The sequence below is a fragment of the Vibrio phycocola genome, from assembly GCF_054404255.1.
Genome location: NZ_JBTAMQ010000009.1, coordinates 1 through 115,343 on the forward strand (window position 1 = coordinate 1; position 115,343 = coordinate 115,343).

Genomic DNA, 115,343 nt, shown 5'->3' on the forward strand with positions numbered 1-115,343 from the left:
TGCCGCCAGCGTTCAATCTGAGCCATGATCAAACTCTTCAATTTAAGATATTTGTTCGGCTCAATGAATACTGACTTCAAATCACTACGTGATTTAAAGTTATTACCATTCCAACAGAATGGTAATGAATTGACTGTGCCAAGTAGATTTTATTGCTAAAACTTACTTGATGGTCACTCAGTTCATTGAAACCTAAGTTACTTCTAAGAAGTAAAATTGATTATCATCAACGAGTGCCCACACAGATTGATAGGTCTAAATTTTTAAAGAGCGTTCTTCGTGACTCATCACTGAAGAGGCGGCTATTCTAGCGAGATAATTCTTAGTGTCAAACACTTTTTAGAATTTTCTTTTTTTGCTTTCGAACCTTGTTGACTCTTGCTTCTCCGCCTTGGCGGGCTGCCGTGTCAACGAGAGCGCATTATAGAGATACGCTTCACTTTAGCAAGCATAAAATCACGAAAAATCCGATAAACTTTACCGTTCGAACAAAGAAACAGCACTTCGTACTTTATACGTATTTATCACCCATAAAATTACAGCTTATACACAAAAAACTGTGGATAAGTTATCTAGCGAAACAAACATATCGCTAGAAGACAACTAGAAACAGTCTCGTTCCAGCTCATCCAATAAATCTAGCCCTTTCTCATCTTGGTGCTCTTCTAAAAAATCACGAATATAATAAACATTACTATGAAGTAAATACTGAGCATCTATAGTGGGCCCGCTACCAGACCTCATAAGTAACGCTTTTTCCTTAAACTGTAACCAGAATGCATTTGCTCCTGGTTTTTCTATTAAGAATAGAATCCGGTCGAGCATTTCATCATTCTTTTCTTGGTCTTTATCTTGATATGTTTTGGTTTCAAATAAGCTCGATGTTCTGAAGTCAACATTCGACATAAGGCACTCCTTTGCATTCAATTAAACTGGTTTCAGTTTATTCAATGAATTTAGTCGTGTCTGTCAGCTAGCTGACAGTTGAATTAATTCATTGATTTGCTATCCGCTCGAGCCTCAAAGGTTGATAAACCAAAAAACGCCCTCTACCCGCTCGTTTAATAACTAACTCTTTTTCCAATTCGGAAATTAAACTAGATAGAGTCTGTCTTGAGGTGCCAATTACTTGGGATAATTGTTCAATCGTTAAAGGGAGTGTAACGATGACATCTTCATCTTGGCGTAATGGCGGTGGAATTTGCCCCATTAGAAACCCTGAAAACCTAGCTTTCACATCGCGAAAGGCTAGATTTTCAATCGTATCAATACAACCAGATAGGGTTGTTGATAGGACACGCGTCATCGTACCCATAAGCTGAGGATGCTGATCTAAGCTCTTTGAAAACAACTGTAAATCACACGCTTTTATTTCAGACACATCCAATGCTTCAACAAACGCTCGAGTATGAGTGCAATAAATATCACCAGGGCTTAAAAAAGCTAATGTGAAAATCTTATCTCCATAAGATAAAAAAACCTTTAATCTCCCCTTTATTATATAGAAAACTCGATTATCACTATCTTGAGGGTGACTTAACATTTCGCCAGACTTAAGTTTTTTTGTTTTAAAGTCAGTCAAAAACATTTCCATGTGAGTATTTAATTCAACATCACGGCCCATACATTTCATTGCATTCACCTAACCAATAAATAAACAGCAAAACAAAAACGTAATTAGTGCAAACACCAAGCCATTTTTAACTGTTTGATTTTTCTTAACATACGAGTGATTTGTTTGAAAGCGAACAGACATTGTCACAATTGGAGGAATATAATAGAAAGCAAAGCACTAATTCACGCGAAGCTTTTTTAAAATAATGGTACCACTGGGCAGACTCAATATATAAATACAACCAACTGAATAATAAAATTTAAATTAAATACCAACCGGCACAAGGAACAACTACTCGCGAGTTTTCAAAGACTGCTCTAAATGTTGATTTGACGGATACAGATTCAGCCAGAGCATTTATGATAAGCCTCTTTGCCCAATTTGGTTTTATTCCCCAGTTCAGGTTTAACTGAACCAATCCACCAGCCGACTCTATTTGTTCATTGTTGTTTTCACGTTCTGTTTCACGAACGATCGCATCTCGCTATCCCATCATTGCTAAATAGGTAGATAAAAACTAACTAATAACACTTCTTATCGATTAGATTTGACTACCAACTTTCCAAGTAAGGTGCCAATAAGTATGGATAAAAACTGAAATGTGAGCTGAACCATTTGGGATATTGTGCCACCAAACTGAGAACTATATACAAAGATAGATACAATCATGAACAAAACAAATATTATGGAAATAATGGTGATAAATGAAGCTATAACATAATCAACATCTAAATCATGGATAAAATAAGTTGTTATTTTTGGAGCGAAATAGCCACCAATACAGGGACAGATAAACCAAGATGTACCTAATCGGAGATATTCACCAACTCCTGAATCACCCCAACCACTAGCTATAAATATACTAATGGAAGATACTAAGAGCCAGACACCCAAAAAGGTGATTGAATTTAGTAAAACTCCCCCGATAGTTCTCATATTATCTCCTTGATATATAACACGCCTAAATAAGCGCAAAAGGCTACAGGATAATATTATTAAGTGCTGTGAAATCAAGCAGATTTTGTCTTTTAAGGTGTGTAGTGGTCAATAGAAATTAGTCACGACTTTAGAGTTTAACCAGAACAATCGCTCTGATTCATTGGGTGTTAAACCACCGTTGTATTAGTGTGGGCGGATCTGGCAGTAATAACCAATAATGTATCGGGTAATTTCTTGTTGCGCCTCTACGAAGTTCCGATGACCTACCATTGGTATCCACTCCGTCTTCAAACTTCTAAAAATGCTCCATTAGTGCATTATCCCAGCAATTTCCTCGTCGAGATGAGCTTTGTTTTATCTGAAAACGCCATAATAATTGTCGATAACTTCGACTTGTGTAATGACTATCTTAATCGCTGCGGAACATGGCTTCTTGTGGCTTACCACTACACTGTTAAGCTAGAAGTTAGTCGCGCAATAATTCAGTACCATGTTTGGAAATTGAACCAACGGGGGTTACTAACAGGCTTACATAAATTATTGGTGGCAACAAGACGCCCTCGACACCCTAGGATGCAAGATCTTGAATTTAAAGAAACTACAGATATGAAAAAAGCCGTTCCTAAGAACGGCTTTCTCAAATAATGGTACCACTGGGCGGACTTGAACCGCCACGCCCGAAGGCAACGGATTTTGAATCCGTCATGTCTACCAATTTCATCACAGTGGCACAATAGGGTAATTCCCTTTAGTGAGCAGCATTATACGTAAGAAATTTCACTACGCAATACCAAAAAAAACAAATTAGACTGTTTGACGATAATTTCGCCAGCTAATAAGATTTCCCTTTGCCCCTCGCTTTAAACTCACACCGATTGAGGGTATTCTCTCGATCAAAGCTTAATTACGGATGTAGAAACTCTCATGGCGAAATCAAGACGGAAAAGAAAATCGATCACGAAAAATGTACACATCAACGAAGCTAAGAATAACATTCCAAAAAATGCAGGTTTTTTTCTAAGGCTTGCGGCTTGGTTTTACGATTTTATGATCATCATCGCGGTCTTAATATTAGCGGCAGGAGTGCTGGTGTCGATTAGTGAAGCGCTAATAAAGGCAGGTTACGTACGCTTCGAGAACTATATCGATACCGCAGATTTTCTAACAAGCCACCCGATTGCGTTCCCTTTATTCTCTATCTATTTGTCTTTTATCTGTATCGGATTTTTTGTTCTCTTTTGGTGTCGAGGACAAACTCTGGGAATGCGAGCATGGAGCTTAGTCATGGTGGATGAACAAGGTGGGTTAATCACTAAAAAGCAAGCCATCATTCGCTTTTTCACCTCTGCATTCGGCATAGCTAACCTTGGTGCTCTCTTTCATCCTCAACGACGTGGATTTCATGATATATGGGCAAAAACCCACGTTATTGAAAGAAGAAAGCGTTAGAGTTTCCGTCTTAATAGTGCGATAGCAAGAACTAGAAAAACCAAACTAGGAGCTATCGCGCCAAAGATAGGCGAGAAACCGTAAACCATACTCATGGGGCCAAAAAGCTCACTTGAGATATAAAAACCAAAGCCCGAAAGAACACCCGTTACAACCCGGGTTCCCATCGTTACACTTCTTAAGGGACCGAATACAAAAGACAATGCCATCAACATCATGACCGCGATTGAAAATGGTTGTGAAATTTTGCGCCAAAATGCCAATTCATAACGCGAAGCGTCTTGCTCTGATATTTTTAGATAATCAACATAATCATACAAACCACTTAAAGATAGCTCTTCAGGCTTAATGCTTACCGCAGCCAACTTATCCGGCTCAATGGAGGTGTGCCAAACATAGCTGGCCTGATCGTATTTTTTAATCTCAACTTCATCTTTAAATTCAGTGAACTTCGCTCTATCCATCACCCATTGGCTGCCACCTAAATAGCTAACCTTTTCGGAAAAGATCATCTGCTTTAGTTCTTTATCTTCGTCAAAGCGCCAAATATTCACCGCGTAAAGAACATCATTCTCAACTTTGCCTATAAAAACAAAGTCATCGACATCTCTTGCCCAGACTCCAGAGTTCACCGACAACAACTTACCGCCGTAAATCGATATAGAGCGCATATCTCGAGCATATTTTTGAGCTTGTGGTGCTCCCCACTGCCCCAGTAAAACAATAACAATCATAAGTGGGATAGCGGTTTTTAATACGGACAAACCGATATCCAATTTAGAGAAGCCCGATGCTTGCATAACAACAAGTTCTGAGCTTGATGCTAATGCGCCTAACCCAATTAATGCACCTAGCAACGCTGCCATAGGGAAAAAGACTTCAAGATCTCGAGGCAGGCTCAATAATACATAAAGTATTGCCTTAAGCATGTCGTAACTGCCTTGCCCAACTTTCCTAAGTTGCTCAACGTATTTAATAATGCCTGATAAGCCTAAAAAGGTAACCAGTACAAGAGATGTCGTCGCAATGATCGTTCGACCAATGTACCAATCAAGTAACTTAAACATCGATTACGCCACCTTCTTTTTAATAAATAGCTGTTTCAACCGAAGTGCAAATTTTGTATCTGCTGCGTTCACTATCAACCCTGCCAATAATAATCCACCGTGTACTGGCCATAAGCCAATATCACTAGAAATACTGCCGCTTTCTATTGCTGACTTTCCAGCACTCAAAGCTAGGAAATAAGTCAAACATGCCAAAATAGCGGGACCAAGTTTAGCGAAACGTCCCTGACGCGGGTTTACGGCAGAAAGGGGAACCGCAAATAGAGTCAGCAAGGGAACACATATGACTAATGCCAATCGCCAATGAAACTCTGCTTGAGCTTTAGTCGACTCCAAGTTCATCAGATCTAGGGTTGGCATTTGACGCCAAGACGCTTTCTTATCTGGAGCCTGTGTTTGGCCAATTAAACCGTCATACTGCTTATAATCGGAGATCATATATTGAACGCTTGTTGGAACTCCTTCATACCGAGTTCCATCATAAAGAGTAATGATCTGTCGACCATCACTCAATTGCTTCACATCCCCACTATCGGCAAACATCACACTTGGGAGTACTGAATCTTTAGGCGTAATTTGGGCAACAAACACATTTTGAAATTGCTTATTATCAATAGAATCGATAAATATAACCGAAGAACCGTCTGGTGTGGTTTGAAAACGACCTTGCTGCAACAGATCAACACTATTTTCATGAACTAATTGGTTTTTAACTTGGGATTCTTGGTTTTCACTCCATGGTGACAACCAAAGTGAATTAAAACCAGCAAGAATCATCGTAATTAATGCCAAATAGAACGACGACCGAATCAAAAAGCGATTTCCAATCCCCGTGGCTTTCATTACGGTAATTTCGCTTTCCGCATACAAGCGGCCAAAAGTGATCAATATGCCGAGAAAAAGACTAAGTGGCAGCATCAACACGGCCATGCTCGGCATATTAAGCGCAACGAGTGTCAAAATTAACCGTGCTGGAATTTCACCATCGGAAGCACTGGCTAATATGGTAATGAATTTTTGGCTTAGGAAGACCATAAACAATATAAAAAATATTGCCAATTGGCTCTTCACTGTTTCTTTTATTAAATATCTAACAATTATCACGCGGAAATTACCTATACAAAACTTGTATTTTTAATCGAATCACTATAATTTCTGGTTGAAACAATTATTTTTTAAAACTTTGCGTTCAAATGTTCAGCTTAGCAGACTGAATAAGTATAGTAGAAACGCATTATCTATTATTTAGTTCTAAATGTCTTCACGATGTAGGAGTACGCATGGAGTTCAGTGTAAAAAGTGGCAGTCCCGAAAAGCAACGCAGTGCTTGTATTGTTGTGGGTGTATTCGAACCTCGACGTCTTTCTCCCGTGGCAGAACAATTAGATAAGATTAGCGATGGCTATATAAGTTCACTGCTTCGCCGCGGAGATTTAGAAGGTAAACCCGGTCAAATGCTGTTATTGCATCAAGTACCCGGCGTATTATCTGAACGAGTACTACTGGTTGGCTGCGGCAAAGAGCGCGAGTTAGGCGAACGCCAATACAAAGAAATCATCCAAAAAACCATCAGTACGTTAAATGAAACGGGTTCAATGGAAGCGGTTTGTTTCTTAACAGAATTACACGTCAAAGGAAGAGACACTTACTGGAAAGTTCGCCAGGCGGTTGAAGCGACCAAAGATGGACTTTATACATTTGATCAATTTAAAAGTATTAAACCTGAAACTCGTCGTCCATTAAGAAAGTTAGTTTTCAATGTTCCGACGCGTCGAGAGCTTAATCAAGGGGAAAAAGCCATTTCTCATGGTTTAGCCATCTCATCGGGTGTTAAAGCATGTAAAGATTTGGGGAACATGCCTCCGAATATCGCGAACCCTGCCTACCTAGCCTCTCAAGCTCGTCGCTTAGCGGATGATTACGACTCTGTCAGCACCAAAATAATTGGTGAAGAAGAGATGGGTAAACTCGGTATGACTTCATACCTTGCCGTTGGACGCGGTTCAAAGAATGAATCGATGATGTCTGTTATCGAATACAAAGGGCATTCAGATCCAAATGCGAAGCCAATTGTATTGATTGGTAAAGGTCTTACGTTTGACTCAGGCGGCATTTCATTGAAACCAGGGGCTGGTATGGATGAAATGAAGTATGACATGTGTGGCGCAGCATCTGTTTTTGGCACGATGAAAGCCATCGCTAAACTTGGATTGCCTCTAAATATCACAGGTGTTTTAGCTGGATGTGAAAACATGCCAGGAAGCCAAGCTTACCGTCCGGGTGATATTTTAACCACAATGTCTGGAAAGACCGTTGAAGTATTAAATACCGATGCAGAAGGTCGTTTAGTTCTTTGTGACGCATTAACGTATGTTGAACGATTTGAGCCCGAATGTGTAATCGACGTCGCGACCTTAACCGGTGCGTGTATTATCGCGTTAGGCCATCATATCAGCGCAGTAATGTCGAATCACAATCCCCTTGCTCATGAAATTATTAACGCTTCAGAGCAAGCAAGTGATCGTGCATGGCGCTTACCAATGAGCGAAGAACATCACGAACAACTTAAAAGCCCATTTGCTGATATGGCAAATATTGGTGGTCGTCCTGCGGGATCGATAACTGCGGGTTGTTTCCTATCTAAGTTTGCCAAGAAATATAACTGGGCTCACTTAGATATCGCAGGGACAGCTTGGCGCTCCTCTGGTCCAAAAGGCTCAACCGGACGCCCAGTGTCGTTGCTGGTTCAGTTTTTATTGAACCGTAGCGCTCTCGATAGCGAAAGCAATCAGTAATCATTGAGGGCCGCAAGGCCCTTAATTTGTTTAGCACTCTCAACCCACGCAAATAACATACTCTCTAGATCATCATGAAAAATGCGACCTTCTATCTCATTCAGCCCAACACGCCGCAAGCAACGGTCGCTGGATTAGGTCTCTATGTTGTGTTTCTAGGACATCACTTTACCAAGCAAGGTGCCAAAGTGTACGTTCATTGTGATGATCGGCAGGCGGCAGAAGCATTAGCGGAAGTATTTTGGCAAGCACCGGCCGACAATTATGTTGCTCATAACCTCGTCGGCGAAGGGCCTAAATATGGCACGCCTATTGAGATTGGTTTTGAGGGAATTCGTCCATCATGGAACCGACAAATAGTAATTAATTGCTCGAACAAACAAGCAACCTTTGCCGATCGCTTTACAGAGGTGATAGACTTCGTTCCTTGCGAAGAAAATGCTAAACAACTCGCACGAGAAAGATATAAAATTTATCGTCACGCTGGATTCAATATCGACACATTAGATATCCAGCATTCGTAGTCAGACATTATAGTTGAAGCAATCTAAGCCGTTCCATCCATACCTTTCTCAATAAGGTTATGTGGATAGAGGCTTAACCTATAACGTTTGACACCAAGATTAACTTACTACAGTACCTACTTAAAAACGCCATGGAAAAGACTTACAACCCAACATCAATTGAACAAGCTTTATATCAAGCTTGGGAAGAAAAAGGCTACTTTAAGCCACACGGTGACACTTCAAAAGATGCATACAGCATCATGATTCCACCACCGAACGTTACTGGTAGCTTGCATATGGGCCACGCCTTCCAAGACACCATCATGGATACGCTTATCCGCGCGCAACGTATGAAGGGAAAAAACACCCTTTGGCAAGTAGGTACTGACCACGCAGGTATCGCGACTCAAATGGTCGTCGAGCGTAAAATTGCAGCCGAAGAAGGTAAAACAAAACACGACTACGGTCGTGACGCGTTTATCGATAAAATTTGGGATTGGAAAGCAGAATCCGGTGGCACCATCACCAAACAACTTCGTCGCTTAGGCGCATCTGTCGATTGGGATCGTGAACGTTTCACTATGGATGACGGCTTATCAGCTGCAACTCAAGAAGTGTTTGTTCGTCTCTACGAAGAAGACCTTATCTACCGTGGTAAACGTCTGGTTAACTGGGATCCAAAGCTGCACACTGCGATTTCAGATCTAGAAGTCGAAAACAAAGATAAAAAAGGGTTCATGTGGCACCTTCGCTACCCATTGGCAAACGGCGCAACAACGGCCGATGGCAAAGACTACTTAGTCGTTGCAACCACTCGTCCAGAAACCGTCCTTGGCGATACTGGTGTTGCGGTAAACCCAGAAGATCCTCGTTATAAAGATCTGATTGGTAAAGAGATTCTACTTCCTATCGTAAATCGCTTAATTCCTATCGTTAGCGATGAACACGCCGATATGGAAAAAGGCACTGGTTGTGTGAAAATCACGCCAGCTCATGACTTTAACGATTACGAAGTCGGTAAGCGTCACCAATTACCAATGATCAACATCCTAACCTTCAATGCTGATATTCGTGAGACTGCTGAAGTCTTCACAACTAACGGCGAAGAAAGCGATGTTTACTCTTCTGAGCTTCCAGCAAAATACCGTGGTATGGAACGTTTCGCAGCGCGTAAAGCACTTGTTGCTGAATTTGAAGAACTCGGACTACTAGAAGAAGTAAAAGATCACGACTTAACCGTACCTTATGGCGATCGTGGTGGCGTGATTATCGAACCAATGCTAACCGACCAATGGTACGTACGTACTGCTCCGTTAGCAGAGCCAGCTGTGAAAGCCGTTGAAGACGGTCAGATTCAGTTCGTTCCTAAGCAATATGAAAACATGTACTTTGCGTGGATGCGTGATGTACAAGATTGGTGTATTTCTCGTCAGCTTTGGTGGGGACACAGAATCCCAGCATGGTACGACAATGACGGCAAAGTGTACGTTGGTCGCACCGAAGAAGAAGTGCGTGAAAAGAACAATCTAGCGCCAGTGGTTGTGTTACGCCAAGACGACGATGTACTTGATACTTGGTTCTCTTCAGCGCTTTGGACATTCGGTACTCAGGGTTGGCCAGAAAATACAGACGCACTGAAAACCTTCCACCCATCAGATGTATTGGTATCCGGTTTTGATATCATCTTCTTCTGGGTTGCTCGTATGATCATGATGACCATGCACTTCTGTAAAGATGAAGATGGCAATGCTCAAGTGCCATTTAAAACCGTTTACATGACGGGTCTTATTCGTGATGAAAATGGCGACAAGATGTCGAAATCAAAAGGGAATGTACTTGACCCAATTGATATGATTGACGGTATCGGTCTTGAAGAGTTAGTTGAGAAGCGTTGTGGCAACATGATGCAGCCTAAACTGGCCGCTAAGATCGAGAAAAACACGCGTAAAACGTTCGAAGATGGCATTGAGCCATACGGAACCGACGCACTTCGCTTTACCCTAGCAGCCATGGCTTCTACTGGTCGTGACATTAACTGGGATATGAAGCGCCTCGAAGGCTATCGTAACTTCTGTAATAAACTGTGGAATGCGAGCCGCTACGTTCTTATGAACACCGAAGAGCAGGATTGTGGTTTTGCCGCTGGAGCAGAACTTGAGTTCTCGCTTGCCGATAAATGGATTGAATCTCAGTTTGAACTGGCTGCCCGTGATTTCAACAATCACTTAGACAATTATCGTCTCGATATGGCTGCCAATACTTTGTATGAGTTCATCTGGAACCAATTCTGTGACTGGTATCTAGAGCTTACTAAACCAGTATTGTGGAAAGGCAGTGAAGCTCAGCAACGAGCCACTCGTCAAACTCTGATTACCGTACTTGAGAAGACCTTACGTTTGGCGCACCCTATCTTGCCATACATCACCGAGACAATCTGGCAAAGTGTTAAGCCGTTGGTTGAAGGTGTTGAAGGCGACACGATTATGCATCAGCCATTGCCTCAGTATGATGAAGCTAACGTCCATCAGGAAGCGTTAGATGACATCGAATGGGTGAAAGCGTTTATTTCGAGCATCCGTAACCTTCGTGCCGAATACGATATCAACCCAGGTAAGCCACTTGAAGTGATGTTGAAGTCAGCTTCTGATGTGGATACTACTCGCGTAGAAACCAACAGCGCAGTATTGGTGTCTTTAGCGAAACTAGAAAGCATCCGTATTCTTGCTGCTGGAGAAGAAACCCCGGCGTGTGCAACGGCATTAGTTGGCAAATCTGAAATGATGATTCCAATGGCGGGTTTGATTGATAAAGATGCTGAATTGGATCGCCTTGCTAAAGAAGTGGCTAAAACTCAAGGTGAAATCAAGCGTATCGAAGGTAAGCTTAATAACCAAGGGTTTGTCGCAAAAGCACCAGAAGCGGTTGTTGCGAAAGAACGCGAAAAACTTGATGGCTATAAAGAAACCTTAGTGAAACTGGAAGAGCAAAAAGCAACGATAGCCGCGCTTTAATTCTCCTTTCATTAATACGCAAAAGGGTCGATAATTCGACCCTTTTTTGTTGCTTGAATTATATGTGAGTTGGCAATATTGAAAGTGAGAGTGATAACACCGTAGTGCGAAGCCCTAACCTATTTTTGGCTTGCTTTCGGACATAAACGCGTCAGTATCCTTGCTAAATTAGAATCTCACGGATGATTTCCGGTATTGCAAACCTCCAATCAAGTGGCCAAATTCACTAAGCCACTAAACTTACTTATAACATAGACGTGTTTTCAGGCAATAACGCATAAGAAGAGCCACCGCAGGGGGCGGAGGTTTAGGGATGAAAATAAAAGATCCGAACGGAGCTTTATTCTAAGGTTTTCACTAACTCAACCGGTTGCTTTTTGTGTGCAGAATTAACATTGCTATTACTCTTTTCTTGTCGTTCTGGACCAGTCAGGATAGCGTCTTTTGGTTTGTTTTCAGTATTGGTAAGAGCTTCGGTTGTCTTTTGTGTATCAACAACGATAGAGTCCCAAAACGATAAAGGACTTTTTAGGCTATACATTCCCCAAACAAAGAATAATAACAGTAGTAGAACTAATGCTGTTGATACATAAACTCGCCGTTGTTTAGCTTTAGACTCAACCTGAGATAGTGATTTACATTCCCTTATTTCATTAAGCTCTCCATCACCTATATAGTAGGTATATCTATCAACCATTTCATTCAATTGAGTTCGCGCCAGCTGAGCGTTTGACACTATTTCTTTGCGTATCCAATGAAGATTTAACAATCCCCCCAGGATAAAAATGGTAGATAACGCGGCAATTTCAAAGTTAAACACGTTCTCTACTTTTCCTTTGTCTATACCTGTAAAAACAATAATAGTGAAAAAGTAGGAGAGAGTAAGTATTAGTACATTTCTCGTCGAAGAGATACTATCAGAAATTTTATCGCCAATTTTAGCTGTTGTTTCGTAAAGAAAATCAGATAGTTTCGATGTAACTTCTACATACTGCTCAAAATTATCAGTTATATAGACCTTATAGTTAGACTCCAAAATATCAAACACATAGCGTTTGAATGAGTCCCTCACATGCTGATGCTGAGCGATCACGTGGTTTATAATGCTAACTCGCATTGGGTGCCGTTCGTCGCAGTACCCCCACAAGTAGATGTCATAAATAACTTGCCCGTGGCTATGATAAAACTCAATTTCTTCGTTCGCTAAGTCTAATGTTTTGCCTCCATCAAATACGAAACTAAGTCTATCTAATGCACACTTTCGACATAACACAGCAAGTGATGCCAAAGTTCTAAGCTTAAGTATGTAGTCACATAATAAAGTGTCACTGAAGAACTTGTTATTAAGATCTCTCAAGTACTCTACATAGCAATTATCAATATCAATTACGTCATGCAGTGCACGCGTCTTGTTCGATAGGATATGGCTGTCACCGCATGTGGATGATATATCTGATATATCTGCGTCAAAATCTACGTGCCTGATACCGTCATACCTTTCCTTCAAAGTAGCTAGAATAAACTTAAATTGAAGCGTCATTTTTTTCGACTCAAGGTATGCTAGAAAATGTTCGCTTGAGTAGATTTGCAAGACACGGTCTGGGTTATCTTTTGTTGCAACAAGCTTTACCGTCACGTTGGATCTATCGACTTCATATTTAAAGATCTCCAAAGTGCATTCCTTAGTTTTAGCGAGTGCATGATCGTCAAGCGTGAAAGAGTCTTCTTCCTCACCACAATGAAAGACCGTCACGTTGTAGTTGGCTGAATGATTGCTAGCACTCAGCACAGTACCGGAAAAGCTATTAAAGTGATTTACCCAATCTTGTTCATCTAATACTAACGTACAAGAAAAAGTGTTCTCATCTTCAAAAAATTGAACTGGCATCTTAATCGAGTTCTTTTCTATTAAATCGTCCACGTGGAGAATTGTTTTCAATCATTATGTAGTCTTTATCATTATGCGTGACTTCATAGATGATATCGTTGGTGCTACCTTGAATAACCAGAGTGACACCTGCGTTCACAGTGATGGTCTCTTTGATCTTCTTTTTAATATACGTTTTGTCAATTTCAAATGAGCCATCAAACTCTTTCGTTCTTTTCGCTTCACGTAGATTCGAAACAAAGTCTCCAACTGTGAATCCTTCGGTCAAAGGAGTGTATGCGTCAATAGTCTGATCGATGAACTCATCAAAATTGAAGACTTCCTTAGTGTTGAAGTAAGAATTGACACAGTCTTTTAAACCAAAGAAGTCGGCTTCAGATACTTTTTTCACTTTACTCCGAAGCAAACGACCAACTAAGTCAAAAACTTCCTTAGTATTAGTTTCGTTGTTGCGCTGCGGTGTAGTGTCCAAGAAATCGGTATGCCAAAAAAACGAAATAGCACCATTTTTGTCCGTTAAGTAAATTGCGTCTTGAAAAGACTCATCCTGATTGATATTCACCAAACAAGATTTCAAAATCGCTTTATCTTCAGGCAGACCTGATTTTAGTCTGTATGTTTTCTCTTCAAAATACTTCTTAAAGTCAAGTTTCGTAAGTAAGTAGCAATGTCGTTGTTCTGTTTTTAGTTTGGCGATGATGAATGAACCATCCGATGTTTTGAAACGAGACTTCTCTTCTGCTTCATAAAGGTGATCGGCAATATTAGTTGAGTGTAAGTCAGGGTCACCCAAGAGCGAGCTAAGTTCTGACTCCACATAAGCTTCATCATTAAAAGTGTAAGCTCTAGAAGAGTTACTATTCATCGTCTCCTGAGAAAGTTTGATAAGAAACGATAGTAAGTCAGTGTTTTGAGATAAATCGATATCACTTTTTTTATAGCCAACCCCATGCTCTAAGTCGTATATACGTAACGTCTTAATTGGGTTTTCTTGGGGTGTTTCTGACTCGATAGTTGATACCAAAATATCATCACTCATAAATAATTTTCCTAAATATTTTTGTTAGAATTTAACAGAATGTGATATCAAAAACATCGTAAATTTATGCATCTAGTGATATAGCCATTATTTTTATATTAAAGTAGTAAGGTTCATCTAGATGACTTTCCCCCGTATTGCTTGGCGGGATACTGGCGGCAGATTCTGACTAGACTCACCATGAAATCGAATAATGTCTTTGCTCTACACCACTCGATTCTGCTCCCCATCGTTCAAATACACCTCGATATTATCAATCAATATATCGGCAAGCTTTTGAATTGCACTATCACTTCCCCATGCGACATGAGGTGTGAGCAATAGATTCGGCATATCGATATTCGCCAGCAACGGGTTAGTCTTATCCGCAGGCTCTTGAGTAAACACATCGACGCCCGCCGCAGCGATACGCCCTTGCTTTAACGCCTTAACTAAAGCGGATTCATCAACCAAACCACCACGGCCGGTGTTAATTAAAATCGCTGAACGCTTCATCTTCTCTAGTTCAGGTTCCGCAATGAGATTTTCTGTTTCTTTGCTCAGGGGACAGTGCAACGAAATGACATCAGCTTGGCATAGTAACTCTTCAAAAGGTACGAACCCTTCTCGGTATTCGGTTTTCCCTTTACGCTCGGCAAAAATAACCTTCATCCCAATAGCACGCGCTAATGTTGCTGTCGCTTGGCCTAATACACCAGAGCCGATAATCCCGAGCGTCGATCCTGCAACATCACCAATACTATGAGTGAAAAAACAGAACTGCTTATTTCGTTGCCATTCGCCATTTTCAATATCTCGATGATAGCCAAAAAGGTTGCGGCGCAGTGCGTAAATCATTCCAACCACATGCTCTGGGACTGACTGGGCGGCATAACCTTGAACATTCGTCACTGCGATATCACGCTCACGACAACACGCTAAATCGACATTATTGACGCCCGTTGCCGACACCGCGATCAATTTCAGCTTGGGTAGTCGCTCTAATATACCTCGGTCTAAATGCACTTTATTGGTAATGATAACGTCGGCATCTTTTACTCGATCATATAACTCATCGCTTGAGGTGCTTTCATACTCTACCCATTGATGATCACATTGTAGTTTCGGTAACGTTATTTGAACCGGAATGGTTGAACGATCGACAAAAACGATGGTTGAAAATGTCATACTTTCCTCTTTTGAGCCGGTTATGGTCGTGGCAAGGTTTTATAATCTGGAAGTGTCGGTAAAGGCTGAAAATATTCCAAGATAACGGAATGCGCTTGAGTAAAAAAATCACAAGGGATAAAAAGCGTATTCACTTGATTCGTTTCAGGATGGTAATAACTTAATTCAGCCGCATGCAGATGTAAACGAGATGAATGCGCTTGTGCCTCGTCATGAGCATAAAACTCATCACCCACAATCGGGTGACCAATCGCCAACATATGAACACGCAGTTGATGAGAACGACCGGTAATAGGAAATAACCGCACTAATGTGGTTTTTTCCCTACGCTCAACAACTTGATAATGAGTTTGTGACGGCTTGCCTGTTTCGTGACATACCATCTGCCGTGGTCTATTTGGCCAATCACAGATTAGCGGTAAATCAACCTCTCCCTGATCTTGTTCCAGCCTGCCCCACACTTCGGCAAGATACACTTTATGCGTCAAACGATACTGGAACTGCTTTTTAATCGCACTTTCCGCGGCTTTGCTTTTTGCTAATAGCATTATGCCTGAAGTCGACATATCCAATCGATGCACAACCTGAATGTCTGGGTAGATCTCCACCAACCGACTCCACATACTGTCATAGTGTTGTGGCTCTCTGCCGGGTACAGAAAGCAGCCCTGAAGGTTTGTTCACAGCGAGTAAATATTCATCTTCAAAGACGATATCTACCCAAGGTTGCGTTGGAGGGGAGTAATTGAGCATGGCCATTATGGCTTCTCCAGAATCAATAATGTCACGATTATATCAGTCGTAACCCAATCACTAAATGATGATGTTTATCAAAAAGAAAAAAGGGGCATACCCTATGGTACGCCCCTTTGTATTTGCTCTCGGTAATCGTAAACCGAAAAACCGTGTGCGTTAATTATGCGCGACAACAATCACTCGTAAGGAATCGAGCTGGAATTGTGCTTGGCTAATGTAACCATCAAGTTCGCTCATCTGCTGCTCTAGAACCGTTAATTCATCTTCACGAATCGTTGGATTGACAGCTTTAAGTGCTTGTAGTCGCTCCAATTCATTATTAAGTGAATTCTTCATCTCTTTATTCGCAGCTTCTCGAACTTGAATAACTTTGCTCTCGACAACCGCTTCGCCACCTTGAATAAGCTTGACTATTTCAGACTGAACAGAAGAAGCTAACTTAGATGATAACTGGCGGTTAACTGGGCTAAGTTGGCGATGAAAACTTTCAAACTCCACCTGATCAGAGAGATCGTTCCCATTGCTATCGAGCATCACTCGAATTGGTGTCTTCGGCAAGAAGCGTCCAATCCCACTGCGTTTCGGTGCTTGAGCATCAACAACGTAAATTAACTCAAGCAACAAGGTTCCAACAGGTAGCGCCTTATTCTTTAAAATTGAAACCGCCGAGGTTCCTACCCCTTCGGTCATCAGTAAATCGATGCCTCCTTCAATCATTGGGTGTTCCCAACTAATGAAGTTCATATCTTCTCGAGACAATGCCGTTGTACGATCAAAGGTGATAGTTGCTCCTTCATACGGCAATCCCGGATAACTCGGGACCAACATATGCTCGGATGGCGTCACGACTAAAGCTTGGCTGCCTTTATCGTCTTGATTCAGCCCGATGGTATCGAATAGGCCCAATGCAAATGACACCAGTTCAGTGTCACCATCGGACGCAGCAATCGCTTCAACAATACTTGCTGCTTGCTCACCACCATTTGAATGCATCTCTAATAAGCGATCGCGACCTTGTTCCATCTCCAACTTCAGAACTTGGTTCAGCTTACTCGATTCGTCAATCAACTCACTTAAACCCGCCTCATCTGATTTTGCTAACAACTGACTCAAATCAGATTCAAACCGATCGTAAACAGTCCGCCCTGCTGGGCAAGTGTCTTCAAAGGCATTTAAACCATGATGGAACCAACGCGCTAATATTTCTTGTGCGCCACCTTCAAGGTAAGGTACGTGTATATCAACATCTCGAGTTTGACCAATTCGATCTAAGCGACCAATGCGTTGTTCGAGTAAGTCTGGGTTCATGGGTAAATCAAACATAACCAATTGATTAGCAAACTGGAAGTTTCGACCTTCAGAACCAATTTCACTACAGATTAATACCTGTGCGCCGCCTTCATCTTGAGCAAAGTAAGCTGCCGCTTTATCGCGTTCAATAATCGACATACCTTCGTGGAATACCGTCGCTCGAATCCCTTCTCGCTCGCGTAAGGCTTGTTCAAGTTGCAGAGCGGTCTGAGCACCTGCGGCAATAACGAGTATTTTCTCACTGCGCTTTGATTTTACTTTTTCTAGCAACCAATCGACGCGCGGATCAAAGTTCCACCAACAAGAAGATTCACCTTCATATTGCTGAAACAATGCTTCTGGGAATAGACGTTGCCCCACTTCTACATCACCAAACATCCCTGCCACTTTCATTGAGTTTTCATATTCCTTCGGCATTGGCATTGGTAATAAGAACACATTTCGTTTTGGAAACCCTTTAATGGCAGCGCGAGTATTACGGAACAGCACTCGGCCAGTACCATGACGATCCATTAGGTTAGAAATTAACTCATGTCGAGCATCGGCTTTCTCTTCTTCACTGCCATGACTTTCTATCGAGCGGAACAGTGGCTCAACATCTTGCTCAGAAAGCAGCTCAGTAATACTGTTTTTCTCTTCATTGCTAAGCTTATTTCCTGCCATTAAAGCACTAACGGCATCGGCAACCGGTTCATATTGTGCTTCTTCATCAATAAAGCTTTGATAATCGTAAAAACGATCGGGATCGAGCAAGCGTAAACGCGCAAAGTGACCTTCACGACCCAGTTGTTCAGGAGTGGCCGTCAATAGCAATACGCCTGCTGTTTTTTGCGCTAAACCTTCCACCATCTGATATTCATAACTTGGCGAATCGACGCTCCACTCTAAGTGATGCGCTTCATCCACCACCATTAAATCCCAGCTTGCAGCCAGAGCTTGTTCAAATCGTTCTGGATGGTTCTTCAAAAAACCTAATGAACACAATACAAACTGTTGCGATTCAAATGGGTTACTTGATTCATTTTCAGCTTCAACGCAACGCTCTTCATCAAAAATAGAAAAGTAGAGGTTAAAACGACGCATCATCTCAACTAACCATTGATGCTGTAGTGTTTCCGGGACAATGATTAAGACTCGCTCAGCACGAGAGGTCAGTATTTGTTGATGAATGATCATCCCAGCTTCGATGGTTTTACCAAGGCCAACTTCATCAGCAAGCAGGACTCTTGGCGCATAACGACGGCCAACTTCGTGAGCAATGTGCAATTGATGGGGAATCAAACCCGCACGCATACCACACAATCCACGTAATGGACTTTTTTGTTGGAGGTGTTGATTACGCAACGCTCGATAACGCAACGCAAAGTTATCCATCCGATCAATCTGCCCAGCGAATAACTTATCTTGAGGCTTGTTGAAGCGAATCTGATGACTCAGGAAAATTTCCCGCAGTTCAACATTCGCCTCTTCGGTATCTTCTCGCGTCCCGATATACGTGAGAACACCGTCGCTTTCAGTAACGTGATCCACCAAAAGTGCCCAGCCGTGTTGACAGTCAATCACATCACCGGCACTAAAAACAACGCGAGTAATCGGTGCACTATTACGCGAATAAACTCGATTTTCTTCACATGCTGAAAACATTAATGTCACTGTACGCTCATCGACGGCGACAACAGTCCCTAAACCTAGGTCATTCTCAGTGTCACTAATCCAACGTTGCCCAACAGTAAAAGTCATCGCTTGACCACCTTGCTACTTATAAATTTCAAAAAATTGTTATGGTGTCGAAACCAAAGCCCGTTTAATTATGGCTCGAATTGAGACTCCATACAGAAAAGGTCGCTAATCTTACTTGAACACGTGATAGAGGTCACGTGAATGTGACGGAATTAATTTCAATCTCTCAGAGACATAAAAATGTAAAATAAACATGTCATTGATAACTAAGATACAAGGTGTTTACGCTCAATATAAAAAGCATTTCATGTGCGAATTGGCATAAACCATGCTAAGTTTTAAAGTAGTAAGACAATGAGTATCAAAATAGCTTTGCAGTCAGTCATGAGACATCTGGGAGCACCTAACACTCAATGACTCTGTTTGACGCAAGCTCTTCCTTAATCTGAAGCCATTATTGGCAAGGAGACGCTTATGGGCGATACCGAACGGAAACTGTTTGTACTAGACACCAACATCCTCCTTCACGAACCTTTTGCCATCTACTCCTTTAAAGAACACGACGTCATTATTCCTATGACAGTCCTCGAAGAACTTGACCGAATCAAAGACAGTAAGCGCGATGTAGCTCGAGACGCCCGAGTTGCCATTCGTGCCATGGAAGATATTTTCAAAGATGTCACACCTGAAGAAATATCAGCAGGTATCCAATTAAATGACGGCACCATTTCTATTTTCTCTGATTATGAGCTCGACGACAGCGTAAAAGCGTTCGCAGATAAAGCCGGAGACAATCGAATTCTTAACGCTGTACTTCATTTACAAAATATTCACTCCCCACGAGATGTCGTCTTAGTGACGAAAGACATCAATATGAGATTGCGCGCTAAAGGTGCAGGCGTGCGCTATGTTGAGGATTATCGTAGCGATCAGCTGATCGATGACATCCAATATCTCACGAAAGGCTTCCAACAGCGTCCCGGAGAATTTTGGAACTCTGTCACAAATGTTGAAAGTAAAAGCTTAGCTGGAAAAACCTACCATGTTTTGGACAGAGAGCCTTTCGACCCAACATTTATCAATCAATATGTCATTGACGAAGAAAGTGACTTTGCCGCTCGCGTTACTGAAATCGATAGCGATAAAATCACATTAAAAGACATGAGCCGTGAAAGAATGATGCACCGCCGAGCTTGGGATATCACCCCTAAAAATGTATACCAAGCGATGGCGATGGACGCACTTCTCGACCCGGATATCGACCTAGTCATCCTAACGGGCGCTGCGGGTAGCGGAAAAACGTTATTGGCAATGGCAGCAGCCCTAGAGCAGACCATTGAGAAGAAGATGTTTGATAAAGTGATCGTCACTCGTAATACTCCGGATATTGGCGAATCTATCGGTTTCCTACCTGGCACAGAAGAAGAGAAGATGATGCCATGGCTAGCCGCAGTAACAGACACTCTTGAAGCATTGCATAAAAACGACCATTGCACGGAAGGATCCATGCGATATATTTGTGACAAAGCCAATATTCAATTTAAATCGATCAACTTTATGCGCGGACGTTCTATTCAAAACGCGTTTGTATTGCTCGATGAATGTCAAAACCTTACCGCCTCTCAAATCAAGACCATCATTACTCGCTGTGGAGAAGGAACAAAAATAGTCTGTTCGGGTAATCTAGCCCAAATCGATTCTCACTATCTAACGCCAGTCACCTCTGGACTCACTTACATGGTTGAGCGCTTCAAAAACTTTGAAGGAAGTGCCAACATTCACCTCAATGGCGTCGTCCGAAGTCGCCTTGCTGAATTCGCCGAAGAGAATATGTAAGCAAAAAGTGCGAGGTATTATGTTATACCTCGCACTTTTATGAAAATATTTATTCACATTTATCGGTGATTTATGCTTTACTACTCAATCTTATTTTTATTCTAACTTTTATGTTAACTTTTGATTCTAGGTAACAAGATATGGCTTTCAATTTACGTAACCGTAACTTTCTCAAACTTCTTGATTTTACGCCGAAGGAGATTCAATTTTTATTGGATTTGGCTGCCGATCTAAAAAAAGCAAAGTACGCCGGTACGGAACAAAAGAAACTGTTAGGTAAAAATATTGCACTCATTTTTGAAAAGTCATCAACTCGTACGCGCTGTGCATTTGAAGTGGCGGCTCATGATCAGGGAGCTCAAGTCTCTTATCTTGGTCCATCAGGTTCACAAATTGGCCATAAAGAATCCATGAAAGACACCGCTCGTGTATTGGGTCGGATGTACGATGGTATCGAATATCGTGGCTATGGTCAGAGCATTGTTGAAGAACTTGGTGAGTTTGCAGGCGTGCCAGTCTGGAACGGATTGACCGATGAGTTCCACCCAACTCAAATACTGGCTGATTTTCTGACGATCCTAGAACACAGCCGAGGCAAAGCCCTTCATGAAGTAAAACTTGCCTACCTAGGTGATGCTCGTAACAACATGGGCAACTCTTTAATGGTAGGTGCTGCGAAAATGGGCTTAGATATTCGCCTTATCGCACCAAAAGCATTTTGGCCTGAAGAAGAATTAGTCGCGCAATGCCAAGCCATCGCAAAAACAACTGGCGCAACCATTACACTGACAGAAGATGTCGCTCAAGGTGTGAAAGGGTGTGATTTCCTTTATACCGATGTATGGGTATCCATGGGTGAAGCGGCAGAAGCATGGGATGAACGTGTTGCTCTGATGACACCATACCAAATCAATATGGATGTGATTAAGCAGACTGGAAATCCAAAAGTTAAGTTTATGCACTGCTTGCCTGCGTTCCATAATGATGAAACCACATTGGGTAAAGAGATCGCAGACAAATACGGGATGAAAGGCTTAGAAGTTACTGAAGAAGTGTTTGAATCCGCTCACTCCATCGTCTTCGATGAAGCGGAAAACCGGATGCATACAATCAAAGCGATTATGGTTGCGACACTTGGTGCCTAAAAGCAGATAAATAGCTTGCAGAAAAAGCGAAGCGCAATCGCTTGCGCTGTTCACTGTAAGGCGTATAATTCCCAGCAATTTGTCAAAGGGGAACAACATGAGCGTCAACATTGTAGTAATACGGCAATGGCATCATGGTAAGCAATTCATCTTACCGGGTGAGCTAGTTTCCCTAAAATAATAGATTTTAAGCCTCCCTTGGTTGGGGGGCTTTTTTATGGCTGTCAGAAACGATAGGGAAGATGAACATGGCGAATTCGCTCTACAAAAAGCACATCATTTCAATTTCAGAACTGACTCGCGAAGAGTTGGAATTGATTGTAGAAACAGCGGGAAAACTAAAAGCTAAGCAGATGCCAGAACTAATAAAAGATAAGGTCATCGCAAGTTGCTTTTTTGAACCTTCTACACGGACCCGTTTATCCTTTGAAACGGCTATTCAGCGTATTGGTGGCAATGTTATCGGGTTTGATAATGATGGAAACACCTCATTAGCAAAAAAAGGGGAAACACTTGCCGATTCAGTTCAAGTCATCTCTTCATACGTTGATGCGTTTGTTATGCGTCATCCTCAAGAAGGTGCAGCTCGTTTAGCATCAGAATTTTCCAATGGAACTCCGGTCATCAATGCTGGCGACGGTGCCAACCAACACCCGACACAGACGTTGCTTGATCTCTTCTCTATTGCCGAAACTCAAGAGCGTTTAGATAACCTCAATGTCGCGTTTATTGGTGACTTAAAATATGGCCGCACCGTGCATTCATTAACACAAGCGTTGGCCAAGTTCAGTAATGTTAAATTCTTCTTCGTTGCACCTGAAGCGCTCGCCATGCCAGATTATATTCTTGAAGAATTAAACGAGGCTGGCATTCAATACAGCACCCACACGGAAATAGAAGAAGTTATCCCTGAATTGGATGTTCTCTATATGACTCGAGTTCAAAAAGAGCGCTTTGACGAGTCAGAATATGCGCACATTAAGTCGGCCTACATTCTACGAGCTTCACACCTAACCAACGCTCGAAGCAATATGAAAGTCCTTCACCCACTTCCTCGAGTCGATGAAATTACAGTAGATGTTGATAAAACACCGCATGCCTATTTCTTCCAACAGGCCGAAAATGGTGTTTATGCTCGTGAAGCCTTATTAGCCCTTGTGTTAAACGAAACACTGTAGTCGAGGAGAAAAGAGATGAATAAAGAAACTCAATTGCAGGTAGAAGCAATCAAAAATGGCACGGTTATCGACCATATTCCTGCTCATATTGGCATCAAGGTTTTAAAGCTGTTTGACATGCATAATTCACAGCAGCGTGTCACGATTGGCTTAAACCTTCCATCGTCAGCGTTGGGTGCGAAAGATTTGCTCAAGATTGAAAATGTGTTTATCAATGAAAGCCAAGCAAACAAGCTGGCACTTTACGCTCCGAATGCAACGGTCAACCAAATCGAAAACTATGAAGTGGTGAAGAAGTTGGCTTTGTCGCTTCCAGAACAAGTGAACAATGTCTTTGCTTGCCCGAACAGCAACTGTATTTCACACAATGAACCTGTTGAAACAAGCTTTAATGTTATCGAGAATAAAGAGATTATTCGCCTCAAATGCAAATACTGTGAAAAAGTATTTTCTCGTGAGATTGTTACCGAGCGTGATTAATTTTGTTCACCAGTTAGATTTTTAACCGGTTGATTAAATTGTAATAATAAACAAATAGATATGCACAGACTCTTTACCAATTTAAAGAATAAGAGCAAACTGATAAGTCTTATATTTACTGTAGAAAATGGAAATAACAACAATGACTAAAGTACTTCACACAGAATCCGCGCCAGCCGCTATTGGTCCTTACGTTCAAGGTGTTGATCTGGGAAATATGGTAATGACTTCAGGTCAAATCCCTGTAAACCCAGTCACCGGTGAGGTTTCTGCTGATATCGCTGTCCAAGCTCGTCAATCCTTAGATAACGTAAAAGCGGTAGTAGAATCTTCTGGCCTTACAGTTTCAGACATCGTAAAAATGACGGTATTTGTTAAAGACTTAAACGACTTTGCAACCGTAAACGAGGCTTATGGCAAGTTCTTTGATGAGCACAAGGTTGCGAACTACCCTGCTCGCTCATGTGTCGAAGTTGCTCGTTTACCTAAAGATGTCGGTATCGAAATCGAAGCAATTGCGGTTAGAAAATAATTAGCTCGCTCGAATAACAAAAAAGGCTGAAGATCACTCTTCAGCCTTTTTTCAATTTTTAGCTTCGTAAACTACTGTTTATTACGTTGCGCGACTTCTTCATCAAGTTCGGCTAATTTCTCTTTCATAATATTTCGACAATGAGTCGCTAGCTTACGCACATTCTCACGCTCATACTGCGAAATATCAACGGGATCAAGAATTTCCACGATCACGTGTCCATTATTCCATTTGTTAAACTTTAGGTGACCCGTTGAGCTACAAACAATCGGAATGATAGGAAACTTAGCACCAATGGCAGTATGAAACGCGCCGGTTTTAAACGGCAATAGCCCTCGTCCCCGTGAACGTGTTCCTTCAGGAAACATCCAGATAGACACCGCGCTCTCTTTCATTGACTTGATAACCTGATCGATAGTGCCTTTCGCTTTGGCTTTATTTTCACGATCGATCAGAATGTTTCCAGTAATCCAATAAATTTGACCGAAAAGAGGCATCCAAACCAAACTCTTCTTTCCTACTGTAACCACATTAGGTGTTACTGCTCCTGATACGGTAAATAAATCCCAGTTATTTTGGTGGTTTGCGATATATACGTGCTGACCACGCTCTAAAGCTCCTTCAGGCATTCTCAGTTCAAGCTTAATCCCCAATACCGGAGCCATTTTGCTAAATAGACGACCGATGATGTAAACATTTTTAGGATTTCGAGGACTAAATAAGCAATAGATACAACCGAATACGAACAATAAAGTTCCTAACACAGCAACCATTATTAGTCGAAATAGAGCAACCATATTGTTCTCCAACAATCTGAAAGTAGGCTTCGCACCTACCATACACAAACAAAAAATCGAATAAAAAAGCCGAAACCACTGTTTCGGCTAAGCAATACTATCTAATGAAGTTAAGCCGATTGATAACGCTCAATATTGACACCTAGTGCTGTCAATTTCGCTTCAATCCGGTCATAACCACGATCAATATGATAGATACGGTCTACAATGGTCTCACCTTCAGCAATGCACCCTGCAATAACTAAACTTGCAGAGGCCCTTAAGTCTGTCGCCATAACTTCGGCACCGCTTAAGGATGTCACATCACCACAAATTACCGTATTCCCTTCAACTTCGGCTTTCGCTCCCATACGCATAAGTTCAGGAACATGCATGAAACGATTCTCAAAAATCGTTTCAGTAATCACGCCACCACCTTTTGCCATCATGTTCAGCAAAGTAAATTGAGCTTGCATATCGGTTGGGAAACCCGGATGAGGAGCAGTACGAATAGATACAGCTTTTAGCTCTCGGTCTGTCATATCCAGTGAAATCCAATCATCACCGACTTCGACGTTTGCGCCAGCTTCTTCTAACTTGGCCAACACAGCTTCGAGTAAATGCGCGTTAGTATTGTTACATTTGATACGACCACCAGAGACAGCAGCAGCCACTAAAAACGTCCCGGTTTCGATACGATCGGCAACAACACTGTGCTTACCACCTGATAGACGCTCAACACCTTCGATACGAATAGTATCACTGCCCATACCGGTAATTTTTGCACCGATAGCATTCAAAAATAGAGCGGTATCGACAATTTCTGGCTCTCGAGCCGCGTTATCAATCACCGTTTCACCTTCGGCTAAGGTTGCTGCACACATGATCGTAATCGTTGCGCCAACACTCACTTTATCCATGACAATATGAGCGCCTTTTAAGCGACCATCAACGTTGGCTTTTACATAGCCATCTTCCAGCGTAATCGTAGCGCCAAGCTGCTCTAGACCATGGATATGTAGATCCACAGGGCGAGCTCCAATTGCACAACCACCAGGTAAAGATACTTGCCCTTGACCAAATCTTGCCACCAATGGACCAAGTGCCCAAATCGATGCACGCATTGTTTTCACTAAATCGTAAGGAGCACAAAATTCATTTATAGGTCCGGCATCAACATTAACACAGCCATTACGAGATACTTTTGCGCCCAAACGCTGCAAAAGCTCCATGGTAGTATCAATATCGCGAAGGTGAGGAACATTGCTCACTTCAACGGGGCCTTCGGCCAAAATAGCGGCAAAAAGGATTGGGAGTGCGGCATTCTTTGCCCCAGAAATTGTCACTTCCCCCGTAAGAGGAGCGTTAGAACCTATTATGCGAAACTTTTCCATCAACTTATTTACCCTTACAGTGACATCAGTTTTTTATCACGCGCCCATTCATCTGGCGTGAATGCTTTAATCGATACCGCATGGATATCATTGCGTTTGATGTACTCCATCAGAGGGGTGTAAATTAGTTGTTGTTTTTTAACTCGGCTCATCGATTCAAAGCAGGTGTCAATCGCTACAACTTCGTAATGACTGTTTTCACCTTTAACATGAATTTCTTGGAGGGAAAGTGCGTCGTTTAATATCTGTTGTACTTGGGCGCTATCCAAAATCGGCTCCTGATTCATTCTTTAAGTGTTGAGCAACGATACTTTCAACGTTGCTCAATTGAAATAATGTACGCAGCTTAGCTGGCACGAAGTCGAACATTATATGACAGTTATTATTTTTTGCATGCTCTATTAAGTGGATTAACAACACCATTCCTGCGGAATCTACTCGATTGACCTTTTCTAATGAGACAGAAACCGCATTTTCGGTCGGTTTCCATTGTTGTATAACAAGCCATAAGTTGGATGTAGAATCTCGATCTAAATCACCTGATAACTCTATAACCCCTGACTTTGTTACGTCCCATTGTCCATGACTCATTAAGCTTTACCTTTATAGTTAATCGGTTGCTTAGCAATAGCCTCGAGTTCCTTTGCAACAGATAAGATTCCATCTTGACGAATTTTACCATTCCACTCTGATTGTTTTGCGGATAGTAAACTAATTCCCTCAGCAATCATGTCATAGGCTTGCCATTGATTGGATTTATTTTTGCGTAACTTAAATTCGATATTAATGTTCGAAGAAGGCGCATCTAAAATGGTAACTTTTGCACTTGCAATTCTATCCTCTGGTCCAATCGGTGTTTCTGGCCCAAAGCGCAATTCTTGATCTGTGTACTGAGCTAATATTTGTGCATAGTTTGTCACCAAATAGCCACGAAATGCTTTAATGAACTCTTTAACGTCGTCCTTCTTAGCGCCTTTTAAGTTCGAACCCAATAGCTTCAATGCCGTATATTGAGAGTTAACATAAGGCATCAGTTCATCTTCAACGACCACTTTTAAATAATCATGGTCTTGCTGAATCTTTGGCTGTTCTGCTTTTAGGCGAGCAAATGTATTCTCCGCAACTTGAGTAATTAACTGGTACGGATTACTACTATCAATCTCCTCAGATGACACCTGAAACGAAAACATCAGTGTCGCTAGCACTAAAAAACACATTCTAATTTGATTAAACATTTTCATCATTTATTACTCACTTTACCTATTTATTACTATTCATCTGAGTCGCCATCACGATAGAGGAATTGACCGATAAGATCTTCAATTACAAGCGCTGATTGAGTATCTTCAATCTGATTACCATCAACTAACATTGCGTTATCATCTTCCCAAACAAAGCCGGGCTCTAAACCTAAGTATTGCTCACCAATCAAACCTGCTGTCAGGATCTTCAGGCTTGAATTCTCTGGAAATTGGTCATAGCGAGATTCAATGTCTAATGTGACAACCGGCTGCAATGACGCCTCGTCTAATTTAATATCGGTGACTCGACCTACGACAACACCACCCACTTTGACGGGGGCCTTTTCTTTCAAGGTTCCAATATTGTCAAATTTTGCAGTAAGACGATAAGTATCACTCGATCCTAACCCTGTTACATCAGCGACTTGAAAAATCATTACCAGAATTGCGCAAATTCCAGCAAGGATAAAACTACCCACTAACAGTTCAATTTTTCGTGTTTGTTGCATGACTAATTCCCAAACATCAGTGCAGTAAGAATAAAGTCCAATCCCAGTACAGCTAAAGAAGAATGAACTACGGTTTTTGTCGTTGCACGACTAATGCCTTCAGAAGTCGGAACGGAATCATACCCATTAAAGAGTGCAATCCAAGTAATTGTTAAGGCGAAAACGATACATTTAATTGCACTATTGCCAATATCACGCCCTAACTCCACGGAAGATTGCATGGTTGCCCAAAAGCTACCGTGATCGATACCTTTCCACTCAACGCCAACTAATTGTCCTCCCCAGATACCTACCGCCATAAAGATCATCGCGAGTAAAGGAAGTGAAATAACACCAGCCCAAAAACGAGGAGCGATGACTCTTTTAAGAGGATCTATTGCCATCATTTCTAAGCTGGAAATTTGCTCCGTCGCTTTCATTAAGCCGATTTCTGCGGTTAGTGCAGAGCCCGCTCGACCAGCAAACAGTAAAGCCGTAACCACAGGACCAAGCTCTCGCAATAGTGAGAGTGATACCATTTGTCCCAAGCTTCCTTCTGCACCGTAATCGATTAAAATAACGTATCCTTGCAAGCTTAAAACCATGCCGATGAATAAACCTGAAACAAGGATAATGGCTAACGATTGAACTCCAACGCTATAAAGTTGCTTAACCAACAAAGGAAAATTCTTTATTGGTTGAGGACGTCCTACTAAAGCACCAAATAGCATCAAACTGGCACGACCAAAGGCTTCGCAAATACTCATCGCACGATGACCTAAACCGGCAACCCATTCGGCCATATTATTCAACATGGAATAAATCCTTTTCTATTGGTTCTGCTGGATAACGAAATGGTACTGGACCATCAGCTTCACCACGAAGAAACTGCATCACTTTAGGATCGCTGTTTTCTCGTAACTGTTCCGGAGTGCCTTCTGCAATAACTTTACCATCAGCCAAAATATAAACCCAATCAGCAATACTCATCACTTCAGGTACATCATGCGATACCACAATAGAGGTAAGATCAAGCGCATGATTCAAGTTGCGAATCAATTGCACCAATACCCCCATTGTCATAGGATCTTGGCCAGCAAAGGGCTCATCGTACATAATTAAGCCTGGATCGAGAGCAATAGAGCGAGCCAATGCTGCTCGACGTGCCATTCCTCCCGATAGTTCACTAGGCATTAATTGCGCTGCACCACGCAATCCGACTGCTTCTAACTTCAACAATACCAAGGTATGAATCAGGTCTTCCGTTAGATCCGTATGCTCTCGTAATGGAAACGCCACATTATCAAAGACACTGATATCCGTAAAAAGTGCACCCGATTGAAACAACATGCTCATTTTTTTTCGTGCTTGGTACAAAGCATTACGGTTGAGCTTGGGGATATTTTCACCATCAAACCAAATTTCGCCCTCTTCGGGAAGCAACTGACCACCGATCAATCGCAAGAGCGTAGTTTTTCCCGTGCCCGATGGCCCCATAATCGCAGTCACCTTTCCTTTGGGAACTCGCAATGTGATGCCATCGAAGATTGCACGTTGAGAACGTGAAAACGTAAGGTTGTTAATGGTAACAAGATCTGAATCAGACATAGTCACGACCAAATACATAAATAAAATAATGAATCATTAATCATAGGCACAATTTGACGAAATTAAAAGCACTGTTCGATTAGGTAATATAAACAACCGTAAAATATAAACATTTTTTCGCGGTATCTGAGGAATAGTGATATTATAGCGCGCCTTTTATCCACCAATTTTGATTAATTAGAACGAGTAAACCGTAACACTTGCTTACAATAGGTGATTATTTGCCCTCATAAGCACGGTTACTTCGCTGTCCGTTCTACTGTTCCATTTTTACTTTGCTAAAAGTAAAAATGGTTAGCTATATTATTTATCACTAACATGGATTAGGAATTGTCATGCTTGAAACTGTTATTTTTCTCATTATTGGACTCATCTTACTCGTCTGGAGTGCAGATAAACTGGTATATGGCGCAGCTGCCTTAGCTAGAAATGTAGGAATTTCTCCTTTAATTATTGGTATGACGATCCTCGCTATGGGCTCTTCTGCCCCTGAAATGATGGTATCAGCAACGGCAGCGCTTGCCGGAAAAACAGATACAGCCGTTGGTAATGTCATTGGTTCCAACATTGCCAATATCGCGCTTATTTTAGGGATAACGGCCATCATTAAACCGTTATCAGTGAGTTCGGGAATATTACGCCGCGAACTGCCTCTTATGCTCATCGTCACCGTGGTTGCTGGTGCTATTTTGTGGGACAGCACCTTAAGTCAATTTGATGGTATCGTTCTTTTTGTTCTTTTCGCGTTATTTATCATCACCATGATATACATCAGCCGTAAAGAGAACCATAAAGACGATATAATGCTAGAGGAACAAGAATCAGAAATACCTGAAGGGGTAAGTAATAAAAGTGCAACTTTTTGGCTTATTCTTGGACTAATTCTCTTACCACTTTCAGCTAACATGTTAGTAGAAAACGCCGTTGTCATAGCCAAATATTTCGGTATGAGCGACCTAGTTATTGGTTTAACAATCATTGCGATAGGTACGAGTTTGCCTGAGTTAGCAGCGTCACTCGCTGGTGTACTAAAAGGCGAAGATGATATGGCGCTTGGTAATATTATTGGTTCAAATGTCTTCAATATATTAGCTGTCATGGGAATACCGGGATTACTTAATCCATCTATCATCAGTCCTCATGCGATGGAAAGAGACTATTGGATTATGCTAGCCCTATCGCTCATATTGGTTCCTATGGCTCTAGGAAAAGCACGTCGCGTTAATCGCGTTGAAGGCTTCTTGTTATTTGCTTCTTTTGTCTGCTATCAAGCTTTTTTATTTTTCAACATGACCGCTTAATACAGCGTTTCGGAGTACGTTAATGTCGAACGATTTTGATTTTTGTCTTACTGGTAAACAGGTTCTAGCAACTGAGATTGCCGGACTACAACAACTAGAGAGCTACATTAATGAGGATTTTGATCGCGCATGCGATCTCATCCTGAATAAAACCCGAAGCAAAGTCATCGTCATGGGCGTAGGAAAGTCTGGCCATATTGGTAATAAATTAGCGGCAACGCTCGCCAGTACGGGTACGCCTTCTTTTTTTGTTCATCCTGGTGAAGCGTCACATGGCGATTTAGGTATGATATCTGAAGGCGACGTGGTACTTGCTATCTCCTATTCAGGGGAATCATCAGAGATTCTTCCGCTGTATCCTGTTTTAAAAAGGCGCTCGATTCCTATCATTGCCATGACAGGTAATCCGAATTCCAACATGGCGACTCTGGCTAATATCCATTTACAAATCACGATACCTGAAGAAGCCTGCCCTTTAGGCTTAGCGCCAACCACAAGCTCAACAGCGACTTTAGTGATGGGTGATGCGTTAGCGATTGCGCTATTACAAGCACGTGGATTTACCAAAGACGACTTTGCTCTTTCTCATCCCGGTGGCGCGTTAGGTCGGAAGCTATTGTTACTCCTTTCCGATATTATGCATAAAGAAAACGAGCTGCCAAAAGTCAGCCCAAAAGCTTTTATCCGAGACGCCTTGCTTGAAATCAGCCAAAAAGGTTTGGGGATGACTGCAATTGTTGATGAAAATGACGCTCTACTAGGTATTTTTACTGATGGAGACTTACGTCGCATTTTGGACAAGCGTATCGATATTCACACCGCGTACATCGAAGATGTCATGACACGTAACCCAACCGTATCGTCGCCTAACCTTTTGGCTGTCGAAGGGTTGAATTTAATGCAAAATAAGCGGATTAATGGCTTAATGCTGACCGATGATAATGGACATCTAGTTGGTGCTCTCAACATGCATGATCTATTAAAAGCAGGAGTAATGTAATGTTAATTGATACTTTGTATGGTCCTGTCGACAACGCTATTTTCTCTATAGCCAGCAAAATTAAGCTACTGATATGCGATGTTGATGGCGTATTTTCCGATGGTTTGATTTACATGGGAAACAATGGTGAAGAGCTAAAAACATTCCATACCCGAGATGGCTACGGCGTCAAAGCACTTATGAGCGCTGACATTAATGTTGCGATCATTACCGGGCGTCAATCAGCCATTGTTGAAAACAGAATGACCGCACTCGGTATCTCATTAATTTATCAAGGCCAAGACAATAAACTCCAAGCCTATGCTGATATTTGTCAGCAACTTAATATCGCTCCAGAACACACCGCATATATCGGCGATGATATGATTGATTGGCCGGTGATGGAAAAAGTTGCGTTAAAAGTTTGCGTAGCGGATGGTCACCCTTTACTCGCTAAAAAAGCCAATTATGTCACTCAAACGTTGGGTGGCAGAGGTGCAGTAAGGGAAGTGTGCGATCTTATATTACAAGCTCGTGGAGAGTTAGAGATGCACAAAGGTTTAAGTATATGACCTTTTCGCGCTACCTTTATATCGTCTTGATAGGAATATCAGGATGGTTAATCTACTATATAAATGCAGACAACAGCCAAGTGGACATCCAAGTAACACCGGATATTGAATTACCTGCATTTAGTGGTAGTGAACTTAGCAATACCACTTACGATCCTCTTGGTATTCGAAACTATCAAATTAAATCCACAAGTCTGGAATATTATTCGACCAGTGGTAATACAACGTTTGATGCTCCAATATTGTTTGTTTACCGAGAAGGGACTTTGGTTGAATGGAAGATTACATCAAAGCGTGGCATTCTAGCTAAAGACCAAGTGTTAACGCTCTATGATGATGTCGTTGCAGAAAATATGTTAGAAGGTGCCAGTTTCGATACGCTAAAGACTGAAAAGTTAAGCATTCACCTCGGAACCAATGATTTCTGGACAGATAATGATGTCGTCACTAAAGGGCCTCAATTTGAAAACTTTAGTCATGCATTAAAAGGCAACTTCAACGCTCAAGAGGCGGAACTTTATAACCATGTGCAGGGTGTATATGAAAATCTCATACCTTAGTTTATTTGCTGTTTTAGCCCTATCCAATTCGGCTTCTGCGCTTACCACCGATTCTGATCAGCCTGTCTACATCGATTCGGATAGCCAACGCTTGAACCTGAAAAGTAACCAAGTCACATTTCTAGGTAACGTGACATTGACTCAAGGCTCAATCAATATCAAAGCGGATAAAATCATCGTTATTCGAGATTCTGAAACGGGCAATGTCAATGAAATTCAAGGTTATGGTAACCTGTCAACGTTTTCCCAAGAAACTGACGAGGGTGACACGCTATACGGTGAAGCAAAGCAGCTGCTATATAAAATGTCAGACGAAACACTCACCATGATAGAGAGCGCTAAGTTATCTCAAGAAGACAGTGTGATTAAAAGTTCTAAAATTCGCTATAAAATAGCCGAACAAACTTTAATCGCTGACAGTGATAAAAACCAACGTGTATCGACCGTCTTCCACCCTAATGCGGAAAAATAATAATTCGTTATGTCCATACTTAGAGCACAACACTTAGCTAAGAGCTACAAAAAACGTAAAGTCGTTTCTGACGTTAGCCTGGAAGTAAATTCGGGACAAATTGTGGGCCTATTGGGTCCAAACGGCGCTGGGAAAACCACGTCGTTTTATATGATTGTTGGTCTAGTTGCTCGAGATGAAGGCACGATAACCATCGACGACGAAGACATCAGTATCCTACCTATGCACAGTCGTGCTAGGATGGGGATTGGCTACTTACCTCAAGAAGCATCCATCTTTCGCAAATTATCTGTGGAAGATAATATCATGGCAGTACTACAAACTCGTGATGAAATCACTCGAGAGCAGCGCCAAGATAAACTGGAAGAATTACTCGAAGAGTTTCATATCCAGCACATCCGCAAGAGTGCAGGTATGGCATTATCTGGAGGGGAGCGCCGCCGAGTTGAGATTGCTCGTGCTTTAGCCGCCAATCCGCAGTTTATTTTACTTGACGAACCCTTTGCGGGCGTCGACCCCATATCGGTCATCGATATCAAAAAGATTATCGAGCATTTACGGGATCGTGGTTTGGGGGTATTAATCACTGACCACAATGTAAGAGAAACCTTAGATGTCTGTGAAAAAGCCTATATCGTGAGCCAAGGGCAACTTATTGCAGAAGGCACACCAGAGGCAGTGCTAAACAATGAACATGTGAAACAAGTTTATCTCGGCGAACAATTCCGTCTATGATTAAATTAAATAGAAGCTCAATTTAAGAACGAAAAGGTAACTTATACCGAATGAAAGCGTCATTACAACTTAAGTTAGGTCAACAGTTAGCGATGACACCGCAGCTGCAACAAGCCATTCGCTTGCTGCAGCTTTCTACGCTTGATCTCCAACAAGAGATTCAAGAAGCATTGGAATCAAACCCTCTTCTCGATGTTGAAGAAGCGTTTGAAGAACTCGTGCAAGCGGAAAATGCTCAGAACGAAGCCAAACCAGAAAAAGAACCGACCGTTGAAGTCGTTGAAGTAGATACCCAAGATAGTTCTGAAGTTATTGAAAAATCAGAAATTAGCGCCGAGCTAGAAATCGATACGACCTGGGAAGATGTTTACAGCGCCAATACAGGCAGTACTGGCATTGCCAGCGATGATGATTTACCGGTATATCAAGGTGAAACAACTCAGTCTTTGTATGATTACTTACTATGGCAACTCGACCTAACACCGTTCACTGAAATCGATCATATGATAGCACTCGCCATCATAGATGCAGTTGATGACTATGGTTACCTAAATCAATCTCTTGAAGAGCTGCTTGAAAGTGTTAATAGCAACAGTGAAGCCGAAGAGATTGAACTCGATGAAATTGAAGCTGTTCGCAAACGGATTCAGCAATTTGATCCTTTAGGTGTGGCTTCTATTAACTTGCAAGACTGCCTCCTACTTCAACTTGCTACGTATCCTGAAGAGACTCCATGGCTTAAAGAAGCTAAGTTAGTCTTGAGTGACTATATTGATCAGCTCGGAAATCGTGATTACAAAATCATCTTAAAAGAGACAAAACTCAAAGAGGATGAGCTGCGCAATGCAATGCAACTTATCCAAGAGTTAAACCCTCGACCAGGTAGCGATATCAATACCGATCACGCGGAATATGTCGTCCCTGATGTTTCAGTCTACAAAGATCTCGGCAAATGGGTCGTGACAATCAACCCTGATAGCATTCCAAAGTTAAAAATCAATCAACAATATGCTGAATTAGGCCGCGGAAATAGCGCTGATAGCTCTTATATCCGAACGAATTTACAAGAAGCCAAATGGCTGATTAAAAGCTTAGAAAGCCGCAATGAAACCTTACTAAAAGTCGCCAAATGTATTGTAGAGCATCAAAGAGAATTCTTTGAACAAGGCGAAGAAGCGATGAAGCCAATGGTACTAAATGATGTTGCATTAGCAGTAGAGATGCATGAATCGACCATATCGCGGGTTACCACTCAAAAATATATGCATACCCCTAGGGGAATATTCGAACTTAAATACTTTTTCTCTAGCCATGTAAGCACTGATAATGGCGGAGAATGTTCATCGACTGCAATTCGAGCACTAATTAAAAAATTAGTCGCTTCAGAAAGCTTAGCTAAACCACTTAGTGACAGTAAAATTGCAGCACTGCTCGCTGAACAAGGGATCCAAGTTGCCCGAAGAACCATTGCTAAATATCGTGAATCCTTGGGAATTGCCCCATCTAGTCAGCGAAAACGTCTACTTTAATCACTAAAGAAGAGAGAAGGAACGTCTATGCAAATTAATATTAGTGGCCATCACATTGATCTTACCGACTCGATGCAAGAATATGTCAGAACAAAATTCAACAAGCTTGAACGTTTTTTTGAGCATATTAACAGTGTTCAGGTTATCCTTAAGGTCGAAAAAAATCAGCAAATAGCAGAAGCAACTCTTCACGTAAATAGTGGTGAGATTCATGCGACAGCTGATAACGAAAATATGTACGCAGCGATTGATAGTTTGGTGGATAAATTGGTTCGCCAACTCAATAAACATAAAGAAAAGTTAAGTAACCATTAATTATGCAATTAAGTGATGTATTAGCATTGGACTGCACCAAAAGTGGAGTCCAATGTTCAAGTAAAAAAAGAGCCCTAGAAATCATCAGTGAAATAGCAGCTCAGTACTCAGGGTTAAGTTCTCATGATCTGTTTGAATGTATGCTGTCACGTGAAAAAGTAGGGACAACAGGAATTGGTAATGGTATTGCGATTCCTCATGCTCGGATGACATCACTAGATAATGCCGTTGCGGTTCTCATTCAATGCGAAGAACCTATCGATTTCGATGCTATCGATCATCGACCTATTGATATTCTATTTGCTCTTTTAGTCCCAGAAGATCAATGTCAGGAACACCTAAAGACGTTGTCTCTGATGGCAGAAAGACTCAATGATAAGCAAGTACTAAAAGCGCTACGCAAAGCAGAAAGCGATGAAAGCTTGTATAATATAATGCTCGGTCAACCAAATTAGTTGAGATTAAATTATGCGTGTTATCGTCGTCAGTGGTCAATCTGGAGCTGGAAAGAGCGTTGCATTACGTGTCTTAGAAGATCTTGGTTACTATTGTGTCGATAATTTACCTGTCAGTTTACTCGACCCATTTATTCAATCTATTCAAAACGGCAAGCAAAATGTGGCCGTTAGTATCGATATTCGAAATCTACCTAAAGACCCAGAGCATATTCAGCAGACACTTGGTGAGTTAAAAGACAGTAACGATGTTAATGTCTTATTTATCGATGCAAGCAAAGAAACATTACTCAAACGCTACAGCGAAACCCGACGCATTCACCCTCTCACCATCTCCGATAGTCGTCTTTCTTTAGATCAAGCAATTGAATTGGAATGTTCGCTACTAACAGCTCTGCGTGAACATGCAGATCTTCTGATCAATACAACAGATAAATCTATCCATGACCTGAGTGAAATGGTTAGAACCCGAGTAGAAGGCCGAGAACGTAAAGAGCTCGTCATGGTGTTTCAATCGTTTGGTTTCAAATATGGCCTACCAAGCGATGCAGATTATGTTTTTGATGTCCGTTTTTTACCCAACCCTCACTGGGAACCAGAGTTAAGAGTCTTCACTGGACTTGATACTCCAGTACAAACCTTTTTAGAAAGTCATCAAGATGTTGTCGATATGAAGCTGCAGATCCAGAACTTTTTCGAGCATTGGCTGGATGCCTTAGAAACCAATAACCGCAGCTACCTTACGGTCGCTATTGGCTGTACTGGGGGCAAACATCGTTCAGTCTATTTGACTCAAAAAATTGGCGAGCACTTTATCGCTAACGGTCATCAAGTACAAATTCGTCATACCTCATTGGAAAAAAATCAGTAGGACCCTTTCTTATGTCGCAAGCTAACCGTACTGTCTTAATTCAAAATAGACTTGGCTTACATGCACGAGCTGCAATGAAACTCGTTGAACTTGCTCAGTCCTTCTCTGCTATTATCTCCATTCAAAATCAAGAAGGAAAAGAAGCAACAGCGGATAGTGTAATGGGATTACTTATGCTGGAATCAGCGCAAGGACAGTACGTTACCATTTCAGCAAACGGTGACGATGCAGAATCCTCATTAGAAGCAATTTGCCATCTGATTGAAGATAAATTCGAAGAACAAGAATAAGCGATATTGCTACTTCTAGCGGATTAAAATACTATTTAAAACGATTAACTTGAGTTGATTGCTCAACAAGATACGTTACTATTAGCGGATAAAAGTTAGAAAATAGAGGGTAGAAAAAATGGCAGAGCAAATAGAGTACGACCAAGCTCACCAAACCCTCCAGCAAATAGCAGATGCGCTCGATAACGGCCGATATGTTCATGTCCGCCGTCAACTCCAAGATATGGAGCCAGAAGATATTGCCATTCTTCTGGAAGCTTCCCCTCGAAAAAGTCGTCAAGTTCTTTGGCAATTAACCGACCCTGAAGATTACGGCGAAATTCTTGATGAACTAAACGAAGATGTGAAAGATGCTCTGGTTTCTACCATGGCTCCTGAGCTTCTCGTTGAAGCGACAGAGGGGATGGAAACCGATGATGTCGCCTATGTACTGCGTAGTTTACCTGACGATCTTTCCAAAGAAATTCTGTCTCAAATGGATGAGGCAAATCGTCAACGAGTAGAAATGGCCCTTTCCTATCCGGAAGACAGTGCTGGCTCATTGATGAATACCGATGTCATAACGATTCGAGGCGATGTTGATGTTGACGTGGTATTACGTTATTTGCGAATAAAAGGAGAATTACCTCACGCAACCGATGCGCTCTATGTCATTGATGCCGAGAGTAAATTAATTGGTCATTTATCGCTCACCACACTGATCACAACTCAACCCGATGTCAAAATAGTCGATATCATGGATGATGCCGATGAAGCCATTTCCGTTGAAACTCCAGATAGCGATGTGGCAAGCCTATTTGAACGCCGAAACTGGGTGTCAGCCCCAGTTGTCGATCAAAACGGTCACTTAGTCGGTCGTATTACCATCGATGATGTCGTTGACGTCATTCGTGAAGATGCCGAACACACCATGATGAGCATGGCAGGTATGGACGATGAAGAAGATACCTTTGCTCCAGTTGTAAAATCGGCCCGAAAAAGAAGCATCTGGCTTGGTGCTAATGTTCTTGCCGCTCTAGCTGCAGCATCAGTCTCTAATATGTTCGAAGCCACATTAGAAGAAATGGCTGCGGTTGCAGTATTAATGACTATAGTTCCATCAATGGGCGGTGTGGCAGGAAACCAAACTGTCGCCTTGGTTATACGAGGCCTTGCGTTGGGGCATATCGGTGAAAGTAACCAACGTGAATTACTTCTAAAAGAAGCTGCAATTGGCTTACTCAATGGCGTAGCTTGGGCGGTCATTATTGGTGGGATCGTTATGTTCTGGAAAGGAAGTATGATGCTTGGCTTGTTTATCTCCTGTGCCATGCTAACGAACTTAATCGTTGCCGGTGTTGCTGGCGTGAGTATTCCTATCTTACTCAAGAGAATGAAGATCGATCCTGCATTAGCGGGTGGGATGGCATTAACCACAGTCACCGACGTCGTTGGATTATCTGTTTTCTTGGGTCTCGCAACACTATTTGCATAATTGTTACATTAATAACCATATTTTTGTTACGTAGATAACAGTTCTAAATGTGCAGAAGATCAAATTTTTAGCAAACTAAGGAAAAGCTACTATATTTTCAGGATTAATCGATAATAAAAACCTGAGGCAAGTATGTTTTTTAAAAAGAAAGCAGAACCAACTCCCTCTCCCGAAAGTCAATGGGAGCACAATATACTTGAGTCATTGAACCAATCAATGGCAACCATTGAGTTTGATCCTCAAGGCAATATCCTTAAAGCAAATTCCCACTTCCTGGGCGCTTTGGGATATCAAGAAAGCGAAGTCATCGGAAAGCATCACCGAATATTTTGCGACGCTAGCTATACAAACTCCAGTGAGTATCGTAATTTTTGGGATGAGATATCCAAGGGAGTTCCTCAGAAAGGTACCTTTAAGCGTTATAAAAAAGATGGGACATTAATCGTTATAGAAGCCACTTACTTCCCTATTTTTGAACAAGGCGAAGTTAAAGGAGCAATGAAAATTGCCTCTGATGTAACGGATAGCTTCCTAGATGCACAAAGCGATAACGACCGGCTCACGGCCATAAATAACACTTACGCAGTTATCGAATTTGAAACTGATGGCACAATCATTACAGCAAACTCCAATTTTCTAAATGCTTTAGGTTACTCTTTAGATGACATTAAGGGACAACATCATCGGATGTTCTGCTTCGATGATTTTTACCAAGAAAATCCTAAGTTCTGGCAAGATCTAAGCAACAATCAATCGTTCACAAATCGATTTCAGCGTAAAGATAGTCGCGGCAATGAAATCTGGATTCAAGCATCATATTGCCCTGTTCTCGATGACAATAATAAGGTCTATAAAGTTGTTAAATTTGCGGTCGATGTTACGCATCGAGTTAATGATGAACGCCAAGTAAAAGAGACCGCTCAAATTGCTTACAACACAGCGTTAGAAACCTCACAAATCGCCCAAGAAGGCAGCCACACGTTAAAAGAGTCTGTTGAAAGTTCAAATGAAATGAATCAAAGCATTGTTTCATCGATTGAGAAAATTGAACAACTCGTCAATCTTTCTCAAGACATCTCTGAGATCGTAAAAACAATTCAAGGTATCGCCGATCAAACCAACTTACTCGCGTTAAATGCAGCAATTGAAGCGGCTCGAGCTGGAGAACAAGGCAGAGGATTTGCAGTCGTGGCCGATGAAGTTAGAAAATTAGCCACACACACATCCACTGCAACAGGCGAAATCAATAAAGTGGTCGAACAAAATATATCTCTGACTGAAAGTGTCACTGGGATTATGTCTCAGGTATCGGATCTTTCAGAAACGACAAACTCTCGAATAGCGGACGTATCAGCTAAAATTGATGACATTCATGAGGGAGCAGAGAGTGTTTCACAAGCGGTAAGTAACTTGAAACTCTAGAGCAGAATGTTACGTAATCACATAAAAAAAGCCGCCGCATTAATTAATGCGGCGGTTTTTTGTGTCATTCAGAAAGCATTACAACACTTTTTTTTGTGGAAGGTTTATAGCTCGCAATGTTTTTTGTGGGGCAAGATAGGCTCGAATAGAGCTCTTCATCTCTTCAATAGAGATACTGTCGAGAATTAGCGATGCATCTTCTGTTGAACCTAATGGGTAACCGAATAGATGATCTCGATGTAAAAACCACTCTCTATTTGACGAATCACCCATCGAAGAAACCAGATCCAATTTCATATTCTTTTTGTTCTCACTAAGTTGCTCCTCCGTTATTCCATCATTAAGTAAATTATTAACGATCTCATCAACAACTTGCTGAGTTTGCTTGGCATCTTCAACTTTCGTTATCAACCTAATAATAACTTGTGTGTAATCATTACCCGCGGGCTGGTCAATGACCTGTACATAAGGAGAATAAGTTAATGACAACTGCTCACGTACAATCTTAGTGATCGTTTGACTGATAATGCGCTGCATTAACTCAGCTTCATAAGGCGCTTTTATACTTTGGTTCGGGGTATCGGTCACAGCGTAAAGCAGCACCAATGCATTATCTTCTTGATTTGTTGCGTCATTGAGATCACTTGCTGTACCAATTAATGACTGTGATGCTTTGTTAAATGCATGCAACTTACCTGTTGGTAAATTCGCAATATACTGCAAAATAACAGGCTTCAACTGATCAATTTCAAAATCACCGACAATGGTCAACTTAAACCCGTTAGCACTTGCGAATAGAGTTTTATAAAGTGCCTCTACATCACTTTGGTGCACCGATTCTAACTGCTTAATTGAAAACTGTTTTTGTCGATTATTATCTGGAAATATCTTATCTAGAACTTTCGCCAAAAAGACATTGGTTGGCAATGTTAGGCTAGTTTTTTGCTGCTCAATAATTCTATTTTTCTCTAAAGCAAAGGCATTCTCTTTAATTTCAGCAGCAGTAAAAGCTTTATAAAACATTGAAAAAAGCAGTTGTAAACTCTTCGGATCATTAACCGAGTGCATCGTAAAACCCTGCTGATTCTCAGTAACCAATGGCATAAAATCGGCTTTTGCTTGATTAAATTTCTGGTTCAATGCTTGTGCTGATAGACCTGCCAATCCACTATTTAGGTAACTGTTTATTAAAAATGCACTCGCGACCAATTGATCTTCTTGAAGAGAATTTACTCCTCCAGGTGCGGTAAAACTCATATTAATTGCATTTTTTACACTATGATCTGGCTGTAAAACAACACTCACGCCATTACTTAAATCCCATTGAGTAATCTGCTTCTCTGAGTAGAATCTTTCCCTTGTTATCTTATTTCTTGCTGTAACATTTTTAACAATAGGGAGAGTCAGTTTTTCAATTTTGAACTCTGATTTGCTAATCGGCTTGTTGATTGTCTCTGAAAAAGTGCTATCCAATACCGATAAATTAGGCTTAGTACTTTGATAAGGTACAGCAAGAGTGAGTTTACTTGGGGTTTTAAGCAATTCACTTGCCAACTGGTTAAAACTCTCACGAGTCGTTGATAGTGCCATCTGATAGGCCTGCTGCTCAAGCTCTAGAGTATATTCACTATCACCCTTCCTCCAAGACTCAATAACATCATCAGCCAATTGAGCCGAATTTTTATTGATATAATAATTCGAAAGCTCCGATTGAAATGATTTAAATAGAGCAATTTGCTGAGTATATTCAGCAGCGCTAAAACCATGTTGCTCAATGCGGGCCAACTCTTGAGCTATAAATTCAACCGCCTCACGACTCTGCCCATTCAGGTAATTAATATAGGCATTTCCAAACATTTTATTATTTAACAGCCAGTTATAAACAAAACCGACGTCACTAAAAGGCGTTTCTCTTTGGTTATTTGCCGCATTCAAACGGTAGTTAATCAGGCCTTTTAGCATATCAAGTTGTAGTGCTTCACCTAAATCTTTACTATTTTCAATAGGCCATGTTGGTAGTTCATAGAAAACATCTGTTTGATGAAAGTTAATCGCTTGGCTTGTGTAGGATTGAGTATCGGCCTGTAATGATGGCGCATCGGGAGTCGTTTGTTGCTTGCTGTTATCTGATTTTTCAAGAGGTGAGAATGTTTTACCGATTAACAACGCCGCACTTTTACTATCAATATCTCCCGTGATAAGTAATTTTGCATTGTTCGGGCGATACCAGCTTTTATAAAAAGTATTAAGGGAGTCAGAGGTGCTACTTTGAATACTTTCAAGTGTACCAATTGGCAGGCGCTGCGCATATTCACTGCCTTTTATATAATCGAAAAGAATCGCATTATCATATGATTTTTCGTTTAACGTGCCTAATCGATATTCATTTTCTACGACACCTTTTTCTTTATCTAGCTCAGTCGGATCAAATGTGATCGCCGTTAAGATATCTCGCAAATATAATAGCGTCTGGGCCAATAATTTTTTATCTGATTTCGGAATAGAAAGGCTGTACACAGTTTCTGAAAATGAAGTATACGCGTTAATATCATTGCCGAATGTCAATCCTGACTTTTCAAACAACTCAATAATTTTATTCTTGGGAAAATGTTGTGTCCCGTTAAACGCCATATGCTCAACTAAATGTGCATATCCAGATTGATCGCTTGTTTCACTGAATGACCCCGATTTGATCATTAACCTAAGCTGAATTCTCCCCGAATTTTCCTTCTTGGAGTGAATCTCATAAAACAAACCATTGTCTAGCGTTTCACTGACCACTTGTACGGCTGTCGAATTTACTTGCTCGGATGAACTCTGACATGCTGACAAGACGACCGTAGTAAAAATAATTAATAATAATTTTCTAAGTAACATATTTATTTAACCTGAATTATATAATTTGGTGGTATCAAATATTTTCCATTTTCAACAGTAAACGATGACTAGAACAATAGACATTGATAGAATCATTTTTATAAATAAAGTAAAATTCAATATTAATAAGTAGAATAGTTAATAAATTATCTACTACTCCTCTCAAATTTAAATAACAAAGAAAATAAAATAATACTTACTACATCTACTTAACTTCATAAATAACATTAACAAAAATATATTGATACGAATTATAACTTTAATTCGACATATATTATTTACTTATTTATAATAAACTTTAAATTAATTATATTCATTCAAATTCTTATTATATTCAAGAATTATTTAGAATAAATCACGTAGTATAGAAAGTAAGACACATGTATTGGAAGTGAGACCTAGATGAAATTAAAGTTCAATAATATCAACAAGATAGTGTAAATCCTTTAATTTAGTGCCTATAAGTCACATGAGCTCTACATCTGTTAAATTAATAAATACATTAATTACCTTCATAACGTAATCAATATATTTACTTCTCTACGAAAATCATATGTGATATTGATTCAATATTTTATATAGAACATATTATTCACTTACTAAATAATTAGATAAACATAGATAAGATTATCTTCTGTTTTAAATAATGAATATTATCTAAACTAGAATATACTAAGGTCACAATAGGTGTATTTAAGTAACACTAATTTAATTAAAAAACTTCAGGATTCACATGAAAATTAAATAATCGCAGGACGAACCTGCGATTATTTCGATAGGAACTAAACCAATTACTCGCCAGCAACTTTCATTGATTCAATCAAAATAGAACCGGTATGAACCTGTGAACGTACATCAACATCATTACCTACCGCGACGATATTTTTAAACATATCAGGTAGGGAACTAGCAATAGTGATTTCTGACACTGGGTATTGAATTTCACCATTTTCGACCCAGAATCCAGACGCGCCACGAGAGTAATCGCCATTGACGATGTTCACGCCTTGACCCATGACTTCCGTTACCAAGAAACCCGTGCCAAGTTCTTTTAACATCTGCTCGAAATTCTGATTCGACGAAGAAGCGACAAACCAGTTATGAATGCCACCAGCATGACCAGTTGGGTTCATATCAAGCTTTCGCCCTGAGTAACTGGTCAGAAGATACGTCGCCAGCTGCCCATCGGTAATAATATCTAGATCGGTCGTTTTGACACCTTCACTATCAAAAGGCGTTGAGGCTAAACCGCGCAATACATGAGGCCGTTCAGTGATATTGAACCAAGTAGGTAGAATAATCTCACCGAGTTTATCAAGTAGAAATGAAGATTTACGGTAAAGATTCCCACCACTGATTGCCATGACTAAATGCCCTATTAGCCCTGTCGCAACATCAGAAGAAAACATCACTGGATAATGCCCTGTTTTTAGCTTTCTAGGATCAAGACGGCTCACGGTCCGTTCAGCGGCTAAACGACCCACTTCACTTGCAGCCCATAAGTCATCTTTATGTCGAGAAACGCTGTAGCTATAATCTCTCTCCATATCACCATTAACACCTTCACCAATCACACTACAACTTACGCTGTGTCGGCTAGAAGCGTAACTTGCAAGTAATCCATGACTGTTCCCATAAACTCGAACACCGTAGTGGCTGTCGTAACTTGCGCCATCGCTCTGCTTGATTCGATCACTGTAGTTCAATGCCGCTTGCTCAGCCTCAATGGCAACTTCAGCTGCATAGTCAGGGTTGGGTTCATCGGGGTGAAATAGGTCCAAGTCTGGAATCTCTTTGACCAAAAATTCTTTATCCGCTGGGCCAGCACAAGGATCTTCAGAGGTGAATTTTGCTATATCAAGCGCTGCGAGAACGGTCTGCTCTATCGCTTTTTCACTTAAATCAGATGTGGATGCGCTGCCTTTTTTACCCTTACGGTAAACGGTAATGCCCAATGCACCATCACTGTTAAACTCAACATTCTCAACTTCACAAAAGCGAGTCGAAACACTCAGACCTGTACTCTTATTGATTGCGACTTCGGCAGCATCCGCACTTGCTGATGCCATTTCAAGAGCCTTAGAAACTGCCGACTCTAATTCAGCTCTTTGTTGTGTTACTTGCTGTTTAATATCCATAAATCGTCATTTCTCTTTTTTATATTTAGATAGCATAACAAGAATTTCACTTTCTCCCCATAATTCTTGCTAAAATAGCGTATATAGCAAACGGCAAAGTAAAGAGATCATGGCTCGTAAAAATCAAAAAGCTCCTTGGGAAGAAGAAGAAGAATTTATTTTGGTCAGCAAAACCGAAATGAAAAACGATATGCTCATCCTACAAAAACTAGGTGAAGAGTTAGTGGAGCTGAAACCTTCCGTATTAGAAAAGTTTCCTATTCCTGAAGATCTGGCGGAAGCAATTCATAATGCTCAGCGATTCAAAAACGAAGCTCGTCGTCGTCAATTACAATATATTGGTAAAGTCATGCGGTCAATTGACCCAGAGCCAATCCAAGCGGCACTAGACAAATATCGTAACAAACATGCGCAGTCCACTGTCGCATTACACAAACTGGAACAATTGCGCGATAGAGTCGTTGCTGAAGGTGATGAGGCTGTAGAAGCTATAATCGCACTTTATCCAAATGCCGATCGTCAGCGCTTACGTCAGCTTGCTCGACAAGCTAAGAAAGAGAAGCAAAATTCAAAACCACCTCGAGCTTATCGAGAAATATTTCAGATTATCAAAGAATTAGATGAAGAAAAGTAATTCTGCAGATTAAGCTTCCTAAAAAACTCGAGTCTATCTCGAGTTTTTTCATTTTATTCCCCTGCAGCGACAAAATTCGCAAGCTGAGTATTACAATGATTTCGATCCAATGTTGAAATCTCGCCCACTTTAAGCACTTTATGTTCAGCAATAAAAGCAAATCGATCTGCAATGGCTCGTACATCATTTAAATGATGCGACACCATGATCACCGTAATATTTCGTTCTTTAGCCAAGCTTTTTACTAAGCCAAGCATCTCAACACGTAAGATGGGATCTAACGCCGAAAAAGGCTCGTCTAGAAGCCAGATAGGATTGGGCTGTACAAAGCAGCGTGCTAACGCCACTCGTTGCCGTTGTCCTCCCGATAACTCACTAGGAAGTCGCTCAAGAAGATGCCCAATTCCCACTTGATTTGCGGCGTCTACGACTTGTTTTTTTTGATGCTCATTCAGTTTCAAACTGGGGTTGAGACCCAACGAAATATTTTCCACGACACTTAGATGGGCAAACAGATTGTGTTCTTGAAATAACATAGAGAATGGGCGCTGGTAAGGGGGAAGTTTGAGCACTGATTTTCCTTCCACCTTAATGTTACCTGCTTTAGGATGTATAAAACCCGCAATCAGACTAAGTAACGTCGACTTCCCTGCTCCACTCGCACCCATTAATGCCAGAATCTCTCCTGACTGAATCGTTAAATCAAACTGAAAATGCTCACATTCATATTCGTAGGTGGCCTGTTCTAACATCAACATTTTGATTCTCCTACTCGAGCTCTAGACAAACGATCTGCAATGTAAAAACAGAGTAAGCATATTAGCAGCATGACCAACGCAACCGCTGCAGCTGCATCCATTTGGTAACTTCCAAGCAAGCGATATAGATAAAGCGGTAGTGTCTGAAAACCTTGAGTGCCAAACAAGGCAATTGCACTCAAATCGCCTAACGCCACTAAAAAACTAATCACAAACGCGTATGACATTGGTCGACGCATGGCTCGCCATTCAACCAACCGCCAACGCGACCACCCTTTCATTCCTAAACTGGTACTTAGTCGCTGATATTGTTTTGCCAGAAGCCACATTGGTTGATTCAGCGTTTTAATCACATAAGGCAATCCCATTAATGCATTCACTCCGACGACAATCCAATAGCCCAAACTAAATACGTCGGTAAAAGAACGAAAGAGCAAAAATAGCCCAGTACTCAACACCAAACCCGGCGTCAGCAAGATAATAGTGCCCGATAAATCCAGCAAATCAGCTTTTCTATTTTCATGACGCAAACGCCATATTCGACTACTACTCAAAATGGCAACTCCGCTAAAAAGAGCAATAACACTCGCAAGAGTCGCAATACGAAACGAATTAAATACCGCTAACCAAAATTCAGTATCAAGCAAAATGACAAATAACTTACTGTTTAATCCGCTAAAAATGACAGCACAAAGCGGTGGAGTGACAACGATAACGACCAATGCAATCCAAAATCGGTCCCACCACTGAGCCGTTAACGAATCTCGAAACAACACAAGACGATCGCCGCCGGTTTGCGTTGATGCCTCTATCGGCTTGGCAAAACGTTGAATTGTTAACGATAAACTCGAACAAAGTAGGATTTGCCAGAGTGATAATAAAGCGGCAGCTTGCAAATCAAAGTCGTATTTAATCGCTTGGTAAATGGCCAATTCAATTGTTGTCGCTTTCGGTCCACCTCCAAGTGCCATTACCGTTGCAAAGCTGGTAAAACAAAGCATAAAAACAAGCCCAACAACATGAGGCAACTGCTGCTTTATTCTTGGCCATTCAACAAGACGAAAACGATGCCAAGGCGTTAAACCTAAATGTAACGCCAGTTTTTCTTGTTCAACAGGAATAGATTCCAAGCTAATGAGAAACAATCGCGTCGCATAAGGCAGATTAAAGAAGATATGAGCCAATAAAATGCCATTTAAACCGTAAATTGAAAACGGTAGCGACATATTCCCTAAGCCTAATAGGCTATTTAACCATCCACTTTGACCATAAATAGTGATGATACCTAGAACCCCAACCAAAACGGGCAATACTAACGTCGTGGAAAACAACTTAATGAGTAAAGACTTGGCGATGAAATGACGGCGATGAAAACCAATCGCAACAAAAATGGCAGGGATAACACTAAATACTGAGGATAGTAATGCTTGATAGAAACTAAACTGCGTAATATGAAGATAATAGCTGTCTAGCCATAGCAACTCTGGGTTTAAACCGGGCGCATAAGAAACTAACGCCAGCAGTGACGATAAAACAAAGGTCACGACGAATGCCGCGACCCCTAGACCTAATTTCGGTACAGAACGTCCCTTCACTGAGTTATTTAGCGAGTGCGTTTTGCCATTCACGTATCCAAGTTTTTCGGTTAGAAGTCACTGCTTCTTGCTCAAAACTCAACGCATTTTCTGGAGTACTTAACGTTTCAAAACCTTCAGGTAAGTCGATATTTGTCGCAGGGTACATCCAGTTACCTGTTGGAATAATAGTTTGAAATTCATCGGTTAACATAAACTCTAGAAACTGCTGAGCGAGCTCTGGCTGAGATGACGTATTTAAACGCGCGGCAACTTCAACTTGTAAGTAGTGTCCTTCTTCAAATGAAGCAGTAGCATAATTATCATCGCTCTCTGCGATTAAATGGTAAGCAGGTGATGTTGTATAAGACAACACCATATCCGATTCACCCTTAAGGAACATAGAGTACGCTTCTGACCAACCTTTTGTCACCGTCACCGTTTTAGAAGCTAGTTGACTCCATGCTTGTGCTGCATCATCGCCATATACAGACTTCATCCAAAACAAAAAGCCTTGTCCCGGAGTTGACGTTCGAGGATCTTGATAAATAACCTTGATATCGTCTCTTTGTTCTACAAGCTCTTTCAAGCTTTTAGGTGGGTTCTCAAGCTTGCTTTTGTTATACACAAACGCAAAGTAACCGAAATCAAACGGCACGAAAGTATCATCTTCCCAGCCAGTGGGCACCGCTAGCTCTGAGAAGTCAACTTCAGTTTTTTCCAGTAACCCCGTGGTTTTGGCTTCAGCGATCAAACTGTCATCTAGCCCTAGAATAATATCTGCTTTCGTATTTTTACCTTCTAGCTTCAGACGATTAAGAATAGAAACACCATCATCTAACGCGACAAAATTAAGATCACAATCACATTGCGTTTCAAAGGCTTTTTCAACCGCCGGGCCCGGCCCCCATTCAGAAGCAAACGAATCGTAAGTATAAATAGTGAGGCTGTCTTGGGCTAATACAGACGACGATGCAATAATAGAAAGGGTTAGAAGGGGTTTGGTCATGTTCACTGTTCGCTCTCCTTGGTTGTGAACAGCACAGGGAAGAAGAATAGCGATATAGAATCAAACTATCTCATTTCCTACGCCAGCATTATCTGGTTCAGGTATGCTAATCGATCATTGATTAGCGCTACGGGTCCCAAGTACAACTTGATCTCAGCGTTAACTAGTAATTGACTAGCTTGCTCCCCGATGAGTAGATTGGATTCTACTTAATAATAGTGAATTAAGCTACTGTGCTCGGCGAGAATCGTATCCCCAGCGTGTGCTCATATTATGCTCGATTGATAGGTGATCTAAAATTCTCGCAACCATAAAATCAACCAGATCATCAATGGTTTTGGGTTGGTGATAGAAACCCGGTGCGGCGGGCATTATCGTTACCCCCATTTGCGACAATTTATGCATATTTTCCAGATGTAACGTCGAGAAAGGCGTTTCGCGAACGACGAGCAGCAATTGGCCTCTTTCCTTCATTACCACATCGGCTGCACGCTCAATCAAGTTATCCGACATTCCATGAGCAATCGCCGCAACACTTCCAGCAGAGCAAGGGCACACTACCATCTGTTTTGGCGCTGCTGAGCCTGATGCCACAGGGGAAAACCAATCTTCTTTGCCACAAACCGTCAATTTACTCGGATCACACTTTAAATACTGTACCAACACATCTTTAGCCGCACTCGGACCACTCGGCAATTTCAAACCATGTTCCGTTGCCAGCACGACTCGAGCTGCAGACGAAATCAATAGGTAAACATGGTAATCGGCAGCAATGAGGCATTCGAGTAAACGCAACCCGTAAGGAGCGCCTGAAGCACCAGTAAAAGCTAAGGTTAGTGAGCGTTGCGAGTCATTTACCGTCATTTACTTGTTCAACTCCTCTAACAATTTGTCGTGAATAGCCCCGAATGCGCCATTACTCATCACCAAAATTGAATCACCAGGTTCAACCACATCACAAAGGTGCTGCACGAGGATTTCTATTTTATCACTAACAAAACTGGGTTGTTCACATTGCTCAGCGATCTCATTTACTGACCAAGGAAGATTATCCGGTTGATAAAGAGTAACACTATCGGCTTTTTGGAGTGACGCTGCGAGTAATTGTTTATGCACGCCAAGTTTCATTGTTGCTGAGCGAGGTTCTAACACTGCATGAATACGCTGATTTCCAACCTTATTTCTCAATCCATCTAGGGTTAATTGAATAGCAGTCGGATGATGCGCAAAATCATCGAATACTGAAACACCATTGACCTCGCCTTTGAACTCTAAACGGCGTTTGGTGTTAATAAACTGGCTAAGCGCCTCGCAAGCGAGTTCAGGAACAACCCCAACATGGCGAGCAGCGGCAACAGCCATGACCGCATTATTGACGTTGTGATCACCAATCAAATCCCACTCAACCGTTCCGACAACGTCATTTTGGAACAAAATCTTAAATTTGGAACCATCTGGTACCATCTTTTGGGCTTTCCAGTGGGCATCATCACCGAAAAACTCGGTTTCACTCCAACATCCTCGAGATAAAACATCAGAAATTGCGACTTCACAGCTAGGAGAGAGTATTCTACCATTACCTGGTACTGTTCTAACTAAATGGTGAAATTGTCGTTTAATCGCTTCAAGATCGTCGAAGATATCGGCATGATCGAATTCTAAGTTATTTATCACTAAGGTTCTTGGATGGTAATGAACAAACTTAGAACGCTTATCGAAAAAAGCACTGTCATATTCATCAGCTTCAACGACAAAAAACATACTTTCGCCCAATCTCGCAGAGATACCAAAATTTCCCAGCACACCACCAACAAGAAATCCCGGCTGGTAACCACACTTGTCCAATATCCAAGTCACCATGCTCGATGTTGTCGTTTTACCATGGGTTCCTGACACTGCAATTACCCAACGATCATGCAATAAAAATTCTTGTAACCATTGCGGGCCAGAGAGATAACGTAGATTACTATTGAGAACATACTCAACACATGGATTACCACGACTCAATGCATTACCAATAACAACAAGATCAGGACTCACCTCAAATTGAGAAACATCATAACCTTCAATTATTTCAATACCTTGAGACTCCAACATTGTGCTCATTGGGGGATAAACATTCGCGTCAGAACCCGTCACTTTATGTCCAAGCTGGCGGGCGAGCACAGCAACTCCTCCCATAAAAGTGCCACAGATCCCAAGAATATGTATGTGCATGTTTTTCTCTCTATTTTCCTCAAGATTGTATCAGCCACATTATCCCGATTCAGCCAATAAAAGCGAGTAAGATTATGGTCATATATATGGGAAAAAAGACCGATATTTATCTCGAATGTATGTTGCATATAATCAACACCAAAAGTGTGAAGTTGATCGGTTAGTTCAGTACCAATAATAAGATCTAGCTCATAGAATTAAATATAACGTCAATACAACAACTAATTAAAACAATTGACTGCTCCCACTTTAAATACATGCTAAAGGAAATAACATGTCTCAATTACGCACTCTTGGCGAATTTATAGTTGAAAAGCAAGCTGATTATCCTAATGCCAGTGGTGACCTATCGTCACTTCTTGCATCAATTAGTTTGGCTTCTAAGATTGTCCACCGTGAAATCAATAAAGCAGGCTTGGTTGATATAACTGGTGCAGTCGGTACAGATAACGTTCAAGGTGAAGCCCAACAAAAACTTGACCTTTATGCTAACGAAGTATTTAAATCAGCCCTTGAAGCCAGAGATAGGGTATGTGGCGTCGCGAGTGAAGAAGAAGATGAAGCCGTCACTTTTAATAAAGAATTAAATAAAAATGCGAAATACGTATTACTGATGGATCCTTTAGACGGCTCAAGTAATATTGACGTTAATGTTTCGGTAGGAACCATTTTTTCTATCTATGAGCGTATTTCTCCAATTGGCACCCCCCCAACTGCTGAGGACTTCTTACAAACCGGTGACAAACAAGTTGCTGCTGGTTACGTAATATATGGCTCATCGACCATGCTAGTGTATTCAACAGGAAACGGTGTGAATGGATTTACTTATGATCCATCAATTGGCTCTTTTTGTTTATCGCACGAAAATATGATGATTCCAGAACGTGGTCGCATATACTCAATCAACGAAGGTAACTATATTCGTTTCCCAACGGGTGTTAAACAGTACATTAAGTATTGTCAGGCAAATGTACCAGCAGAAAATCGTCCTTATACGTCGCGCTATATTGGTTCACTGGTTTCCGATTATCATAGAAACTTACTACAAGGTGGTATCTACATGTACCCAAGTACAGCAAGTTACCCTAATGGTAAGTTGCGCTTGCTTTATGAATGTAATCCAATTGCATTTTTGATGGAGCAATCGGGCGGTGTTGCCACTGATGGGGCGACACGCATTCTTGATATTCCACCGACAGAACTCCACCAGCGAGTGCCATTTTTCGCTGGCTCACCAAAGATGATGGATAAACTGCACCAATTTATTGAAACATTTAAAAGTGAGTAATGAAATAAACGCCCTATCAAGGGTGTTTTTTTTTAAATCGATTACAAATTTCTACATTATTCGTCGTAACAGCTTTGCGTTCATCTTCTAACTGAATAATAATAGGCGTCGATATTTTTGAAGTCCGAATAACGAAAAGGAATACTTTAATGAGCTTGAACAATGTGCCGGCTGGCAAATCACTTCCTGATGATCTTTATGTGGTTATCGAAATCCCGGCAAACGCGGATCCAATCAAATACGAAGTAGATAAAGATTCTGGTGCTGTGTTTGTTGATCGTTTCATGTCAGCGCCTATGTTCTACCCATGTAACTACGGTTACGTGAACAATACGCTTTCTCTTGATGGCGATCCAGTTGATGTTCTCGTCCCAACTCCTTACCCATTAATTCCAGGTTCAGTTATTCGTTGTCGTCCAGTGGGCGTACTTAAAATGACTGACGAGTCTGGTGAAGATGCTAAAATCTTTGCTGTTCCACACTCGAAGTTATCAAAAGAGTACGATCACATCCAAAATGTAAATGACATCCCAGAGTTACTAAAAGCTCAAATTACTCAGTTCTTCGAGCGCTATAAAGAGCTAGAAGCAGGTAAATGGGTAAAAGTTGAAGGTTGGGAAGATATTGATGCAGCACGTGCCGAAATTCTTGAGTCTTTCGAACGCGCTAAAAAATAATCTAGATTCCGTACCAAATAACAAAAACCAGCGAACATGTTTCGCTGGTTTTTTTATGCCTATAGAACCCCTACCTTAGTTAGATAAACCCAATGGTTGGTAGATTTTCATATATCAATTTAGCGGTCATAGTGATTGTCACCCCAATAAAAATAGGGCGAACTAAGCGACCTCCATATGAGATAACGCACTTACTACCTACAATGGACCCAATAATCTGCCCAACTCCCATAATGAAGCCCATGGTATAATCGACATGCCCTAACATAATGAACAAAATCAGCGATACGATATTCCCAACAAGATTCAGTGGTTTTGTCGCCATTGTCGCCTGCTTAATGGTATATCCAAGTAATATCACGAATGCTACCATCCAAATTGAGCCAGTGCCTGGACCAAAAAAACCATTATAAAAACCAATCAACAATCCACCGAACATCATAAATCTAGATGTCGATAACTTCGCTTCACTCCTGTTTGTCGCTTTTAATTTTTTAGACATAATGGAATAAATCGTGATTGCCCCCATCAAAATAGGCAACAAGATTTCAAGCGATTCTTTATCAATAAGACTCACGACAAAAGAGCCAACTAAAGCCCCAATAGAAGTGAACACGATTCCTATCAACATACCCTTTAACAGGATTTGCTGGCTTTTAATAAACATCAATGACGTCGTCAACTCGCCAATGACAGCCTGAAGTCGATTGGTTCCCAAAGCTTGCATCGGTGGGACGCCTACCAACATCAAGCCTGGAACTGTAATCAATCCACCACCACCAGCAATCGCATCAACCACACCAGCAATGAGCGCGATCAAAAATAAAAATAGATATACCCATTCAGCATGAGCAACATTCAATATAGATTCCATTTCATATCCCTTATTTACTACGTGATATGATTTGTAACATTGGCTAGGATATAGTTAAATTTATGCTTACTAACTTCTAAGTTAAGGTTGAACTTAATGATATCTTCTCAAGACATCGCTTTCTTTGTCACCATTGCCGCAAATCAGTCACTTGCTGCGGCGGCTAGAAAATTAAATGTAACCCCTCCAAGCGTTTCTCAACGACTACAAAATATTGAACAAAAACTGGGGGTTAAGTTAGTAGAGAGAAACCCACGATCGATTTCATTAACCAGTGAAGGGGAAGCTTTTGCAAAAAGAGGGCAAAAAATCTTGCTTGATTTAGACAACTTACAACAGGACCTGTCTAATGAGAAACTGGCAATATCAGGAAACATTAAATTGATCTCCCCTATTGGTTTTGGAGAGCGGCATATTGGGCCAATAGCAGCGGAGTTTCAGAACCTATACCCACTGACCACAATCGAATTAAATTTGTCAGATATCCCCAAATGGTCGATACATAATAGCCCTGATATCATGTTCTACATTGGACATTTGGAAGACTCTGCACTTAAGAGAGTTGTGTTAGCTAAAAACCAACGCTTCTTATTAGCGTCGCCAAATTACCTAAATTCATCAAAACCACTCGAAGAGCCTAATGACCTAGAACATCATAGATGCATTGCACTAAGAGAGAATGATGAAGACGCAACCATGTGGCGCTTTTGTGATACCACGACACGAGCCGACATCAACATAAGAATATCCCCGGTGCTCTCAAGTAATGTAAGTCAAGTCACCAAGGATTGGTGTATTGAAGGGCAAGGTATCATCCAACGCTCAGAGTGGGATGTGCAACATGAATTAGCCAGTGGACAACTAGTCAGGGTACTGCCGAATTATCAATTAGCCAGTGCCGATATTGTGGCATTGTTATCTTCAGAACGCTTCCATCGTTCGAGAAAAGTGACAACCTTTCTGAACTTTGTCCAGCAACGATTAGCACAACGAATTCTACTCACAAATTGATTCGTTATTCCTGATGCTCTCGTGTGCACCAGTCGCCAGACGGAATTAATTGTTCCAATTGGCGTTCATCTTGATAAAGGTATATCCAAGCCTGACCAAGTGATGTTTGAAGCGTGTCACGACGATATTCGATTGGGACCTCTTCAAGGCGATCTAACGCTTCTAACGTTGTTTCATTCACTTGATAAACTTCACCGATAATGGCGGCATCTCCTTCAATTGCTCCCGGATATTCGCCTAAGTCGTATAATGAAAAAAGAGGTTGAGTTTGAACCTTGCCCAGAAACTCGCTGTGTTCGAGTAAGTAATGATTACTCTCCCCCCGACGTAAAGTCCCATAAACAAACACCAAGTTTGTCATGACTCATCTCCTAATCAAACTCAAATTGATACAGCAAATCAACAGCACTATTAAGACCAGATACCGCTTCAACATAGAAGTTTTTCATCAAACGATAACGAACCGTAAACTCCCCTACAGAAGTAAAAATACCAACACCATATTTTACTTGAAGTCCGGGTAAAACATAGCCACTGACTGTAACCTGAGAATCATCGCCCGAGCCCGCCGTATCGAGCTGTAAATCATCAACACCAAACGCTTGACCAAGTTCCCCAACCACTTTTCCGCTCTGTGCCAAGCTTAACCCAATCAGTGTACTCGTGACGGTATTGCTACTACTGCTACTATCATCTGACTCTGTCTCTAAATCTTGTCCTCGAAGTAAATAAGAGAGTGCGTTAGCTTGTGCCATCACTGGTTCAGAATAGACGGTAACCGATGGTGCATCAGCTGAACCAGTTACTTTAATACCGGCTTCGACATCATCTTCGATATTATCTGGATTACGAATCGCGGTAATCGAAACGTAGGGCTGATCAACCGGCCCATGCATCAGGATTTGTCCTTTCTTGATCACCAGATCCTGACCGAATGAGCTATAGGTTCCATTGACAATATTGACTTCTCCAGTCACAAAAGGAGAGTTATCACGTTGAGTAACATTAAGTAAGCCAGTTAAATTGCCACTCAACCCAAATGCTTCAATGCTAAATTCATCACCAATATTCACCCGAATATTCGTATCTATTTCAAAGGGAAATTGATGTTTTTCCTCTATCGGTGTTAGGTTTTCATCTACAATCACCAAATCACTCGATACCTTAGTCGCACTCTCGGGCAGCTCTTCAACAACAATTTCTCCCCAAGGTAAATTAATATCTCCAGCGATTGTCAGTTTTTGAGGTGTCATCGAAAAGTTAATATCTGGGCTCGATTTAATGTCTACCATAGGGGGAACTTTGATATTCAATTCATCCGCAAAGATATGACTATTAAACGTCCATTTATCTATATTTTGCCAATCAGCATCGCCCGTCACATTTAGCTGACCATCTTCCGTAACCAATCCAGCCTCTAACTCAGCTTGATACCCCAAAAAGCGAATTAAAAACTGCCCATCACTAATATCAAATGGTGTCACTTCCCCTTCAGCTGCAATATTCGTTATTGCCAACTGGCCCAATATTTGGGGTTGAAGTAATGACCCATTTAAGTCAACTTGGCCATTCACCACAGCGTTCACATGCCCATAATCGCCTAATAGTGGCCCTAACGCTTCAAGCGTAACTTGATCGATATGAAATTGCCCATCAACGGTTTTATCATCAATATCAAGACCACTGACCTCAGCATTCAGCTGAATGTCGCCATTATCAGTTAAGTTAATACGTCCAGAACTGACCAGCTTATTTTCCGCCACGTTGATTTGCAGAGATACATCATCCCATCCAACAGTCACAGGCTCACTCAATTGTTGAACAACTTTACCTTTACCAAATTTAACATTGGCATTGAGTTTTGGTGCCTCTCCCGATTCATATTCAACTAAAATATCTGCATTAACATCACCATCCAATTCAGTATATTCAGGAATAACTTGTGGAATTTGTGAAAAGTTAAAATTAGATAACAACCATCGTGCTTGTGATTTCTCAGCAGAAAAAATACTGCGTTCCTGTAAACATAAACTGGCTTCACTCTCACGCCAACAATGTGCATCAACGGTAATTTCTTGATCGGTAATATTTGCGATTACGGAGATTGGTTTTTCAAGATAAAGTCGACTTGGTTCGCTTTCCAGGACGAACTGATGCAACTCTCCAACCCATTTGGTCATATCTTGGTCTAGTTGCCCAGTGATTTTTAACTCACCTTTTCCCCATGGCGCTTCTGTTGTGAGATAGACGGCATGTTTGGCTAATTCTCCTGCAAGGTGTACATCAACTTGATCAAGCTTTTCTCTTTGGTAGTCCACCGTATCCATCGCAAGAAGAACATCGGCAGAAGGAGTATGTAGCGGCCATACCTTGCCCTTTAATGTCGCACTTGCAATCTTTATCTGATCTTGCCAATCAATATCATTTGCGGATACGTCAAGATCAACTTTCGGTTCGGTCGTATCACCCCGAAGTTGAATCTTCCCGTTAACCTGTCCAGCAAGGTTAGGGATACTTTTATCGATATCAGGGATCATTAAGTCAACATCCATATCCCATTGCTGTGCAAGCTCTCCGGATGCAAAGATCTTATTTTCACCGTGAGCGAATGTGAGCCCAGATGTAGAGAGCTGAATAGGAGCACCCGCTTGAGTTTGAACGCCTTCTAGAACACCATTAACATCCAAGGGGTAATTAAGAAGATCACCTTGAATATCCAATGTCGAAACCTGTGTTTGCCATGCATTTTCTCCGCCGATCGAAGCAGACGCCACAAGATGGCCACCGATTAACCCCGGAATTTCAGGCCAATGTTGATCTGGTTGTATCTTATCTAAAGTAAGATTCGTATTAATCTCAATACTATCTCCCCAACTTGCAGTCACTCGTCCTTCAACGTCACCACCCAGTGTTGCGAGATAAATCTTAGGTAAATCTATGTTGGTTTGACTTCCACTACCTTGAAGTTCAAGAGATGTATCTGGAAACGCGTTACCCGACACATCTCCTCGTAGGCTCAAAGTAAATTTATCCAAACTACCTGATATTTCGCCATTTATATCATCCACTTTGACATCAGCCGATTGGCTCACAATTGGCCATTGCCCCTTTAGCTGATCGATAGAAAGATGAAAGGGTAAATTCGGCTCCAAAAGCTGTACTTGGCCACGAATATCACCTGTCGCTTGGTCACTTAAAGCCAAGTCGAGCTCCAGTTTCTCAAGACTACCGGACAAGCGTGCTTTAACCGATTGCCCTTTGGCTTGTTCTAATTTAGCTATGGATGAAAGTTCAAACTCTAGTGGGTAACTCTCCTTCAGAGAAATGTTGCCATTTGCACTAACATCAACTTCTGGCATATCGAGAGCAAAACCTGTCAATTCGATATCATTTTGGAAAGCACTCACAGAAAATGTCAGCTCGTTCACGACAACTGGAGTATCTTGATGCAAAGTAAAACGTTCCATATTGAACTGAGTAACATCAATATTCAAAGGAACCCACACTTCAGGTAACACTATCGGGGAGTTCGATTTTTTTTCTTCAGTTTGGTCTGAATCTGTCGAGGCGACATGAACATCAATATCACGCCACTCGGTGTTACTCACGGTAAGCTTGCTTCTTCGCCACTCAATTCCAGTTGAAAACTGCTTCCAGCTCACCTTATTACCAAGTGCCATTAATGAAATATCGTTTAACTCAATACCATCGATACGAATGGGTAAAGGCGCTTTGACTAATTTCAAAGGTTCTGTTGGCTCATTCTCTTCTTCAGAATCGGGGGCTTTTGGCATATCAAAGCTAACACCCGACGCTTGTACTGAATTCAAACATATTGCTGGCTGAAACAGACATTTGGCTTCGAGAGCGAGACTTAACGACTCTACACTGAAATCCAATTTAGGTTCTGCTCGATGGTACTCAACGTGATTCAAAGAAAATGACCTACCTAAGACACCGTTCGCTTTGCCAATCGTTAATTCTGGTACCGATTTTTCAACTCCCCAAGTCGCAAGTCGCAGTCCACTTTCAGTATAAAGTAACCCGACACTGAGTAGAAAAATCAGTAGAATCAGCAGCACAGTACTAATGAATAGCCACTTGGATACACGAAACATGGCTTTAATCATAATTCAGGCCCTAAAGTAAAGTGGATATGGAATTGATCACTCGGCTCTTCATCTAATCCCCAAGCAAAATCAAGGCGAAGTGGCCCAATTGGAGAAACCCAACGCGCGCCAAAACCTACACCGTGTTTCAAATCAGGCATATCATCAAACGCATCGCCAATGTCGTAGAAAAGCGCTCCCCACCAATTCCCATAAACGTGATACTGATACTCAACTGAAGAGGTAATTAAGAACTTTCCGCCCACGACATCACCATTGGAATCCGTTGGGGAAATAGACTCATAGTCATAACCTCTGATACTGTTGTCTCCACCAGCATAAAAACGCAGTGACGGTGGGACTTCGCCAAAATCATCAATTAAATTTGCCCCACCTGCTACACGAAAAATGGTTCGGTGAGTATCGGAAAGCGTTCGAATTAAAGCGCCTTCACCGGTTAGATGTAAAATGTCCGTATCAGAGAAAAAATCTTCATTCCCGTACTCTGCAGTTGCTGTAATTTTATCTCCCCAATGAATTAACCGAGTTCCACGGCTTCGAGTTCGAGAAAACGTAATACCTGGCAGGACAAAGTGAGCAATATCGTCTAATGACCCTTGCTCATAGTTTTCAATTAAATAGCGAATCGATAACGTGCGATTCCAGCCATTATCAAAATGCAAAAATCGCTTTAGAGCTAAGTTTGATTCAATACTTTGAGTGTCGGAGCTGTCTTCATTTTTTAACCCATACTGAATGACATAATATTCATCAATAGGATTATCTAATGGAATCTTATAACTTGCTGTGACCGTTTGTTCCGTTTCGGAAAGCGACAGATTACTGGAAAAAGAGTGTCCTTTTTCATTCAACCAGGGCTTATTCCAGATAAAAGAACCTCGAACGCCAACATCGGTAGAATACCCAATTCCCACTTCCATTTTGTTTTTCACAGCGGGCAAAAGTGTTACATCGATAGGAAGTACATTGTTCTCACCAGCCTCGTCTAAATTTGGCTGAATTAAGACAGTGGAAAACCACCCTGTATTGGAAAGCTGTTGATTGAATTCACCCAACTCGGAAACCAAATATTTATCACCTTCGTCAAACGATTTTAATAATTCAACTTTTGACTCTAAAATTTGACTGCCTTCTATATTGATCTCACCATAACGAAAACGTTCACCACTGTCATAATCGAGCGTAACAAATGCTTGGTTAAGTTGAGGAGATATCGCTAAACTGCTTTGGCGAAATTGGCCGTTGAAGTAACCTTTATTCACCGCCAAGCTTTGAATACTCGCTTTTAAACTGTCATATTCGCCTTGGTTTATCACGCTTCCAATTTTTAGTGAGCTCTCTTCGATAAGCTGCACAAAATCATTATCCGTGTTCGCTTCACCGTCGAGCTGAATATCCAAGCTTTTGATGACAGTGGCCGGTCCACGATCAACGTTCACCACCAATTCTTGGCCATCGTCTTCTACGCGAAATGAGATCTCTGGGTGATAGTATCCAAGAGCATTGAGAGCCAGCGTTATTTCATCTTTCAACCGAGAGCGAAAGCGTAAACTCGTTGAATAATCATCTTCGTCGATTGACGATAAGTAAGCATCAATATTTTCTTTTTCTGCTCCTTTTACCCCCTTAATCGTTAAATCAACATCGGAGTATGCACTGGAAGACATAAGGAAAAGGCTAATAGCTAGTGAGGGTAACAACAATCTCATACAACAATTTTTGGGGAAATAGGCAAATTTTTAATATCTTAACGGTTTCGAAACACACTGTCTGTATCCTTACCGCGAAATCTAGATTATGGTTGGTAACAACATTCCTTCTTATATAGGTACTGTATGTCGAATAATAACGAAATGCCCATTATTGATACTCCTCCAAAAGGGAGAGCAACACCACTTCAAATCGACGATATTCACTACGTCAATCAATCGATTTTATCTGCTGAGCCCAAAAACGGACAACAAAAAATCATTGTCGGCATGGGATGCTTTTGGGGTGCTGAACGATTATTTTGGCAAATAGACGGTGTGCTTTCTACTGCTGTTGGTTATTCAGGCGGGCTAACTCCAAACCCAACCTATGAAGAAGTATGCAGCGGAACCACTGGGCATACCGAAGTTGTCCGAATTATTTATGATCCCAATACCCTGACTCTCGATCAGCTATTAGCGTATTTCTGGGAACATCACGATCCTACACAAGGTATGCGTCAAGGGAACGATATCGGTACTCAATATCGCTCAGCGATTTACTATTACAACGACGAACAAAAAGCGATCATCGAACGCTCGCAAAAAAAGTTTCAACAGCTATTAGAGTCTAAATCACTGCCTGTAATTACCACCGAAATCCAGCCTGCTAAACCTTTCTATTATGCAGAAAGTTACCACCAGCAATATTTGGCTAAAAACCCTGATGGTTACTGTGGTCTGAAAGGAACAGGGGTTTGTTTTCCCTCTCAAGATTAAGACTTGTCTCTGATAGGAATTGTTATATTATAACAATTCCTACTTTCCATATATAAGTTGATGCGCTCTTCAATATTTAATCCGCACAAATTCACCACTCAGCAATAGTATCAATATTACTGAGGAATGAGCTTTGCATTTATCGAGCATCAATTTGATCGTGACAAAGAACACCTAATTTGAATTTGGAGAACAACATGTACAAGCAACTACCTTTATCTATCCTAGTTGGATTAGCTCTTTCAACCCCATCTCTAGCAAACGAAGAAGTTCGTCAACACGGCGCTCATGTTCATGGCAATATCGAAATGAACATTGCTCAAGATGGGCATGACTTGCTGATTGAAATCACGTCACCAGGTATGGATATTGTGGGTTTTGAACATCATCCAGAAAATGAACAAGATCATAAAAAAATAGATAATGCCGTTGAGATCCTAGAAGATGCCAACAAGTTAGTCTCACTAAATTCAGCAGCAAACTGTTCATTGGAAACCGCTCACGTACATGCGCCAGGTGAAGAGCACGAGGAGCATGACCACGAAGGTCATGAAGACGGGCACAAAGACCATGGCCACGATAGCCATGAAGACGAACACAAAGACCACGACCACGATAGCCATGAAGGCGAACACAAAGATCATGACCACGATAGCCATGAAGAAGGTCACGAAGGACATGACCACGAAGAAGGGACACACAGTGAGTTTACTATCGAATACACTTATCATTGTGAACAAATAAGCGAGTTAAAGTCGTTAACCACAACTTGGTTCACTGCATTCCCAACTACGCATGAAATCGACGTAAACGTGTTTACCGACAAACAGCAAACCGCTGTCGAACTTAACGCTGACCAACCGACTGTTCAACTTTAATTAATACGTCCACCCACCCGTAAAAGTAAGTCGGCTCTTACTTTTACGGGACATAGGCAAAAGACCATGAGCAATTCATCCCCTGTTATCGATCTCTCTAACGTGAAGTTTCACTGGCCTAAAGCGTCGACATCTATTATCGATATCGAAAACCTAACGGTTAAACGCGGTGAGCATTTATTTATCAAAGGCCCTAGCGGATGTGGCAAGTCCACACTTCTGAGCTTACTCACTGGTATCAACTCAGCAACATCAGGAAAAGTGAGTATTTTAGAGACTCAACTTGGCCACTTGAAACCACAACAGCGTGATCAATTTCGAGCCGATAATATTGGGTATATTTTCCAACAGTTTAATTTACTGCCATATTTATCAGTAATCGAAAATGTCGCTTTGCCATGTCAATTTTCAATTCGCAGACGCGCTAACCTCCACGACGATGTGCTATCAGACAGTGAACAGTTGCTCACTCGTCTAAAACTGGATAAGACTTTAATGCATCAACCAGTGGTAGAGTTAAGTATTGGTCAACAACAGCGTGTTGCTGCGGCGAGAGCACTAATAGGCTCGCCACAACTTCTTATTGCAGATGAACCCACTTCCGCTCTAGATTATGACTCGCGCAGTGCATTTATAAGCTTATTGTTAGAAGAGGCCAACCGAGTCAACTCAACGGTTGTCTTTGTTAGTCATGATCCAACTTTAGAAACTAAGTTTTCTCGTGCAATCAGCTTACCTGAACTTAACCGCGCTGGAGGTCAACAATGAACGTGATTGCAAACTTAGCGTGGAAGAGTGTTCTTAACCGAAAAACCACGGCCATTCTGACGATTCTTACCGTTGCTATATCCGTTATCTTATTGCTCGGTGTCGAACGGATCAGAACTCAAGCTAAAAGCAGCTTTGCCAATACTATCTCAGGGACTGATCTCATTGTTGGCGGGCGATCTGGCCAAGTTAATTTATTACTCTATTCGGTATTTAGAATTGGTAATGCCACCAATAATATCGACTGGAAAAGCTACCAGCACTTTAGCGAAGATTCCGCTGTAAAGTGGTCGATTCCCATTTCTTTAGGTGATTCACACAGAGGTTTTCGAGTCATGGGTACAAACCTCGACTATTTTGAACACTTTCACTATGGTCAGAAACAAGCACTCACCTTTGCGACAGGTAAACCATTCGATGGGCTATTTGATACCGTGATTGGTGCTGATGTTGCAAAAAAACTTGGCTATACCGTTGGATCAGAAATCATTATCGCACACGGGATCAGTGACGTTGGATTTAGCCGACATGATAATTTACCCTTTACCGTCACTGGTATTTTAGCGCCAACAGGAACACCAGTAGACAAAACGGTACATGTCTCACTGCAAGCCATTACCGCCATCCATGTTGGGTGGGAGTCCGGTGCGCATATTGGTAAAACACCGGATGCTGAGACCTTGAAGGCAGCAGCCAATTCCGAACGTTTACAGCCTAAAGAGATCACCGCAATGCTGCTTGGATTGAAATCGAAGATAAAGACGTTTGCGTTGCAAAGAGAAATCAACACTTATCGATTTGAACCACTGAGTGCAATTTTACCTGGAGTGGCGCTGCATGAGCTATGGCAAATGATGTCTGTCGCAGAGCAAGCATTAATGGCCGTATCTATTTTTGTTGTCATTGCCGGTCTATTGGGGATGCTTAGTAGCCTCCTAACCAGCTTACAAGAACGTCGACGAGAAATGGCAATATTACGAGCAATGGGCGCTCGCCCGAAACATGTGTTTTCACTGTTAGTCAGTGAGGCCAGTGCGCTAACGTTCTTGGGAATAATTACAGGTGTGCTAGGATGCTATCTATTAATGTCAATTGCTACACCCATTATCCACAACCAATATGGCATTGCGATTACGTTATCAACGCTTACTGCTCATGAGTGGATATTATTGGGTTACGTTCAATTTGCAGGTATGATCATCGGTATTATTCCAGCTGTACGAGCCTATCGCCAATCATTGGCTGATGGCATGACAATCCGAATTTAAAAGGGAATCTTTATGACCAACCCAAGAAGGTGGTTTACTATTTTACTTATGCTTGTCATACCGCTTTGCCAAGCGCAAGCAGAACCTGAAAAGCTAGACTGGATTGATCTCGTGCCAGTAGAAGAACGCAACCAATTTAACGATCAAGGCTTAGCACTGTTAACTGATCATGAAGGGAACTCTCCAGCAGAACAAACAACAGTAGGAAAAGTTCGCCCAGAACTAGATGGAACTCTGATTAAAATTCCGGGGTTTGTCGTGCCACTTGAGGGAGATGAAAATACGGTTACAGAATTTCTCTTAGTCCCTTATTTTGGCGCTTGTATTCATGTACCGCCGCCGCCACCGAATCAAATTGTGTATGTTAAGTTCCCAGATGGCGCACCGGTTCAAGAACTTTGGGACGTCATCTACGTTGTAGGTACACTAAAATCAGAAGCATTTGATAGTGAGTTTGGTCAAGCAGGATACATTCTCGAAGGTAAGAGTATTGAAGAGTACGATGATATGTAATAGCTAATAAGCCGATGAAAATTCGGCTTATTTAACGTGAGTATCGCAAGACCTCTCGAACTAAGAAAACTAGACTGGCTGAATTAACAAATACAGGCTAGATTAATACTTACTAGAATGAGTAATGGGTGACTCAAGCATGGAAAAGGAAAAAACGTCGGTTATTATTGCCCCTCCCACCGAAACAACATCGAATACCCAAAAGCGCACTAAGAACCACATTAAAGATAGTGCTAGTCAAGTGATGCAAATCGCTCAATCTCATGGTCTTGATGCATTATTGGTTAAAACCAAAGATCCCCTTTCCCCATTAGAGAGAGCAATAAACCGCGAAAATCGCCTCAAAGAACAGCGCCAAAAAAACTTAGAACAGATCATGAAGATCGCACTATCAAGCTGTAAAAATGAGACCGCAGGTGAGCCTGATCAAGATTGGTTACTTCGCTTTTTTACCATGGCACAAGAAATCCATAACAGTTCAATGCAACGTTTGTGGGCTCAAGTACTTAAGCTCGAAGTCACCAATCCGGGTTCAACGTCGATGAAAGCATTAAAAGTGCTTAAAGACATGACGCCAAAAGAAGCACAAATTCTCCAACGCGCAGCAACAATAGCCTGCAGTTTTGGGCAAGATAGTAGCAAGAAAATTTGTGTAGGCATAAAGTCTCAAGGTTCAATTTTTAGCTTCGGTAAGCGAGATAACTCCATTAGCATTAGCCTTGGCAATTTTCATTTACCTTATTCAAGCTTGCTCGTATTAATAGAATTAGGGCTATTGCATGCCTCTGAATTAGAATCTGGTGAAATTGAACTCAACCCACCACTTGTTTTACATTACCAAGCAAAGCGAGTATCACTATCCCCTTTATCTAAAGGTATTCGGTTACTCTACTTTCGTTTCAGTCCAACAGGCAATGAGTTGTGTAAATTACTTGGTAATAAAAGTAATGCCGATTACTTTGAACAATTAAGTGCCCTGCTAAGCCAGAAATTCACCATTGAAAGTGATGAACCAAGCTCAATCGATCACACGATATAAGCCCCTATGTATCACAATACTTAGCTCTCTCGCTTAATAGCGAAAACTAAGCATATTGATTCTTTTCTACTTGTGTATTGGGTAAAAACCAATTCAGTTTGTCAGACAAGCTAACCACTTCTCCTATTACAATTAATGATGGTGATTCAGCACCCGCTGCTAGCTGGGACAAGTCAGAGAGTTTACCTTTAAATACCTGTTGTTTTGACTGCGTACCGCGTTCAATAATCGCAATCGGGGTATCGCCTTGCCGACCATGCTTCAGCAGTTGTTGCTGAATATAATTAGACTTCATCAATCCCATATAGATAACGAGAGTTTGACGTCCTCTGGCTAAAGTCGACCAATCTATATCATCATTTTCTGCTTTAACATGCCCAGTCACAAATATCGCTGATTGTGCATGATCTCTGTGAGTTAATGGAATACCGGCATAAGCAGTAGCACCTGCCGCGGCGGTAATCCCAGGGATCACTTGAAACTTGATTCCAGCATCAAATAACACTTCAAGCTCTTCTCCACCACGACCAAACATAAAAGGATCACCACCTTTAATACGGACGACTCGATGGCCTTGTTTAGCAAAATCGACAATCAATTGATTGGTTTTTTCTTGAGGAACACTATGATGACCAGCTCGCTTGCCTACACAAACCAAAATCGTACTGCTAGGAATCAATGACATAATATCTTCGGATACTAAATAATCATAAAGCACAATATCAGCCTGCTGAAGATAACTCAGGGCTTTAACCGTTAAGAGTTCAGGGTCTCCGGGACCCGCTCCAACTAAGGCGACTTCTCCAGCTTGTAACTGACTTTTTGTCACACGAGACAAAGTCAGTTGTGACTCTGCGTTCTTAACCTTAATGCTATCAGCTTCACCGGAAGCAAGTTGAGCCACCTTTTTGTTACTTATCATGTCACGTTACCTATCAACTTATCATCTATAGGCATTATGACGGGTTATAGTTATAACTTGAAATTCTAAAATTACATTTTTTATTCGAAAATCTGATAAATAAATCATACTCACTAAACCAAAAGATAAACTATAGACATAAAAAAGCCGCTGTTAATTTAGCGGCTAATCTTACTAATTTATCATTCTAATGTTACTTCAAAATTCTTGCCCGGAATTGGCGGCCTTTCATTTTACCGTTTTCCAATTGTTGCAATGCTTTCTTAACCAGCTTGGTTTCGACCGCGACATACGCTCGCATTGGTAGCACATTAATCTTCCCAATTTGACTTCCTTGGAGTGTACCATTTGCCGTCAGTGCTCCTAGAATATCACCCGGTCTTACTTTCTGTTTCTTTCCACCATCAATTTGTATTGTTTGCATCGGTGCATAATAAGGTCGTTGACTCAAAACCTCTTCACTAGGCAACGCAGCTGGTGTAATCGGTTTCTCCAGGGAATCTTCTATTTGGGCAATCCGATAACCGTCTTTCTCTCCATAGAAGCTCAATGCCAAACCTTTACTCCCCGCTCGACCTGTTCGGCCAATTCGATGAATATGAACTTCAGGGTCACGAGACAACTCAAAATTAACAACGGCATCTAGGTTATCGACATCTAAACCACGCGCCGCAACATCCGTTGCAACCAATATCGAGACACTTTTATTCGCAAATCGTATTAATGCTTGGTCGCGTTCGCGCTGTTCTAAATCCCCGTGGAGCTCAACCACACTAAAACCTTGGTTTACCAACTCATCTGCAACATCCTGTACCTCGCGCTTAGTATTGCAAAATACGACAGTCGATTCAGGTTTATAATGAAGAAGTATTTGACGCAAAGCTACATCTCGATTTTCATGCCCTTCAACTTTATAGAAATGCTGCTCAATACTCGATGTATCGTGCTTTGATTCTACTTTGATTAATTCAGGATCCCGCATGAGCTTTTCAGCAAGTTGTTTAATCTCTGTAGGGAAAGTGGCGCTAAATAGTAGCGTTTGACGCTGCTTTGGAGCATGAGAAATAATCTCATCTAATGCATCTTGAAAGCCCATTTCCAGCATTCGGTCTGCTTCATCCAATACTAAAGTATTCAGTTCTGAAAGATCTATTCTGCCACGCCCTAAGTGGTCCAAAATACGCCCAGGAGTGCCTACTAATATATGGGCACCATGCTCAAGCGACCCAATTTGTGGTCCCATTGGCATACCACCACACAAAGTGAGTACTTTAATATTGTGAATCGAACGAGCTAAAGTGCGAATTTCCGTTGCGACCTGGTCAGCAAGCTCTCGAGTTGGACAAAGCACCAAAGATTGGACACGGAAACGCTTAACTTTTAAATTGGACAAAACGCCCAAACCAAATGCAGCCGTTTTACCAGAGCCTGTTTTTCCCTGACCAATGACATCTTTTCCCTCAAGAATTCGAGGTAAGCTCAGAGCTTGGATCGGAGTCATATTATGGAAACCAAGAGTATCAAGGTTGCTGACTAACGAAGGATCGAGTGGAAGATCTGAAAAAGGAGCATTACTCACGGTGGCATTCCTGTGGTTTACGAGCATCAGGCGCCTATTATCACTATTTGCTGCACGATAGCCAGTGAATCTTAAGCGGATCCCTATTTATCCGCTTACAGCCCAGACTTACTGCTATTGGCCGCGGCTAAAACCCCCTTTAGAAAGGCGGAAAAACATAATCGACTTACTCCCCTTTTCAAGTTGAAGCATATCAAGCTGCCCATTGTTATTTAACCTATAACGAACTAATTGACCTGGGCGAATGTCACTAAGCGGTCTATCACTACCTTCTATAGTAATTAACGCTGCCAAATCAGACGATGACAACTTTCGCTCTCGAAATATCCGCGCGAGAGTGTCGCCTTGCTTAACTGTGTAAGATACCCAAGCAGATTGAACGAGTGCTCGGCTGGTCTCTTGAGTCCTTGTTTCCTTTGTGACTTTCGGTGTTGGTTCGAACGTTGATGCTTTTGGCGCTTTACTACCAGTAGTAACATTAAGAGAGACTTCTCTACGCGATCCCATATCTGAGTCATCTACGTTTTGCGCTTTTTCCAAAGAAGAAGGAAACGGCACCACCATAAGTAGAACCGTGAACGGAATCAATATTGACAATGCATTACGGTGAAAACGAGGGAGTTCAGACCACCTTTTCCGCGCTTGAGCAAACCATGACAACGAATGAAGATCTGACCACATTTGTTTAATAAATGCGAAGTCATAACTCTGAGGCTGCTTTTTTCTTTGCCGACGTTCCATTTAAATCCGACTCCTACAAAAACTACCTACAGTATAAAAACTCATCCAGACAGAGTACAGTCACATCAATAAGATATATCTTTGGTTAATATAAATCTGATTGTTGCTCTTGTTTTTCTTTGATATATCTCACATATTGGTTTGGATTTGATTTCTACATAATCCGACCATTTAATCGTACGCCGAGACCTGCTATCCTTGCGCTTTCGTTATCAAATAAAGAGTGACATTCATGTCTGACATCAAATTAGAAACAGTAGAGCAAAAAGCAAGTTACGGTATTGGCCTTCAAATGGGTCAACAACTTGCAGGAAGTGGCCTAGAAGGCTTAGAAGTAGCAGCAATCGCTGAAGGCATTGCAACATCACTTGCTGGTGAAATGCCTGCAATCGAAGTTGATGATATCAACAATGCCCTGCAAACTCTACACGGTAAAGCACAAGAAGCTCGTCAAGCCGCTGCAGCAGAAGCCGCCGCTGAAGGCGAAGCATTTTTGAAAGCAAATGCAGAACGCTCTGAAGTTACTGTTCTTGAATCTGGATTACAATATGAAGTAATCACTGAAGGTACTGGTGAAATCCCAACTTCAGATAACACAGTACGTGTTCACTATCATGGCCAACTTACTGATGGCACCGTTTTCGATAGTTCTGTAACTCGCGGTCAGCCTGCTGAATTCCCAGTAACTGGTGTTATCGCTGGTTGGGTAGAAGCTCTTCAACTTATGCCTGTTGGTTCTAAATGGAAATTGTGCATCCCACAAAATCTTGCGTATGGCGAGCAAGGTGCTGGCGCTGCAATTCCTCCTTTTGCAGCTCTTGTATTTGAAGTTGAACTTCTAGCAATCCTATAATTTCCGTTTAAATCCCCATACCTAAAGGCAGTTCAAACTTTGACTGCCTTTTTTTGTCCTCTGCTTTCATCTAAATTAGCTTTGTGTTTTTATATCATCACTTTATCTAGATGGATTGATGAAAATGAAAGACGAAACACTCGCGATTCACCATGGGTACGAAACGGACCCAACCACCAAATCTGTTGCTGTTCCTATTTTTCAAACTGCAGCGTACGAATTTGATAACGCTCAACACGGTGCAGATCTATTCAACCTAGATGTTCCCGGAAATATCTATACACGATTAATGAACCCAACCAATGATGTGTTAGAAAAACGTTTGGCCGCATTAGAAGGGGGATTAGCCGCATTAGTGACAAGTTCAGGAAGTGCTGCGATTCACTATGCCATTCTTTCTTTAGCCAAATCGGGCGATAACATTGTATCTACTCCTCAGCTTTATGGCGGTACCTACACACTATTCGCTCACATGCTTCCTAACCTTGGTATTCAAGTTAAGTTTGCCAAAGATGATAAGCCTGAAAGCCTTGCAGAGTTAATCGATGACAATACCAAAGCAGTATATTGCGAGTCGATAGGTAACCCCGCGGGTAATATTGTTGATTTAGGAAAAATTGCTGAATTAGCCCATGCTGAAGGCGTTCCTGTCATCGTCGACAATACGGTTGCAACACCAGTATTATGTAAGCCCATTGCTCATGGTGCTGATATTGTCGTTCATTCAATCACTAAATATGTTGGTGGTCATGGGACTTCTCTAGGCGGCGCAATTATTGACTCGGGTAATTTTGACTGGGTCAAAAATGCTGACCGCTTCCCTGAATTTAATCAGCCTGAGCCTTCATATCATGGTGTCGTGTATGCTGAGCAATTTGGAGCAGCAGCATTTATCGCGAGAGCGAGAACCGTCCCAATGCGAAACACAGGTTCAACCCTTTCGCCAATGAATGCCTTTCTATTGTTACAAGGACTAGAGACTCTCTCTTTGCGCATGGAACGTCATTGTGAGAACGCATTTAAAATTGCTGAATTTCTTCAAAATCATGAAAAAGTAAGTTGGGTCAGTTACGCTGGACTCAAAGATTCTCCTTTTTTTGGCCTAGCGCAAAAATATATGGATGGAAAGCCATCGGCGATTTTATCATTTGGTTTAAAAGGTGGATACGATGCTGGCGTGCAGTTCTACGATGCACTAACCATGGTAAAACGATTAGTGAATATTGGTGATGCTAAAACATTAGCCTGTCACCCTGCGTCGACAACCCATCGTCAACTAGAGCCAGAGGAACAGAAAAAAGCGGGTGTTGTTCCTGAAATGATTCGCTTATCTATTGGTATTGAGCATATCGAAGATATCATTGCTGACTTGGATCAAGCTCTGAGCTCTTGAGTAAGATAAAGGATAATAGCTCCGTAATCATCCATTGCTATTATGGACTTAGCCTCATCAGTTTTGTAATTAATGTATCAAATTGACGTATCTATGAGGTCAAAATAAAAAATCTGGCAACAAACAACAGATATAAAAAAACCGAGCTTTCGCTCGGTTTTCTCTTATTGAGTTACGAACTCATTATTCAGTTTCTGCTTCCGCATCAACTTCTGGGCGATCTACAAGCTCAATGTATGCCATTGGAGCTTTATCACCTGCACGGAAACCACACTTAAGAATACGAGTGTAGCCACCTTGACGTGCAGAGAAACGTGGACCGATTTCGTTAAATAATTTTGCTACAACTTCGTTATCACGAGTTCGTGCAAATGCTAGACGACGGTTAGCAACACTGTCTGTCTTAGCTAATGTAATCAAAGGCTCAATTACGCGACGTAGTTCTTTTGCTTTAGGCACGGTAGTTTTAATAACTTCGTGACGAACAAGAGAGCTAGCCATGTTGCTGAACATCGCTTTGCGATGACTGCTGTTGCGGTTGAGTTGACGACCACTCTTACGATGGCGCATGACCTAATCCTTCTAACTAGTATCGATTAATCTTCAGCGATTGACGCTGGCGGCCAGTTCTCTAGGCGCATGCCAAGAGAAAGACCACGTGAAGCAAGTACGTCTTTAATCTCTGTAAGAGATTTCTTACCAAGGTTGGGCGTTTTAAGTAGCTCAACTTCAGTACGCTGTACCAGATCACCGATGTAGTGAATCGCTTCTGCTTTCAAACAGTTAGCAGAGCGAACTGTTAGTTCAAGATCGTCTACAGGACGCAATAGGATCGGATCGAACTCTGGCTTCTCTTCTTTAGCCTCAGGTACACGTACATCGCGAAGATCTACGAACGCATCCAACTGTTCAGCAAGCACTGTTGCTGCACGGCGGATAGCTTCCTCAGGTTCAATAGTTCCATTCGTTTCCATATCGATAACGAGCTTATCTAAATCTGTACGTTGCTCAACACGAGCAGCTTCAACGGCGTAGGCAATTTTGTCTACTGGGCTGTAAGTTGCATCGACTAGCAAACGACCGATTGGACGCTCATCTTCTTCAGTATGAATACGCGCAGAAGCCGGAATATAACCACGACCACGCTCAACTTTGATACGCATAGCGATCTCAGCGTTGTCATCAGTTAGATGACAAATCACGTGTTCAGGGTTTACGATCTCAACATCACCATCATGAGTGATGTCACCTGCAACAACAGGGCCTGAACCGGACTTGTTAAGTGTAATGAACACTTCATCTTTACCATCGGCAACGCGAACAGCAAGACCTTTTAGGTTAAGAAGAATCTCTAGGATATCTTCTTGAATTCCCTCTTTGGTGCTGTATTCGTGTAGTACGCCTTCAATTTCAACTTCAGTCACTGCGCAACCTGGCATTGATGAAAGAAGAATACGACGAAGTGCATTACCCAGAGTATGGCCAAAGCCACGCTCTAACGGCTCAAGAGTTACTTTTGCGTGTGTCGCGCTGATCTGTTCAATATCAACAAGACGTGGCTTAAGAAATTCTGTTACAGAACCCTGCATTGTGTCCTCTCTTTTGTTTAAACCTTACTTAGAGTAAAGTTCGACGATCAATTGTTCGTTGATATCAGCTGATAGATCTGAACGCTCAGGCAAACGCTTGAATGTTGCTTCCATCTTGCTTCCATCTACTTCAATCCAAGTTGGTTTTTCACGTTGTTCTGCAACTTCTAGAGCAGCTTTAATACGTGATTGAGCTTTCGCTTTTTCACGAATAGAAACAACGTCATTCGCCGATACTTTGAATGAAGGAATGTTTACCACGTTACCGTTAACTAAAATAGCCTTGTGGCTAACAAGTTGACGAGCTTCAGCACGAGTTGCGCCAAAACCAATACGGTAAACTACGTTATCTAGACGACCTTCAAGAAGTTGAAGCAGGTTTTCGCCTGTGTTGCCTTTAATACGCGCAGCATCTTTGTAGTAGTTACGGAACTGTTTTTCTAGCACGCCGTACATACGACGAACTTTTTGCTTCTCACGAAGCTGTACACCATAATCTGATAGACGGCCACGACGAGCGCCGTGAACACCTGGTGCATTATCAATTTTACACTTGGTATCTATCGCACGAACACCAGACTTAAGGAATAAGTCGGTACCTTCGCGGCGACTAAGCTTTAGCTTAGGACCCAAATATCTAGCCATGATCTTTCTCCAATATTCCTAGAAACGTTATACGCGACGTTTCTTCGGTGGACGACAACCGTTATGAGGGATAGGAGTCGCATCAACAATATTAGTGATACGGAAACCTGCTGCATTCAGTGCGCGAACTGTTGATTCACGACCTGGACCAGGGCCCTTAACCATAACTTCCAGATTCTTCAGGCCATATTCTTTAGCCATTTCAGCACAACGCTCAGCTGCAACTTGCGCTGCAAATGGAGTTGACTTACGAGAACCACGGAAACCAGAACCTCCTGCAGTAGCCCAAGCTAATGCATTACCTTGACGGTCAGTAATGGTTACGATTGTGTTATTAAAAGATGCATGGATATGTGCCACACCATCTGCGACTTGTTTGCGTGCACGTTTGCGCGCGCGTGTTGGTTGTTTAGCCATTGTACTCTCTACCTCACCCGATTATTTTTTGATCGGCTTACGCGGACCCTTACGGGTACGAGCGTTGGTTTTAGTACGCTGTCCACGTAGTGGTAGACTGCGACGATGACGAAGACCACGGTAACAGCCAAGGTCCATAAGACGCTTGATGTTCATGGAAACTTCACGACGAAGATCACCCTCTACAGTGTATTTAGCTACACCATCACGCAGTTGATCGATCTGCTCTTCAGTTAGTTCACTGATCTTAACATCTTCAGCAATACTCAACTCAGCTAAAATAGCTTGAGAACGAGTTTTACCGATGCCATAAATTGCAGTTAATGCGATTACAGCGTGTTTTTGATCAGGAATGTTAATGCCTGCTATACGGGCCACTATTCACTCCTAGTACTTTTAATAAGAAATTATCCGTAACAAAGCCCGCTGAGGATACGTTACGGAATGCTACTTCTTTTGCACACAAAAGGTAGGCCGAGGAATATACTCGACCGACCCCTAATTTTCAAGTAAAAATTTCTGCTTAATTAGCCTTGGCGTTGTTTATGCTTTGGCTCACTGCTACAAATCACGCGAACGACACCGTTACGCTTGATAACTTTACAGTTACGACAGATTTTTTTAACGGAAGCACGAACTTTCATTGCTAAACTCCGTAAATAACATCTTCAAGTAATACAACCAGCTTAACGGTTGTAGTCTTTTAGATTTGCTTTTTTCAACACAGAATCATATTGACTTGACATCAAATGAGTCTGTACCTGTGCCATAAAATCCATGATAACCACTACTACGATAAGTAGAGAGGTACCGCCGAAATAAAAACGAACATTCCAAGCGATAGTCATGAACTGTGGGATCAGACAGATAAAGGTAATATACAGCGCACCGGCTAAGGTTAAACGAGTCATTACTTTATCTATGTATTTCGCAGTCTGCTCACCTGGGCGGATTCCCGGTACGAACGCTCCGGACTTCTTAAGATTATCAGCTGTTTCACGCGGGTTAAACATCAACGCCGAATAGAAGAAACAGAAGAAAATAATCGCTACTGCGTAAAGTATTACATAAAGTGGTTGTCCTGGGCTTAATGCCAAAGACACGTCGGTTAACCAGCTAAACGCTGAACCTTCGCCACCTAAACTACTACCAAACCACTGAGCCAGCGTCCCTGGAAATAGAATAATACTTGATGCGAAAATCGCTGGAATAACACCGGCCATATTAACTTTCAATGGCAAGTGAGTACTCTGTGCAGCAAAAACTTTACGACCTTGTTGACGTTTTGCATAGTTAACAACGATACGACGTTGACCACGCTCCATGAAAACAACGAAATAAATAACTGCAAACGAAATCACACCGATTAACAGCAGAAGAAGTACGTGCAATTCACCTTGACGAGCTTGCTCGATTGTTTGTCCGATTGCCTGAGGCAACCCAGCAACGATACCTGCAAAGATCAGTAATGAAATACCATTACCAATTCCGCGCTCAGTGATCTGTTCACCTAACCACATTAAGAACATGGTGCCAGTTACTAGACTCACGGTAGCGATAAACGTAAACATGGTTTGGTCTATAACAACCAGATTAGAGACCATGTTTGGTAGTCCTGTCGCAATACCTAAAGCTTGGAATGTTGCAAGCACAAGCGTGCCATAACGCGTATATTGGCTAATCTTACGACGCCCTGCTTCACCCTCTTTCTTGAGTTCAGCTAACGCGGGATGAACTACAGTCAGCAATTGGATAACAATAGAAGCCGAAATATACGGCATGATACCCAATGCTAATATAGATGCACGCGACAGTGCACCACCGGAGAACATGTTGAACATTTCAACGATGGTACCTGTTTGCTGTTCGACTAAATCGGCAAGTACAGCTGCGTCAATACCAGGGATCGGCACAAATGAGCCGGCTCGGAAGACTAGAAGTGCACCAATTACAAAAAGTATTCGTGACTTCAGTTCACTTAAACCGCTTTTAGTACTACTAAAATCTTGTCCTGGTTTCTTAGCCATCTGTACCTCGTTCCTCGAGATTATTCCTCGATTTTACCGCCAGCAGCTTCAATAGCAGCTTTAGCACCTTTAGTCACGCGTAGACCTTTGACAGTCACAGCTTTCGCTAGTTCACCAGAAAGAACGATTTTAACGTTCACGATATTCTTAGTGACTAAGTTAGCTGCTTTAAGACTGTTCAGGTCAACAACATCACCCGTTACTTTCGCTAGTTCACCTAGACGAACTTCAGCAGACACTAGACTCTTACGAGAAGTGAAGCCAAATTTTGGTAGACGTTGTTTCAAAGGCATTTGACCACCTTCGAAACCTGGACGAACAGATCCGCCAGAACGTGATTTTTGGCCTTTATGACCACGGCCACCAGTTTTACCTAGGCCTGAACCGATACCACGACCTAAACGCTTCTTAGAAGGTTTAGAACCGTCAGCCGGTGATAGAGTATTCAAACGCATTCTGATTACTCCTCAACTTTAATCATATAGTAAACCTTGTTGATCATTCCGCGAACACACGGAGTATCTTCAAGTTCTACTGTATGATTGATTTTACGAAGACCTAAACCGCGCAAAGTAGCTTTGTGCTTTGGTAGGCGTCCAATTGAGCTCTTAGTTTGAGTTACTTTAATAGTTGCCATGGTGTTCTTACTCCGAAATAGCTTCAACAGTGAGACCACGCTTAGCAGCAACCATGTCTGGTGACTTAATGCTGCTCAAAGCGTCAATCGTTGCGCGAACAACGTTGATTGGGTTCGTTGAACCGTATGCTTTAGACAGAACATTATGTACACCTGCAACTTCAAGAACTGAACGCATCGCACCACCTGCGATAACACCAGTACCTTCTGAAGCTGGTTGCATGTAAACTTTAGAGCCTGAGTGGCGACCTTTCACTGCGTGGTGAAGAGTACCTTCTTTAAGCGCAACAGTAACCATGTTACGACGCGCTTTTTCCATTGCTTTTTGAATCGCAGCAGGAACTTCACGGGCTTTACCGTAACCGAAACCTACACGACCATTACCGTCACCAACTACTGTTAGTGCAGTGAAGCTCATGATTCGACCACCTTTAACCGTCTTAGATACACGGTTAACAGCAATCAATTTTTCTTGCAAATCACTTGCTTGAGATTGTTGTTCTTTAGCCATCTTCCAACCCTACCTTAGAATTTGAGACCAGCTTCGCGAGCAGAATCTGCTAGCGCTGCTACTCGACCGTGGTATTGGAAACCAGAACGATCAAATGCGACTTGTGCTACGCCTTTTTCAAGTGCGCGCTCTGCAATAGCTTTACCTACTGCTTTAGCTGCATCGATGTTACCAGAATATTTTACTTGCTCACGGATCGCTTTTTCTACAGTAGAAGCTGCTGCGATAACCTCAGAGCCGTTCGCTGCAATTACCTGCGCGTACACATGACGAGGAGTACGGTGTACGACTAGGCGAGTTGCACCCAGTTCTGCAATCTTACGACGCGCACGTGTAGCACGACGGATGCGAGATGCTTTCTTATCCATAGCGTTACCTTACTTCTTCTTAGCTTCTTTAGTACGCACATTTTCATCTGCGTAACGAACACCTTTACCTTTATAAGGTTCAGGCTCACGGTAAGAACGAATGTCAGCTGCAACTTGACCAACTAATTGCTTATCACAACCAGTTAGAACAATTTCAGTTTGGCTTGGACATTCAGCTTTAACACCGGCTGGCAACGCGTGCTCAACTGGATGTGAGAAGCCAAGGGTCAGACCTACAGCGTTGCCTTTAATAGCAGCACGGTAACCAACACCTTTAAGTACAAGCTTCTTCGTGAAACCAGCTGTAACGCCAACAACCATGTTGTTAACTAGTGCACGAGCAGTACCTGCTTGTGCCCAAGCGTTTGCAGCGCCTTCACGAGGACCAAAAGTTAGCTTTCCATCTTCCTGTGCGATAATTACTGCGTTATTTACAACGCGAGTAAGCTCGCCTTTAGTACCTTTTACAGTAACTTCTTGGCCGTTTAATTTCACCTCTACGCCTGCTGGAATAGAGACTGGTGCTTTAGCAACACGAGACATAGTCTACTCCTTAAATTAAGCTACGTAGCAAATGATTTCACCGCCAAGACCTGCCTTGCGAGCAGCACGGTCTGACATCAGACCCTTGGAAGTGGATACAACAGCAACACCCAAACCGCCCATCACTGATGGAATATCGCCTTTTTTCTTATAGACGCGTAGACCAGGACGTGAAACACGTTGGATTTGCTCGATTACTGGTTTAGCTTGGAAATACTTAAGAGTAATTTCAAGCTCAGGTTTTGCTTCGCTATCAACAGCGAAGTCTTCGACGTAACCTTCAGCTTTAAGTAATGCAGCAATTGCAACTTTAAGCTTTGAAGAAGGCATTTTAACAGCAACTTTGTTTGCTGCCTGACCGTTACGAACGCGGGTCAGCATATCCGAAATCGGATCTTGCATGCTCATAAACTATACTCCAAATGATTAAGTGGCAATTACCAGCTAGCCTTACGAAGTCCAGGAATCTCGCCTTTCATGCAAGCTTCGCGAACTTTAATACGGCTGAGACCGAACTTACGTAGGTAACCGTGTGGACGACCAGTTTGGTTACAACGGTTGCGCTGACGAGATGCACTTGAATCACGTGGAAGTGCTTGTAGTTTTAGTACAGCGTCCCAACGTTCTTCTTCAGATGCGTTTACATCGTTAATTGTTGCTTTTAGCGCCGCACGCTTTTCAGCGAACTTTGCTACTAGCGTTGCACGTTTTGCTTCACGTGCTTTCATAGATATTTTAGCCATAACAGTAACCCTTCACCTTACTTACGGAATGGGAAGTTAAAGGCAGCCAGCAAAGCACGGCCTTCCTCATCGGAATCAGCAGTAGTCGTGATAGTGATATCAAGACCACGGATGCGATCTACTTTATCGTAGTCGATTTCCGGAAAGATGATTTGCTCGCGAACGCCCATGCTGTAGTTACCACGACCGTCAAAAGACTTCGCGCTAACGCCACGGAAATCACGTACACGTGGAAGAGCAATAGAGATTAAACGCTCTAAAAAATCCCACATACGCTCGCCACGCAAGGTTACTTTACAACCAATTGGGTAGCCTTCACGAATTTTGAAACCTGCAACAGATTTGCGCGCTTTTGTGATAAGTGGCTTTTGACCTGCGATCGTAGCCATATCAGACGCTGCATTCTCAAGCAGTTTCTTATCGTTGATTGCTTCACCAACGCCCATGTTTAGGGTGATTTTATCAATCCTAGGGACTTGCATGACGCTCGAGTAGCTGAACTCTTTGGTCAGTTCAGCGACTACAGACGACTTGTAGTAATCATGCAGTTTCGCCATAGTAGAACTCCAAATTACTTCTATTAGTTAGAAACAGTTTCGTTGTTAGATTTGAAGAAACGAACTTTCTTGCCATCTTCGATACGAAAACCGATACGATCTGCCTTACCAGTAGATGCGTTGAAAAGTGCAACGTTAGAAGCATCAATAGCCGCTTCTTGTTCAACGATGCCACCTTGTTGACCTTGAGCCGGAACCGGCTTTTGGTGTTTTTTAACAAGGTTGATACCTTCAACAACAACTTTACCAGTTGTCAGTACCTTAGTTACTTTACCTTTCTTGCCTTTATCTTTTCCAGCAAGAACGATAACTTCGTCATTTTGACGGATTTTAGCTGCCATTTTAGCGCTCCTTACAATACTTCTGGAGCCAGTGAGACGATTTTCATGAATTTCGCATTGCGAAGTTCACGCGTCACTGGACCAAAGATACGTGTGCCGACAGGTTGCTCTGTAGTGTTGTTCAACAATACGCAAGCATTACGGTCGAAGCGAATGACAGAACCGTCAGGACGACGTACGCCTTTACGGGTGCGAACTACCACCGCCTTCAGTACATCACCTTTTTTTACTTTACTGCGAGGAATTGCTTCTTTTACAGTAATTTTGATGATGTCACCGATATGTGCATAACGACGGTGTGAGCCACCCAGAACCTTAATACATTTTACGCTGCGGGCGCCTGAGTTATCAGCTGCGTCCAGCATACTTTGCATTTGGATCATGTTAGTGCTCCGCTAAATATTAAAACTAGACCCATCACGGGTCGGGCTGCCCTTAAAAAGGGACGCGAATTGTAACACCCTTTATCGTGATTGGGTAGTCTAAAAACAAACGGCCCCGAAATTAATAGGGGCCGTTTTCGTTTTTGTAGAAAAATCAATTACATTTTAGCTTTTTCTACAACTTTAACCAATGTCCAAGACTTAGTCTTAGACAATGGACGGCACTCTTTGATTTCAACGGTATCGCCTAAGCCACAGTCGTTGGTTTCATCGTGTGCGTGTACTTTTGTAGTGCGTTTAATGAACTTGCCGTAAATTGGATGTTTTACGACGCGTTCAATTGCAACAACAATAGATTTATCCATCTTGTTGCTAACAACACGACCAGTTTGAGTACGAATTTTGTCGCTCATTATGCGCCTGCCTTCTCAGTCAAAACCGTTTTAACACGTGCGATATCACGGCGAACAATTTTCAGAGTATGCGTTTGCTGTAATTGTCCAGTCGCAGCTTGCATGCGCAAGTTAAACTGTTCTTTCAGCAAATTCAGTAGCTCTGCGTTTAGCTCATCAACGCTTTTCTCGCGTAGATCTTGTGCTTTCATCACATCACCTGCTTAATTACGAAAGTAGTCTTGAACGGCAGTTTAGCAGATGCAAGAGCAAATGCTTCACGTGCCAACTCTTCAGGAACACCGTCCATTTCGTACATTACCTTTCCAGGTTGGATTTGGGCTACCCAGTACTCAACGTTACCTTTACCCTTACCCTGACGAACTTCAAGCGGCTTTTCTGTAATCGGCTTATCTGGGAATACTCGAATCCAGATTTGACCTTGACGTTTCACGTGACGAGTCATAGCACGACGTGCTGCTTCGATTTGGCGAGCAGTTAGACGACCACGGCCAACCGCTTTCAAACCAAATGTACCAAAGCTTACTTCAGTACCTTTCGCTAGACCACGGTTACGACCTGTATGAACCTTACGGAACTTAGTACGTTTAGGTTGTAGCATCTATCGACTCCTTACTTCCGGCCTTTACGCTGCTTCTTAGGCTTGTCAGCCTTTGGCTCTACTGCATTAGCTGCTGGCATTCCACCAAGGATTTCTCCTTTGAAGATCCAAACTTTAACGCCGATCACACCGTATTGAGTGTGAGCCGAAGAAGTTGCGTAATCAATGTCTGCACGTAGAGTATGTAGAGGTACACGACCTTCACGATACCACTCAGCACGTGCGATTTCAGCGCCGCCTAAACGACCACTTACTTCCACTTTGATACCTTTAGCGCCTAGACGCATAGCATTTTGTACCGCGCGCTTCATAGCACGACGGAACATAACGCGACGCTCTAGCTGAGACGAGATGCTATCAGCCACTAATTGACCGTCAAGCTCAGGCTTACGTACTTCAGCGATATTGATTTGTGCTGGTACACCTGCAATTTTAGCTACAGCTGTGCGTAGCTTCTCTACGTCTTCCCCTTTCTTACCGATAACAACGCCAGGGCGAGCAGTGTGAACAGTCACACGAATGCTTTTTGCTGGACGCTCAATAACGATGCGTGAAAGAGATGCGTTTTTCAATTCCTTAGTTAGGAATTGACGTACCTTGAAGTCGCCGTCTAGGTTGTCAGCGAACTCTTTGGTATTAGCAAACCATGTGGAATTCCAAGGCTTAATAATGCCGAGACGAATACCATTTGGATGTACTTTCTGACCCATTGCTTATCTCCTAGTCCCTTAACGATCTGCTACAACAACAGTGATGTGGCTCGAACGCTTCAAGATACGATCCGCACGACCTTTAGCACGAGGCATAATACGCTTCATGATAGGTCCCTCATCTACGAAGATTTTAGCGACATTAAGATCGTCGATATCTGCACCTTCGTTGTGTTCCGCATTGGCGATTGCCGATTCTAGAACTTTCTTAATTAATACAGCAGCTTTCTTGTTGCTGAATATTAAGATTTCTAGAGCCTGATCAACCGATTTTCCACGGATTAAATCTGCAACTAAGCGAGCTTTCTGAGGAGAAATGCGAGCAAAGTTATGTTTAGCTACTGCTTCCATTATCTACTCCTATTTCTTCTTAGCTTTCTTATCTGCAGCATGGCCGCGGTAAGTACGAGTTGGTGCGAATTCGCCCAGTTTGTGGCCAATCATTTCTTCAGTCACAAATACTGGAACGTGCTGACGACCATTATGGACAGCGATGGTCAAACCGATCATTGTTGGAATGATCATTGAGCGACGGGACCAAGTCTTAATAGGCTTTTTGTCTCCGCTTTCCACCGCTTTCTCTACCTTCTTCAGCAAGTGTAGGTCAATAAATGGACCTTTCTTGAGAGAACGTGGCATGGCTTATCCTCTTTAATAGATTACTTATTACGACGACGTACGATGTACTTGTCGGTGCGTTTGTTCTTACGAGTCTTGTAGCCTTTAGTTGGCATACCCCATGGAGATACAGGGTGACGACCACCAGAGGTACGGCCTTCACCACCACCATGTGGGTGATCAACTGGGTTCATTACCACACCGCGGACGGTAGGGCGAACACCACGCCAGCGCGAAGCACCAGCTTTACCAAGCTCACGTAGCATATGCTCAGAGTTACCAACTTCGCCGATTGTTGCACGGCACTCAGAAAGAACTTTGCGCATTTCACCAGAACGTAAACGGAGTGTTGCATATGAACTGTCGCGAGCGACTAGTTGAGCATATGCACCCGCAGAACGAGCTAGCTGTGCACCTTTACCAGGCTTAAGTTCAACACAGTGAATTGTAGAACCCACTGGGATGTTACGCATCGGCAGAGTGTTACCTGCTTTGATTGGCGCATCAACACCAGACTGGATTGCATCACCAGCTTGAACACCTTTTGGTGCAATAATGTAACGACGCTCACCGTCTGCGTACAGAACTAGAGCTATGTTAGCGCTACGGTTTGGATCGTATTCTAGACGCTCAACTTTCGCTGGAATGCCATCTTTTGTACGTTTGAAATCAATAACACGGTAATGGTGCTTATGACCACCACCTACATGACGTACAGTAATACGACCGTTATTGTTACGACCACCATTCTTAGAGTTTTTCTCTAGAAGAGGTGCGTATGGCTTACCCTTGTGTAGGTCAGCGTTAACAACTTTAACGACGTGACGACGACCAGGGGAAGTCGGCTTACATTTAACAATAGCCATTTTTCAACTACTCCTGTTATTCCGCACCGCCAACGAAGTCAAGATCCTGACCTTCTTTCAAAGTCACATACGCTTTCTTAACGTCGCTACGGCGACCTTGGCGTTGACCTTGACGTTTGGTCTTACCCTTAGTGATAAGAGTATTTACAGATTTAACTTCAACTTCGAATAGCTGTTCTACAGCTGCTTTAATCTCATTCTTAGTCGCATCTAATGATACTTTGAAAACGATAGTGTTCGCTTTCTCAGCAGTCATTGTTGCTTTTTCTGAGATATGTGGAGCACGTAAAACTTTTAGTAGACGCTCTTGTTTGCTCATCCTAGCATCTCCTCAACTTGCTTAACTGCAGCAGCAGTCATTACAACTTTGTCGAACGCGATTAGACTTACTGGATCAACACCAGCAACATCACGTACGTCAACTTTGTACAGGTTACGAGCCGCTAGAAATAGATTTTCGTCTACTTCACTAGTCACGATAAGAACATCGTTTAGCTCAAGCTCTTTTAGCTTAGCTACTAGCTCTTTTGTTTTTGGTGCTTCAACTGAGAAGTTATCAACAACGATTAAACGCTCTTGACGAACTAGCTCAGAAAGGATGCTTTTCATAGCACCACGGTACATTTTTTTGTTAACTTTTTGACTGTGATCTTGTGGTTTCGCAGCAAAAGTAACACCACCTGAACGCCAGATAGGGCTACGAATAGTACCAGCACGTGCACGGCCAGTACCTTTTTGACGCCATGGTTTAGCGCCGCCGCCAGAAACTTCTGAACGAGTCTTTTGAGCACGAGTACCTTGACGAGCACCTGCTGCATACGCAACAACTACTTGATGAACAAGGGATTCGTTAAACTCACGTCCGAAAGTAGTTTCGGAAACAGTTAGTGCATCAGCACCTTTAACTATCAATTCCATTACTTACTCCTAGACGTTATGCTTTCACAGCAGGTTTGACGATCACGTTAGCGCCAGTTGAGCCTGGTACTGCACCTTTAATAAGAAGCAGATTGCGCTCAGCGTCAACACGTACGATGTCCAAGTTTTGAGTCGTAACACGCTCAGCACCCATGTGACCTGACATTTTCTTGCCTTTAAACACGCGACCTGGAGTCTGACATTGACCGATAGAACCAGGAGCACGGTGAGACAATGAGTTACCGTGAGTCATATCTTGAGTACTGAAATTCCAACGCTTAACTACGCCTTGGAAGCCTTTACCTTTCGATGTACCAGTAACGTCTACTTTTTTTACTTCATTGAACAGTTCAACAGTTAGTTCTGAACCAACTTCAAACTCTTCGCCGTTTTCTAAACGGAATTCCCAAAGACCGCGGCCTGCTTCAACACCTGCTTTCGCAAAGTGACCAGCTTCAGGCTTAGTTACACGGTTAGCTTTCTTAGTACCAGCAGTTATTTGGATTGCTGCGTAGCCATCATTTTCAAGTGTTTTAACTTGAGAAATACGGTTCGCTTCAACTTCCACAACTGTAACTGGGATAGAAACGCCTTCTTCGGTAAATACGCGGGTCATACCCACTTTACGTCCGACTAGACCAATCATTATTCCTATCTCCCTTAACCTAGGCTGATTTGAACATCAACGCCAGCAGCTAGATCTAGACGCATCAAAGCATCAACAGTTTTATCTGTTGGCTCAACGATGTCGATTAGACGTTTGTGAGTACGAATTTCATACTGATCACGGGCATCTTTGTTGACGTGTGGAGAGATAAGAACAGTAAAACGCTCTTTACGAGTAGGTAGTGGAATAGGACCACGAACCTGTGCGCCGGTACGCTTAGCTGTTTCAACGATTTCCGCTGTAGAAGCATCGATTAGTTTGTAATCGAACGCTTTAAGGCGGATACGGATACGTTGGTTCTGCATGAGACAGAGCTCCAATTGTTAAATAATTACACAAACAATATCGCCACTCATACTCACAAAAGTGAGAGAATGTCGATTGATTTATGTGAAACCGTAGCACCCAGATTGGGTACATTGTCAGCTAATAGATGATTAACTCTATTGAGTTAAATTTTAATTAACTGCGAACATAAGCTGAGTATACATTACTAGGCAGTGCCTACTCCTCGCTGCTCATTGGTTCACAACTGACTTAAGCCAGTGCGCTGCATTATACAGATCGAGTAAGAGGTTGCAAGCAGTGTTTAATAAATAATCGAAACATTAAGCACTGCTTGATTTTATAGGTAGGTGAACTAAGAAAATCGACTATTTCAAGCGTTGGCGCACAGCCTCAAATAGACAAATCCCTGTTGCCACAGATACGTTTAAGCTCGAAACACTTCCTGCCATTGGAATTTTAATTAGATCATCGCATGTTTCACGAGTAAGGCGGCGCATACCATCCCCCTCTGCGCCCATGACGATAGCCAAAGACCCGGTCAATTTTGCCTTATACACATCATGTTTCGCTTCACCAGCCGTACCGACAAACCAAACTCCTTGTTCCTGTAAGGCTCTCATTGTTCGAGCTAAGTTGGTCACACGAACCAACGGAACGGTTTCTGCCGCACCGCACGCAACTTTTGAGACAGTAGCAGTCATTGGTGCAGACTTATCCTTCGGCACAATCACAGCAGCAACGCCAGCCGCATCTGCATTACGCAAGCAAGCTCCTAGATTATGTGGGTCCGTGACACCATCTAACACCAGCAGCAGTGGGTTTTCATGTTGCGCTATGATGGCATCAAGATCGTGCTCATTAAGGTTTTTTGCGGGTTTGACTCGAGCAATCACTCCCTGGTGATTTGCTCCTTGAGCTTTATCATCCAAAGCTTTTCGCCCCACCTGTTGTACAGATATGCCTAAGCGCTGTAATTCGTTGAGTACCGGCAATAAGCGGTCATCTTGGCGCCCTTTTAATACAAACGCCTCAATAAAACGTTCAGGGGATTTGGCTAGTACTGCATTAATGGCATGGATACCATAAATAAATTCATTACTCATTTGCTACCTTAGTTACGACTTTGGTTTACTGCGAGACGCTTTGACTCTGGATTTCTTTTTACGAGCTTTACTCGCTTTGCTTTTTCGGCTGCGTTTTTTATCGGTGTCGCTCGTCGTCTCATCTGGCCGTTTGGTTGGCTCGACTAACGCTCGTGCTTTTGTTGGGTTTTTCGCCACTTTTTTACCACGGGCTTTTATACGAGCTTCCTCTGCGCGTTTCTTTGCTGTTTTACCCGCGCCACGCAGTTTACGGCTCGTTTCGACTAATTCAAAGTCAATATGTCGTTCATCTAAGTTTACCGCCGCCACTTTTACTTTGACTGTATCGCCAAGTCGATAAATATTACCAAAACTCTCCCCTATTAAGCGTTGGCCGATTGGGTCGAATTGATAGTAGTCGTTGGCCAAGCTCGATATATGCACTAGTCCGTCGATATGATATTCCGTTAAGCGAACGAAGAAACCAAAACCTGTTACATTGGCTATGACGCCATCAAGTACTTCACCGACATGGTCTTGCATGTATTCACATTTTAGCCAGTCGCTTACTTCTCGAGTCGCATCGTCAGCACGACGTTCAGTCATTGAGCACTGTTCTCCAAACCCATCCATATCATCAAATGAATAGTGATATCCGCCCGTTGGAGTCCAGTGATTTGTGGTTGTGCCTTCTTTTTTCGCGATAAGATACTTAATTGCTCTGTGAAGTAATAAGTCGGGATAACGGCGAATTGGCGAGGTAAAGTGGCCATAACGTTTTAATGCTAAACCAAAGTGACCCACATTATCTGGACTATAAACGGCTTGTTTCATCGAACGCAGCAGCATAGTTTGAATCAATTCTTTATCCGGACGCTCAATGACTTGCTTCATTAAATCGGCATAGTCCGTCGGTGAAGGTTCTAGCCCCCCCGTTAGATTCAAACCAAGCTCACCTAAAAAGTCACGAAATCCGGTTAGCTTTAATTCCCCAGGGGTTTCGTGAATCCGATATAATGCGGGCTCTTTTGCTTTTTCCACTAAGGAAGCCGATGCGATATTAGCCAGGATCATACATTCTTCGATAATCTTGTGAGCATCATTACGTTCAACCGGTTCTATACGGTCAATTTTTCTTTCAGCATTAAATATAAATTTGGTTTCAACCGTTTCAAACTCAATTGCGCCGCGTTTTTCCCTAGCGACTTTAAGTACGTTATACATGCGATAAAGTTCATTGAGATGAGGAATCAATGGTTGATATCGCTCAATCAACTCTTCATCCCCTTCCAAAATAGCGCCAACCTTATTGTAGGTTAAGCGAGCATGAGAATTCATTACCGCTTCATAATGTTTATAGCCAGATAGTTTCCCTGATGCGGAAATGGTCATTTCACATACCATACATAGACGGTCTACCTGAGGGTTAAGCGAACATAAGCCGTTCGATAGAACCTCTGGTAGCATAGGGACAACTTGTGAAGGAAAATAAACCGAGTTACCTCGATTAATCGCTTCTTTATCGAGCGCAGTATTTGGGCGAACATAATGACTGACATCGGCAATCGCTACCCATAAACGCCATCCACCACCTTTTTTAGCTTCGCAGTATACCGCATCGTCAAAATCACGAGCATCTTCACCATCAATGGTGACTAAGGGAAGCTGACGAAGATCGACTCGCCCTTCCTTTGCTTCTTCAGGAACGTCTTCGCCGAATTTCTGAATTTGTTCTTCGACTGCTTGAGGCCATGTCTCCGGAATTTGATGAGTTCGGATTGCAATTTGCGTCTCCATTCCTGGTGCCATATTCTCACCAAGAACATCGATAACTTTGCCCATCATTCCACGAGAACGGCTTCCTCGATCAGTGATTTCAATCACTACGACATTACCCATACGGGCTGTTGCACGCTCTTCATTTGGAATCAAGATGTCATGATGAATTCGTGAGTCGTCGGGGACAACATAAGAAAACCCTTGTTCAAAGAAAAAACGGCCCACGATCTGCCCGTTTCTCTCTTCAAGAATTCTAACTAAACGCCCTTCTTTGCGCCCTTTTTTGTCTGTACCTGAAGGTTGAACTAAGACGAAGTCACCATGTACTAAGGTTCTCATTTGATGATGTGCTAAGACAATATCATTATCCCGACCAGTTGCACCTTCTGGACGTACCCACCCATACCCATCTTTATGACCAATGACGTAGCCTTTGATCATCTCAAGTTTTTCAGGAAGTGCGTAACATTGGCGACGAGTAAAGACCAACTGCCCATCTCGCTCCATTGCCCGTAAACGACGACGCAACCCTTCGTAATGGTCTTCACCTTCAAGCTTTAATGCTTCGAAAATATCATTTCGATTCATCGGAACCTTTGCTTTACGCAAAAACTCAGTAATAAATTCACGGCTCGGAATTGGGTTTTCGTAATTACTTGCTTCGCGGTCAGCAAATGGGTCGTTTTGAATTGAGTCAGACATAAGTCAGTCCTAAAATAGAGAGGAGAGCTGTTCATAATGTGCATTAGATGCTTTCTCAACATTCCAATGCTTATATTTATTATACTAGTGCTATGTGACTGTTTCTCTAAAAATTAGTCATTATCAAATATTAAATGCAAAAAAGGCCATTTTCTTCGGAAAAATGGCCTTTTTAAGAAAGTAATCATGACATTACCAGAATGTTTCTCGCATTTTTGCACGAGATACAATATTTTGTGGCATACGTAACTCCAATCCTTGTCGTAACAATGCAATCCTTTTATGGAGTCGAGAATCTGCAGTCACGGAATGATAAAGCCAACGGTACGCGTCTTCATAGTCAAGTGGGCTCCCATAATCACGAAGCAACAATTCTGCTAACTGAATACGGGCATTTAAGTTCCCCATCGCAGATGCTTCTCTAAAGTACGGTATTGCACGCTCTTTATCTTGTTGTACCATAATGCCCTGAGCATAATATCGACCCAGTTGTTCGAGTGCAGTATCTAACCCTTGATGCGCTGCCGATTCAATATAATACAAGCCCAAATCAACATCTTGATCCACACAAACACCCGAAGCCAGCATATCACCATATAAAAACTCGTAGGAAGGTAAGCTTACACGTGTCGCACGCGCTACAATATCTTCAACTAACTGGCAATGATCAGCTTTCACTCGTTCTAGGTGCTTATTTTTCTCAATTAATTTGAGTAGTTCAGCCTCAGAATAGATTGGTACTGGTGCGCCAACATCAGCCACGTTAGCGTACGATGTCGACAACACAAACAACAATGATATTGAAGCCGCTACCGTTCGTAGCTTCATATAAGTACTCTTCATTCAATGTCATTGTCGAAAACAATGACGTAGATTTTTGTCCATCCAAAAAGGAACTCGACCTGAATAGAGTATCGGCAATAACGCCTATCACTTTAGAGAAAAGTGATCGTTATTTAAACAGTGACGATTGTTTAATAAATATAGCATATCAATACAAAAAAAAGCCGACTAAGAAGCCGGCTTTCACTATGTTTACTTAAATAACGTTTAGTTAATAAATCTAGACGCTAAATGGGTGTACTTTGATAATGGTTTCGATACGATCTGGACCGGTAGAAATGACATCAATTGGAGTACCTGTCAGCTCTTCAATGCGCTTAACATAATCTAATGCAGCTTGAGGAAGTTGTTCCAAAGTTGTCGCTCCAAACGTACTTTCAGTCCAACCAGGTACCGTTTCATATATTGGAGTAACATCATCAAACGCATCGGCAGCCATTGGTGAAACAGTTGCAACTGAACCATCTTTCATTTTATAGCCGGTACAAATTTTGATCTCTTCCAATCCATCAAGAACATCTAATTTGGTTAGGCAGAAGCCTGTTATCGAGTTAATTTGAATTGCTCGACGCATTGCAACCGCGTCAAACCAACCACAACGACGCTTACGACCTGTTGTCGCTCCAAACTCAGCCCCTTTAACACCAAGGTGGTTACCAACTTCATCATCTAACTCTGTTGGGAATGGACCAGAACCAACTCGAGTACAGTAAGCCTTAGCAATACCAAGGATATAACCTAAATGGCGAGGGCCAAAACCAGAACCAGCAGCAACACCGCCAGCAGTTGTGTTTGAAGAAGTAACATACGGATAGGTACCGTGATCAATATCTAACAATGTACCTTGTGCGCCTTCAAACATGATTTTATCACCACGCTTACGTGCTGCATCGAGTTCATCAGTGACATCGATAATCATAGAAGTCAAAAGATCAGAATAGCCCATAGCTTGTTCTAGAACTTCTTCGTAACTCACTGGTTCAGCTTTGTAATAATTTACAAGCTGGAAGTTATGGTATTCCATGACTTCTTTTAGCTTTTCAGCAAAGGAGGCTTTATCAAATAAATCGCCAACACGTAGACCACGGCGAGCAACTTTATCTTCATAGGCTGGACCAATACCACGTCCTGTTGTGCCAATTGCTTTGTTACCACGAGCAATTTCACGAGCTTGATCAAGTGCAATATGGTACGGAAGAATTAGTGGACATGCTTCAGAAATGAAAAGACGATCTCGAACTGGAATACCACGAGCTTCTAGAGGTTCCATCTCATTAATCAATGCATCTGGTGAAAGTACGACACCGTTACCAATGATGCACTTCACGTTGTCGCGGAGAATACCCGACGGAATTAAGTGAAGAACGGTTTTTTCACCGTCAATAACCAAAGTATGACCTGCATTATGACCACCTTGATAACGCACAACATATTTCGCGTCTTCAGTGAGCAGATCTACAATTTTCCCTTTACCTTCGTCACCCCATTGGGTGCCTAAAACAACTACGTTATTTCCCATCGTTCCAAGTCTGATAGCTAGTTAAAAATGGATTCTAGCATCGAATTACATGAGTTGCAGTCATTTTTTGAGCATAAATAGAGGTAGAAAAATAACTAATTGATCTGGCATAAATATTTACTCGAAGTCTAAAGTTTAAGACGAGAAGCGGCATAATCAACCATTTGACTAGTTATTTGAATAGATTGCTAATTTCAATTCTCCAGTACGGTCGATGGAAGCACGGTACATCCCTGAAGAATTTAATGAAAAGTGAATCTTCCCTTGCGCATCAATGGCAATAACGCCTCCCTCACCACCAATGTCACACAATTCTCCATGAAGGACAGCATCGCATGCTTCAGATACATCTTCTTTTAAATAACGCATGCGAGCCGCAATGTCAGCGGTAACACAATGACGAATAAATGCCTCTCCCATACCCGATGCTGATAATGCAACCAATTTATTCTCAGCATAGGTGCCAGAGCCAATTAAAGGTGAGTCACCTATTCTTCCATATTTTTTGTTGGTAACGCCGCCAGTGCTTGTTGCCGCAGCAAGGTTCCCATATTGGTCCAATGCTACCGCTCCAACGGTTCCAAACTTCTTGTCATCTGGGTACTTAGATTCTGACAACGCAAACAGACCTTTTTCCTTCATTGACTGAAGTTGCTGATATCGACGCTCAGTAAAAAAGTAATCCTGTTCGGTATAGTCGTAGCCTAAACTGAACGCAAACTCTTCAGCTCCTTTTCCAGCCAATAGAACATGTGGCGTTTTTTCCATCACATCTTTCGCTAATTCAACCGGATTTCTAATGTGTTTTACACCTGCGACAGCTCCTGCTTGACGTTGATCTCCCAACATCACCGCGGCGTCCATCTCTACCATTTCTTGATGAGTTAATACCGAACCATGCCCTGCATTAAAATGAGGACTATCTTCTAAACATTTAACCGCACTCACGACGGCATCAATTGCAGTACCACCTTGGTTGAGAACAGAATGACCAGACGTTACAGCTAGAGTGAGAGCTCGTTCTATCTCTTGTTGTAACTCCTTGCTCATCATACTTGGTTCAATCGTGCCGGCTCCACCATGGATTGCGATAGAAAAAGGGGTTTGCATCACATCAATACTCTTAAAGTAAGTTAAATCAAAAACACCTACCAAAAAGGTAGGTGTTTAAATAATTAATTTGTAGAGACAGCCAAAGTCCTCTTAGTGACTTCCACAACCACCGCCACCACAGCATTCATGTTCTTTACCTTCATCATGACCTTTTCCGCCACAACATTCGTGGTCGTCGCCTTTGTCTCCGCCGCCACAACAGCCTTCACCATGATCTTGACTGTGAATATGACCATGAGCAATTTCTTCTTCGGTACCTTCACGCATTGCTACAACTTCAATATCAAACGTTAAGGTTTTTCCAGCAAGCATATGATTGCCATCAACCACGACTTCGTCGCCATCAACTTCGGTAATCTCAACAGGAACCTGACCTTGGTCTGTGTCTGCCATGAAGCGCATACCAACTTCAATAGTATCAACACCATGGAATACATTTGCAGGAACACGTTGAACTAGTGCTTCATTATAGTCGCCATATGCACCTTCAGGTTCAATAACGGCAGTAAATTTATCACCAACCACTTTACCAACCAATTCTTTTTCCAAACCAGGAATTAGGTTGTTAAAGCCGTGTAAGTATTCAAGTGGCGCGTCTGCTGTTGACTGGTCTAATACCACGCCATCATCAAGTTTTAGTTGGTAGGCTAAGCTAACCACTACATTTTGTTCAATTTTCATATCGGCTCCAAGGCATCAAAAGCATCAGTCAAAGTTGAGATGCAAATTTATATACGTACATATTATGGGGATCTTAATCAGAAACTCAATTACTCTGGCTTAAAAATACCAATCATTGATTGATCGCTATGAGCTGTTTTCTCCATATTTTGTGGTGTTCGCTGTTCTACATAGTCACATTCAACACATTCTACGTGTTCAATATTATTCTCTTCCCACCAACGTAAAGAATCGGTCGCTTCACATTTAGGGCATCGAGCTCCAGCAATAAAACGTTTTTTCATTATTTACCCCTGCTCCTTATCCCATTCATCTCTAGCTTGATGGTCTTTTTCCATTTCTCGACCAAAAATAGCTTCTAGCTCTTTTCTTGCTTCTTTTGTTCTAATCGAAAATTGCTTCTCTTCACCTTGTTGAGGTAATAGCTCTTTTAACATGGCATTATCCAATCGACGAAAGTGCCCTTCAGCACGCTTTGCTTGATAAGGGTGCATACCGAGCGCAACAAGGGTTTCACGCCCTAAATCCAACGCTCCACGAAACGTCTCTCGAGTATATCCATCTACACCGAGATTAATCAATTGATGCGCTTCTACTCTACTACGAGCACGAGCTAGAACCTTAAGACGAGGATAGTGTTGTTTACATAGCTCAACTATTTTTACTACTTCATCGGGTATGTCTGTACAAATAATAATCGCTTCTGCGTTTGCTGCACCCGCTGCGCGCAACAGTTCGACATTACTCGCATCACCATAAAAAACTTTATACCCGAACTTTCTTAGTAATTTGATCTGACTTGCATCACTTTCTAATACGGTCACTTTAATTTTATTGGCAAACATGAGGCGGCCTATAATTTGGCCAAAGCGTCCAAAGCCAGCAATAATGACACGTGGCTCTTCGTTCGATACATCCACTTCAAGATCACTTTTAGGACCATTTAAATTTCTGGCATACCATCGTTTTTGCACATTTAAAATGAGTGGTGTCGTCACCATAGACAAGCTCACAACAACGAGTAGAAACGATACTTGAGACTGCTCTAGTAACCCATCTGCTTGAGCTGCGGTAAATATGACGAAGGCAAATTCACCACCTTGACTTAAGATTGCTGCCATCGAACTTCGTGCTTTAGAGCGAGTGCCAAATAAGCGTGCTAATAAATAGAGAGTTAAACCTTTTATTGAAACTAAAACCACTACGGCAGTTAAAATTTCGAGCGGATGTTGTAAAAACAGCCCGAGGTCAACAGCCATTCCCACAGCAATAAAAAACAAGCCTAAAAGTAAGCCTTTAAATGGTTCGATTGCGATTTCTAATTCATGACGAAACTCTGACTCCGCCAATAGCACTCCTGCCAAAAACGTTCCCAATGCCATCGATAAACCCAATGATTGCATTAGGATTGAAATACCAATCACCAAGAGCAAGGCCGCCACCGTAAACAGTTCTCGAACTCGGCTTGATACGATATAACTAAAGAGTGGACTCAATAAAAAGTGCCCCCCAACCAATAGTCCAACAATCCCACAGATCATCCATATACCATCAACCCATGTACCACCAGAGCTACCTGCCAATACAGGTAATAAAGCTAGAATAGGTATTACAGCTATATCTTGAAATAGAAGGACCGCAAACCCCGATTGGCCAGTTTCACTACGCTCAAGTTCTTGTTCTTCAATGACCCGTAGTGCAATCGCTGTTGAAGACATCGCCAGCCCCATTCCAATCACCAAACTCGTCTGCCATGGGATATCAAACATTCTTACAATGCAGGCTAACAACGCACTGGTAACAACGACTTGCGCACCTCCTAAACCAATAATGGGACCTCGCATCTGCCATAGTTTTTTCGGATTAAGTTCCAAACCAATCACAAACAGTAGCATCACGACACCAAACTCACCGAAGTGGAGAATCTCATCAACGTCGCTAATTAATCTCAGCCCCCACGGCCCAATGGCTACCCCTGCAAGTAAATAACCCAGTACCGAACCAAGTCCAGCTCGTTGGGCAAGTGGAACAGCAACAACCGCTGCAGTCAGAAAGATTGCTCCACTTTGAAGAAGATCACTGGTTTCTGCCGCCATACTACTTATCCTCTACTTTCATTGGTTCGCATAACCACCGGCGATACTTTTCTGCATGTTCGTAGCGCAAAACATCAGAGATATTCCTTGCATAATACAGCACGAGAGGTTCCAACCAATTCATACAACACAATGCTGCCGTCAATTCAAATGGCTGTAAAATTTCTTCCAAGGGATATTTGTTATACCCTTTTTCATCGAATGCGGTACGTTTCCCACCAGCAGAAATCACACTGCGCCAATATTTTCCTTTTAATTCCGTTTTAGAACCAAAAGCAAAGTCTTTACTGAGAACCCTATCCATCCATTCTTTTAACAAAGCCGGGCACGAATACATATAAAGTGGGTGCTGAAAAACGATTACATCATGCTCAAGTAACAATTTTTGTTCTGCGGCTACATCAATAAAAAAATCAGGATAGATTGCATAAAGGTCATGAACTTTTACATGTTCCAGATGTTTTATTGATTTCAACAGCAGGTGATTGACCACCGAATTTTGTGGTTCAGGGTGAGCCACTATGACTAAAATTTTGGGGCGAACTAATGACGAAGTATTGGAAGTCATCTTGCTTTCTCACACTGATTCTATTTTGAAATTACATTATCAATCATAACTCATATTGGTTTGTGATCGACATTTATCCTCATTCCACCTACTATTCTGGGCAGATTATTACTTAATTTAGACGGCAATATGATTACGTTCTCAGATATTCAGCTTTTACGTGGCGGCAAACCTCTTTTAGATCAAGCATCAGCGACTATTCACCCGAGCGACAAAGTCGGTTTAGTTGGAAAAAATGGTTGCGGAAAGTCCACTCTGTTTGCTCTGCTAAAAGATGAACTGTCTATCGATGCCGGTAATTTTAGCATGACTTCCCATTGGGAATTAGCTTGGGTTGCGCAAGAAACGCCGGCAATTGAACGTCGAGCAATTGATTATGTTATTGATGGCGATCGTGAATTTCGTCAATTAGAATCCGACTTACGTGCTGCAGAACAAAATGATGATGGCCATGAAGTTGCTATCCTCCATGGTAAAATTGAAACCATTGGTGGTTATACGATTCAATCACGAGCCGCTGAGCTTCTCGATGGTCTGGGTTTCAGCCAAGATCAAATGGGATGGAACTTAACTCAATTCTCTGGTGGTTGGCGCATGCGCCTTAACCTTGCTCAAGCCTTATTGTGTCGTTCCGATCTATTACTTCTCGATGAACCGACGAACCACTTAGACTTAGATGCTGTAATGTGGCTAGAACGCTGGTTACAAAGTTACCCAGGAACCTTAGTCTTAATCTCACACGATCGCGACTTTTTAGATCCTATCGTTACTCGAATCATCCACGTAGAAAACCAAGACCTTAACGAGTACACAGGCAACTACTCGTCATTTGAGACTCAACGCGCTGAAAAGCTCGTTCTACAACAAGCTATGTTTCAAAAACAACAGAAGCAAGTTGCTCATATGCAAAGCTATATCGATCGCTTCCGTTACAAAGCTTCAAAAGCTCGACAAGCTCAAAGCCGCATCAAAGCACTAGAGCGCATGGAAAAAGTGTTACCGGCACAATTTGATAATCCATTCAGTTTCGAATTCCGTGAACCTGCCGCCCTGCCCAATCCAATAATAATGATGGACGAAGTGAGTGCAGGATACGGCGATAAGCTCATCTTAGAGAAAATACGCCTGAATTTGGTTCCTGGAAGTCGAATTGGACTTCTCGGTCGAAATGGCGCAGGTAAATCAACGCTGATCAAATTACTATCAGGTGAACTTAATCCTACAAGTGGTGATTTAACGTACTCTCAAGGTGTTAAAATTGGCTACTTTGCTCAACATCAACTCGAGACCCTGCATCCAGAAGAAACGCCTCTGCAGCATATGATGCAAATCGCCCCAAATCACACCGAGCAACAGATACGAGACTATCTTGGAAGTTTTGGCTTTCAAGGTGAAAAAGCGCTAGAAAAAGTAGCTCCTTTTTCTGGTGGAGAAAAAGCACGATTAGTTTTAGCTCTAGTTGTCTGGCAGAAGCCTAATCTATTGTTACTGGATGAACCAACTAACCACCTTGATCTCGATATGCGTCAAGCCCTCACCTTTGCTTTGCAAACCTTTGAGGGTGCAATGGTTATCGTCAGTCATGACCGTTACCTTCTTCGTGCCACCACTGATGACCTTTATTTAGTCCACCAAGGTCAAGCCGCCCCCTTCGATGGCGATCTAAATGATTACTACAAATGGTTAACGGAACAACAGCGCCAAGAACGTCGTGATGCGCAACCAGTGAGTAATGAAAAAGAAGGTGGGAATAGTGCCGCAGCGAAAAAAGAACAAAAACGCCGAGAAGCTGAATTCCGAAAAACTACCGCTCCACTTCGCAAAAAGCTCTCTCAATTAGAATCGAAAATGGATGCTCTTTCTGAGAGTGTTTCAGAAATTGATGAAAAATTGGCTGACAGTAGTCTGTATGAAATTGAAAACAAGAGTGTCTTAACAGACCTAATCGCTACTCAAGCCAGCGCAAAATCCGAACTTGAGAAAATTGAAGTAACCTGGATGGAGCAACAGGAAGAGCTTGAACTATTAGAACAAGAGTTTCACCAATAATGAGAAAAACACCGGCTTCTCACACTCTAATGACGGAACAACTCTGGCAATTCAGTTTGTCATATTATGCTGCTACGGGAGTGAAAGAAGCGTGTTTAACCCTCCAAAATCAATTTGGAGGAAATGTAAATACATTGCTTCTTCTCAAGTATCTCGATCTACACAAACTCAGCATTAATAATGATGAGTTGGAAACATTAATAAAGGCAACAGACAACACTGACGGCTTAATCAATCATTACCGTCAACTAAGACAATCCCTAAAACCTTCTCTGACCGACAACTTATATCAAAAGACATTGAAGTTTGAATTAGAATTAGAAAAGCGTCAGCAGGCTGATCTAGTCGATCAATTTAACATCTTAAATTCAAAACCCACCACAACACCAAATCTTGTATCTACGTATTGTCAGCGACTTAATGCCACCCATTTATCCGCCTCTTTTATTGAGCCGTCCTAATAAATAACGAAACCTAAACTGAGGCCGATTCTTCTTCCGTACAACAAATCTTCATCAATATCAGGTAATGCATTTCGCAATTCGAGTAAATAGACATAAAATAGGCGCAACTCAACATTAAGAATCAGGAAATTTGCGATGATCGTTCCATGGCAAGAAATAGCGCCAGACACCCTGAACACGCTGATCCAAGAATTTGTCCTTCGTGAAGGCACCGATTACGGCAATAGTGAAATTGATTTAACCACCAAAATAGAACAAGTTAAGTCACTTCTTAGTAAAAATGATGCGGTAATCGTTTACTCAGAGCTTCATGAAAGTATCGATATTCAGATCCACCCTAAATTGCGCTAATCCATTTCTGCTGTAATCATCGAAAGAATATTTCGTGCTATAGTGGCGTTAAAGAAAGTAAAAATAGACAGGGAAAGTCATGTCCGCAAAGCATCCAATTATTGCTGTTACTGGTTCTTCGGGAGCAGGTACAACCACAACCTCAGAAGCATTTCGCAAACTCTTCAATGGGATGAACATTAATCCAGCTTGGGTTGAGGGTGATAGTTTTCATCGTTTCACTCGCCCCGAAATGGATATTGAAATCCGGAGAGCTCGTGAACAAGGTCGCCATATTAGTTATTTTGGTTCTGAAGCCAATGACTTTCCTCTATTAGAGTCGTTTTTCGATGAATACGGTAAAAGTGGAACAGGAAAAGTACGCCGTTACCTACATACATTTGACGAGGCAGTCCCATATAACCTAACACCAGGGACGTTTACACCTTGGCAAGATTTACCTCAAGATAGCGACCTCCTTTTTTACGAAGGTCTCCATGGGGGCATAATTGATGGCCCCGTTAATGTCGCGCAACATGTCGATTTTTTGATCGGGATGGTTCCGATCGTCAACTTGGAATGGATTCAAAAATTTGTACGAGACACGCGAGATCGAGGCCACTCAAAAGAAGCGGTAACGGATTCGATCGTTCGTTCTATGGATGATTACCTCAACTATATGACACCACAATTCTCACGTACTCACATTAACTTTCAGCGAGTGCCAACGGTCGATACATCCGACCCATTGAGTGCTCGAGATATTCCCAGCTTGGATGAGAGCTTTGTGGTTATTCGTCTGCAAGGAATTAAGCAGGTCGATTACCCTTACTTACTCGCCATGATTGATGGATCGTTTATGTCTAGCCAAGACACCATCGTTGTCCCTGGAGGAAAGATGAGTTTTTCAATGGAACTCATTGTTAGACCTATTTTGCAACAACTGATTGAAACGGGAAAAATTGGCTGACGGCTATCACATAAATAAAAGGTTAATACGCCGTTAATCGAACAGCGTTCCTTTAATTTACTTCCAATAGCGTGACCATGTGCACACTTTTGCGTAGAAATTTGCACGTGTCACACGATTAAAATCAAGAAATTGAGCCCGAAAAAGGATATTATTTAATTCAGAATTAGAAAATACCTTGCGCGTTTTCTCCAACTCTTAGAGTAGAATTATCGCAATTGGGCATAGCTACTACACGAAACAGCAAGTATACCCTGCATAGGAAGAGAGATATTATGGTTCTAGGTAAACCTCAAACAGATCCAACGTTAGAGTGGTTTCTTTCACACTGTCATATTCATAAATACCCATCAAAAAGTACTTTGATTCACGCAGGTGAAAAGGCGGAAACTCTTTACTACATCGTAAAAGGTTCTGTCGCAGTACTGATTAAAGATGAAGAAGGTAAAGAGATGATTCTCTCTTATCTAAATCAGGGTGACTTTATCGGTGAACTTGGTTTATTTGAAGATGATCAAGAGCGTACCGCTTGGGTTAGAGCAAAGTCGCCATGTGAAGTCGCTGAAATCTCATTTAAAAAATTCCGTCAGCTTATCCAGGTCAATCCAGATATTTTGATGCGCCTCTCTTCACAAATGGCTCGCCGTTTACACGTGACTAGCCGTAAAGTAGGTGATCTTGCGTTCTTGGATGTGACTGGTCGTATTGCTCAAACGCTATTGAACTTAGCAAAACAACCTGACGCAATGACACACCCTGACGGAATGCAAATCAAAATCACTCGTCAAGAGATTGGACAAATTGTTGGCTGTTCACGTGAAACTGTTGGCCGAATCCTGAAAATGCTTGAAGAGCAAAACCTGATTTCAGCGCACGGTAAAACTATCGTCGTTTACGGAACGCGTTAAACTTCCAGTTTTCAGTCTTTAAATTGAAAAACCACTTCAACTTGAAGTGGTTTTTTATTTGCTTGGTGGACGATACGTGTCCAGTTAAAGACGTCGATCGGTACTTTCAAAAATTTTATTCGCCGATGCTTCGACAAAACCACTGTATAACACACCACTATCGGTAGGATAACGTTTAGCGAATTCATAAAAACCTCCTGGTAAGCGAAGCTCTGTCTCTATCAAGGAAACCTCCACAATATCGGCCATGGTGGAGGATTGTTCCAGCATCAATTCTGGTGTTCCCTTCACTTCTCCACCAGACTCATTGATTGCGAAGTCATGTTGTCTTAGGTACTGATTAACGTTTTTGACTTGCTCGAATCGATTCAATTGATTCACACTGACCGTAAAATGGTTCGCGCCATAGCCGTGCGCAGCAACCCAAGCCGCATATTCGCTTTCTTCCGATAAAAGGTGATACTGTTCAATAGAGAGTGACCATGGACGTCCGGCGTAAAGAAAGTCGGGTCCAGAGAAGTAGTGTGAATCGACTTGTGCGATTAAGCTATGAATGACTTTTTGAGCTGGGGTGGACAGTTCTTCAACCAAAAGTTCGCTAATAAATACTTTTGGCAAATCAGAATTGGAATGCTCATAGTGCTTAGCCCTTAATTTTTTTGCCTCAAATCGATATTCTCCCCCTACTTTATAGCCTAGCTTTTCAAATTGAGAAGCTAACGTCTCAAGTCCGAGTGGCTCTATATTAAAAGTCCTTAGAGCGATATGATCGTTAATCAACTCACTCTCTTCTTGCAATAGATCCTTTATTCTCTGAGCTGAAGGACAAAGGCGAGAAGCATAATCCTGCCATAGGTAAGAAAACAGTTGTTCAGGTGTCATAGTGCTTCCTTAATAGTGAACTAGAGATGAATCCCCGGCGAACATACTGTTGGGAGCTCTAGCTGCTCCCCTTCAATAGATGCCATAGGATAAGCACAATAGTCAGCCGCATAATAGGCACTTGGTCTTAAATTGCCAGACGCTCCTGGCCCACCAAATGGCGCGTCACTGCTGGCTCCAGTTAATTGACGATTTAGATTCACAATTCCCGCACGAATGTGATCGACAAAATAATGCCACTCACTATGCTGGGTTGAAATTAAGCCTGCAGAAAGCCCAAATTGAGTATCGTTTGCCATCTCTACCGCGGCTTCTAAGCTACTATACCGAATGACTTGCAACAAAGGGCCAAAACACTCTTCATCAGGCAGATCTACGATATTGCTCACATCTAAAATAGCTGGCGTAACAAAAGCATGTTCTTTGCGCTGTGCAATAACAAGTATTTTTGCGCCCAAGCTCACTAAGTTTTTTTGTATCTCGATAACATGGTCTGCAGCTTGAGCAGAAATCAATGGCCCCATAAATGGAGCGGGGACTGCAAACGGCTGGTCTATATCGAGAGCTTCAACAACCTCTATTAAACGCGTCAATAACGCGTCTCCTCCCTCACAATCGGGGATATATAGACGTCGCGCACAAGTACACCTTTGGCCTGAACTAATAAATGCAGATTGAATAATGGTGTAAACGGCTGCATCGATATCACCAAAATGTGAACTCACCACCAAAGGGTTATTTCCCCCCATTTCGAGGGCAAGCATTTTTTCTGGCTGTCCCGCAAACTGTCGATGAAGAGTATGGCCTGTTGAAGCACTTCCAGTAAAAAGCAAACCATCTATCTGCTTCATTTTTGCTAGTGCAATACCAGTATCGCTACCACCTTGAACCAAATTCAGAACACCGTCAGGAAGACCCGCCTGTTGCCATAATGTCACCATAATTTCAGCACATTTCGGGGTTTGCTCTGAAGGTTTTAATACCACACAGTTCCCCGCTAAAAGTGCGGGTACAATATGACCATTCGGGAGATGACAAGGAAAGTTATAAGGGCCAAAAACAGCCATGACACCCAAAGGCCGATGACGTAACACGAAACGCTGCTCGTCGTTCTCTCGGTATTTATCTCCACTGCGTTCATGGTAAGCTTGAATTGATATTGGTATCTTACCCTTGGTCGCCGCAACTTCTCCTTTCGTTTCCCAGAGAGGCTTTCCTGTTTCTTCAGAAATGGTTTGCGCGAGTAAATCAGCGTTGCATTCGACAAGCTCAGCAAATTTCAATACGACTTGTTCTCGTTCTTTAAAGTCCTTCGTTTTCCATTCATAAAAAGCCAAACGAGCGGCTCGACATGCGCACTCTACTTGATGGTCACTAGCACTGTAACCAGACCAAACAGTCCTACCATCATAAGGTTTGTGTGACTCAAAGAAACCACCTTCCCCTTCTAACCATTCTCCAGCAATAAAATGTGTCATTTATCACCCCCTATTATTGGGTCTTGAATAATAAAGCGGACGGGATCACCGCCGGACACTAGCAACGCCTTAGCTACTCGAGCAGATAGGAAAATCGTGTTCCGACTCTGGTCATAAACCGCGGAAGCCATTGTTGCCCTAAAATCTTGGAACAAGGTATTACTAATAAGCATAGTTTGAAGTTGAGGAGAAGCACTATCGAGTTGATCACACACTGAGATGTTTGCCACCTCTGAATGCCGAACCGATTCGATATTATTAATATCGCATTCTACTGTGGGGCCTGCATCAAAAATATCCACATACCCCCGACAGCAGAACCCCTCTCTTTCCAATAGCTTTAATGCAGGCTTAGTATTCTCATGGACTTGTGCAACAACCGCTTGCGCTTCAGAGCTGAGCAAATTGATATATATCGGTGCTTTAGGCATCAGATCAGCAATAAACCCTTTGTGACCTATCCCCGTTAAGTAATCGGCTAACGTAAAATCGATGGAGAAAAAGTGCTCTTGAAGCCATTGCCAAAATGGAGAGTTTCCCTCTTGATTTGAGACACCCCGCATCTCTGCAATAATGGTTCTAGAAAAACGTTGAGGATGTTGAGCTAACATCATAAAGCGAGATTTAGAGAGCAAACGCCCATTTAGGCCTTGGCGGTACTTCGGTAATAAAAACAACGTACACAGTTCGCTACACCCGGTGTAATTATTCCCAAGAGTCAGTAACTTAACTTCTTTGTTTACCGAAAGTTTCGTTGAACGGTGAACATGAGTGTCAATATGATAACTATAAAAAGGCCGCTCCCAACCCACTGCGGCTTCTATTCCAGTTGTACCAACGACATCCCCAGTTTCATCATCAAAAGCCACCATCAGATAACCTTCATCAGACGGACCTTTTACGTCGTTTTTATTAAAACTGGATAAAGAATGATTAATACGGCGATTGAGTAATTCTTCGTTAACAGGAAGTGAGGTAAAGCCATGACCCGATTCAATGGCACAATGGTAGAGTGCTGAGTAATCTGATGTAGCTATGGGACGAATAACCAACATACAACGACCTCTCAATAGGTTACGTCTAAGAAGTATGTACTTCTTAGACGCATTTACATTATGCGATAAGTGATGCCACCGCCTTTTCTAAACGTGCTAAGCCTTCTTTAATCTCTTGTTCTGAAATGACCAAAGAGGGAGTAAATCGTACAACATTTGGACCTGCTACTAATAATAATAGCCCATACTCTCCTGCTGCGACGAGTACATCTCGAGCACGATCTTTCCATTCATCATTCATTACCGCACCAAGTAATAAGCCTTTTCCACGGAACTCACTGAAAATATTGTACTTATCATTAATAGCGGTTAGCCCGTCTCTGAAAAGTTGCTCGCGTTCCAAAACACCAGCAAGAACATCAGGCTTAGAGATTGTATCGATAACAGCTTCTGCGACAGCACACGCCAGTGGGTTACCACCGTAAGTCGATCCGTGAACACCCACTTTAAAATGCTGTGCTAACTTTTCTGTAGTTAACATCGCACCAATAGGGAAACCACCCCCTAATGACTTAGCAGTACTTAGGATATCAGGAGTAACGCCAAGCCCTTGGTAAGCATAAAACTCTCCAGTACGGCCATTACCCGTCTGAACTTCATCGAAAATGAGTAACGCATTGTGCTCATCACACAAATCACGAACTGCTTTAGCAAACTCATCGCTTGGCGAAATGATTCCACCTTCACCTTGTAAAGGCTCCATCATCACCGCGCAGGTGCGGTCAGAAATATGAGCTTTGAGCGTCTCGATGTCGTTAAACGGTAAATGGGTCACATCAGAAGGTTTAGGCCCAAACCCATCGGAATAAGATGCTTGACCACCCACAGTTACGGTAAAAAATGTACGCCCATGGAAGCCTTGGTTAAACGCGATGATTTCTGATTTATTTTCATCATAGGTCTCCGCAGCCCAACGACGCGCTAATTTTAGTGCAGCCTCATTGGCTTCTGCCCCAGAGTTTGAGAAAAACACGCGCTCTGCAAATGAGAGATCAGTGAGTTTTTTCGCCAAACGCAACGCTGGCTCGTTAGTCATAACATTACTTAAATGCCAGACTTTATTCGCTTGATCTGTCAATGCTTTCACCATCACAGGGTGGCAATGACCAAGGCAGCTCACGGCAATTCCGCCTGCAAAATCAATGTATTCAGTACCTTCTTGATCCCACAAACGAGAACCTTCACCTTTAACCGGGATCATCGCCATTGGGCTATAACATGGCACCATTACATCATCAAATAGTGACCGCTCGACCTTATTATCATTCGTCATTTTGCTTTCCTTTCTTGCTACACTATCTTTAAGTGTCATCATTTTATGTCAGTATAGACGACTTCTTTTATCCAGATTTAAGCCCAAATCGTATATTTGACCAAATAATTTCTATTCGTCGTTGAGAAAGTCTTCAATTACACTCGTAAAATGAACTTCCACACAACTCATTATGACTAAATATTCATAAAAGTTAAGTTAATAATCACAAATAAGACAAATAAACTGAATAAATATATATAAAGAGAACTAATCCACTACCGATTCAAAAAATTCGCAAGCAGTTCATGCCCCTGTTCAGTTTTGATCGATTCCGGGTGGAATTGCACCGCGTCTAATGCCAAAGTTTTATGCCGATATCCCATGATTTCATCAACGTTTCCCGAGCTATCAAGGCTCCAGGCTGTGACTTCAAAGCAATCGGGTAGAGACTCTTTCTCAACCACCAGCGAATGGTAACGTGTCACCGTCAAAGGATTATTCAAACCTAGAAAGACACTCTTATTATTATGTTGAATCGCCGATGTTTTGCCATGCATAACCTGCCTTGCTCTTACTACTTTTCCTCCAAAAGCTTGAGCAATTGTTTGATGCCCTAAACAGACACCGAGAATAGGAAGCTTTCCAGCAAAATGATGAATCACATCCAAAGAAATTCCCGCTTCATTTGGTGTTTTAGGTCCGGGTGAAATGACTAGATGGCTCGGAGCAAGTTGCTCTATCGCAGCAATGTCGATCTCATCATTTCGATACACCTCAACATCACACCCCAACTCGCAAAAGTATTGATAAAGGTTATAAGTAAACGAATCGTAGTTATCGATAATTAATAGCATAAATGTCGCGATATAATAGTTAAGGGAGCTTTGTGTTGCATTGTGCAATAGCTTTAAAAAAATACAAACAAAAAAGCCCCAACATACGAGTCAGAGCTTTATCGTTACACTGCCATTGTCGTTTATGAACGAGGAATAAATCCAACTGCGTCATAAGCGCGTTTGAGCATGATACTCGCTCTTGAGGATGCTTTCTCTGCACCTTCAGACATAACATCATTTAAATAGCCACGGTCAGCTCGAATACGATGATATTCAGATTGAATTGGCTCTAACATCGAGACAATCGCCTCACCCACTTCTTTTTTGAATGGACCATACATTTCCATGTCTTTATACTTAGCCTCAATCTCTGCAAAAGAAAGTCCGGTTGCGGCTGAGTACAGTCCCATTAAGTTAGAGATCCCACCTTTCGTCTCAATATCATGAGCAATACGCGGCGGTGTTTCAGTATCGGTTTGCGCTTTATTGATCTTCTTAAGAATCGATTTCGGCTCTTCAAGCAAAGTGATGACATTTTTCCGATTATCATCCGATTTAGACATTTTCTTCGACGCATCCTGCAAGCTCATGACACGAGCATTTACCGTCGGAATATACGGTTCAGGCACAGTAAATATTGGCGATTCCGGACTGTAAATATTATTGAATCGGGTGGCAATATCGCGCGCAAGTTCAAGGTGTTGCTTTTGATCACTTCCAACGGGTACTTGATCTGCTCCATACAATAAAATATCAGCCGCCATCAACACAGGATAACTGTATAACCCGGCATTCACATCATTAGCATAACGTTGAGATTTATCTTTAAACTGAGTCATACGATTCAGTTCACCCATTTGGGTATAACAATTTAGCAACCAACTCATTTGAGCATGTTCAGGTGCATGAGACTGTACAAATAGCGTGCTCTTCTTAGGGTCAACTCCAACCGCTAAACAAATTGCTAGCGCATCTAATGTCGCTTCTCTTAGCGCCTCAGGATTTTGACGGACAGTAATCGCATGTAAATCAACAATACAATAAGAACAATCGTAATCATCTTGCATTTGTTGCCACTGACGTAGAGCACCCAAGTAATTACCGATACTTAGTTCACCTGATGGTTGAACACCACTAAATACAATGGGCTTGCTCATAACTTCGTTTTCCTTTTATGCAATATGGGTAGATATTTTTCTTTTCATCTTTTTAATGAAGTGTACTCATTGGCAAGTATAATGCTAGGGATTAAACCGCTTTTTATTCAAACAATCAGCAATTTGAGTAATTCATTTACATTGTCGGCCACATAGTCAGGGTTTGACTCCGAAATCGGCACTCCGTGATTGTAACCATAGGTCAACCCAAACGATAAGCAGCGAGCGTTTCTCGCAGCCAAAATATCATTCTTAGAATCACCAACCATTAAAAATTGTTCAGCAGTCACGGAATACTTTTCCATCAGCCAGTTAAGTGCAACTGGATCGGGTTTGCGGACAGGAAAACTGTCTCCACCGATGACTTCACAGAAGAATTCAGCAATACCATGTTGTGCCAAAATCTCCGGAACAAATTTCAGTGGTTTGTTCGTGACGACGGCCATTGAATAGCCCGCTTGAAAGAGTGCTGACAATGTCGATAACACATCTTCATATAAGTGACTCGACTTATGCCCAGTAGCAGCATAGAAATCATCAAAACGCACTCGTGCTTCTTTGAGAGTATCTGCTGAAATCATTGGATCAATTTCTAGACTACGGCTTAAACTTCGCCCAATCAGAATATCAGCGCCATTCCCAACATAGTCACGAACCTGAGTCTCAGATACTGCAGGGTAACCTAATGATTGTGCGGCTTGATCTGCTGCAATCGCAAGATCAGGCACACTATCAAGCAAAGTGCCATCAAGATCAAAAGCGATAAATTTAATGGAAGATAAAGACATTTCAAACTCTCTTATCAAAAACGTTCATCCTAGAAACGTCAAAGCTTCAACAGTGAAGCACAAAAAAATCGTCGGAGTTTGATGCTATCAGAGTGAGGCGAACGAGATCCAGAAATCAAAACGATTTTATAAAAAAAGCTCCTAAAAGGAGCTTCTAAAAACAAGAATAGTAAATTATGCGTTTACTTTAGCGAGTTCAGCACGCATGGCATCAATCACTTCTTTATAATTCGGTTGATCAAAAATGGCCGAACCAGCAACAAACATATCTGCGCCCGCTTCAGCAATTTCTCTGATATTGTCTATTTTAACTCCGCCATCAATTTCCAAACGAATATCGCGCCCCGACTGGTCAATCAAAGCACGAACTTGACGTAATTTGTCTAATGTATGAGGAATGAAAGACTGACCACCGAACCCAGGGTTTACCGACATCAACAAAATCATGTCCACTTTATCCATTAAAAACTCTAAGTGACTAAGTGGAGTCGCAGGGTTTAATACAACCCCAGCTTGGCAACCACATGACTTAATCAATTGCAAAGTGCGGTCAACATGATCAACAGCGTCAACATGAAATGTAATCATCGTCGCGCCTGCTTCAGCAAAATCAGGGATAATACGATCGACAGGGTTTACCATTAAATGGACATCAATAGGAGCGGTAATACCGTAGTCTCTGAGTGCTTTACAGATCGGCGCTCCAAAGGTCAAATTTGGAACATAGTGATTATCCATTACGTCAAAATGAATAACATCAGCCCCCGCCTTGAGAACCGCGTCAACATCATCACCTAAACGAGCCAAATCGGCGGATAAAATAGATGGAGCAATAAGAAAATCAGTCATAGTTTGCCTCTGTTAGCAGTTGTATGGCGTACGAAATTGAGCGCGATTCTACCTAACCTCTACTCGAGTTCCTAGCCACCAATGTCAATATACTCGATATCAATCGCTAAAATGTATAATTTAAACTCAGAGTCACACTCTAGAGGGTGAGAACAATGCGAGAAGCTCATCAACCTTATTGCGACCTGCTCCGTTTCGGCTAATAGTACGTTTCACTTTGACCGTATTTAACTTAGCGCCGTTATACAATCGGCGAGTCAACACCGTATCGTGATTGGAAATAAGAACCGGAATACGTCTATCTTGCGCGGCGGTCTCAGCGACAATGGCTAACCCAGCTTGATCATCTAAAGAAAAGCCTGCACCAGCATAAGAAGTAAAGTTTGCAGTATTAGAAAGCGGTGCATAAGGAGGATCGCAATACACAACACTATCATCTGGAGCCCGCTCAAACGTCTGTTTGTATTCAGCACAGATAAAGGTCGCTTTGGCCGATTTTTGAGAGAAAAATTCGAGTTCTGCTTCAGGAAAATAAGGTTTTTTATACGACCCAAATGGAACGTTGAAACCGCCTTTCTTGTTATATCGGCACAAACCATTAAAGCCAAAACGATTCATATAAAGAAACGCGAGCGAGCGATATAGAATATCGTCGGTTTGATTAAAATCTTGCCTAACCGCTAAATACGCTTCTTTACGATTGTTTTCAGGAGTGAACCAGCGCCGAGCTTCATTAATGTAAAGATCGGGCTTCTCCTTGAGAAGGTTATAGAGGTTAATTAGGTCCGGATTAATATCGGCCAACAAGTAGCGATCATAGTCAGTATTAAGAAATACAGAACCGGCACCGACAAAGGGTTCAACCAATGTTGTTGCTTCTGGTAAATAGCGTTGAATATCGCCAACCAATCCGTATTTTCCACCAGCCCATTTGAGAAAGGCGCGCTGTTTTTTCATTGACTACTTGCTCTACTACCTACTTCAATCCAAGGCTGCGGAATGTAACATATTTTTTAAGACAGCTCAGGCTTATTTGCCCGCTTCGATGTCACGATGAACCTGACTTATTGATTTTGCCCAAGGATTTAGTGCCTTGATCGAGTCCGGTAATGTTTCAATGGCATCTCGGGTGAGTTGCAATGTCGAGAAATTATCGTAAACCATAATGTACCAAGTCACGCCGTTTCGAATCGTCGTGTAAGCGTAAAGTTTATCGCCCAATTGACTCTCGTTGATAAAGCGCCCAACATCACGTTGACGATTAAACGCAGCTAACTGCAAAGTATAACTACTTTCGGATAGTGATAATAACTGACTTTCATGATAATTCGCGGCGGCAAGTGCTTCAGCATCCACTGGAACAATATTCGTTATGGCCTGAGCATTTTCATCTTGTTCGGAGATCTCTTCTGCAACACTGATAATTGAATTTTCATCACCTAATGTCGATTCAGGTATACTGGTTACAGCTTGTTTGAGTTGCTCAACTTGCTCTGCAGTTGCTTCACCACTAGCGATCAATTCACTGACTTCAGCAGAGTCTACATTGATAACGTCTTCATCAGGTTTCCCAGTCGTCAATTCCGAGTCGATGACAACCTCATCAAGAATTTGAGAATTTTCAGATGAGCCATCTAACAATGCATCGACCACGTCCGAGGTGATAACCACTCGTTGATTTTCTGTCGTCTCGTCAAATCCGACGTTACTCGTATTCTCAGCAATAACGGGAGGGAGGGAGTTAGAATCATCTTTAGAATCAATTTCCGTTAACGTTGGAATAATGGTTTGCTCGGTAGACCTTATTCTATCTGAAGCTTCAATATCGGTAACTTGCTGTCCCTTGTGGTCACTATTAGGCATCACAGTCCGATTTAATAACCACCAATATCCACCGCCGATAGCCAATGCCAATAACACTACAACAATCGCAATATTAATTGGTGACCCGACGATAGAGCGAATAATGATTCGCTTTTCCATTTTTTGTTCTCCCAACGCCATTATTTCACCCGGAGTTTTCCTAGCCTTACTATATGCGAATCGAACCCTACGCTCCATATCATCGTCAACAAATCTCATAACAGAGAACTCAAAAAAACGATCGGCATCTTCTTGCGGTAAAACATCGATTTCCAGATCAACTGGCTTTTGTTCTTGCCCATGACTGATTCGATTCAATAAGCGGTCAAGCAAATTTGGACGAGAAAATAACACGACACTGATCGACCAGTTCGATCTCAATTGAGCCGTTTGAACCAAAGACCAGAGTTCGGTAAGCATGATTTCCGACAACTGCTGTGCATCATCGACGACAATGACAATATTACAGTTGTCTCCTTCCATGATCTCACAAAAGCTATCAACTAAGTCGGCATTTTCATCAAATTCGACTTCCCGTCGAAGTTGGCTAAGGATAGTTTGCCTGCGTTGAGCATCAGATTGATTACGGAAACAGAGGAGTAAAGATTGATTTTTATCAGCAGCCCAGACTTCGAGGTAACGCTGAGCAAGCCAAGTTTTACCAGAACCGGCTTCGCCAGAAACATGAATAAAGTTAGAACCAAAATTAGTGAGTAAACCTAACCTTTCAAGTAACGCTGCTTGCGATGAAAGCTCAAGAACTCTATGGCCACCTGCTAAACTCATACTCTAACCCTTAGATAAATCCAGCTATAAGCTTCTCATATATATGAGAAGCTTACCGATTTGACGAGTAATGTTAAAGAGTTCGACAGAACTCAATAGCTTGTTCGATAATATTTTCTGGGGTATCACTTCTAACTTCTGATTGACCAATGCCTGTTGGTAACACAAGGCGTAATTGGCCAGAAAGCACTTTTTTGTCTCGCATCATGTGCTTGATAAAGTCATCATAAGACATGCTCTCAGGTGTATTAACCGGAAGTTTAGCTTTTTTCAATAGAGTAATAATGCGCTCGAGTTCACGCTCTGAAATTAACCCTTGTAACAGACTCGTTTTGGCAGCCATGACCATGCCAGCGGACACCGCTTCACCATGGAGCCAATTACCGTATCCTAGCTCAGCTTCAATCGCATGACCAAAAGTATGGCCTAAATTTAGCAGTGCACGGATACCTGACTCTTTTTCATCTTGAGCAACCACTTCAGCTTTGATTGAACAGCAACGTGCAATCGCATAGCTCAATGCCTGTTGATCTAAGGAATAGAGTGACTCCATATTCTGCTCAAGCCACGAAAAGAGCTCTGCATCGTATATAATGCCGTATTTAATGACTTCTGCCATTCCAGAAGCAAACTCTCGATCCGACAAAGTGGATAGGCAAGAAGTATCAATAATGACAGATTGAGGCTGATAAAATGCACCAATCATATTCTTGCCAAGTGGGTGATTAACCGCCGTTTTACCACCTACCGATGAATCAACTTGAGAAAGCAAGGTCGTTGGAATCTGAACAAAGTCAACACCGCGTTGATAACACGCCGCTGCAAACCCGACCAAATCACCGATGACACCACCACCGAGAGCAATCAATACCACATCACGGCTGTAGTTATTCTCGATAAGAAACGACATCACCGTATTAAAGGTATCTAAATTCTTGTACTTTTCCCCATCAGGTAATTTTAGTAGCTCTGATTGACACCCATGCTTAGTGACAAGTTCTGTAATTCGCTCAGCATACAGGGGAGCTACTGTCGTATTAGTGACAATAACGACTTTTTGTTTTGGGGAAAGAAAAGAAATTAGCGCCGGATCGTTAAATAATCCGGCTCCAATTGAGATTGGGTAACTACGTTCATCTAGGCTGACCGTAATTCGCTCCATGAGACACTCCAATATCTAGAATATTATTGTTCTTCCAACATTTTTACGATTTCGTTCGCGACAACTTTGGCGCTTTGTTCGTCTGTCTTCACAACAATATCAGCGATCTCTTCGTAAAGAGGATTTCGTTCTTTAGCTAAATCTTCAAGAATTTGACGTGGATCTTCTGTTTGCAACAGTGGGCGCTTTTTATCGCGATTAGTACGCGCAAGCTGTTTCTCAATCGTTGTTTCAAGATAAACAACAACACCACGAGCAGACAAATGATTACGGTTACTCTTGCTTTTAACCGACCCTCCTCCAGTTGCAAGGACAATCCCTTGCTCTTGAGTTAAGTCGTTGAGCACAGATTCTTCACGTTTACGGAAGCCGTCTTCACCTTCAACATCAAATACCCAAGCGATATCAGCTCCGGTTCGTTCTTCAATAACAGTATCTGAGTCAACAAACTCCATGTGAAGTTGTTGAGCAAGATATCTACCTATTGTACTTTTGCCAGCACCCATCGGGCCAACAAGAAAAATATTACGTTTTTCAGCCATGTTTAGCAGTAATTTATAATGTTAATTCAATGACATTGCCACAAGAACACTATCTTATTTAATTAAAAAAGTAGGCTCGTGACACCAATTCCTCACAGATAATTCGTGATAAGACCCGAAATTATCTAGATCTGAGTGGATGAATGCAACTTTATTTTTTCAACCAAGCAAAAATTTACACCTAACTCATTGAATTAAAAGAGTTGGAGTGACAAATATTAATAATTCACTTTTTGTCATTTGCTGATAATCTCGCCTAAATAGTTTCCCTAATATCGGCAAGTCTCCCAACACAGGTACTTTATCACTACTATCACTGGTGCTTTGTTGCTTAACACCACCCAATACTATTGTTTCACCATCTCGGACTTTTACTTGTGTCGCCATGCGTTGAGTTGTAATTGCGACGGCTTCACCTGTTCCCGTTTTCACGACTTCTCCAGGTTGATCCTGGGTCACAGTGAGATCCAAGATAAATTGGTCATTTTCACTTAAGTAAGGTGTAACCTCCAAGCTTAATACCGCTTTTTTAAATTCAATACTCGATTCACCGTCAGAGCTCGACTCCTGATAGGGTATTTCGGTACCTTGTTCAATGTAAGCTGTTCGGCGATTGGTGGTGATCAACCTTGGGCTAGAAATAACTTCCGCTTTAGATTCGCTTTGCAGCGCAGATAATTCAAGGTCAAGCAAAGTTCCTGAACCTAAAGTTGCCAACTGAAAAGCTAACGATGACGCACTACTTGACGTAGCAGGGAGGTTAATCGCCAATTGTTGGTCGATTCTATCAGAACTGACACTTTCATCACTGCTACCGTTAATCGAGCCTCCCAATGGAAGGGTTGTCCCTTGCTGAAGAATTCCCCATCTGACTCCGATTTCATCCAAAGTTCCTTCACTCATCACAACAATTCTAGCCTCTATTTCAACTTGCTGAACAGGAACATCAAGTTGACTGACTAAGTCCCGTACCTTTTGGATCACCGATGGAGTGTCCATAATGATTAAGCTGTTACTTCTTACATCGGTAGAAATACTGCCCAAAGGAGAGAGCAGCCCTCCACGGCTAGTGGAATCAAATACTTTAACCAACTCATCACAATTCGCATTTACCAAAGGGATAACAGAAAACTCAATTGACTCAGAAAGCTCTGACAATACATCATTCTTAATTAGCTTATGCTTTCTCTTATTCTCTGTTTTCTTAAGTATCTTAGGTTCGATAGTGGGCATAACGGCAAACGGGTTGCTATTGCTCTG

The 115,343-nt window shown here is 42.0% G+C and carries 122 protein-coding genes, 1 tRNA gene and 1 pseudogene (1 of these 124 running past the window's edge); 39 read left to right on the plus strand and 85 right to left on the minus strand.

Going from position 1 to position 115,343, the window contains the following annotated elements; translation table 11 throughout:
- Positions 1–603: 603 nt before the first annotated feature.
- The 6 genes and pseudogenes from cowN to ACXJY6_RS12885 form a co-directional block, all read right to left on the minus strand.
- Entirely contained in the window at positions 604–906 is a 303-nt protein-coding gene (gene cowN / locus ACXJY6_RS12860) for a N(2)-fixation sustaining protein CowN (protein ID WP_456051763.1), read from the minus strand.
- Positions 907–994: 88 nt separating this feature from the next.
- Positions 995–1,633 carry a Crp/Fnr family transcriptional regulator gene (locus ACXJY6_RS12865; RefSeq protein ID WP_458768590.1) on the minus strand — a complete coding sequence of 213 codons (639 nt, stop codon included), beginning with the start codon at positions 1,631–1,633 and terminating at the stop codon, positions 995–997.
- Between the two features lie 241 nt (positions 1,634–1,874).
- Positions 1,875–2,033, minus strand: coding sequence for an SOS response-associated peptidase family protein (locus ACXJY6_RS12870; protein WP_458768591.1), 159 nt, complete (start codon positions 2,031–2,033; stop codon positions 1,875–1,877).
- A gap of 116 nt (positions 2,034–2,149) precedes the next feature.
- Positions 2,150–2,551: a hypothetical protein gene (locus ACXJY6_RS12875; protein ID WP_458768592.1), complete on the minus strand. Its 402-nt coding sequence runs from the start codon at positions 2,549–2,551 to the stop codon at positions 2,150–2,152.
- 108 nt (positions 2,552–2,659) lie between these two features.
- Positions 2,660–2,999, minus strand: a pseudogene (locus ACXJY6_RS12880) (integrase core domain-containing protein); the annotation flags it as partial.
- A gap of 200 nt (positions 3,000–3,199) precedes the next feature.
- A tRNA-Leu gene (locus tag ACXJY6_RS12885) sits at positions 3,200–3,284 on the minus strand.
- 194 nt (positions 3,285–3,478) lie between these two features.
- Here ACXJY6_RS12885 and ACXJY6_RS12890 point away from each other — a divergent pair.
- Positions 3,479–4,003, plus strand: a complete 525-nt coding sequence (locus ACXJY6_RS12890) for an RDD family protein (RefSeq protein WP_456051760.1) — start codon at positions 3,479–3,481, stop codon at positions 4,001–4,003.
- Here ACXJY6_RS12890 and lptG read toward each other — a convergent pair.
- Together lptG and lptF are read right to left on the minus strand one after the other, a co-directional pair.
- Complete coding sequence (gene lptG, locus ACXJY6_RS12895; RefSeq protein ID WP_456051759.1) at positions 4,000–5,070, minus strand: LPS export ABC transporter permease LptG; 1,071 nt, start codon at positions 5,068–5,070, stop codon at positions 4,000–4,002. The two genes, ACXJY6_RS12890 and lptG, sit on opposite strands and share 4 nt — an antisense overlap.
- 3 nt (positions 5,071–5,073) lie before the next feature.
- Positions 5,074–6,174, minus strand: a complete 1,101-nt coding sequence (lptF, locus tag ACXJY6_RS12900) for an LPS export ABC transporter permease LptF (protein WP_456051758.1) — start codon at positions 6,172–6,174, stop codon at positions 5,074–5,076.
- Between the two features lie 176 nt (positions 6,175–6,350).
- On the opposite strand from lptF, the gene pepA reads away from it, so the two are divergent.
- The 3 genes from pepA to ACXJY6_RS12915 all read left to right on the plus strand — a co-directional run bounded on the left by pepA (position 6,351) and on the right by ACXJY6_RS12915 (position 11,382).
- Positions 6,351–7,865: a leucyl aminopeptidase gene (gene pepA, locus ACXJY6_RS12905; protein WP_456051757.1), complete on the plus strand. Its 1,515-nt coding sequence runs from the start codon at positions 6,351–6,353 to the stop codon at positions 7,863–7,865.
- A gap of 74 nt (positions 7,866–7,939) precedes the next feature.
- Positions 7,940–8,389, plus strand: coding sequence for a DNA polymerase III subunit chi (locus tag ACXJY6_RS12910; RefSeq protein WP_456051756.1), 450 nt, complete (start codon positions 7,940–7,942; stop codon positions 8,387–8,389).
- A gap of 131 nt (positions 8,390–8,520) precedes the next feature.
- Complete coding sequence (locus ACXJY6_RS12915; RefSeq protein ID WP_458768593.1) at positions 8,521–11,382, plus strand: valine--tRNA ligase; 2,862 nt, start codon at positions 8,521–8,523, stop codon at positions 11,380–11,382.
- A 340-nt stretch (positions 11,383–11,722) separates the two neighbouring features.
- On the opposite strand, the gene ACXJY6_RS12920 is transcribed toward ACXJY6_RS12915, so the two are convergent.
- The 5 genes from ACXJY6_RS12920 to rapA all read right to left on the minus strand — a co-directional run bounded on the left by ACXJY6_RS12920 (position 11,723) and on the right by rapA (position 19,282).
- Positions 11,723–13,270: a hypothetical protein gene (locus tag ACXJY6_RS12920; protein ID WP_458768594.1), complete on the minus strand. Its 1,548-nt coding sequence runs from the start codon at positions 13,268–13,270 to the stop codon at positions 11,723–11,725.
- 1 nt (position 13,271) lies between these two features.
- A complete protein-coding gene (locus ACXJY6_RS12925; protein ID WP_458768595.1) occupies positions 13,272–14,309 on the minus strand; it encodes a nucleoid-associated protein in 1,038 nt (345 codons plus the stop codon).
- Positions 14,310–14,513: 204 nt separating this feature from the next.
- Entirely contained in the window at positions 14,514–15,476 is a 963-nt protein-coding gene (locus tag ACXJY6_RS12930) for a D-2-hydroxyacid dehydrogenase (RefSeq protein WP_458768596.1), read from the minus strand.
- A 20-nt stretch (positions 15,477–15,496) separates the two neighbouring features.
- On the minus strand, positions 15,497–16,234 hold the full coding sequence (gene rluA / locus ACXJY6_RS12935; RefSeq protein WP_458768597.1) for a bifunctional tRNA pseudouridine(32) synthase/23S rRNA pseudouridine(746) synthase RluA: 738 nt from the start codon (positions 16,232–16,234) through the stop codon (positions 15,497–15,499).
- A gap of 153 nt (positions 16,235–16,387) precedes the next feature.
- On the minus strand, positions 16,388–19,282 hold the full coding sequence (gene rapA, locus ACXJY6_RS12940; protein ID WP_458768598.1) for an RNA polymerase-associated protein RapA: 2,895 nt from the start codon (positions 19,280–19,282) through the stop codon (positions 16,388–16,390).
- 414 nt (positions 19,283–19,696) lie between these two features.
- Between rapA and ACXJY6_RS12945 the strand changes: the two genes are divergently transcribed.
- The 5 genes from ACXJY6_RS12945 (at position 19,697) to ACXJY6_RS12965 (ending at position 24,393) form a co-directional block, all read left to right on the plus strand.
- Positions 19,697–21,058: a PhoH family protein gene (locus ACXJY6_RS12945; RefSeq protein WP_456051750.1), complete on the plus strand. Its 1,362-nt coding sequence runs from the start codon at positions 19,697–19,699 to the stop codon at positions 21,056–21,058.
- Positions 21,059–21,198: 140 nt separating this feature from the next.
- Positions 21,199–22,203, plus strand: a complete 1,005-nt coding sequence (locus ACXJY6_RS12950) for an ornithine carbamoyltransferase (protein WP_458768599.1) — start codon at positions 21,199–21,201, stop codon at positions 22,201–22,203.
- Between the two features lie 248 nt (positions 22,204–22,451).
- The gene (gene pyrB / locus ACXJY6_RS12955; protein WP_456051748.1) at positions 22,452–23,381 is read left to right on the plus strand and encodes an aspartate carbamoyltransferase; all 930 of its coding nucleotides are present in this window, start codon (positions 22,452–22,454) and stop codon (positions 23,379–23,381) included.
- Between the two features lie 15 nt (positions 23,382–23,396).
- On the plus strand, positions 23,397–23,861 hold the full coding sequence (pyrI, locus tag ACXJY6_RS12960) for an aspartate carbamoyltransferase regulatory subunit (protein ID WP_456051747.1): 465 nt from the start codon (positions 23,397–23,399) through the stop codon (positions 23,859–23,861).
- A gap of 142 nt (positions 23,862–24,003) precedes the next feature.
- Positions 24,004–24,393 carry a RidA family protein gene (locus ACXJY6_RS12965; protein WP_456051746.1) on the plus strand — a complete coding sequence of 130 codons (390 nt, stop codon included), beginning with the start codon at positions 24,004–24,006 and terminating at the stop codon, positions 24,391–24,393.
- Between the two features lie 71 nt (positions 24,394–24,464).
- On the opposite strand, the gene ACXJY6_RS12970 is transcribed toward ACXJY6_RS12965, so the two are convergent.
- The 8 genes from ACXJY6_RS12970 to mlaF form a co-directional block, all read right to left on the minus strand.
- A complete protein-coding gene (locus ACXJY6_RS12970) occupies positions 24,465–25,190 on the minus strand; it encodes a 1-acylglycerol-3-phosphate O-acyltransferase (RefSeq protein WP_458768600.1) in 726 nt (241 codons plus the stop codon).
- A 110-nt stretch (positions 25,191–25,300) separates the two neighbouring features.
- Positions 25,301–26,563: a UDP-N-acetylglucosamine 1-carboxyvinyltransferase gene (gene murA / locus ACXJY6_RS12975; RefSeq protein ID WP_458768601.1), complete on the minus strand. Its 1,263-nt coding sequence runs from the start codon at positions 26,561–26,563 to the stop codon at positions 25,301–25,303.
- A 14-nt stretch (positions 26,564–26,577) separates the two neighbouring features.
- Positions 26,578–26,832 carry a BolA family iron metabolism protein IbaG gene (ibaG, locus tag ACXJY6_RS12980; protein WP_456051743.1) on the minus strand — a complete coding sequence of 85 codons (255 nt, stop codon included), beginning with the start codon at positions 26,830–26,832 and terminating at the stop codon, positions 26,578–26,580.
- Positions 26,825–27,154 carry an STAS domain-containing protein gene (locus tag ACXJY6_RS12985; RefSeq protein WP_456051742.1) on the minus strand — a complete coding sequence of 110 codons (330 nt, stop codon included), beginning with the start codon at positions 27,152–27,154 and terminating at the stop codon, positions 26,825–26,827. The genes ibaG and ACXJY6_RS12985 overlap by 8 nt, the downstream gene beginning before the upstream one ends.
- On the minus strand, positions 27,154–27,780 hold the full coding sequence (locus ACXJY6_RS12990) for an ABC transporter substrate-binding protein (protein ID WP_456051770.1): 627 nt from the start codon (positions 27,778–27,780) through the stop codon (positions 27,154–27,156). The genes ACXJY6_RS12985 and ACXJY6_RS12990 overlap by 1 nt, the downstream gene beginning before the upstream one ends.
- A gap of 53 nt (positions 27,781–27,833) precedes the next feature.
- Complete coding sequence (mlaD, locus tag ACXJY6_RS12995) at positions 27,834–28,313, minus strand: outer membrane lipid asymmetry maintenance protein MlaD (protein WP_456051741.1); 480 nt, start codon at positions 28,311–28,313, stop codon at positions 27,834–27,836.
- A 2-nt stretch (positions 28,314–28,315) separates the two neighbouring features.
- Positions 28,316–29,095 carry a lipid asymmetry maintenance ABC transporter permease subunit MlaE gene (mlaE, locus tag ACXJY6_RS13000; protein ID WP_456051769.1) on the minus strand — a complete coding sequence of 260 codons (780 nt, stop codon included), beginning with the start codon at positions 29,093–29,095 and terminating at the stop codon, positions 28,316–28,318.
- 1 nt (position 29,096) lies between these two features.
- Positions 29,097–29,900, minus strand: coding sequence for a phospholipid ABC transporter ATP-binding protein MlaF (mlaF, locus tag ACXJY6_RS13005; RefSeq protein ID WP_458768602.1), 804 nt, complete (start codon positions 29,898–29,900; stop codon positions 29,097–29,099).
- Between the two features lie 335 nt (positions 29,901–30,235).
- Between mlaF and ACXJY6_RS13010 the strand changes: the two genes are divergently transcribed.
- The 13 genes from ACXJY6_RS13010 to ACXJY6_RS13070 all read left to right on the plus strand — a co-directional run bounded on the left by ACXJY6_RS13010 (position 30,236) and on the right by ACXJY6_RS13070 (position 40,875).
- Entirely contained in the window at positions 30,236–31,201 is a 966-nt protein-coding gene (locus ACXJY6_RS13010) for a calcium/sodium antiporter (RefSeq protein ID WP_456051739.1), read from the plus strand.
- A gap of 22 nt (positions 31,202–31,223) precedes the next feature.
- Complete coding sequence (locus ACXJY6_RS13015; RefSeq protein WP_458768603.1) at positions 31,224–32,201, plus strand: KpsF/GutQ family sugar-phosphate isomerase; 978 nt, start codon at positions 31,224–31,226, stop codon at positions 32,199–32,201.
- Entirely contained in the window at positions 32,201–32,752 is a 552-nt protein-coding gene (kdsC, locus tag ACXJY6_RS13020; RefSeq protein WP_456051737.1) for a 3-deoxy-manno-octulosonate-8-phosphatase KdsC, read from the plus strand. Before ACXJY6_RS13015 ends, kdsC begins: the two co-directional genes overlap by 1 nt.
- Positions 32,749–33,312: an LPS export ABC transporter periplasmic protein LptC gene (gene lptC, locus ACXJY6_RS13025; protein ID WP_456051736.1), complete on the plus strand. Its 564-nt coding sequence runs from the start codon at positions 32,749–32,751 to the stop codon at positions 33,310–33,312. Before kdsC ends, lptC begins: the two co-directional genes overlap by 4 nt.
- Positions 33,293–33,784, plus strand: coding sequence for a lipopolysaccharide transport periplasmic protein LptA (lptA, locus tag ACXJY6_RS13030; protein ID WP_456051735.1), 492 nt, complete (start codon positions 33,293–33,295; stop codon positions 33,782–33,784). Before lptC ends, lptA begins: the two co-directional genes overlap by 20 nt.
- A gap of 9 nt (positions 33,785–33,793) precedes the next feature.
- Positions 33,794–34,519: an LPS export ABC transporter ATP-binding protein gene (lptB, locus tag ACXJY6_RS13035; protein ID WP_458768604.1), complete on the plus strand. Its 726-nt coding sequence runs from the start codon at positions 33,794–33,796 to the stop codon at positions 34,517–34,519.
- 50 nt (positions 34,520–34,569) lie between these two features.
- Positions 34,570–36,048 carry an RNA polymerase factor sigma-54 gene (locus tag ACXJY6_RS13040; RefSeq protein WP_458768605.1) on the plus strand — a complete coding sequence of 493 codons (1,479 nt, stop codon included), beginning with the start codon at positions 34,570–34,572 and terminating at the stop codon, positions 36,046–36,048.
- A gap of 27 nt (positions 36,049–36,075) precedes the next feature.
- The gene (gene hpf, locus ACXJY6_RS13045; RefSeq protein WP_456051732.1) at positions 36,076–36,363 is read left to right on the plus strand and encodes a ribosome hibernation promoting factor; all 288 of its coding nucleotides are present in this window, start codon (positions 36,076–36,078) and stop codon (positions 36,361–36,363) included.
- Positions 36,364–36,365: 2 nt separating this feature from the next.
- Positions 36,366–36,818, plus strand: coding sequence for a PTS IIA-like nitrogen regulatory protein PtsN (gene ptsN, locus ACXJY6_RS13050; protein WP_456051731.1), 453 nt, complete (start codon positions 36,366–36,368; stop codon positions 36,816–36,818).
- A 13-nt stretch (positions 36,819–36,831) separates the two neighbouring features.
- Positions 36,832–37,689 carry an RNase adapter RapZ gene (rapZ, locus tag ACXJY6_RS13055; protein WP_456051730.1) on the plus strand — a complete coding sequence of 286 codons (858 nt, stop codon included), beginning with the start codon at positions 36,832–36,834 and terminating at the stop codon, positions 37,687–37,689.
- Between the two features lie 11 nt (positions 37,690–37,700).
- Positions 37,701–37,979 carry an HPr family phosphocarrier protein gene (locus ACXJY6_RS13060; protein WP_456051729.1) on the plus strand — a complete coding sequence of 93 codons (279 nt, stop codon included), beginning with the start codon at positions 37,701–37,703 and terminating at the stop codon, positions 37,977–37,979.
- Between the two features lie 118 nt (positions 37,980–38,097).
- Positions 38,098–39,453 (plus strand): magnesium transporter, encoded by a 1,356-nt coding sequence (mgtE, locus tag ACXJY6_RS13065; RefSeq protein ID WP_456051728.1) that lies wholly within the window; start codon positions 38,098–38,100, stop codon positions 39,451–39,453.
- Between the two features lie 132 nt (positions 39,454–39,585).
- Positions 39,586–40,875, plus strand: coding sequence for a methyl-accepting chemotaxis protein (locus ACXJY6_RS13070; protein WP_458768606.1), 1,290 nt, complete (start codon positions 39,586–39,588; stop codon positions 40,873–40,875).
- Positions 40,876–40,953: 78 nt separating this feature from the next.
- Here the strand turns inward: ACXJY6_RS13070 and ACXJY6_RS13075 are convergent, their stop codons facing one another.
- On the minus strand, positions 40,954–43,752 hold the full coding sequence (locus ACXJY6_RS13075; protein WP_458768607.1) for a M16 family metallopeptidase: 2,799 nt from the start codon (positions 43,750–43,752) through the stop codon (positions 40,954–40,956).
- Positions 43,753–44,543: 791 nt separating this feature from the next.
- Positions 44,544–45,890 carry a metalloprotease PmbA gene (gene pmbA, locus ACXJY6_RS13080; RefSeq protein ID WP_458768608.1) on the minus strand — a complete coding sequence of 449 codons (1,347 nt, stop codon included), beginning with the start codon at positions 45,888–45,890 and terminating at the stop codon, positions 44,544–44,546.
- A gap of 109 nt (positions 45,891–45,999) precedes the next feature.
- Between pmbA and yjgA the strand changes: the two genes are divergently transcribed.
- Positions 46,000–46,524: a ribosome biogenesis factor YjgA gene (gene yjgA, locus ACXJY6_RS13085; protein WP_458768609.1), complete on the plus strand. Its 525-nt coding sequence runs from the start codon at positions 46,000–46,002 to the stop codon at positions 46,522–46,524.
- 53 nt (positions 46,525–46,577) lie between these two features.
- Here yjgA and thiQ read toward each other — a convergent pair whose 3' ends face one another.
- The 5 genes from thiQ to mpl all read right to left on the minus strand — a co-directional run bounded on the left by thiQ (position 46,578) and on the right by mpl (position 52,082).
- The gene (thiQ, locus tag ACXJY6_RS13090; RefSeq protein ID WP_458768610.1) at positions 46,578–47,282 is read right to left on the minus strand and encodes a thiamine ABC transporter ATP-binding protein; all 705 of its coding nucleotides are present in this window, start codon (positions 47,280–47,282) and stop codon (positions 46,578–46,580) included.
- Positions 47,276–48,910, minus strand: coding sequence for a thiamine/thiamine pyrophosphate ABC transporter permease (gene thiP / locus ACXJY6_RS13095; protein WP_458768611.1), 1,635 nt, complete (start codon positions 48,908–48,910; stop codon positions 47,276–47,278). Before thiP ends, thiQ begins: the two co-directional genes overlap by 7 nt.
- Positions 48,882–49,865 carry a thiamine ABC transporter substrate binding subunit gene (gene thiB / locus ACXJY6_RS13100; protein WP_458768687.1) on the minus strand — a complete coding sequence of 328 codons (984 nt, stop codon included), beginning with the start codon at positions 49,863–49,865 and terminating at the stop codon, positions 48,882–48,884. Before thiB ends, thiP begins: the two co-directional genes overlap by 29 nt.
- 228 nt (positions 49,866–50,093) lie before the next feature.
- Positions 50,094–50,729 (minus strand): flavin prenyltransferase UbiX, encoded by a 636-nt coding sequence (locus ACXJY6_RS13105; RefSeq protein ID WP_458768612.1) that lies wholly within the window; start codon positions 50,727–50,729, stop codon positions 50,094–50,096.
- The gene (mpl, locus tag ACXJY6_RS13110; protein WP_458768613.1) at positions 50,730–52,082 is read right to left on the minus strand and encodes a UDP-N-acetylmuramate:L-alanyl-gamma-D-glutamyl-meso-diaminopimelate ligase; all 1,353 of its coding nucleotides are present in this window, start codon (positions 52,080–52,082) and stop codon (positions 50,730–50,732) included.
- 274 nt (positions 52,083–52,356) lie between these two features.
- On the opposite strand from mpl, the gene fbp reads away from it, so the two are divergent.
- Together fbp and ppa are read left to right on the plus strand one after the other, a co-directional pair.
- A complete protein-coding gene (gene fbp, locus ACXJY6_RS13115; RefSeq protein WP_456051720.1) occupies positions 52,357–53,370 on the plus strand; it encodes a class 1 fructose-bisphosphatase in 1,014 nt (337 codons plus the stop codon).
- Positions 53,371–53,519: 149 nt separating this feature from the next.
- Positions 53,520–54,047 (plus strand): inorganic diphosphatase, encoded by a 528-nt coding sequence (gene ppa / locus ACXJY6_RS13120; RefSeq protein ID WP_458768614.1) that lies wholly within the window; start codon positions 53,520–53,522, stop codon positions 54,045–54,047.
- Between the two features lie 79 nt (positions 54,048–54,126).
- Here ppa and ACXJY6_RS13125 read toward each other — a convergent pair whose 3' ends face one another.
- On the minus strand, positions 54,127–54,921 hold the full coding sequence (locus ACXJY6_RS13125) for a TSUP family transporter (protein ID WP_458768615.1): 795 nt from the start codon (positions 54,919–54,921) through the stop codon (positions 54,127–54,129).
- 96 nt (positions 54,922–55,017) lie between these two features.
- On the opposite strand from ACXJY6_RS13125, the gene ACXJY6_RS13130 reads away from it, so the two are divergent.
- Positions 55,018–55,932 (plus strand): LysR family transcriptional regulator, encoded by a 915-nt coding sequence (locus ACXJY6_RS13130; protein WP_456051717.1) that lies wholly within the window; start codon positions 55,018–55,020, stop codon positions 55,930–55,932.
- A 4-nt stretch (positions 55,933–55,936) separates the two neighbouring features.
- Here ACXJY6_RS13130 and ACXJY6_RS13135 read toward each other — a convergent pair whose 3' ends face one another.
- The 3 genes from ACXJY6_RS13135 to tamA are packed head-to-tail and all read right to left on the minus strand — an operon-like array spanning position 55,937 to position 61,771.
- Positions 55,937–56,293 carry a gamma-glutamylcyclotransferase family protein gene (locus ACXJY6_RS13135; RefSeq protein ID WP_458768616.1) on the minus strand — a complete coding sequence of 119 codons (357 nt, stop codon included), beginning with the start codon at positions 56,291–56,293 and terminating at the stop codon, positions 55,937–55,939.
- Positions 56,294–56,303: 10 nt separating this feature from the next.
- Complete coding sequence (gene tamB, locus ACXJY6_RS13140) at positions 56,304–60,062, minus strand: autotransporter assembly complex protein TamB (protein ID WP_458768617.1); 3,759 nt, start codon at positions 60,060–60,062, stop codon at positions 56,304–56,306.
- Complete coding sequence (gene tamA / locus ACXJY6_RS13145) at positions 60,059–61,771, minus strand: autotransporter assembly complex protein TamA (protein ID WP_456051714.1); 1,713 nt, start codon at positions 61,769–61,771, stop codon at positions 60,059–60,061. The genes tamB and tamA overlap by 4 nt, the downstream gene beginning before the upstream one ends.
- Before the next feature lie 126 nt (positions 61,772–61,897).
- On the opposite strand from tamA, the gene msrA reads away from it, so the two are divergent.
- The 6 genes from msrA to ACXJY6_RS13175 all read left to right on the plus strand — a co-directional run bounded on the left by msrA (position 61,898) and on the right by ACXJY6_RS13175 (position 66,996).
- A complete protein-coding gene (gene msrA / locus ACXJY6_RS13150; protein WP_456051713.1) occupies positions 61,898–62,530 on the plus strand; it encodes a peptide-methionine (S)-S-oxide reductase MsrA in 633 nt (210 codons plus the stop codon).
- 197 nt (positions 62,531–62,727) lie between these two features.
- A complete protein-coding gene (gene zrgA, locus ACXJY6_RS13155) occupies positions 62,728–63,408 on the plus strand; it encodes a zinc uptake protein ZrgA (RefSeq protein ID WP_458768618.1) in 681 nt (226 codons plus the stop codon).
- Between the two features lie 66 nt (positions 63,409–63,474).
- A complete protein-coding gene (locus tag ACXJY6_RS13160) occupies positions 63,475–64,176 on the plus strand; it encodes an ABC transporter ATP-binding protein (protein ID WP_456051711.1) in 702 nt (233 codons plus the stop codon).
- Entirely contained in the window at positions 64,173–65,444 is a 1,272-nt protein-coding gene (locus tag ACXJY6_RS13165) for an ABC transporter permease (protein WP_458768619.1), read from the plus strand. The genes ACXJY6_RS13160 and ACXJY6_RS13165 overlap by 4 nt, the downstream gene beginning before the upstream one ends.
- A 12-nt stretch (positions 65,445–65,456) precedes the next feature.
- A complete protein-coding gene (locus tag ACXJY6_RS13170; protein ID WP_456051709.1) occupies positions 65,457–65,957 on the plus strand; it encodes a DUF3299 domain-containing protein in 501 nt (166 codons plus the stop codon).
- A gap of 139 nt (positions 65,958–66,096) precedes the next feature.
- The gene (locus tag ACXJY6_RS13175; protein WP_458768620.1) at positions 66,097–66,996 is read left to right on the plus strand and encodes a TIGR03899 family protein; all 900 of its coding nucleotides are present in this window, start codon (positions 66,097–66,099) and stop codon (positions 66,994–66,996) included.
- Positions 66,997–67,042: 46 nt separating this feature from the next.
- Here the strand turns inward: ACXJY6_RS13175 and cobA are convergent, their stop codons facing one another.
- The 3 genes from cobA to ACXJY6_RS13190 all read right to left on the minus strand — a co-directional run bounded on the left by cobA (position 67,043) and on the right by ACXJY6_RS13190 (position 70,238).
- Positions 67,043–67,918 carry a uroporphyrinogen-III C-methyltransferase gene (gene cobA / locus ACXJY6_RS13180; RefSeq protein WP_458768621.1) on the minus strand — a complete coding sequence of 292 codons (876 nt, stop codon included), beginning with the start codon at positions 67,916–67,918 and terminating at the stop codon, positions 67,043–67,045.
- 193 nt (positions 67,919–68,111) lie between these two features.
- Positions 68,112–69,497 carry an ATP-dependent RNA helicase DbpA gene (gene dbpA / locus ACXJY6_RS13185; protein WP_458768622.1) on the minus strand — a complete coding sequence of 462 codons (1,386 nt, stop codon included), beginning with the start codon at positions 69,495–69,497 and terminating at the stop codon, positions 68,112–68,114.
- A 114-nt stretch (positions 69,498–69,611) separates the two neighbouring features.
- Positions 69,612–70,238, minus strand: coding sequence for a LysM-like peptidoglycan-binding domain-containing protein (locus tag ACXJY6_RS13190; RefSeq protein WP_458768623.1), 627 nt, complete (start codon positions 70,236–70,238; stop codon positions 69,612–69,614).
- Between the two features lie 232 nt (positions 70,239–70,470).
- Between ACXJY6_RS13190 and ACXJY6_RS13195 the strand changes: the two genes are divergently transcribed.
- Together ACXJY6_RS13195 and ACXJY6_RS13200 are read left to right on the plus strand one after the other, a co-directional pair.
- A complete protein-coding gene (locus ACXJY6_RS13195; protein WP_456051704.1) occupies positions 70,471–71,091 on the plus strand; it encodes a BamJ family beta-barrel-assembly machinery protein in 621 nt (206 codons plus the stop codon).
- Positions 71,092–71,215: 124 nt separating this feature from the next.
- Entirely contained in the window at positions 71,216–72,484 is a 1,269-nt protein-coding gene (locus tag ACXJY6_RS13200) for an O-acetylhomoserine aminocarboxypropyltransferase/cysteine synthase family protein (protein WP_458768624.1), read from the plus strand.
- A 183-nt stretch (positions 72,485–72,667) separates the two neighbouring features.
- Here the strand turns inward: ACXJY6_RS13200 and rplQ are convergent, their stop codons facing one another.
- From rplQ to kefG, 37 genes are all read right to left on the minus strand, one after another.
- Positions 72,668–73,054: a 50S ribosomal protein L17 gene (rplQ, locus tag ACXJY6_RS13205; RefSeq protein WP_456051702.1), complete on the minus strand. Its 387-nt coding sequence runs from the start codon at positions 73,052–73,054 to the stop codon at positions 72,668–72,670.
- Positions 73,055–73,080: 26 nt separating this feature from the next.
- Positions 73,081–74,073, minus strand: coding sequence for a DNA-directed RNA polymerase subunit alpha (locus ACXJY6_RS13210; protein ID WP_456051701.1), 993 nt, complete (start codon positions 74,071–74,073; stop codon positions 73,081–73,083).
- A gap of 24 nt (positions 74,074–74,097) precedes the next feature.
- Positions 74,098–74,718: a 30S ribosomal protein S4 gene (gene rpsD, locus ACXJY6_RS13215; RefSeq protein ID WP_456051700.1), complete on the minus strand. Its 621-nt coding sequence runs from the start codon at positions 74,716–74,718 to the stop codon at positions 74,098–74,100.
- A gap of 27 nt (positions 74,719–74,745) precedes the next feature.
- Positions 74,746–75,135: a 30S ribosomal protein S11 gene (gene rpsK, locus ACXJY6_RS13220; RefSeq protein WP_126575281.1), complete on the minus strand. Its 390-nt coding sequence runs from the start codon at positions 75,133–75,135 to the stop codon at positions 74,746–74,748.
- A gap of 21 nt (positions 75,136–75,156) precedes the next feature.
- Positions 75,157–75,513 (minus strand): 30S ribosomal protein S13, encoded by a 357-nt coding sequence (rpsM, locus tag ACXJY6_RS13225; protein WP_456051699.1) that lies wholly within the window; start codon positions 75,511–75,513, stop codon positions 75,157–75,159.
- A 149-nt stretch (positions 75,514–75,662) separates the two neighbouring features.
- Positions 75,663–75,779, minus strand: a complete 117-nt coding sequence (gene rpmJ, locus ACXJY6_RS13230; RefSeq protein WP_042478686.1) for a 50S ribosomal protein L36 — start codon at positions 75,777–75,779, stop codon at positions 75,663–75,665.
- 42 nt (positions 75,780–75,821) lie between these two features.
- Positions 75,822–77,162 (minus strand): preprotein translocase subunit SecY, encoded by a 1,341-nt coding sequence (gene secY, locus ACXJY6_RS13235; RefSeq protein ID WP_456051698.1) that lies wholly within the window; start codon positions 77,160–77,162, stop codon positions 75,822–75,824.
- A gap of 20 nt (positions 77,163–77,182) precedes the next feature.
- Positions 77,183–77,617 (minus strand): 50S ribosomal protein L15, encoded by a 435-nt coding sequence (rplO, locus tag ACXJY6_RS13240; protein WP_456051697.1) that lies wholly within the window; start codon positions 77,615–77,617, stop codon positions 77,183–77,185.
- A 5-nt stretch (positions 77,618–77,622) separates the two neighbouring features.
- On the minus strand, positions 77,623–77,799 hold the full coding sequence (rpmD, locus tag ACXJY6_RS13245) for a 50S ribosomal protein L30 (RefSeq protein WP_456051696.1): 177 nt from the start codon (positions 77,797–77,799) through the stop codon (positions 77,623–77,625).
- 7 nt (positions 77,800–77,806) lie between these two features.
- Complete coding sequence (gene rpsE / locus ACXJY6_RS13250; RefSeq protein ID WP_456051695.1) at positions 77,807–78,310, minus strand: 30S ribosomal protein S5; 504 nt, start codon at positions 78,308–78,310, stop codon at positions 77,807–77,809.
- A gap of 14 nt (positions 78,311–78,324) precedes the next feature.
- Entirely contained in the window at positions 78,325–78,678 is a 354-nt protein-coding gene (gene rplR, locus ACXJY6_RS13255) for a 50S ribosomal protein L18 (RefSeq protein WP_456051694.1), read from the minus strand.
- Positions 78,679–78,687: 9 nt separating this feature from the next.
- Positions 78,688–79,221 (minus strand): 50S ribosomal protein L6, encoded by a 534-nt coding sequence (rplF, locus tag ACXJY6_RS13260; protein WP_456051693.1) that lies wholly within the window; start codon positions 79,219–79,221, stop codon positions 78,688–78,690.
- 15 nt (positions 79,222–79,236) lie between these two features.
- Positions 79,237–79,629, minus strand: coding sequence for a 30S ribosomal protein S8 (gene rpsH / locus ACXJY6_RS13265; RefSeq protein WP_456051692.1), 393 nt, complete (start codon positions 79,627–79,629; stop codon positions 79,237–79,239).
- Positions 79,630–79,658: 29 nt separating this feature from the next.
- The gene (gene rpsN, locus ACXJY6_RS13270) at positions 79,659–79,964 is read right to left on the minus strand and encodes a 30S ribosomal protein S14 (protein ID WP_456051691.1); all 306 of its coding nucleotides are present in this window, start codon (positions 79,962–79,964) and stop codon (positions 79,659–79,661) included.
- A gap of 17 nt (positions 79,965–79,981) precedes the next feature.
- Positions 79,982–80,521 (minus strand): 50S ribosomal protein L5, encoded by a 540-nt coding sequence (gene rplE / locus ACXJY6_RS13275; protein ID WP_456051690.1) that lies wholly within the window; start codon positions 80,519–80,521, stop codon positions 79,982–79,984.
- A gap of 23 nt (positions 80,522–80,544) precedes the next feature.
- Complete coding sequence (gene rplX / locus ACXJY6_RS13280; protein WP_456051689.1) at positions 80,545–80,862, minus strand: 50S ribosomal protein L24; 318 nt, start codon at positions 80,860–80,862, stop codon at positions 80,545–80,547.
- A gap of 11 nt (positions 80,863–80,873) precedes the next feature.
- Complete coding sequence (gene rplN, locus ACXJY6_RS13285; protein ID WP_456051688.1) at positions 80,874–81,245, minus strand: 50S ribosomal protein L14; 372 nt, start codon at positions 81,243–81,245, stop codon at positions 80,874–80,876.
- 158 nt (positions 81,246–81,403) lie between these two features.
- Positions 81,404–81,658, minus strand: coding sequence for a 30S ribosomal protein S17 (rpsQ, locus tag ACXJY6_RS13290; RefSeq protein ID WP_456051687.1), 255 nt, complete (start codon positions 81,656–81,658; stop codon positions 81,404–81,406).
- Positions 81,658–81,849, minus strand: a complete 192-nt coding sequence (rpmC, locus tag ACXJY6_RS13295; protein ID WP_456051686.1) for a 50S ribosomal protein L29 — start codon at positions 81,847–81,849, stop codon at positions 81,658–81,660. Before rpmC ends, rpsQ begins: the two co-directional genes overlap by 1 nt.
- Positions 81,849–82,259: a 50S ribosomal protein L16 gene (gene rplP, locus ACXJY6_RS13300; RefSeq protein WP_456051685.1), complete on the minus strand. Its 411-nt coding sequence runs from the start codon at positions 82,257–82,259 to the stop codon at positions 81,849–81,851. The genes rpmC and rplP overlap by 1 nt, the downstream gene beginning before the upstream one ends.
- A gap of 11 nt (positions 82,260–82,270) precedes the next feature.
- The gene (gene rpsC, locus ACXJY6_RS13305) at positions 82,271–82,969 is read right to left on the minus strand and encodes a 30S ribosomal protein S3 (RefSeq protein ID WP_456051684.1); all 699 of its coding nucleotides are present in this window, start codon (positions 82,967–82,969) and stop codon (positions 82,271–82,273) included.
- 18 nt (positions 82,970–82,987) lie between these two features.
- Positions 82,988–83,320 carry a 50S ribosomal protein L22 gene (gene rplV / locus ACXJY6_RS13310; protein ID WP_456051683.1) on the minus strand — a complete coding sequence of 111 codons (333 nt, stop codon included), beginning with the start codon at positions 83,318–83,320 and terminating at the stop codon, positions 82,988–82,990.
- Positions 83,321–83,329: 9 nt separating this feature from the next.
- Positions 83,330–83,608 (minus strand): 30S ribosomal protein S19, encoded by a 279-nt coding sequence (rpsS, locus tag ACXJY6_RS13315; RefSeq protein WP_004736729.1) that lies wholly within the window; start codon positions 83,606–83,608, stop codon positions 83,330–83,332.
- Positions 83,609–83,628: 20 nt separating this feature from the next.
- Positions 83,629–84,453 (minus strand): 50S ribosomal protein L2, encoded by an 825-nt coding sequence (gene rplB, locus ACXJY6_RS13320; protein WP_456051681.1) that lies wholly within the window; start codon positions 84,451–84,453, stop codon positions 83,629–83,631.
- A gap of 16 nt (positions 84,454–84,469) precedes the next feature.
- Positions 84,470–84,772, minus strand: coding sequence for a 50S ribosomal protein L23 (rplW, locus tag ACXJY6_RS13325; RefSeq protein ID WP_456051680.1), 303 nt, complete (start codon positions 84,770–84,772; stop codon positions 84,470–84,472).
- Positions 84,769–85,371, minus strand: coding sequence for a 50S ribosomal protein L4 (gene rplD, locus ACXJY6_RS13330; protein WP_456051679.1), 603 nt, complete (start codon positions 85,369–85,371; stop codon positions 84,769–84,771). Before rplD ends, rplW begins: the two co-directional genes overlap by 4 nt.
- Positions 85,372–85,387: 16 nt before the next feature.
- A complete protein-coding gene (gene rplC, locus ACXJY6_RS13335) occupies positions 85,388–86,017 on the minus strand; it encodes a 50S ribosomal protein L3 (RefSeq protein ID WP_456051678.1) in 630 nt (209 codons plus the stop codon).
- A gap of 14 nt (positions 86,018–86,031) precedes the next feature.
- Positions 86,032–86,343, minus strand: coding sequence for a 30S ribosomal protein S10 (gene rpsJ / locus ACXJY6_RS13340; protein ID WP_001181007.1), 312 nt, complete (start codon positions 86,341–86,343; stop codon positions 86,032–86,034).
- 348 nt (positions 86,344–86,691) lie between these two features.
- A complete protein-coding gene (gene rlmB / locus ACXJY6_RS13345; protein WP_458768625.1) occupies positions 86,692–87,429 on the minus strand; it encodes a 23S rRNA (guanosine(2251)-2'-O)-methyltransferase RlmB in 738 nt (245 codons plus the stop codon).
- A 12-nt stretch (positions 87,430–87,441) separates the two neighbouring features.
- On the minus strand, positions 87,442–89,889 hold the full coding sequence (rnr, locus tag ACXJY6_RS13350; RefSeq protein ID WP_456051676.1) for a ribonuclease R: 2,448 nt from the start codon (positions 89,887–89,889) through the stop codon (positions 87,442–87,444).
- Between the two features lie 192 nt (positions 89,890–90,081).
- Entirely contained in the window at positions 90,082–90,717 is a 636-nt protein-coding gene (gene motX / locus ACXJY6_RS13355) for a flagellar protein MotX (RefSeq protein WP_456051675.1), read from the minus strand.
- A gap of 235 nt (positions 90,718–90,952) precedes the next feature.
- Positions 90,953–92,251 carry an adenylosuccinate synthase gene (locus tag ACXJY6_RS13360; protein WP_458768626.1) on the minus strand — a complete coding sequence of 433 codons (1,299 nt, stop codon included), beginning with the start codon at positions 92,249–92,251 and terminating at the stop codon, positions 90,953–90,955.
- A 168-nt stretch (positions 92,252–92,419) separates the two neighbouring features.
- Positions 92,420–93,361, minus strand: coding sequence for an isoaspartyl peptidase/L-asparaginase family protein (locus ACXJY6_RS13365; protein WP_458768688.1), 942 nt, complete (start codon positions 93,359–93,361; stop codon positions 92,420–92,422).
- A 93-nt stretch (positions 93,362–93,454) separates the two neighbouring features.
- The gene (gene slyD, locus ACXJY6_RS13370; protein WP_456051673.1) at positions 93,455–94,045 is read right to left on the minus strand and encodes a peptidylprolyl isomerase; all 591 of its coding nucleotides are present in this window, start codon (positions 94,043–94,045) and stop codon (positions 93,455–93,457) included.
- Between the two features lie 89 nt (positions 94,046–94,134).
- Positions 94,135–94,329 (minus strand): YheV family putative zinc ribbon protein, encoded by a 195-nt coding sequence (locus ACXJY6_RS13375; protein WP_456051672.1) that lies wholly within the window; start codon positions 94,327–94,329, stop codon positions 94,135–94,137.
- Between the two features lie 3 nt (positions 94,330–94,332).
- Positions 94,333–96,141, minus strand: coding sequence for a glutathione-regulated potassium-efflux system protein KefB (gene kefB, locus ACXJY6_RS13380; protein ID WP_456051671.1), 1,809 nt, complete (start codon positions 96,139–96,141; stop codon positions 94,333–94,335).
- Between the two features lies 1 nt (position 96,142).
- The gene (gene kefG / locus ACXJY6_RS13385; RefSeq protein WP_456051670.1) at positions 96,143–96,709 is read right to left on the minus strand and encodes a glutathione-regulated potassium-efflux system ancillary protein KefG; all 567 of its coding nucleotides are present in this window, start codon (positions 96,707–96,709) and stop codon (positions 96,143–96,145) included.
- A gap of 129 nt (positions 96,710–96,838) precedes the next feature.
- Between kefG and ACXJY6_RS13390 the strand changes: the two genes are divergently transcribed.
- The 5 genes from ACXJY6_RS13390 to crp all read left to right on the plus strand — a co-directional run bounded on the left by ACXJY6_RS13390 (position 96,839) and on the right by crp (position 101,430).
- A complete protein-coding gene (locus ACXJY6_RS13390; RefSeq protein WP_458768627.1) occupies positions 96,839–98,758 on the plus strand; it encodes an ABC transporter ATP-binding protein in 1,920 nt (639 codons plus the stop codon).
- Positions 98,758–99,219, plus strand: a complete 462-nt coding sequence (locus ACXJY6_RS13395; protein ID WP_458768628.1) for a TIGR02444 family protein — start codon at positions 98,758–98,760, stop codon at positions 99,217–99,219. Before ACXJY6_RS13390 ends, ACXJY6_RS13395 begins: the two co-directional genes overlap by 1 nt.
- A 138-nt stretch (positions 99,220–99,357) precedes the next feature.
- Entirely contained in the window at positions 99,358–99,573 is a 216-nt protein-coding gene (locus ACXJY6_RS13400) for a YheU family protein (protein ID WP_456051667.1), read from the plus strand.
- 79 nt (positions 99,574–99,652) lie between these two features.
- Positions 99,653–100,522 carry a phosphoribulokinase gene (locus ACXJY6_RS13405; protein ID WP_458768629.1) on the plus strand — a complete coding sequence of 290 codons (870 nt, stop codon included), beginning with the start codon at positions 99,653–99,655 and terminating at the stop codon, positions 100,520–100,522.
- Positions 100,523–100,797: 275 nt separating this feature from the next.
- On the plus strand, positions 100,798–101,430 hold the full coding sequence (crp, locus tag ACXJY6_RS13410) for a cAMP-activated global transcriptional regulator CRP (protein ID WP_458768630.1): 633 nt from the start codon (positions 100,798–100,800) through the stop codon (positions 101,428–101,430).
- 84 nt (positions 101,431–101,514) lie between these two features.
- Here crp and ACXJY6_RS13415 read toward each other — a convergent pair whose 3' ends face one another.
- The 13 genes from ACXJY6_RS13415 to pilQ all read right to left on the minus strand — a co-directional run.
- Entirely contained in the window at positions 101,515–102,312 is a 798-nt protein-coding gene (locus ACXJY6_RS13415; protein WP_458768631.1) for a DUF1338 domain-containing protein, read from the minus strand.
- A 20-nt stretch (positions 102,313–102,332) separates the two neighbouring features.
- Positions 102,333–103,790: a succinylglutamate-semialdehyde dehydrogenase gene (gene astD / locus ACXJY6_RS13420; RefSeq protein WP_458768632.1), complete on the minus strand. Its 1,458-nt coding sequence runs from the start codon at positions 103,788–103,790 to the stop codon at positions 102,333–102,335.
- Positions 103,787–104,845: an arginine N-succinyltransferase gene (gene astA, locus ACXJY6_RS13425; protein WP_458768633.1), complete on the minus strand. Its 1,059-nt coding sequence runs from the start codon at positions 104,843–104,845 to the stop codon at positions 103,787–103,789. The genes astD and astA overlap by 4 nt, the downstream gene beginning before the upstream one ends.
- A 58-nt stretch (positions 104,846–104,903) precedes the next feature.
- Complete coding sequence (locus ACXJY6_RS13430) at positions 104,904–106,118, minus strand: aspartate aminotransferase family protein (RefSeq protein WP_458768634.1); 1,215 nt, start codon at positions 106,116–106,118, stop codon at positions 104,904–104,906.
- A 257-nt stretch (positions 106,119–106,375) separates the two neighbouring features.
- Positions 106,376–106,954, minus strand: coding sequence for an aminodeoxychorismate/anthranilate synthase component II (locus ACXJY6_RS13435; RefSeq protein WP_456051662.1), 579 nt, complete (start codon positions 106,952–106,954; stop codon positions 106,376–106,378).
- A gap of 122 nt (positions 106,955–107,076) precedes the next feature.
- Positions 107,077–108,093, minus strand: a complete 1,017-nt coding sequence (gene trpS / locus ACXJY6_RS13440; RefSeq protein WP_458768635.1) for a tryptophan--tRNA ligase — start codon at positions 108,091–108,093, stop codon at positions 107,077–107,079.
- Positions 108,094–108,200: 107 nt separating this feature from the next.
- The gene (locus ACXJY6_RS13445) at positions 108,201–108,881 is read right to left on the minus strand and encodes a phosphoglycolate phosphatase (protein ID WP_458768636.1); all 681 of its coding nucleotides are present in this window, start codon (positions 108,879–108,881) and stop codon (positions 108,201–108,203) included.
- A 174-nt stretch (positions 108,882–109,055) separates the two neighbouring features.
- Positions 109,056–109,730 (minus strand): ribulose-phosphate 3-epimerase, encoded by a 675-nt coding sequence (rpe, locus tag ACXJY6_RS13450; RefSeq protein ID WP_458768637.1) that lies wholly within the window; start codon positions 109,728–109,730, stop codon positions 109,056–109,058.
- A 132-nt stretch (positions 109,731–109,862) separates the two neighbouring features.
- The gene (locus ACXJY6_RS13455) at positions 109,863–110,687 is read right to left on the minus strand and encodes a Dam family site-specific DNA-(adenine-N6)-methyltransferase (protein ID WP_458768638.1); all 825 of its coding nucleotides are present in this window, start codon (positions 110,685–110,687) and stop codon (positions 109,863–109,865) included.
- Positions 110,688–110,759: 72 nt separating this feature from the next.
- The gene (locus tag ACXJY6_RS13460) at positions 110,760–112,379 is read right to left on the minus strand and encodes an AAA family ATPase (protein ID WP_458768639.1); all 1,620 of its coding nucleotides are present in this window, start codon (positions 112,377–112,379) and stop codon (positions 110,760–110,762) included.
- Positions 112,380–112,452: 73 nt separating this feature from the next.
- Complete coding sequence (gene aroB, locus ACXJY6_RS13465) at positions 112,453–113,541, minus strand: 3-dehydroquinate synthase (protein ID WP_456051656.1); 1,089 nt, start codon at positions 113,539–113,541, stop codon at positions 112,453–112,455.
- A gap of 23 nt (positions 113,542–113,564) precedes the next feature.
- Positions 113,565–114,083: a shikimate kinase AroK gene (gene aroK / locus ACXJY6_RS13470; RefSeq protein ID WP_456051655.1), complete on the minus strand. Its 519-nt coding sequence runs from the start codon at positions 114,081–114,083 to the stop codon at positions 113,565–113,567.
- A gap of 186 nt (positions 114,084–114,269) precedes the next feature.
- Positions 114,270–115,343 carry the 3' portion of a type IV pilus secretin PilQ gene (gene pilQ, locus ACXJY6_RS13475; RefSeq protein ID WP_458768640.1) on the minus strand. Its footprint extends 123 nt past the window's final position, so 1,074 of the gene's 1,197 nt are visible here — the last part of the coding sequence; its start codon lies beyond the right edge, outside the window — the gene reads right to left on this strand; its stop codon occupies positions 114,270–114,272.

What these genes read in the sequence shown, in the direction of transcription:
- ACXJY6_RS13360 (WP_458768626.1), bottom strand. Translation starts at nt 92,251, where the DNA reads ATGGGAAATAACGTAGTTGTTTTAGGCACCCAATGGGGTGACGAAGGT.
- ACXJY6_RS13130 (WP_456051717.1), top strand. Translation starts at nt 55,018, where the DNA reads ATGATATCTTCTCAAGACATCGCTTTCTTTGTCACCATTGCCGCAAAT.
- rplB (WP_456051681.1), bottom strand. Translation starts at nt 84,453, where the DNA reads ATGGCTATTGTTAAATGTAAGCCGACTTCCCCTGGTCGTCGTCACGTC.
- ACXJY6_RS13135 (WP_458768616.1), bottom strand. Translation starts at nt 56,293, where the DNA reads ATGACAAACTTGGTGTTTGTTTATGGGACTTTACGTCGGGGGGAGAGT.
- ACXJY6_RS13400 (WP_456051667.1), top strand. Translation starts at nt 99,358, where the DNA reads ATGATCGTTCCATGGCAAGAAATAGCGCCAGACACCCTGAACACGCTG.
- ACXJY6_RS12985 (WP_456051742.1), bottom strand. Translation starts at nt 27,154, where the DNA reads ATGAGTCATGGACAATGGGACGTAACAAAGTCAGGGGTTATAGAGTTA.
- ACXJY6_RS13210 (WP_456051701.1), bottom strand. Translation starts at nt 74,073, where the DNA reads ATGCAGGGTTCTGTAACAGAATTTCTTAAGCCACGTCTTGTTGATATT.
- ACXJY6_RS13060 (WP_456051729.1), top strand. Translation starts at nt 37,701, where the DNA reads ATGTCGCAAGCTAACCGTACTGTCTTAATTCAAAATAGACTTGGCTTA.
- ACXJY6_RS13125 (WP_458768615.1), bottom strand. Translation starts at nt 54,921, where the DNA reads ATGGAATCTATATTGAATGTTGCTCATGCTGAATGGGTATATCTATTT.
- ACXJY6_RS12865 (WP_458768590.1), bottom strand. Translation starts at nt 1,633, where the DNA reads ATGAAATGTATGGGCCGTGATGTTGAATTAAATACTCACATGGAAATG.
- kdsC (WP_456051737.1), top strand. Translation starts at nt 32,201, where the DNA reads ATGTTAATTGATACTTTGTATGGTCCTGTCGACAACGCTATTTTCTCT.
- rplE (WP_456051690.1), bottom strand. Translation starts at nt 80,521, where the DNA reads ATGGCGAAACTGCATGATTACTACAAGTCGTCTGTAGTCGCTGAACTG.
- astA (WP_458768633.1), bottom strand. Translation starts at nt 104,845, where the DNA reads ATGTTGGTTATTCGTCCCATAGCTACATCAGATTACTCAGCACTCTAC.
- ACXJY6_RS13040 (WP_458768605.1), top strand. Translation starts at nt 34,570, where the DNA reads ATGAAAGCGTCATTACAACTTAAGTTAGGTCAACAGTTAGCGATGACA.
- ACXJY6_RS13435 (WP_456051662.1), bottom strand. Translation starts at nt 106,954, where the DNA reads ATGCTATTAATTATCGATAACTACGATTCGTTTACTTATAACCTTTAT.
- aroK (WP_456051655.1), bottom strand. Translation starts at nt 114,083, where the DNA reads ATGGCTGAAAAACGTAATATTTTTCTTGTTGGCCCGATGGGTGCTGGC.
- ACXJY6_RS13200 (WP_458768624.1), top strand. Translation starts at nt 71,216, where the DNA reads ATGAAAGACGAAACACTCGCGATTCACCATGGGTACGAAACGGACCCA.
- mlaE (WP_456051769.1), bottom strand. Translation starts at nt 29,095, where the DNA reads ATGGCCGAATGGGTTGCCGGTTTAGGTCATCGTGCGATGAGTATTTGC.
- rplP (WP_456051685.1), bottom strand. Translation starts at nt 82,259, where the DNA reads ATGCTACAACCTAAACGTACTAAGTTCCGTAAGGTTCATACAGGTCGT.
- rplR (WP_456051694.1), bottom strand. Translation starts at nt 78,678, where the DNA reads ATGGATAAGAAAGCATCTCGCATCCGTCGTGCTACACGTGCGCGTCGT.
- yjgA (WP_458768609.1), top strand. Translation starts at nt 46,000, where the DNA reads ATGGCTCGTAAAAATCAAAAAGCTCCTTGGGAAGAAGAAGAAGAATTT.
- mgtE (WP_456051728.1), top strand. Translation starts at nt 38,098, where the DNA reads ATGGCAGAGCAAATAGAGTACGACCAAGCTCACCAAACCCTCCAGCAA.
- rpe (WP_458768637.1), bottom strand. Translation starts at nt 109,730, where the DNA reads ATGACTGATTTTCTTATTGCTCCATCTATTTTATCCGCCGATTTGGCT.
- ACXJY6_RS12925 (WP_458768595.1), bottom strand. Translation starts at nt 14,309, where the DNA reads ATGAGTGATGATATTTTGGTATCAACTATCGAGTCAGAAACACCCCAA.
- ACXJY6_RS13015 (WP_458768603.1), top strand. Translation starts at nt 31,224, where the DNA reads ATGTCGAACGATTTTGATTTTTGTCTTACTGGTAAACAGGTTCTAGCA.
- rplO (WP_456051697.1), bottom strand. Translation starts at nt 77,617, where the DNA reads ATGCGTTTGAATACTCTATCACCGGCTGACGGTTCTAAACCTTCTAAG.
- pyrI (WP_456051747.1), top strand. Translation starts at nt 23,397, where the DNA reads ATGAATAAAGAAACTCAATTGCAGGTAGAAGCAATCAAAAATGGCACG.
- mpl (WP_458768613.1), bottom strand. Translation starts at nt 52,082, where the DNA reads ATGCACATACATATTCTTGGGATCTGTGGCACTTTTATGGGAGGAGTT.
- rpsC (WP_456051684.1), bottom strand. Translation starts at nt 82,969, where the DNA reads ATGGGTCAGAAAGTACATCCAAATGGTATTCGTCTCGGCATTATTAAG.
- rplN (WP_456051688.1), bottom strand. Translation starts at nt 81,245, where the DNA reads ATGATCCAAATGCAAAGTATGCTGGACGCAGCTGATAACTCAGGCGCC.
- fbp (WP_456051720.1), top strand. Translation starts at nt 52,357, where the DNA reads ATGTCTCAATTACGCACTCTTGGCGAATTTATAGTTGAAAAGCAAGCT.
- rplQ (WP_456051702.1), bottom strand. Translation starts at nt 73,054, where the DNA reads ATGCGCCATCGTAAGAGTGGTCGTCAACTCAACCGCAACAGCAGTCAT.
- thiB (WP_458768687.1), bottom strand. Translation starts at nt 49,865, where the DNA reads ATGACCAAACCCCTTCTAACCCTTTCTATTATTGCATCGTCGTCTGTA.
- slyD (WP_456051673.1), bottom strand. Translation starts at nt 94,045, where the DNA reads ATGAAAATTGAACAAAATGTAGTGGTTAGCTTAGCCTACCAACTAAAA.
- ACXJY6_RS12920 (WP_458768594.1), bottom strand. Translation starts at nt 13,270, where the DNA reads ATGCCAGTTCAATTTTTTGAAGATGAGAACACTTTTTCTTGTACGTTA.
- ACXJY6_RS13365 (WP_458768688.1), bottom strand. Translation starts at nt 93,361, where the DNA reads ATGCAAACCCCTTTTTCTATCGCAATCCATGGTGGAGCCGGCACGATT.
- rpsE (WP_456051695.1), bottom strand. Translation starts at nt 78,310, where the DNA reads ATGGCTAAAGAACAACAATCTCAAGCAAGTGATTTGCAAGAAAAATTG.
- aroB (WP_456051656.1), bottom strand. Translation starts at nt 113,541, where the DNA reads ATGGAGCGAATTACGGTCAGCCTAGATGAACGTAGTTACCCAATCTCA.
- lptG (WP_456051759.1), bottom strand. Translation starts at nt 5,070, where the DNA reads ATGTTTAAGTTACTTGATTGGTACATTGGTCGAACGATCATTGCGACG.
- ACXJY6_RS12965 (WP_456051746.1), top strand. Translation starts at nt 24,004, where the DNA reads ATGACTAAAGTACTTCACACAGAATCCGCGCCAGCCGCTATTGGTCCT.
- ACXJY6_RS13075 (WP_458768607.1), bottom strand. Translation starts at nt 43,752, where the DNA reads ATGTTACTTAGAAAATTATTATTAATTATTTTTACTACGGTCGTCTTG.
- rapA (WP_458768598.1), bottom strand. Translation starts at nt 19,282, where the DNA reads ATGACTTTTACTGTTGGGCAACGTTGGATTAGTGACACTGAGAATGAC.
- rlmB (WP_458768625.1), bottom strand. Translation starts at nt 87,429, where the DNA reads ATGAGTAATGAATTTATTTATGGTATCCATGCCATTAATGCAGTACTA.
- ACXJY6_RS13415 (WP_458768631.1), bottom strand. Translation starts at nt 102,312, where the DNA reads ATGACACCTGAACAACTGTTTTCTTACCTATGGCAGGATTATGCTTCT.
- ACXJY6_RS13170 (WP_456051709.1), top strand. Translation starts at nt 65,457, where the DNA reads ATGACCAACCCAAGAAGGTGGTTTACTATTTTACTTATGCTTGTCATA.
- rpmC (WP_456051686.1), bottom strand. Translation starts at nt 81,849, where the DNA reads ATGAAAGCACAAGATCTACGCGAGAAAAGCGTTGATGAGCTAAACGCA.
- ACXJY6_RS13445 (WP_458768636.1), bottom strand. Translation starts at nt 108,881, where the DNA reads ATGTCTTTATCTTCCATTAAATTTATCGCTTTTGATCTTGATGGCACT.
- ACXJY6_RS13455 (WP_458768638.1), bottom strand. Translation starts at nt 110,687, where the DNA reads ATGAAAAAACAGCGCGCCTTTCTCAAATGGGCTGGTGGAAAATACGGA.
- rplW (WP_456051680.1), bottom strand. Translation starts at nt 84,772, where the DNA reads ATGAGCAAACAAGAGCGTCTACTAAAAGTTTTACGTGCTCCACATATC.
- ACXJY6_RS12915 (WP_458768593.1), top strand. Translation starts at nt 8,521, where the DNA reads ATGGAAAAGACTTACAACCCAACATCAATTGAACAAGCTTTATATCAA.
- ACXJY6_RS13390 (WP_458768627.1), top strand. Translation starts at nt 96,839, where the DNA reads ATGATTACGTTCTCAGATATTCAGCTTTTACGTGGCGGCAAACCTCTT.
- zrgA (WP_458768618.1), top strand. Translation starts at nt 62,728, where the DNA reads ATGTACAAGCAACTACCTTTATCTATCCTAGTTGGATTAGCTCTTTCA.
- ACXJY6_RS13375 (WP_456051672.1), bottom strand. Translation starts at nt 94,329, where the DNA reads ATGAAAAAACGTTTTATTGCTGGAGCTCGATGCCCTAAATGTGAAGCG.
- lptA (WP_456051735.1), top strand. Translation starts at nt 33,293, where the DNA reads ATGAAAATCTCATACCTTAGTTTATTTGCTGTTTTAGCCCTATCCAAT.
- ACXJY6_RS13070 (WP_458768606.1), top strand. Translation starts at nt 39,586, where the DNA reads ATGTTTTTTAAAAAGAAAGCAGAACCAACTCCCTCTCCCGAAAGTCAA.
- tamA (WP_456051714.1), bottom strand. Translation starts at nt 61,771, where the DNA reads ATGAGATTGTTGTTACCCTCACTAGCTATTAGCCTTTTCCTTATGTCT.
- rpsD (WP_456051700.1), bottom strand. Translation starts at nt 74,718, where the DNA reads ATGGCTAGATATTTGGGTCCTAAGCTAAAGCTTAGTCGCCGCGAAGGT.
- rplX (WP_456051689.1), bottom strand. Translation starts at nt 80,862, where the DNA reads ATGGCAGCTAAAATCCGTCAAAATGACGAAGTTATCGTTCTTGCTGGA.
- ACXJY6_RS12945 (WP_456051750.1), top strand. Translation starts at nt 19,697, where the DNA reads ATGGGCGATACCGAACGGAAACTGTTTGTACTAGACACCAACATCCTC.
- ACXJY6_RS13430 (WP_458768634.1), bottom strand. Translation starts at nt 106,118, where the DNA reads ATGACGAATGATAATAAGGTCGAGCGGTCACTATTTGATGATGTAATG.
- mlaF (WP_458768602.1), bottom strand. Translation starts at nt 29,900, where the DNA reads ATGTCTGATTCAGATCTTGTTACCATTAACAACCTTACGTTTTCACGT.
- hpf (WP_456051732.1), top strand. Translation starts at nt 36,076, where the DNA reads ATGCAAATTAATATTAGTGGCCATCACATTGATCTTACCGACTCGATG.
- lptB (WP_458768604.1), top strand. Translation starts at nt 33,794, where the DNA reads ATGTCCATACTTAGAGCACAACACTTAGCTAAGAGCTACAAAAAACGT.
- ppa (WP_458768614.1), top strand. Translation starts at nt 53,520, where the DNA reads ATGAGCTTGAACAATGTGCCGGCTGGCAAATCACTTCCTGATGATCTT.
- mlaD (WP_456051741.1), bottom strand. Translation starts at nt 28,313, where the DNA reads ATGCAACAAACACGAAAAATTGAACTGTTAGTGGGTAGTTTTATCCTT.
- thiQ (WP_458768610.1), bottom strand. Translation starts at nt 47,282, where the DNA reads ATGTTGATGTTAGAACAGGCCACCTACGAATATGAATGTGAGCATTTT.
- rpmJ (WP_042478686.1), bottom strand. Translation starts at nt 75,779, where the DNA reads ATGAAAGTTCGTGCTTCCGTTAAAAAAATCTGTCGTAACTGTAAAGTT.
- rapZ (WP_456051730.1), top strand. Translation starts at nt 36,832, where the DNA reads ATGCGTGTTATCGTCGTCAGTGGTCAATCTGGAGCTGGAAAGAGCGTT.
- ptsN (WP_456051731.1), top strand. Translation starts at nt 36,366, where the DNA reads ATGCAATTAAGTGATGTATTAGCATTGGACTGCACCAAAAGTGGAGTC.
- msrA (WP_456051713.1), top strand. Translation starts at nt 61,898, where the DNA reads ATGTCGAATAATAACGAAATGCCCATTATTGATACTCCTCCAAAAGGG.
- tamB (WP_458768617.1), bottom strand. Translation starts at nt 60,062, where the DNA reads ATGATTAAAGCCATGTTTCGTGTATCCAAGTGGCTATTCATTAGTACT.
- rpsJ (WP_001181007.1), bottom strand. Translation starts at nt 86,343, where the DNA reads ATGCAGAACCAACGTATCCGTATCCGCCTTAAAGCGTTCGATTACAAA.
- ACXJY6_RS13195 (WP_456051704.1), top strand. Translation starts at nt 70,471, where the DNA reads ATGTCTGACATCAAATTAGAAACAGTAGAGCAAAAAGCAAGTTACGGT.
- murA (WP_458768601.1), bottom strand. Translation starts at nt 26,563, where the DNA reads ATGGAAAAGTTTCGCATAATAGGTTCTAACGCTCCTCTTACGGGGGAA.
- rplF (WP_456051693.1), bottom strand. Translation starts at nt 79,221, where the DNA reads ATGTCTCGTGTTGCTAAAGCACCAGTCTCTATTCCAGCAGGCGTAGAG.
- ACXJY6_RS12990 (WP_456051770.1), bottom strand. Translation starts at nt 27,780, where the DNA reads ATGTGTTTTTTAGTGCTAGCGACACTGATGTTTTCGTTTCAGGTGTCA.
- ACXJY6_RS12890 (WP_456051760.1), top strand. Translation starts at nt 3,479, where the DNA reads ATGGCGAAATCAAGACGGAAAAGAAAATCGATCACGAAAAATGTACAC.
- pepA (WP_456051757.1), top strand. Translation starts at nt 6,351, where the DNA reads ATGGAGTTCAGTGTAAAAAGTGGCAGTCCCGAAAAGCAACGCAGTGCT.
- rnr (WP_456051676.1), bottom strand. Translation starts at nt 89,889, where the DNA reads ATGTCTGACTCAATTCAAAACGACCCATTTGCTGACCGCGAAGCAAGT.
- rpsH (WP_456051692.1), bottom strand. Translation starts at nt 79,629, where the DNA reads ATGAGCATGCAAGATCCGATTTCGGATATGCTGACCCGCGTTCGTAAC.
- cowN (WP_456051763.1), bottom strand. Translation starts at nt 906, where the DNA reads ATGTCGAATGTTGACTTCAGAACATCGAGCTTATTTGAAACCAAAACA.
- cobA (WP_458768621.1), bottom strand. Translation starts at nt 67,918, where the DNA reads ATGATAAGTAACAAAAAGGTGGCTCAACTTGCTTCCGGTGAAGCTGAT.
- ACXJY6_RS12930 (WP_458768596.1), bottom strand. Translation starts at nt 15,476, where the DNA reads ATGACATTTTCAACCATCGTTTTTGTCGATCGTTCAACCATTCCGGTT.
- ACXJY6_RS13460 (WP_458768639.1), bottom strand. Translation starts at nt 112,379, where the DNA reads ATGAGTTTAGCAGGTGGCCATAGAGTTCTTGAGCTTTCATCGCAAGCA.
- ACXJY6_RS12950 (WP_458768599.1), top strand. Translation starts at nt 21,199, where the DNA reads ATGGCTTTCAATTTACGTAACCGTAACTTTCTCAAACTTCTTGATTTT.
- lptC (WP_456051736.1), top strand. Translation starts at nt 32,749, where the DNA reads ATGACCTTTTCGCGCTACCTTTATATCGTCTTGATAGGAATATCAGGA.
- ACXJY6_RS13395 (WP_458768628.1), top strand. Translation starts at nt 98,758, where the DNA reads ATGAGAAAAACACCGGCTTCTCACACTCTAATGACGGAACAACTCTGG.
- kefG (WP_456051670.1), bottom strand. Translation starts at nt 96,709, where the DNA reads ATGACTTCCAATACTTCGTCATTAGTTCGCCCCAAAATTTTAGTCATA.
- ACXJY6_RS13105 (WP_458768612.1), bottom strand. Translation starts at nt 50,729, where the DNA reads ATGACGGTAAATGACTCGCAACGCTCACTAACCTTAGCTTTTACTGGT.
- kefB (WP_456051671.1), bottom strand. Translation starts at nt 96,141, where the DNA reads ATGGCGGCAGAAACCAGTGATCTTCTTCAAAGTGGAGCAATCTTTCTG.
- ACXJY6_RS13165 (WP_458768619.1), top strand. Translation starts at nt 64,173, where the DNA reads ATGAACGTGATTGCAAACTTAGCGTGGAAGAGTGTTCTTAACCGAAAA.
- ACXJY6_RS12875 (WP_458768592.1), bottom strand. Translation starts at nt 2,551, where the DNA reads ATGAGAACTATCGGGGGAGTTTTACTAAATTCAATCACCTTTTTGGGT.
- rplV (WP_456051683.1), bottom strand. Translation starts at nt 83,320, where the DNA reads ATGGAAGCAGTAGCTAAACATAACTTTGCTCGCATTTCTCCTCAGAAA.
- ACXJY6_RS13405 (WP_458768629.1), top strand. Translation starts at nt 99,653, where the DNA reads ATGTCCGCAAAGCATCCAATTATTGCTGTTACTGGTTCTTCGGGAGCA.
- rluA (WP_458768597.1), bottom strand. Translation starts at nt 16,234, where the DNA reads ATGGCCATGCTCAATTACTCCCCTCCAACGCAACCTTGGGTAGATATC.
- motX (WP_456051675.1), bottom strand. Translation starts at nt 90,717, where the DNA reads ATGAAGCTACGAACGGTAGCGGCTTCAATATCATTGTTGTTTGTGTTG.
- trpS (WP_458768635.1), bottom strand. Translation starts at nt 108,093, where the DNA reads ATGAGCAAGCCCATTGTATTTAGTGGTGTTCAACCATCAGGTGAACTA.
- rplC (WP_456051678.1), bottom strand. Translation starts at nt 86,017, where the DNA reads ATGATTGGTCTAGTCGGACGTAAAGTGGGTATGACCCGCGTATTTACC.
- rpmD (WP_456051696.1), bottom strand. Translation starts at nt 77,799, where the DNA reads ATGGCAACTATTAAAGTAACTCAAACTAAGAGCTCAATTGGACGCCTA.
- rpsK (WP_126575281.1), bottom strand. Translation starts at nt 75,135, where the DNA reads ATGGCTAAACAACCAACACGCGCGCGCAAACGTGCACGCAAACAAGTC.
- rpsN (WP_456051691.1), bottom strand. Translation starts at nt 79,964, where the DNA reads ATGGCTAAAATATCTATGAAAGCACGTGAAGCAAAACGTGCAACGCTA.
- pyrB (WP_456051748.1), top strand. Translation starts at nt 22,452, where the DNA reads ATGGCGAATTCGCTCTACAAAAAGCACATCATTTCAATTTCAGAACTG.
- secY (WP_456051698.1), bottom strand. Translation starts at nt 77,162, where the DNA reads ATGGCTAAGAAACCAGGACAAGATTTTAGTAGTACTAAAAGCGGTTTA.
- ACXJY6_RS13010 (WP_456051739.1), top strand. Translation starts at nt 30,236, where the DNA reads ATGCTTGAAACTGTTATTTTTCTCATTATTGGACTCATCTTACTCGTC.
- rpsQ (WP_456051687.1), bottom strand. Translation starts at nt 81,658, where the DNA reads ATGAGCGACAAAATTCGTACTCAAACTGGTCGTGTTGTTAGCAACAAG.
- crp (WP_458768630.1), top strand. Translation starts at nt 100,798, where the DNA reads ATGGTTCTAGGTAAACCTCAAACAGATCCAACGTTAGAGTGGTTTCTT.
- ACXJY6_RS12910 (WP_456051756.1), top strand. Translation starts at nt 7,940, where the DNA reads ATGAAAAATGCGACCTTCTATCTCATTCAGCCCAACACGCCGCAAGCA.
- rplD (WP_456051679.1), bottom strand. Translation starts at nt 85,371, where the DNA reads ATGGAATTGATAGTTAAAGGTGCTGATGCACTAACTGTTTCCGAAACT.
- astD (WP_458768632.1), bottom strand. Translation starts at nt 103,790, where the DNA reads ATGACACATTTTATTGCTGGAGAATGGTTAGAAGGGGAAGGTGGTTTC.
- pmbA (WP_458768608.1), bottom strand. Translation starts at nt 45,890, where the DNA reads ATGGATATTAAACAGCAAGTAACACAACAAAGAGCTGAATTAGAGTCG.
- ACXJY6_RS13160 (WP_456051711.1), top strand. Translation starts at nt 63,475, where the DNA reads ATGAGCAATTCATCCCCTGTTATCGATCTCTCTAACGTGAAGTTTCAC.
- ACXJY6_RS13190 (WP_458768623.1), bottom strand. Translation starts at nt 70,238, where the DNA reads ATGGAACGTCGGCAAAGAAAAAAGCAGCCTCAGAGTTATGACTTCGCA.
- ACXJY6_RS12970 (WP_458768600.1), bottom strand. Translation starts at nt 25,190, where the DNA reads ATGGTTGCTCTATTTCGACTAATAATGGTTGCTGTGTTAGGAACTTTA.
- ACXJY6_RS13175 (WP_458768620.1), top strand. Translation starts at nt 66,097, where the DNA reads ATGGAAAAGGAAAAAACGTCGGTTATTATTGCCCCTCCCACCGAAACA.
- rpsS (WP_004736729.1), bottom strand. Translation starts at nt 83,608, where the DNA reads ATGCCACGTTCTCTCAAGAAAGGTCCATTTATTGACCTACACTTGCTG.